This window comes from Streptomyces sp. CA-106110 (assembly GCF_050936285.1).
Taxonomy (GTDB): Bacteria; Actinomycetota; Actinomycetes; order Streptomycetales; family Streptomycetaceae; genus Streptomyces.
This window is the reverse complement of sequence record NZ_JBNJNB010000001.1, coordinates 1,826,326-1,937,095: the sequence shown is the minus strand read 5'-3', so window position 1 is coordinate 1,937,095 and position 110,770 is coordinate 1,826,326. Positions and strand designations below refer to the sequence as shown.

Below are 110,770 nucleotides of genomic sequence, written 5' to 3'. Positions count from 1 at the left end.
CGCCATGTTGGAGTAGAGCCGGCTGATGAGGGAGTCCGCGGGGATGCGGTCCCGCGCGACGAACGCGTTACCCCGCTCGAAGATCTTCCGGCCCGGATGGTCCTCCGGCAGTGCCGAATCCACTGCGATGTTGTAGACGTTCACCGTCTCGGTGTCGTGGTGCGCCCGGGGGGCGATGGCCGAGCACTCCTGCCGCAGCACATCGCGTAGCGACGGGCGAATGAAGTCCGGCAGCACGGTGCATCCGAGAGTCAACAGGTCGCGCCGGGCACGGGAAACCACGGCCTGTCCCCGGGCGCTCGCGAGTTCCGACAGGGGATAGCGAGCCGTGTCGACTACCTGATCAAGCGTCAGGGCTTCGAAAGAGCGCATTCGATCCTCTCCGCAGGCGGGCCGCCCCTCTCGCCGGTTCCCCCGGCCGGCCCGCGGTTCCGCCCCTTACGCACACATGGGACGAGCGACGCGATCCGTGCGGTCGGCCGGACCTCACGCTCGGCTTTTGAGTAACTAGGCTGGCAGGAAGGGCACTTGAAGTTCCCACAATGGTGCAGTGTTGTCTGTATGTGACGCGTCACACTGCCCAACTGTGCGTTCCAGCAGGCCTTCGCGGGTTCGGCACGGGCCGACTGTCGCGCAGGAGCCGCAGTGGCCGGTCAGGCCCTTCGCGGTCAGTGAGATCAGAATGTCGTCCAGCCCGCCCGTGCGGCGGACGTACGAGGGCAGCAGCTGAGGCCGGAACGTACCCAGCCGGTCCCGGGGGACCCGGACCGTGACCGCACCGACCTCCGTCATGCCCTTGTTGGCCCGTAGCCGTTGCGCATGTTGCCGCCCGAACGGGACCCGCCCGCCGACCCGGCCGGCCTCCGTGGCCAAGTGGTGGTCCATCTCCGGCTCCAGGGTGGCATGCATCAGGGGGCTGGCATGATGCGCCGCCATGGGAACGGGAGACGACAGTGATGAGGCGTACGTAGTCGGCCTGTGCAACCTGGTGCTGGTTGAGTCGGGCTTGACCCAGCACAAGTTCGACTGGTTGCTGGGTGATCCCGGGACGGGCGGTCGACACATCCTGTCGCCCCGACTCCGCTTTCAGCAGGTCGGAGGTTGGTCTCTCATCCGTGAGGGGGAGGCCTTCCGTGCGTCCGGGGCTGCTGCAGCCGGGCCGCGAGCTCCCCCGGCAGGACGTCCCGGTTTGCCGGAGTGAGCTGGACGACCTCGATGTCGGTGCGCCGCTTGAGGGCGTCGGTGAACGGATCGCGGTGCGTGTGGACCGTGGCGACGACGTCGACCTCTGCGACGAACAGCGCGTCGACCGCGTGCCGGAACGCCGTGCACGCCAGTTCCATCCGCCCCAGCTCGTCGATGAGTACCAGCCGCCCTGTTGCCTCCTCGGTTGCTGCCGGCCGAAGCGACGGCAGCGCCAGTCGTTCCATGACGCCCGGGTCGACGCCGTATTTCCCCACTCGCGGCGGACCGGGCAGGTCGACATGGGCGAACACTTCCCGTCGGCCTGCCAGGGTCTCCAGAGCGAAACCGACGCGGGCGCCGGATTGCCGGATCTCCTCCGTGGTGAAGCCGCTGGCCGCGTGGGTGGGCAGCAGCGCGGCCAGCCGACGCAGGGCGGTCGTCTTGCCCGCGCCAGGGCGGCCCTCGAGCAGGATCCTTGTCGGCACACTGCCATTTTCACCCCGCTTCCAGAGGCGGCCCGGGTGGGCTCGGCCGAACGGGGGTTTTGGGGTGTGGACCGGTGCCGGTGCCGCTGTTGCGGGTATGGCGGCGCGCATGAGCGGAATTGAACTCAGCAGCACCGCGTTCGACGACAAAACGGTGATCCCCCGTCGGTACAGCGGGGAGGGTGAGAACATCTCACCGCCCCTGACCTGGTCGGGGGTGCCCCATGAGGCCACGGAGCTGGTGCTCCTGTGCGAGGACCCGGACGCGCCGGGGACGACCTTCCTGCACTGGCTGGTGACCGGCATCGATCCGGGGGCCACCGGGGCGGCGGAGGGCCAGAAGCCCCAGGGGGGTCTGCCGTGGCCCAACGGCTTCGGCCGCGTGGGCTGGGGAGGGCCGATGCCTCCACCGGGGCACGGGCCGCACCGCTACTTCTTCCGCCTGTACGCCCTGTCCGAGCCACTGCCGCTGCACGACCACCCGGGCGTCGAGGACGTGCACCGTGCCCTGAAGGGCAGGGAGCTGGCCTCCGGCACCCTGGTCGGGACCTATCAGCGCTGAGCGCGTCACCGCTGGTCGTAGCCGTGCGCGCCGTACAGTCGGACGAACCGGGCCGCGGTGACCGTCCGGCGGTGCACCAGGTTGTGCGCCCGCCGCTCGTACAGCACGACGCGCTCCTGCCAGCCCTGCCCGATCGGCTGGACGAGCCGGCCGCCGGTGCGGAGCTGATCCACGAGCGGCTCTGGCACTTGCGGGAAGGCCACGCAGACGATGACGGCGTCGTACGGGGCACGGGTTGGCATCCCGAGGGTCCCGTCGCCGAGTACGACCTCAGCATCGCCGACGCCCTGCCCGGCCAGCCGCAGGCGGGCCTCGTCGACCAGGCCGGGCCAGCGTTCGACGCTGACGACTTACGCGGCCAAGCGGGCCAGCAGCGCGGTCTGCCAGCCGTATCCGGTCCCGACCTCCAGGACCTGTTTGTCTCCGGTGAGGCCGAGAGCGGAGACCATCATGGCGATCAGTGAGGGCTGGGTGGTCACCTGCCCGTAGGGGAGCGGAACGGGCGTGTCCCCGTACGCGGATGCCACCTCGTCCGCGGGGACGAACTCCGCCCGGGAAGCGCAGCGCGTTGGCGTCAGGACGGGGTCCCCGGGTCGGTGTACCGCAGCAGGGCGCCCACGCTCTCGCACAGCCTCAGCTCGCTCTCCGGTACGAAGACCAGCTCGGCACCGGTGCCGACGAGGGCCCGGACGAGGGCCTCGTCGACGAGTTCCTCGCGCGGGGCGCGCACGCCGAAGGACATCAGCTCCGCCTCGGTCAGGGCGAGCTGAGCGGGCTGGGAGCCCGCCCAGAGCCGCAGCGAAGATCCTGGCGGCCGGTTCAGTAGCACTGCCGCGACCTGGCCGCGTTGGAGGGCGGCGACGGTGGCGGCCAGCCCCTCCGTCATGGGTCCGTCCAGGGCACGCCGGCCGATGAAGATGTCTACGAGTTCCCGGTCGTGTGCGGCCATGCGACCGCGGAAGACGCCGTCGAGCTGCGACTCCAACAGGGCGCGTCCGGTGTCGGTGGGGGTCCGGCCGCCCACGCGTACGACCTTGTCCCGCAGGGTGTGCGGCAGGCGGCGGATCAGTACGTTGCACGCCCACTTGTCCCCGCCCACGACGACGGCGTCGGCATGGGCGCGCCGCGCCCGTTCGTCCAGCCGGTGACCCAGCCGGAGGGAGGTGCGGTGCCAGGTCGCCACCGCGACCCTGCGGTGCAGCCGCTCACCCGGGGTGACGGTGGACACGGGCCAGGTGCCGGTCTCCGCCTCCAGAGTTACCCAGCCGTGGGTCTCGGCGGTCGGAAGGCCGCCGTAGTGGACGACTACGGCCATGTAGGGGATCTCCGGAACGTGCTGGGTGACCAGGGGCATCGCGTCCGGCAGGGTGCTGTAGCGCGCGGAGTCGTGCTCGGGCGGCCTGGGCAGCTCCCCGTCCAGGACGAGTGTGCCGTGGGCGGCGAAGATGGCCTGACCGTGCCTTCCCGGCACCTCTGTGTCGGCGCCGACCACTTCCTCCAGTACGTTCAGCAGCGCCCGGTCCGAGCCCTGACGGGACAGACTCTCGCGCAGCCGCCGCCAGCGCAGCGCGATCGCCTGCTCGGGATGCTCGACGTCTCGGGAGGTGTCCAGGTACACGGAGGCGAACGGGCCCGGCTCCGCGTAGAGGGATTCAAGGAACGACAACCTCATCGCCACTCCTCGTCGATGGTCTCCCCTCCTTTGATGATGCGCGCCCCGGGGGGCGATGGAGCTCGACGAGCGCAAAGCGGTGCGGAACGCGGGGCGGTCAGGCGCCACCGGCAGCAGCCGGCCCATCGTGAGCATGGTGGCGGCGACCAGGCCGTCCAGCACCGCGGAGCCGCGGGCCGGGACAGCAGTCCGCTGAGCAGTTGGGCTCCGTAGCCGGATGAAGGAGCAGTCTGCGCGGGTGCACCAGATCGTGGCGGGGGCCGCCTTGCTCCACATGAATACCGGTTTCTGGGCCGTATTCGACAAACCGAGCGGCGCCTTCGTGAGCTGCGGATCCAGGACGGGCCCACCCACCCGGAGGCCATCGCGGCGCGCATGGAGTTGGATGAGCTGACGGGGCGCTCAGGCGATGCGCGTGGTGCGGCGCAACTTTACGACGGACTCGGGCAGGACTGCTGCAGCTGGTTCGGTCCATATGGCCGGAAGACACTCGACGCCTTCGAGGGCGTCGCGCGCTGGACCGAGGGTACAGCGGGGTGATCCCGCAGCCGTCGGCTCCTGCAAGACCTCGGTTGACACAGCCCCGGGACCGCAGCCTCCCATCGGTGCCATGGATCACCCATTGGAGCTGCGGCAGGCCTATCGGTAGGGTCGGGGTTGCCTTAACGGAGTTTGGCGGACACGAATCGGGATAATCCGGAGCGTCAGGTCCGACTGTCGTTCCTCGGGTAGCGGCGGGTACCGCTGGACTCTAGGCGGGAGATCCGGCCGCACCAAGTGTGGTCCCGCGTCGGCCTCTCTCCCGCGCTTATCGCGACGGCGTGAATCAGCCAGGTCCTTTGGCCCCTGCCGGTGGCGGCGGCGCCTGGGGGAGAATGGCCGACGATGAACGTCACCGTTTCCACCGCTTCGACCGGTCCGGAACCCGAGCCGGACGGATTCGGCCCCTTTGCCCACCTCAGCGTGCCGAACACCCCGCTCTACCGTCAGGTGATGCGGGTATTTCTCGTCGCCAAAGAGCGGTTCGCGGTTCATCTGCGTCCTGAGGATGTGCACGCCGCGCTGCCCGCGGACGTCCGCCCTGCCGAACCCGAGGCCGTTGTTGCCGCGCTCGACAAGCTCGTCGTCTGGGGCAATTTGCGGGCCGATCCAGACACGGCCCGGGTCACTGCCGTCGAGGACTTCTATCGGAAGCGGTTCATCTACCAGCTCACGCGCGAGGGTGAGGCAGCTGAGGAGGCCCTCTCCGCCTACGACGAGGCACTCGGCCGCCGCGGCGCACTCCAGGCCATAGCGCTGCACGACATCGTCACCCACCTGTGCGCCCTGCTCGTCCTGGCCGCCGAGGACGAGCCCGACCCGGCCAAGGCGCACCTGGCGCTCGACGCGCTGGCCAGCCGCTTCGCGGCACTCGCCGACAACGCCCGCGCCTTCATGGGATCTCTCCAGAGGACCATCGACCTGCACGACGTCGAGGAGGAGGTCTTCCTCGCGTACAAGGACCGGCTCATCCAGTACCTGGAGCGGTTCATCCAGGACCTGATCACGCTGGGCGGGAGGATCGCCCGGCTGATCCTGGAGCTGGAGGAGGACGGAAGGGCGGAGTCCCTGTTGAGGGCCGCCGCCGGGCGGGAGGCCGCCGACGCCTCGCCGGAGGAGTCCGAGAGCGCGGAGCGTGAGGTGTACGAGCGGTGGGCCGTGCGCTGGGCGGGGCTCGGCGCGTGGTTCATCAGCAGGGACGGGCGCGAGTCGCAGGCCCGGCTCCTGCGTGGCCGGGCGCTCGGTGCGATCCCGCAGCTCCTGGCCGTCGTACGGGCACTGAACGAGCGCCGGTCGGGGCGCTCGGACCGGTCCGCCGACTTCCGGACGCTGGCCCGCTGGTTCGCCGAGGCGGCCGACGACGACGCACGGCACCGGTTGTGGCGGGCCGCCTTCGGCCTCTATCCGGCGCGGCACCTCACCGTCGACGGCGACATCCTCACGGCCCGCGCGGCGCGGCCCGTCCCGGCCGTCACCCCGTGGGCCGAGGCGGAGCCGCTGCGGATCAGCCCCCAGCTCCGCCGCACCGGAAGTTACGAGCGGCGCGGCAAGCCCCGCAAGGTCGAGGACCGTGAGGAGCGGCGGCGCGCTCTCGCCGAGACGGCCGCCAAGCAGGCCGCGGAGACCGCGGCCGCCCGCGCCCGGCTCGTCACCGACGGCGTCACGCGCCTGTCGGGCCTCGGCGAACTCGACCCGGCCTCCTTCGGGCTGTTCCTCCAGCTGCTCGGAGACGCGCTGGCCACCTGGCGGCCCGGGATGCGGCACACCGTGGCCACCAGCAACGACGGCTCCATGGAGATCAGGCTCACCGCACTCGCCGACGGGACCACGGCAGAGGTCCGCACGCCCGGCGGAGTCTTCAGCGGGCCGGACTACCTCATCGAGATCGTCGACCTCACGGACGGGGACGCTTCGACGGAGGGAGACACCGACCGATGACCGCACCGCTCGCCGAGGTGCTGGACGGCCAGCACGCCGCCGATTTGCGCAAAGCGGCGCGTGCCCTGCTGAAACACCCCCTCCTCCTCGCGCGCGGCCGGCATGTCGACGAGTTCCGTCTCGTCCGCCGGCACGCGCCCGAGCTCCGAGAGTGGTTCGACCGCAACACGGGCTGGTCCCTCCTCGTGGACGCCGAGACGGCACGCCTGCGCAAGATTCCCGGCGTCCTCACCGACCCCACGCACCCGGCCCGAGACGCGAGCCGGGGCGCCGCCCCGTTCACCCGCCGCCGCTACGTCCTGTTCTGCCTCGCGCTCGCCGCCCTCGAACGCGGCGAGGCCCAGATCGCCCTCGGGCGCCTCGCCGAGCAGATCGTCCTCGACGCCGCCGACCCCCGACTCGCCGCCGCGGGTGTCGAGTTCGCCCTGGAGCGCCGTGACGAGCGCCTCGACCTCGCCTCCGTCGTACGGCTGCTGCTCGACCTCGGCGTGCTGCGGCGCGTCGCGGGCGAAGAGGAGGCGTACGTCAGCGGGGTGGGCGACGTCCTGTACGACGTGGAAAGGCGAGTCCTGGCCGGCCTCCTCGCCACCCGCAGAGGCCCCTCCACCGTGCGGGCGGACGACCTTGAGGAACGGCTCGCCGAGCTCGTCGCGGAAACCGCCCTGGACAGCGACGAGCTGCGCTTCCGCGCCATGCGCCGCTCACTCACCCGCAGGCTCCTCGACGATCCGGTGCTCTACTACGACGACCTGACCGACGCCGAACTCGGCTACCTCACCCGGCAGCGAGGCTTCCTCACCGCCCGGATCACCGAGCTGACAGGCCTCGTCGCCGAAGTGCGGGCCGAGGGGATCGCCATGGTCGACCCCGACGACGACCTGACCGACCTCCGCATGCCGGAACAGGGCACCCACGGCCACATCACCCTGCTGCTCGCCGAGCATCTCGCCGCCGCCGAGGCGCCGGTCACCGCTGGCGAACTCGCCCTGTGCGTCCGCGAACTCGCCGCCGAGCACGGCGGCTTCTGGTCGAAGTCCGCCCGGGAGCCGGGCATGGAGACCGAGCTCGTCGAACAGGCCGTCGCCCGGCTCACCGCGCTCGGTCTGGTCTCCCGTACGCCGCACGCGGTCGTGGCCCGTCCCGCCCTCGCCCGGTACGCGGTCGGCGAGACCGTCATCCGTGAGCCCGGCTCAGCCTCCGTGCCCCCGCAGCGAAAGGCCACCTCGTGACCCGCCTCCCCACCCCGCGGCGATCCCGCTGGCAGCCCCTGCGCGTCGGGCTCGTCGACCTGTTCCACTACGATGTCGAGGAGTTCCACTTCCGGGACGGGCGCCTGCTGCTGCGCGGCAACAACGGCACTGGCAAGTCCAAGGTCCTCGCCCTGACGCTGCCGTTCCTGCTCGACGGCGACCTCAGCCCGCGCCGCGTCGAACCCGACGGCGACCCCGGCAAACGGATGGAGTGGAACCTGCTCCTCGGAGGCGAGCACCCGCACTCCGAACGGCTCGGCTATACGTGGGTCGAGTTCGGCAGGCTCGACGACCCGACCGGCGAGCAGCACTTCCGTACGCTGCTGTGCGGACTCAAGGCCGTCAGCGGGAGAGGCATCGCCCGCCACTGGTACGCCGTCACCCGCCAACGCGTCGACCACGGCTCCACCGAGCGCACGGAGGACACGTTCCGGCTGCTCGACGCCACGGGCACGGCCCTTTCCCGGGACCGGCTCGCCGAAGCGGTCGCCGGGCACGGCATGGTGTATGACCAGGCCAAGGCATACCGCCGCGCCGTCGACGAAGCACTGTTCGGCCTCGGAGACCAGCGGTACGCCGCCCTGATCGACCTGCTCATCCAGCTGCGCCAGCCCCAGCTGTCCAAGCGGCCCAACGAAGCCGCCCTCTCCCGCGCCCTCACCGAGGCCCTGCCGCCCATGGACCAGGCCGTCATCGCCGACGTGGCCGAGGCATTCCGCTCCCTGGACGAGGAGAAGGACGAGCTGGCCGCCGCCTCCGCCGCGGAACGGGCCGCCTCCGCCTTCCTGGAGCACTACCGGCGCTATGCCCGGATCGCCACCCGCCGCCGGGCACGGCTTCCGCGGGCTGAACACTCCCGCTACGAGCGCGTGCAGCGGGATCTGGCCGATGCGCAGGAGCGGCGGAGTCGCGCCGAGGAGACGCGGGCGGCGGCCGAGGAGGAGATCGGGTCCCTGGCGGAATCCGCAGAACGCCTGCGGGCCCAGGAGACGGCCCTGCGCGAGGCGCCCGAAATGCGTGGCGCCCGGGAGCTGGAGCACGCCGCGCGGGCCGTGACGCGAACGGCGCAGGCGGCGGACCGGGCGCGGGGGGACCGGGAGCAGGCGACCGCCTTCCACACCAAGGCGCTCGGCCGGCTCGGCGCAGCCGCGAACCGGCTCCGTGCCGCGCGGCTCAGGGTCCAGGAGACCTTCGACCAGGCACGGGAGCACGCCACCGCCGCGCACATCGGTCTGCCCATGGACGAGCGGCTGCCCGAGCCCGAACTGCGGCGCGCCACCGAGGACGCCGTGGGGCGCGCCGAGCGCTCCCTCGCCCACGTCGAGGGCCTCCTCGCAGCAGCCGAGCAGGCCGCCGCCGCGCACCGCCGGGCGTCGGGCCGTCTCGACGAGGCGGAGACCGACCTCGCCCTGGCCGCCGAGTCCCACGGTGAGGCGGAAGAGGGCGCGGCGCGGGCCGGACAGGCGCTCCTGGACGACGTACGCGAACGCGCCCGCACCTGGACCGAGCTGGCCTTCCCCGATGAGACCGGCTTCCTCGACGAACTCCAGGAATGGACCCGTCACCTCGACGGCCCCTACCCGGCACGCGTCCACGCGGGCAGGGCGCACGCCGTCCGCTCGGCGGACCTCGCCGACCAGGCGGCCGAAGCCGCCCGCCGGGCCTCTGAGCTGGCGGAGCGCGCGGACGAGGCGCGGCGGGAGCTCGCCGCACTGGAAGCCGGCGGCGGACGCGAGCCCGAGCCCCCCGCCACCCGCACCCCCGGCCTTCGCGAACAGCTTCCGGGCGCCCCGCTGTGGCGCCTGGTCGACTTCCGTGACGACCTGCCCGAATCCGACCGCGCGGGGCTTGAAGCGGCGCTCGAAGCCTCCGGCCTCCTCGACGCCTGGGTGCTCCCCGACGGTTCCGCCCTCGCCGTGAACGGGCACGACGTCCTGCTCGCCCCGTCGAGCGGACCGGTCAGCGGCCCATCGCTGGCCGACGTGCTGCGCCCGGACGTGGACCACGGCGACGGACGAGCCGCGTCCCTGGGCGAAGCGACGGTGCTCGGTCTGCTCGCCGCCATCGGCCTGGGCAGCGGGGAAGGAGCCGGGACATGGGTGGCAGCGGACGGCCGCTTCCGTGTCGGCGCGCTCACCGGCACCTGGGCCAAGCCCGCCGCCGCGTACATCGGCGAAGGCGCGCGGGAGGCGGCGCGGAGGTCCCGCGTCGCCGCGCTCGGCATCGAACTCGCTTCTCTGCGCCAGGAATCGGAAGCTGTCGCGACCCGCTCCGAGGCGATCGCAGGCCGCCGTCGCACACTTGACACCGAACTCGCCTCCGTACCTGACGAGTCGCCGCTCACCCGGGCGCACGCGCTCGTGAGCGCCGCAGCCGACACCGTATGCAAGGCCCGCAGACGGCGTGAGGAGCGCGCCGCCGAGGTGACCGAGGCGGCCGGGCGAGCCGAGCGCGCCGCCACCGAACTCACCGAGGCCGCCACCGATCTGGGGTTGCCTGCCGACCGGGCCGGACTCACCGCCGTACGTCACGCCCTCGGTTCCCTGGCTGCCACGCTGGCCGCCCTGTGGCCCGCGGTGCGCGAACAAGCCGAGGCCGCACGCCAGGTGGACGACGAGCACGCCGAGGCGGCCGACGCGGAGCGGCGGGCCATCGACCTCACCCAGCGGGCCGAGGACGCGGAACGTGAGGCGGCAGCGGCGGACGAGCGCCACCTGACCTTGCGCTCCACCGTCGGAGCGGCCGTCGCCGAACTCGAACGGCGTCTCGCCGAGACTGCCGAGGCACAGCGGATCTGCGAGGCCGACGAGAAAACCGCCCAACGGCGTCACGCGGAGGCGGACCGGGAGGCCGGCCGTGCCGAGGGACGGATCGAGCAGTTGGAAAAGGACCTCACGGAAGCCGTCGGCGCACGCGCGGAGGCCATCGACGGGCTCCAGCGCTTCACCGCCACCGGCCTGGTCGCGGTCGCGCTGCCCGAACTCGTGATCCCCGCCGCCGAGGACAGCCCCTGGGCCGCCACCCCGGCCATCACGTTCGCCCGCGCCATCGAGACCGGCCTGTCGTCGGTCGATGACACGGAGGCCGCCTGGGAACGCGTCCAGCGTCGGCTCAGCGAAGAACTCAAGACCCTGCAGGACACCCTGTCCCGGCACGGGCACAGGGCCTCCGCGCGCATGGTCGAGGACGGGATGATCGTCGACATCGTGTACCAAGGCCGCGAGCGGGCCGTACCCGAACTCGCCGAAGCGCTCGCCACGGAGGTCGGCGAGCTGACCCGCATCCTATCCGCGCACGAACGGGAGATCCTCGAAACCCACCTGATCACCGAGGTCGCAGGCACCCTCCAGGAACTCATCGGTGCGGCCGAGGGCCAGGTGCGGGACATGAACACCGAGCTGGAGGACCGTCCCACCTCCACCGGTATGAGACTTCGGCTGGTATGGCGGCCCTCGCGCAAGGCCCCGCCCGGACTCGCCCAGGCCCGGGAGCGGCTGCGTCAGTCTGCCGACGCGTGGACCGCCGAGGACCGCACGGCGGTCGGCGAGTTCCTCCAGGCCCAGATCGCCCGTCAGCAGTCCGACGACGGCTCGGGCAGCTGGCTCGAACACCTCACCGCCGCGCTCGACTACCGTTCCTGGCACGAGTTCGGCGTCGAACGCCACCAGCACGGGCGGTGGGTCCCGGCCAGCGGGCCCGCCTCCGGCGGCGAACGTGTTCTCGCCGTGTCCGTGCCGCTGTTCGCCGCCGCCTCCTCGCACTACGCCAGCGCGGGCAGCCCATACGCACCCCGCCTGGTCACCCTGGACGAGGCGTTCGCCGGCGTGGACGACGACTCGCGCGCCAAGTGCCTCGGCCTGCTGAGCGCGTTCGACCTCGACGTGGTGATGACCAGCGAACGGGAATGGGCCTGCTACCCACAGGTTCCCGGCATCGCCATCGCCCAGCTGTCCCGGATCGACGACGTGGCAGCGGTCCTCGTTACCCGCTGGGAGTGGGACGGTACAAGACGACAGCGCCGTGACGACCCCGTGCGGCAACCGGCACCGGACGTGGCGGGCCGGTCGGAGCGGGAGCCACAGTGGAGGTGACGCACGACGGGCACGCGGCGCCCGGTGCCGTACCGGAGCGGGTCACGCACGCCACGGTCGACGTGCCCCGACTGCGCCGCCTCCTGGGCGTGCCGGAACTCGAGTGGCTCGTCGAGCGGGTACGCGGTCGGCTCGTGGCCGGGCAGCCCCTGATCGGCGCCGTCTCCCTGGCCACGCCCACTCCGGGCCAGCGGTCCGCGGTCGAACGGCTGCTGGCCCGAGCCCCCGGTGGTGGCCGCTCCCTCACCATACGGCTGGAAGCGGTCGACGCCGTGCTGCGCCGGTCGGGCGTCAGCCCCGACGGCCTCGCCGCCGCCGTCACGGCGCTCACCGGACCAGTCACCCCGCTTGCCGAGGTCAGGGCGGAGGAGGACGCTGCCTGGGATCGGGCGTACGCGCCCCTCGGCGCGCTCATCCGGGATCGGCCCGAGCTCGCCGCCTGGGCCGCGAGGGTGCGGGCGGACGGACTTGCCCGGCGCTTGAGCCGTACCCCCGACGCCGTGCACACGCTGCTCACGGGGGTCTGCGCCGCGCTGCGCGTGCTACCCGTCGAGCCTGCCGTCTCGCTGGCTGCCTTCGCCGCCCGTGTCCTCGGGTCGGCCCACGCTCTGGACGACGGCACCCCGCAGGCCACCCTCACGCTGTCCGGGATCCGTGACCTGACCGGGTTCGCCGACGGCAGCGGCGCCGAATGGCGGCGGGACGCCTGGGCGTCGGCGGGCCTACTGAAGGACGAGTTGTCCTCGACGGTCCTCACCTTGAACCTGCGGGGGACTCCCGCCCTCGACTGGATGGCCGGCGAGGGCGAACCCTCCATCCTTACACTTCGCCAACTCATCCGACGGCCACCCTCCGTCACCTCCCTCGTGGTACGGATCTGCGAGAACCCGGCCGTGCTTGCCGCTGCGGCGGACGCTCTCGGCCCCGCCTGCCCGCCCTTGATCTGTCTCCAGGGTCAGCCCTCGGCCGCCGCGCTTGCGCTGTTGCGCCACCTGCACGGCAATGGCTCGGACCTCCGATATCACGGCGACTTCGACTGGGGCGGCCTTCGGATCGCCGGCGCCCTGCTCCGCCGCGTCCCGTGGCGTCCCTGGCGCTACTCCGCCGCCGACTATCGTGCGGCCCTGACCGCGAGCGACCCGGAGCTCCCGCTCAGACCTCTCACCGGGGCCCAGACCCGAACCCCCTGGGATCCCGACCTCGCCGAGGCCCTCGCGGAAGCCGGCATCCGGGTCGAGGAGGAGCGAGAACTGGATCTCCTGCTGTCCGACCTGAGGGGACGGTCCTGAACCCGGTGTCCAGGCTGCGTTTCTGGATGAGGACTGCGGCGAGGCGGCGAGAGGTCGTCCCGGCTGTGGACGTGGGGATCTGAAGTTCAGACATGGTCGTAGTTCTAGACTGGGTCGGAGATATAGCCATGGTCGCGCTAGAGTGGCCGAGGACCCGCTGAAGGACACCTACGGAGGCCGGGCTATGCCACCCCGCAAGAAGCGGGCCACACTCGCCCGCACAACTCGCCGCCCCTATGTGGATGACGCCACATGGGACAGCGCCGACGACATCGCCGCCGGCGATGCCCTGACGGTCGGTCACCTTCTCACCGTCCTCCTGGACCGGTATGCCGTCGGCGTCGTCGACGTTCCCCTTCCGGAGGAGGACGTGCGCGCGGGTGGACGCAGCGGGCACCTCGCCGCCATCGGAGACGCCGCCTGGGCCCACGCCGACGAGCGCCGAGCGCGGGAGGGCATCCAGTCCATGAGTGTCCTTTGTGAACTGCTGCTGCGTGAGACCGTTGCCGGACGCGTCTCGGCCGGTCTCGACGCCGCGCCGCGCGCCCAGCAGCAGACCGAGCCGCGCGAGGAAGCCGCGGGCGCCGTTACCCCGTCCCTGCTCCACTCCGCCGCCTGAGACCTTACGGAGTCCGCCATGCCCGAGCGTGCCGCAGAGCCTACTGGCCCCCGCATCCCCATGCCCGAGAAGACCCCGGCCGCGCTCCGCGTTGCCGTCGGACGCCTCGACCCGACTGTCCTCGCCACGTTTGATCAGCAGTGGGATGAAGCGATGCGCCAAGCCCGCGATGAGTACACCCTCACACCGCCCCGTGCCTTCGTCGAACACTGGTGGTCATGGGTCGGAGTCGCCCGCTACCCGCAGCGCCTCGCCCGCTTCCGTGAGTGCGAGCGCATCGTCAGCGAGTCGGACGATCGCGCCGCGCGCCGCGCCGCCGCGAGTGAGCTGGCTTCGATCCTCGCCGAGGCTGTCGCCGCGTGAGTGACTGGACCTGGGAGTACGAACCCGACGCCGAGAACGTCGTCGGCGGCCTGGACAAGGCCCAGCGGCTGGAGGTCGAGGCGATCGCGCAGCGGATCGCCGATGCCGTGGGAGTCCGTCGCATCGGTAAGCCCTTCGACATCACCGAGGCGGCATCCGGCGTCAGGACGTTCGCAGAGGGCGCCGTGATGGTCTGGTACCAGGAGGACTACCGCGACGATGTCGTCCTGGTCCTCCGCGCACAGCACTTCGGAGCGCAACATCTCGACACCTGACCCCCGCGCGGAGCAGACGCCGCCGGGCGGGTCATCGCGCGCCAGGATCCCAGCGCCGTCGTGGAGGTGGCGAGGTCGGGTGAGGTGAGACACGACGGCGTACGCTGAGGGTTGTCCTAACGGAGGTTGGCGGACACGAACAGGGACAATCCCAGCCGTCAGGTCCGCTTGTCGTTCCTCGCGTAACCCTGGTGCCGCCGCGACTCAGGCTGGAGCGGGGCGCTCTCAGACCGGCTTGCGCCACACGGAGATGTGCTTGGCGGAGTCCTGGGTGAACGGCGTCCCGTCCCAGTCCGCGACGCGCCGCTCCAGCTCGAGCCCCGCGATCCGTGCCATCAGGTCGAGCTCGGCCGGCCACGCGTACCGGTGCCGGGAGCTGTCGCGACGGTAGCGGCCGTCGTCGCCGTCGCGGGTGAGGTGATGGGAGACGAGGATCTGCTCGACCAGGTCGAAAGTGTCGAAGCCGAGGTGCCGCTCGGAGACGTCGAACGGCACGGCGGTCTGCCCGGGCGGCAGGAGCCGCAACGGCGGCACGCCCAGTTCGATGACGAACCGGCCGCCGGGACTCAGGTGACGGGCGGCGTTGCGGAAGCACTCGACCTGCTCGTCCTGGGTCAGCAGGTTGGAGATGGTGTTGTAGACGAGATAGACCAGGGTGAACCCGCCGGGCACGACGGTCCTGGCCATGTCCCCGATGGTCACCGGGAGGGTGTCCTCGTCGATCTTCCGCCGTAGGACCGTCGCCATGTGCTCGGAGAACTCGATGCCCACCACGGGCACGCCGCGTTCCCTGAGCGGGACGCCCACTCGTCCGGTTCCGATGGCGAACTCAAGTGCCCGGCCGCCTTCGGCGAGTTCGGCGAGGAAGGCGAGGGTCGGCCCGAGGACGGCGTCCGAGGACATCTCGTCCTCCTCGGCGTCGTAGCGGTCGGCCGTCGCACGGGTCCACAGCTCACTGCTCGTCACAAGCCAGTACTTTGCCGGGCGCAGCCGGTCGCTGTCGACGCAATTACCTTCCACCGACGCTCCGAGTACCCGGTCAGAGGGCCGGGTGCAGATCCCTGGGTGCGCCGTCCGGTCCGGGAGCACGGGTATCGAGGCAGGCCCCCGACGGCGACGTGACGGCCGGTCACCCACATGAGGACGAGTTCCACAGGCGCGCCCCGGGTCCATCCGAACGAGTGCAGCGCCCGCGGCGCGCGAGTGTTTCGCGGCAAGGGGGTACTTGTCCGCCGGACCGAGGGCAAGGGATGGCAGGGAGCGGCCGTCGCGCGGCGGCAGAAGGAGGCGTTCGTGGACCCGGACCGCGGTGAGGTGCCCGCAGGCGGCGAGACGGAAGCACCGTGAAGAGGGAGCGCCGGTCACCGGCCCTGCCGGGCACGCCCGGGGCCGTCCGCCCGGGAGAACGACTCGCCGACGCGGCGGATGCGCGGCTGCCCGTGCTGGAGGGCGGACGACTGCTGCGCAAGGCCTTCCCGGAGCACTGGTCGTTCCTCCTCGGTGAGATCGCGCTGTACAGCCTGGTGATCCTCGTCCTGACCGGCGTCTGGCTGACGTTCTTCTTCAAGCCGGAGATGCGCGAGGTCGTCTATCACGGCCGGTATGTGCCACTGCGTGGTATCCGTATGTCCGCGGCCTTCGACTCGACCCTGCACATCAGCTTCGACCTGCGGGGCGGGCTCTTCATGCGTCAGATGCACCACTGGGCGGCACTGGTGTTCGTCGCCGCGATCGGAGTGCATCTGTTTCGGATCTTCTTCACCGGCGCCTTCCGCAGGCCCCGAGAGATCAACTGGGTCATCGGCGTCACACTCCTCGTCCTCGCCCTGGCCGAGGGCTTCGCGGGCTACTCGCTCCCCGACGACCTGCTCTCCGGTACCGGTCTGCGCATCGCTCAGGGCATCATGCTGTCCCTGCCGGTCGTCGGGACGTACGTGAGCATGCTCGTGTTCGGATCCCAGTTCCCCGGCGAGGACTTCATCTCCCGGTTGTACGGCATGCACATCCTGCTCCTGCCGGGGGCGCTGATCGCTCTGCTGACCGTGCACCTCATCCTGGTCTTCTATCTGAAGCACACCCAGTGGCGCGGACCGGGCAGGACCAACCGGAACGTGGTCGGCAAGCCGCTCTTCCCGCAGTTCATGGCGTCCTCGATGGGCCTGTCCTTCACGGTCTCCGGCGTCCTGGCCCTGCTCGGCGGGCTCGCCCAGATCAACCCCGTGTGGGTCTACGGCCCCTACCGCCCCGACCAGGCGTCGACGGGCTCGCAGCCCGACTGGTACGTCGGCTTCCTGGAGGGCGCGCTGCGGCTCGTACCGCCCTGGGAGACGAACGTCGCAGGCCGCACGATCATGTGGAACGTGCTGCTGCCGGCGGTCGTCCTGCCCGCGCTGCTCTTCTTCGTCCTGTACCTCTACCCGTTCGTCGAGCAGCGCCTGACGGGGGAGTGGCGCGTGGAGCAGCACCTGTGCGACCGGCCCAGGGAGCGTCCCGTGCGCACCGGGCTCGGCGTCGCGGGAATCGTCTTCTACGGTGTCCTGCTGCTGGCCGGCGGCAACGACGTCTCCGCGGCCGTCTTCCGGATCTCACTGAACGCGCTGACGTGGATCCTGCGGATCGCCTTGGTGGTGGGGCCCGTCGTCGCCTTCCTCCTCACCCGGTGGCTGTGCCACGCCCTGCTGGAGGCGGAGCAGCAGCGTCTGACCGAAGGTGTGGCAACCGGGGAGGTGCGCCAGACCGTGGAAGGCGGCTACGAGAGCGATCACCGGCCGTTGCGACGGTTCAGGCCCGGAGCGCCTCGCAGGCCGCTCAGTCCTCCCGGATCGCGTACTGGAACACCAGACCAAGAACGCCCCGCGCCAGCACCCCGACGCCGATGAGGAACAGCCACAGCCCGTAGACCACACCCAGGGCGGTGACGGCGAAGCCGAGCGCCGTGACCACGGGCCACGGACTGTGGGCCGGGAAGAACTCCACAGGGCCCGCCGCGTCCGCCACCTCGGCTTCCTTGCGGTCCTGGGGGCGGGTCCCGCGGCGCCGGTACTGCACCGCGCAGAAGAAGGAGACCACCGCGGCCATACCGAAGGCGACGATCAGCACCGCGGTGCCGGCCGGTTCGCCCGACCATGCGCCGTACAGTGCGGCGACCGCAGCGAAGAACACGGCGACGCCGGCGAACAGCAGTGCCTCGACCTTCATCGCAGTTCCTCCTGCGTCGCCTGACGGACGATCTCGGGATGGTGCAGGTCGAAGGCGGGAGAGTTGGACCGTACCCGGGGCAGGGCTACGAAGTTGTGCCGCGGCGGCGGGCACGACGTCACCCACTCGAGCCCGCGTCCGTACCCCCAGGGGTCGTCCTCCGTGACCTGCTCGCCGTACCGGGCGGTGTGCCAGACGTTGTACAGGAACGGCAGCGTGGAGATGCCGAGCAGGAACGCCCCCGAGGACGACAGCGTGTTGAGCAGGGTGAAGCCGTCGGCGGGCAGATAGTCGGCATAGCGGCGGGGCATGCCCTCCGCGCCGAGCCAGTGCTGCACCAGGAAGGTCAGCTGGAAGCCGGGGAACAGCAGCCAGAAGTGCAGCTTGCCCAGGCGTTCGTCGAGCATCCGTCCGGTGAACTTGGGCCACCAGAAGTAGAACCCGGCGAACATCGCGAAGACCACGGTGCCGAAGAGCACATAGTGCAGGTGCGCCACGATGAAGTACGAGTCGGTGACGTGGAAGTCGAGCGGCGGGGACGCGATGATCACACCGCTCAGACCGCCGAGCAGGAACGACACCAGGAAACCGAACGCCCACAGCATCGGCGTCTCGAACGACAGCGACCCCCGGTGCATCGTGCCGATCCAGGCGAAGAACTTGATCCCGGTCGGGACCGCGATCAGGAACGACATCAGGGAGAAGAACGGCAGCAGCACGGCACCGGTGGCGAACATGTGGTGGGCCCATACAACCGCGGAGAGCATCGTGATCGCGATGGTCGCGCCGATCAGCGGCACATAGCCGAACAACGGCTTGCGCGAGAACACCGGGATGATCTCCGTGACGATCCCGAAGAAGGGCAGCGCGACGATGTAGACCTCGGGATGCCCGAAGAACCAGAACAGGTGCTGCCACAGGATGGCGCCGCCGTTCGTCGCGTCGAAGATGTGCGCGCCGAACTTGCGGTCGGCCTCAAGGGCCAGCAGCGCGGCGGTGAGCACGGGGAACGCCGGCAGCACCAGGATCGAGGTGAACAGGATGTTCCAGGTGAAGATCGGCAGCCGGAACATCGTCATGCCCGGTGCGCGCAGGCACATGATGGTGGCGATGAAGTTGACCGCGCCGAGCGTCGTCGACACGCCCGTCACCACGAGTCCCATCACCCACAGATCGCCGCCGGCGCCGGGGGTGCGGTAGGCGCTGTTGAGCGGGGCGTAGGCGAACCACCCGAACGACGCGGCGCCGCCGGGCACCACGAAGCCGGAGACGACCATCAGCCCGCCGAACAGGTACATCCAGTACGACAATGCGTTCAGACGCGGGAAGGCCACGTCCGGGGCGCCGATCTGCAGGGGCATGACCGCGTTGGCGAATCCGGCGAACATGGGCGTCGCGAACAGCAGCATCATCACCGTGCCGTGCACGGTGAAAAGCTGGTTGTAGGTCTCCTCGGACATGAACTGTAGTCCCGGACGAGCGAGTTCGGCCCGCATGGCCATGGCCAGGAGTCCCGCGAAGAGGAAGAAGCAGAACGCGGTGACCATGTACAGCCTGCCGATCACCTTGTGATCGGTCGTCGTGGTCCAGCGCAGCAGCGCCCGTCCGAGAGAGGACGTGGCGGTGGCTCCGCGTCGGGTGGCGGCGGTGCGTTCCGACAGTTCCGTCATCGTCCTCCTCCACGGCCCCCGCCGTGTCACTCCCCGTGACGTGTCAGGGCGGCGCGTGAGCGCCCCACGGGTGCCCGGTCGCACCGGCCGGAAACCGGTCGTGATGACGAAGGGGTTCTGGTGCGGGGCCGCCCGGGCATCAGGCCGCGCGGTTCGACCGCCCGCTGCGATCATGCCCGCCCGCCGCGAGGCTATCGCCGCGAGTGCCGGGGACACCGCCGCGCCACGCCCGCCGGGCGGGCGTTCACCGTGGTGGGCCGGGCCGAGCACGCCCAGCGGGACGTCCGGCCCGGACGGCGGCGGCGTGTTCGTTTCCCAGGCCTGGGTACCTGGGAGAAATGGTTACGATCTCTCTGGAAATGGCGGCCTCGGATGCGGCATGGGCAGTGACCGGCGCCTTCATCGGCGGCCTTGTCATCGCCGGTGTCCTGGTCTGGGCCATCCGGCTCGGTATCAAGGTGCGCGGTCGCGAACAGGGCCCCCAGCGGACCTCCCCGCAGCCCGCCCGGCCGGCTCCGGGGCCCGTAACGGAGTCCCGCGAGATGAGGGAGCCGGACGAGATGCCGCGTGCCGGGGACAAGGGCAAGCGCCTCACCCCCCATGAACTGCACGCCGGCGGCGGTAAGCGCAGCGAGGACCAGAGGCGCCCGCGCTGGAATTCGGGCTCCAGCGGCTCCTTCGGCAGCGGCGGTTCCGGCGCGAGCTGACGCCGGGGCGGTGCGTCGGCACCTGGCGCGGCCGAGTGCGGGTGATCACCACCGGGACTGTGCGGACACCTTCCGCGGCCGCCGGACTGCCGGGGCGAGCCTCGGTGTCGTCAGGGACCCGTCCGATGCGGCCGGTCTGCCTGCTCCGCGCGTTCGGCGTCCCTCTGCTTGATGCGTGCCGTTTCCTTGCGGACCTCGGCCTGAGTGGCGCGCTCCTTCTCCAGCCAGTCGGGCCGGTCCTGCTTCAGCGCCTCGATCTGCTCGGTCGTGAGAGGTTCCGTGACCCCGCCGCGCGCGAGACCCGAGATGGAGACCCCCAGCTTCGCCGCGACCACCGGGCGCGGGTGCGGTCCGTCGCGTCGCAGGTCGCGCAGCCACTCGGGCGGATCGGCCTGAAGTGCGTCCAGTTCGGCGCGCGAGACGACCCCCTCCTGGAACTCGGCGGGGGTGGCGGGGAGGTACACACCCAGCTTCTTCGCCGCAGTCGCGGGTTTCATCGTCTGGGTGGTCTGGTGCGACTTCATGGCTTCCAGAATATCCGCCGTGTGGGGGACGTCCGACCACGCCCGGTAACCTGGCGGCGTGACAGGCTCGGAAGTACCCCCTTCGTTCCGGCTCGCGTACGTACCCGGGGTGACGCCCGCCAAATGGGTGCGGATCTGGGACGAGCGCCTGCCCGATGTCCCGTTGACCCTGGTCCAGGTGCCGGCTGCAGAAGCGTCCGATGTGCTGCGCGCCGGCGAAGCGGATGCGGGGCTCCTGCGGCTGCCGGTCGACCGTACGGTCTTCAGCGCGATCCCCCTGTACACCGAGACGACCGTGGTCGTGATCCCCAAGGACCACCTCTTCGCGGCGGCGGACGAGGTGTCCCTCGAGGACCTGGCCGACGAGGTGGTGGTCCATCCCCTCGACGACGTCCTCGGTTGGGACCGGCCGCCCGGCGAGCCCGCCTTCGAGCGTCCCGCCACGACGGCGGACGCCGTCGAGCTCGTGGCGGCCGGGATCGGCCTCCTCGTCGTCCCGCAGTCCCTGGCGCGTCTGCACCATCGCCGGGATCTCACCTACCGGCCACTCGCCGACGCCCCGCAGTCGAGCGTCGCCCTGTCCTGGCCGGAGGAGGCGACCACCGATCTCGTGGAGGACTTCATCGGAATCGTCCGCGGACGGACGGTCAACAGCACACGAGGCCGCAACGCTCCGGCGGCACAGCCGAAGCGCCAGCAGTCCGACGCGGGCGCGGCCCGGCCGAAGCCCGCGGCGAAGAAGTCGACGGGCCGGAGCCCACGCACGGGGGCCAAAAGCCCGAAGGGTGCCAGAGGCGGCAAGCCCCGTCGCCGCTCCTGAGGCACTCCGCGGCACTTCTCCGGTAGACCTTCGGCTCGGCGGACGCCGCTCTGTCTCCGGCACGGATCCTCGTCGTCGGCGTACCTGGCGGCCGTCCGCGGTGACGGCTCGGACGGCCGCTACGGGGACGCCGCGGCAGAGCCCGTCAGCCAGTCGTACGCCGCCCGTGCCGTGAACTTCGCCTGTCCGCCGCGCACCAGCAGCCCCGCCCTCGCGAACGCCGGATGGTCGGCCTGGGCGGGGACGGAGGGGACGGCGACGCACCGCATTCCGGCGGCGTGCGCGGCTTCGGCGCCCGGCACGGCGTCCTCGAGGACCACGCAGTCGCCGGGTGACACGCCGAGGCGGCGGGCGGCCTCCAGGAAGACGTCCGGGGCCGGTTTGCCGTTCGCGACCTCGTCCGCCGAGACGGCCGTGCCGAACCAGGAATCCAGTCCCGTGCCCGACAGGACGGCCGCGATGGCCTCCGGTGACGAACCCGAGGCCACGGCCATCGGAACCCGGTCTCCGGCCAGCAGTTCCACGAGCTTCCGCATCTGCGGGTGGACCCGCGTGGAGGTGCGGGCCAGCTCCAGATAGCGGTCGTTCGTCTCGGTGAGCAGCTCGTCCAGCGGGGCACCGAGGCCGTAGCGCTGCTTGAACAGATCCAGCGTCTCCCGGGTGCTGATCCCGACGTACCGCTCGTGATTGGCCCAGGTGTAGTCGGTGACACCCCGTGCGGCGAGGAGTCGCCGGGCGGCCTCGAAATAGTTCGGCTCGCTGTCGACGAGGGTTCCGTCAAGGTCGAAGACGACCGCGAGGCCGCCGGGAGTGCTCATGGGGTCCAGGATGGCAAGGCGCGCTTCCGGGTCTCTGCGCGGGGCCGGGGTTCCCGGTGCCGGGCCGTCACGGTGCGGCGGCGCGGCCGATCGACTCCACCAGGGGCAGCAGCCGGTGCGGAACCCGCTCGCGCAGCGCCACCTCCGTGCGCGTGCGGACGACGCCGGGCAGGCTGATCAGTTTCTGGATGACGTCCTCCAGATGTTCGTTGTCCCGCGCCACCACTCTGGTCATCAGATCGCCGCCCCCGGTGATCGAGAACGCCTCGACGATCTCGGGGACGGCCGCGAGGGCATCGCCCACGTCGTCCAGGTGGCCCTGGGTGACCTCGATGTGCACGAAGGCCAGCACCGGATGGCCGAGGGCCGCCGGGGACAGCGAAGGGGTCGTGTCGGTGATCACGCCGTCCCGTTCGAGACGGTCCAGCCGGGCCTGCAGCGTGCCGCGGGCGATGCCCAGGATGCGCGCGTACTCGCGCACGCTGGTGCGCGGCTGCTCGAGCAGCAGGCGCAGGATGCGGGTGTCGAGCGCGTCCACGGCCATGATCCGTTGGCCTCCCTGTCACACGAGTCGATCTTCCGCGACTGTACCAATGGCGCAGTGATAGACGGTTCACTTGAGCCAATGCCGTCCTGATGCTTTTCTTGTGAGTATCAATGGCGCCGCGCAGCGCAGGACCGGTGACGTAGCCGGAATCCGTGCCCGCGGCGCCATTTCCACGTTCCGACGGCGGCGTCGGCATGCAGGCCGACATGGGATGGGGCGGACCTCCAAGGGTGAAGAAGATGTTCACGGCTCCCGACCCGGGGCTGTTCCGGCTGCGGATCTCGCTGCGCGCGGTGCTCGGCATCGGCCTGGCCGTGGCGGTCTGCGAGGCGGCCGGGCTGTCGCTGCCGGCCTCGATCACCGGTGGGCTCGCGGCCCTCCTCGCGCTGTTCACGGTCGCCGATCCCACCGTGCGCGGCCAGACGGTCACCACCGCGCTGCTGCCCGTCGTCGGGCTCCCCGTCCTCGCGCTGGCGAGCGCCCTGCACGGGATGCCGGCGGTTCGGGACGCGGTCTGGCTCGCGGTGGTCTTCGCCGGTGTGTACGCCCGCCGCTGGGGACCGCGGGGCCAGTCGCTGGGCACCTTCGCCTTCATGGCGTTCTTCACGGCCCAGTTCCTGCACGCGGTCCCGGGCCGGATCCCGGAGCTGTACGCGGCGGTGGCGCTGTCGCTCGTCACCGCGTCGGTGGTGCGGTTCGGCGTGTGGTGCGTCGAGCACCGTACGCCGCTGCCCGCCGCGCCCGCCCCGCTCGACGGGCTGGGCCTGGACCGGCCCACGACCCGCCTGGCGTTCCAGACAACGGCCGCCTGCGCCTTCGCGGTCGCCGTGGGCCAGGTGCTGTCGCACGAGCGCTGGTACTGGGCCGTCGGCACGGCCTGGTGGATCTTCGTGAACACCGCCTCGCGCGGCGAGACGCTGGTGCGCGGCTTCCGGCGCGTCGTCGGCACGGTGGCCGGCATCGTCGCGGGACTGGTGGCCGCCGTGCCGCTGCACGGTGCCCCCGTGCCCACGGCCGCGCTCATCGCCGTCTGTGTGTTCGGCATCTTCTACACGGCGGCACCGTCGTACAGCTGGATGATGTTCTTCGTCACCGTCATGGCGGGCCTGCTCTACGGCCTGCTCGGCGTCCTGCACCCCGGGCTGCTCGGCCTGCGCCTTGCGGAGACCGGTGCCGGCGCGCTCGGTGCCGCACTGGCCGTCGCCCTCGTCCTGCCGATCACCACCCACTCGGTCACCGACCGGTGGGTGCGCCGCGCTGTCCACGCCGTGCACGACTGCACCGCGGCGGCGGCACGGCGGTTCGCGGGCGACGCGCAGACGGACCTCGCGTCCCACGTGGCGGAGCTCGAAGCGCTGCTGGGACGTGTGCGCCTTACCCTCGCGCCCCTGGTGCACCCGCTCAATCCCCTGCGGGCGCGCAAGGCGCGGGCCCTTCAGGTGCTCGCCCTGCTCGATGAGTGCGCCCGGCGCACACGCGGCCTCGTCGCTGTCGCCGCCGACCCGGACGCCTCCCACGACGTCCGCCTGACGGCCGCGTGCCGACGCGTCGAGGCCGCGGTGGAGGCGCTGCTCGGCGCGGTCCCCGAAGGCGCCCTGACGACCCATGCGGGCGTCCCCGGCCACCACCCGGGCGCCGAACAGGCGCTCGGCCATCTGCACGGCCTGGAACGCGCCCTCGTAGCCCTGGCCGCACCGCTGTCCGGCTCGTCCCCGGCTCGGGCGTGACGTCCGTCGTCGCGCCGAGGCTCCGGAGTTTGGTCTAGACCTACTGCTACCGTCGTCCCGCAGGACGTCGGCGAGAGGGGACGGTAGTGGTGGACGGCGGCGCGCGGCGACGGGCCTACATCGGCTCGTTCACGACAGGGGGAGGGCGCGGCATCCTCGCGGCGGCCGTGGATCCGGACAGCGGCGCGCTGAGCGTCCTGAGCGCCATGGGCGAGGTGACCGACCCGTCCTACCTCGCGGTGTCCGGCGACATGCTGTACGCCGTCAGCGAGGCGGCCGACGGTGCGGTCGCCGCGTACCGACTGGACGGCGGCAGGCCCGAACTCACCGGTCCTCCGGTCCCCCTCGGCGGCAGCGGCCCCACGCATCTGAGTCTGCACGACGGTCACGTCCTGACCGCCAACTATGACTCCGGCAGCGTCACCGCCGTCCCGCTGCGCGATGACGGAACCCCGGACGACGGCGCCGTCACCGTTTTCCGGCATGAGGGGTCGGGTCCGGTCCCGCAGCGGCAGCTCTCCGCGCACGCCCATCAGATCCAGCCGGACCCGAGCGGCCGGTGGGTCGTCAGCGTCGACCTCGGCACGGACTCCGTGCGCGTGTGCGCCCTGGAGCCGGGCGCGGTCACGCTGCACCGCGAGATCCTGCTGCGCCCCGGGTCAGGGCCACGACACCTGGCCTTCCACCCGGACGGGACGCGCGCATACGTCCTCAATGAGCTGGCGCCGACCGTCACCGTGTGCCGCTGGGACGCCGGAGCCGGAGTGCTGGAGCCGATCGCCGAGACCTTCGTGCTGCCGGACGAACCCGCCGGCGACGCCTACCCGTCGGGGATCGTCGCCTCGCCCGACGGGCGCTTCGTGTGGACCGCGACGCGCGGACAGGACGTGCTGTCCGTGTTCGCCGTGGAGGAGAACGGACTGAGGCTGCTGACCACGGTGCCGTGCGGGGGTGCCTGGCCGCGCGCGCTCGCCCTGTGGCAGGGGTTCTTGTACGTCGCCAACGAACGGTCCGGGGACGTCACCTGGTTCGCCGTGGATCCCGCCACGGGGCTGCCGCGGCGATCCGGCTCGGTCGAGGCGCCTGCCGCGTCCTGCGTCGTCTTCGGCTGAACCGGGCGGCAACGCCGTCCGCAAGCGGTCCGGGCGGCGAGAGCCGCCCTCTCCGACGGGCTGTCACGGCGCCTCGGCTCACCGGGCCCGGCAGCGCGAAGGGCCCCCTCCATCGTGGAAGCGGGGCCCTTCGTCGTCCGGATGCGGGCCCGGCGGGGCTCAGCGGACCGGAGCGCCCTGCGCCTGCTGCGGGGCGATGCCCAGCGCCGTCGTGTACTTGGCCAGCGCCAGCTTGCCGATGGCCGGGTACGGGCCGAGCGCCTCGGCGGCGGGGCAGCCCGCTTCCTTGGCGGCCGCGTCCAGCAGCCCGGCCTCGAGCTCCGGGCCGATCAGGTACGGGGCGAGCGCCAGCTGCTGGGAGCCCGAGGACCGCAGCTGCTCGGCCACGGCCGTGATCGAGCCCTCCTGGTCCAGGGCCGCCGCCATCACCGGCACGGCGAGCCGCGCGGCGAGCAGCATGCCCGTGATCCCGGCCGCCTGCACGGCCTCCTCGCCACCCACGGAGGCGAGGATGATGCCGTCCGCCGCGGTCGCCACGGTGAACAGCCGGGCACGGTCGGCGCGGGCCAGGCCGGCCTCGGACAGGCGCACGTGCAGCGCCTCGGCAAGCAGCGGGTGCGGGCCGAGGGCATCGGTCAGATCGGCCGCGACACGGCTGTCCATGACCGCCTGCCGCACCCGGCGCAGCAGCGCGCTGTCCGGACCGGCCAGCAGGGGCACCACCACGGCCACGGGGCCATCGGGCTCCTTGGCCTCCGCACCGGCCGCGACGGCCTGCTCGTAGCGAGCGGTGCGCTCCTGGGCCGTGCGGGCGAGGACGGACTGCAGCGTGGGGAACTCGGAGTCGTCCCCGTCCAGGTAGCCGATCCGGGCGTCAAGACCGGGCAGCTCGGAACGCGCGATGCTCACGACCTCCTCGGCGAGGCTGCGCGTGGCGGCGCTGGGCGTGCCGGGCACCGCGAGGACGAGCGCGGGCGCGCCCTCGGGAGCCGCCAGCGGTTCCGGACGGCGGTGCCGCCCGGGCTGGCGGGGTCGCGGCATTCGTACAGGCAGGCCGGATGCGGGGCCAGTGGGGGAGCTCATGGCGCCGCATGCTACTCACTTTGTGGGCTCCCCTGTTCGGGGAGGGTGCAGGTGAGCGGTTTCCGTCCGGTTTTGTCTGATGAGTTACGTACGGATGAGAAACGAACGATACGGTCTGACTTTTTTCACCGCACACCGGGAACAACTTCCCTCTCCCGGCAAGGGGAATCAGTCGGCCTTTTCGGTCGCGCGACGCAGTGGATGTTCGTCGCGCGCCAGTTCGAGCGTGTTGTTTGCGGAAGCGAGTGCGATGCGTGCGGCTGCGTCCAGCGGGTCGCCCATCGCGGGGACCGGGCGCGCCGGAGGCAGGTGCCGCGCCAACTCCACGCGCACGGCACGAGAGGCGGCTCGCCCAGCCGGAAGAGGCCTCCGGGCAAGGCGACGTTGGGCCCGTCGGCAGCGGGACTCACGGCGGTTGCGCTCAGGTGCCCGGGCCCCGGCGCGTCGGCTGCCCGCTGCCACCGGGTCGGCGGCGGCGCGGACGGTGACCTCGGGCGCGAACGAAACCAGGACCGCCGGCCGGTCGGTGCGGGAGTGGAGCACGTCAGGCAGCCCGGTGACCCGGACGAACGTCGCCTGTGCCCGTGCCGGCAGGCACGGCGAGGCGCCGGGCGGCTTGTCGTGGGAGCGCAGCGCCGTCTCGAGCCCGTTCCGGCCGATCCATGCGCCGCCGCCAGCGTCGCCCGGCAGAGGCCCCGACTTTCCGCCCGGCGACGGATCTGCAGGTCCGTGCCGAGCACGGTCACACCGGTGCCGGGCGCGATCACGGCTCCCGGCTGTGCGCCGAGCGTGCCCGCGTAGGCGGTGACGGCGTCCGCGGCCCGCACGACTTTGCGGACGCCCGGGTTCCGGGCCAGGAGTGCGGCACGCAGGCCGTCGCCCAGGCCGGCCGGACCGGCGGCCCCGATCGCGGCGGTGCGCACCTCGGTGCTTCCTGCGGCAGCCTGCACCTGCCGTGTCCGCAGCAGGAGTTGGGCCGGAGGATGCCCGGCGCCCTGCCCGAGGGGACCGGTACGGACCGGCTCCCGTGAGACGAGCGGGGCCGGCGCCGCCGAGGCCCGACCACCGTGCGGGACGAGGACGACCCGCGGGCCGGGACCTTCGGAGTCCACCGCGAGAACGGCCGAGGGCTCGCCCGCCGCCGGGTCGTCCGCTAAACCCGGCGGTGTCACGGCAGGCGCCAGTCCACCGGTTGTCCGCCCTGCCTGATCAGGAGGTCATTGGCCCGGCTGAACGGGCGTGAGCCGAAGAAGCCCCGGTCCGCCGACATCGGAGACGGGTGAGCCGACTCGACCGACGGCAGTTCCCCCAGCAACGGCCGCAGATTGCGGGCGTCACGGCCCCACAGGACGGACACCAGAGGCTTTCCGCGCCCGGCGAGGGCCTTGATGGCCTGCTCGGTGACCTCCTCCCAGCCCTTGCCCCGGTGTGCCGCCGGGCGGCGCGGGGCCGTCGTGAGAGCCCTGTTGAGCAACAGCACGCCCTGTCGGGTCCATGGGGTGAGATCGCCGCTGGACGGCTGGGGCAGGCCCAGGTCGGTGTTGAGCTCCCGGAAGATGTTGATCAGGCTGCCCGGGAGCGGCCGTACCTCAGGAGCCACCGAGAAGGACAGCCCCACCGCGTGCCCCGGTGTGGGGTACGGGTCCTGGCCGACGATCAGGACGCGGACCTCGTCGAAGGGCTGCTGAAAGGCCCGCAGCACATGCGGGCCCGCCGGGAGGTAGGTACGTCCCGCGGCGATCTCGGAGCGTAGGAAGTCCCCCATCTCGGCGATCCGCCCGGCGACGGGCTCCAGTGCTTTCGCCCAGCCCGGTTCGACGATCTCATGCAACGGTCGTGGTGCCACGGGCGTCACCCTACTGCCGGGCACACACCGGCGATCAACCGGTGGCCCGACGGCGACCGGGAATGATCGCACGGTTGACGAACAGTGCCCGGTCTGGGCGGCCTTGACCGCGTGCTGTCGCCCTTTGGCGACGAGATCGCGTCCGTCCCGGGGAGGTTGGGCGTGGGAGGGTGACGGATCACCGGATCAAGCGATCACCGCCGCCCGGACACACAGCACGTCCGGCAGATGCGACGCCAACTGCTGCCAGCTGTCGCCGTCGTCCGCCGACGCGTACACCTCGCCGTTGCGGTTGCCGAAGTAGACGCCCGCCGGGTCGCCGTCGTCCGTGCACAGGGCGTCGCGCAGCACCGTGCCGTAGTGGTCCTCTCCGGGCAGCCCCCTGGTGAGCGGCTCCCAGCTTCTGCCCGCGTCCGCCGTACGGAAGACGCGACAGCGGCGGTCGGCCGGGACGCGGTCCGCGTCCGCGTTGATCGGGAAGACGTAGGCCGTGTCCCCGCGGTGCGGATGGGCGGCCGTGGCGAACCCGAACGTCGAGGGCAGACCTTCGCCGATGTCGGTCCAGTGGGCGCCCGCGTCATCGCTTCGGTAGACCCCCCAGTGGTTCTGCAGATAGAGCCGGTCCGGGACCGCCGCGTCCTGCGCGATCTTGTGCACGCACTGGCCGAACTCCGGATTGGGGTCGGGCAGGAACACCGCCGAGACACCGGAGTTGGACGGCTCCCAGCTCACGCCGCCGTCGCGGGTCCGGAAGACTCCGGCCGTCGACACGGCGACCGTCACCGCCTTCGGGTCCCGCTTGTCGGTGATCACGGTGTGCAGGCCCTCGCCGCCACCGCCGGGCACCCACTTGTCGCGCGTCGGGTGCTCCCACAGCGGACGCACGAGGTCGAAGCTCTCGCCCCGGTCCTCGGATCGGTACAGCGCGGCCGGTTCGGTGCCCGCGTAGACCACGTCCGGTTCGGCGGCCGCCGGGTGCAGCTGCCATACACGCTCCAGCGAAGCGCCCGTGTCCTTCGGGAACTTGACTGCGGGTTGCTTCGGCTCGGTCCAGGTGCGGCCCAAGTCGTCCGAGTGGAAGACGGACGGTCCCCAATGCGAGCTGTCCCCTCCGGCCAGCAGGCGCGGGATGTCGCCGCGGGTGTCGATGGCGACCGAGTACACGGCCTGTGCGTTGAAGTACGGACTCTCGTCGAACTCCCAGGCGCCGCCTCGCCGCCGTCCGATGAACAGTCCTTTTCGCGTGCCTACGGTGAGCAATACGTCGGTCATGCGACCACCTCCGAAACGCCGGTGTTCCAGACAGGGGCCAGTCTGCACCCAGGCACTGACAGCCACCCCCGGGACGATCGTCCATGCAGGTCAACCGCCGTGTTGCCGAGGAGCGCAGGGACAGTTGGCCGCGACGCGGAGCCGGCGGACCGGGCTCCCGGCAGCAGAGCCGGCCGCGGACGGCGACGCGTCGGCGGATACCCCGACTGAGCACCGGAGCGCCCCGGCCCGTATAGGAGTGCGGTCGGGAGGTGTCCGTGTGTGCGTGAGGAGGATGCCATCGATGAGGTGGCTGCCATCGATGACGGCGTTCCGCGGTCCCGGGGTGTGGCTGTGGCGGTGGCGCCGCAATCCGCTGCGGCGTCGCAGCGATGCGCTGGAGGCCTGGATCGTGCTGGCGGTCTGGTCCGTGACCGTGATCGGGGGAGTGCTGGCGGGACTTGCGGCGGCGCACTCGGTGGAGCGCGGCATGAACAGGGAGCGGGCCGAATGGCGCCCTGTCATGGCGCTGCTGACCCAGGACGCGCCGAAGTCGGCCGCCGCGAGCGCGGCCGGCGCGGAACGGGTGTGGGCCAAGGTGCGCTGGACGGGGACGGACGGCTCCTCCCACGCCGGCCGGGTGCGCGTGGCCGCGGGCAGCGCGACGGGTACCGCGGTCACCGTCTGGACGGACCGTGACGGCTCCCTGGTGACCGAACCCGCCACCGCGTCGCAGGCCCATGTACGGGCGGCCATGGTCGGTGTGCTGGTGGGGATGGGGGTGGCCACGGTCCCGTTCGTGGGCGGGCGCATGGTCCGGGAACGTCTCGAACGGCGCCGCATGGCGCAGTGGGACGAGGCCTGGGCGCGGTTCGGGTCGACCTGGGGACGGATGACCGGCTGACCCGCACGACCGAGCCCGGAGCGGTCGTACTTGGCCCGCCGGCCCCTGAGGCACGCACGGGTGGCCTACGACGTCCCGGGCGGCCGCCTCCAAAGGGCAACCCAGGTGGCCCGGTTCGAAGCGAACCGGGCCCTGCGCGAGGACCTGCGCAGGGACGGTCTAAATAATTTCGTCCCCGGGCTTGCCCGCGCCCTCCTCGCCACCACCGCCCGTCCGGCCGCCCGCCTCGGGGACGCCTGAACCGGCCTTCGAGGGCCCGTGGTTGAAGAGCAGGTTCAGCACGACCGCCGTCACGCAGCCCGCGCTGATCCCGCTGTTCATCACCGTCTGGAACCAGTCCGGGAACTTCTCGTACACCGTCGGCACGCCGACCGGCAGCATGCCGACCGCCAACGAGACGGCCACCACCGTCAGGTTGTGGTTGCCCTTGAAGTCCACCGTGGCCAGCGTGCGCAGCCCGCTCGCGGCGACCGTGCCGAACATCACCAGACCTGCGCCGCCAAGGACCGGCTCCGGTACGGCCGCGACCACAGCGCCCAGCTTGGGCAGCAGACCAAGCAGCACGAGCAAGCCGCCGGCCGCCGCGACCACCCAGCGGCTGCGCACCCGGGTCATTCCCACCAGGCCGACGTTCTGCGCGTACGCCGTGTACGGGAAGGTGTTGAACACTCCGCCGACGACCGTGGAGAGGCCGTCGGCCCGCAGACCGTCCGCGAGCGATCGCGGCTCGGCCTTCCGCCCGGTCATCTCGCCGACCGTGATGAGGTCGCCGGTCGTCTCGGTCATCGTCACCAGCGCCACCACGAGCATCGACACGACGGCGGAGGCGCGGAAGGCGGGCGTGCCGAAGTGGAAGGGGGTGCTGATCCCGATCCAGCCGGCGCCCCCGATGCCGCCGAAGTCGGTGAAACCGAAAGGCACCGCGACCGCGAGTCCCACCACGATTCCGATCAGCACCGCGATCCGGCTCAGGAACGGGGGCGCGAAACGCTGCACCCCGATCACCACAGCCAGCACGAAGGCCGCGAGTGCCAGGTTCTTCGGCTCCCCGAAGTCCTTCGAGCCCTGCCCGCCCGCGGCCCAGTTGCCCGCCACCGGCAGCAGCGAGATGCCGATGACCAGGATCACGGTGCCGGTGACGAGCGGCGGGAAGAAGCGCAGCAGCCTGCCGAAGACCGGCGCGATCAGCATGATGGCGATTCCCGCCACGATCACCGAGCCGTAGACGGCGGGCAGTCCACCGCCCGTCGTCCCGATCAGCACCATCGGGGAGACCGCGGCGAAGGTGCAGCCCTGCATGATCGGCAGCCGTGCGCCGAAGCGCCAGAAGCCGACGCACTGGATGAGTGTCGCGATTCCGCACACGAGCAGATCGACGGTGATCAGATACGCCAGGTCGGCGGCCGACAGCTTCATGGCGCCGCCCACGATCAGGGGGACGGCCACGGCGCCGGCGTACATCGCGAGGACGTGCTGGAGGGCCAGGCCCGCGAGTTGGCGTACAGGCGGTACCTCGTCGACGGGGTGGACGGGGGTGGTTGCCATGGGGGGAGAACGTAAGCCCCTTGAACAGGTTGCTGATTGCCGGCCGGTTGCCGCTCTGTGTCGTGAAGGACGGACGTCCTGGTCCGACGCTCAGCGCCCTGTGCCGTGTCCTTCGAGAGCGGTGGAGCCGGCGGCGGCCATCAGCGACGCCCAGTCCGGGAGCTTGACGACTCCCCGCCCCAGCGACGCGCCGAGCTCCGCCTCCGCCCGCTCGATCGCCAGCCACCCCGCCCACTCGACCGGGGCGAGTCCGTCCGCCCGAAGGGCCGGCAGCGCGTCCTCGGGGACCTCACGCCCCGCGAGGCCGGGCGCGTCCTCCAGCAGCGAGGTCACCGTCTCCTTGGCGCACGGCCGGTTCGTACCGATGACACCCGTGGGGCCGCGCTTGATCCACCCGGCCACGTACTCCCCCGGAGAGACCTCCCCTTCGCGCAGGACCCGTCCCGCCAGATGCGGCACGGTGCCGGTCCCCGCGTCGAACGGCAGCCCCTGAAGCGGGACTCCGCGATAGCCGACCGAGCGCAGCACCAGCTGCGCCTCGATGTCCTCGTACCGCCCGCTGCCCGTCACCCGGCCGGATCCGTCGGGGACCGTCCGCTCGAAGCGCACGGCGCCCACCCGGCCCCCGTCGGCAAGGAGTTCGACCGGACGAAGGAAGAAGCGCAGCCGGATCCGGCGCGGGGCGCCCCGTGGCGGTGCCGCGGCCCAGCCGCGCAGCACCTCGATGTTGCGGCGCAGGGCGGCGGGCAGCCCTGCGGGATCGGTGTAGGCCGGGTCGAGCGCCAGTTCCGCCTCGTCGACGACCACCTCGGTGTCGGGCAGTGCGCCCAGTTCGCGCAGTTCCTTGGTGGTGAAGCGGGCCTGCGAGGGTCCGCGCCGCCCCACCATGTGGATCTCGGTGACCTTGCTCTCGGCCAGCGCGGCCAGCGCCGCCTGTGGCATGTCGGTGGGGATCAGCTCGTTCACCCCGCGAGCGAGGATCCGGGTCACGTCGACCGCTACGTTCCCCACACCGATCACCACCGCGGTGCGCGCGCCGAGCACGAAACCGTCGGCGACGCAGTCCGGGTGTGCGCTGTACCAGGACACGAACTCGGTCGCCGACCAGCTGCCGGGCAGCTCTTCGCCCGGGATGCCGAGGTGACGGTCGGTCGCGGCGCCCACGCAGTAGACCACCGCGTGGTACAGCTCGCGCAGCCGTTCCGGCCGTACTCCGTCCGCGCCGACCTGGACACCGCCGAGGAACCGGATCCGCTCGTCCTCCATGACCGCGCGGAGATTGTTCTGCAGCGACTTGATCTTCTCGTGGTCGGGTGCCACCCCGTACCGGACCAGGCCGTACGGGCAGGGCAGCCGGTCGAGGACGTCGACGCGTACCTCTGGATCCTGCTGGACAAGGCTCTGGGCGGCGTACACCCCGCTCGGCCCGGAGCCGACAACGGCAACATGCAGCACGGCGGAACTCCCTCGTTGAGGAGATCGCTGGTGGCTCCAGCATTGCACCGCGCACGGCAGGACGGGAGAGGGCTGGCGGATGCGGCGCTGGGCCGACGGGGTGCGGTGCGCACCCCTGCCGTGCGTGGCTTTGGCATGGTATGCGATCAGTCGCTTACGTTGCGTTTATGCCCGAAGTGTCCCTTCAGGATTTTTCCGATCGCTTCGGATCGGATGGGGCGGTGTCCGTGCGGCCCGCGTGGGAAGTGCGGGAGCGCGAGAACACCATGACCTGGTTCGCCGTCCGGCTCGACCTGCCGGACGGGGGCTGTGTCGACGTCCTCGCGGTGGTGGCCGGCGGATGTGTGGCGATCGAAGAGGTGCGGGCCCAGCCCGGCCTCACACTGGACGACCTGTCGGCTCTCGCCGACTGGATCGAGGAACCGCTGCTCGAGGCATGCGGCATGGAGCCGGACCGTTCCCCCGTGCCCACCGGACCGCCGACGTGCGGTGAGGGGCCGGCCTGGCCGCGCGGCGTCGAGGGGCGGCGCCTGGTCGCCGAGGAGTACCTCGCGGCCCAGCACGCGGATACCGATCCGGTGTTCGCGGTGATGCGTGCGGCGGGGCGCAGCCGCCGCAGAGCGCTGAAGCTGATCGCCGAGGCGCGCGACGCGGGGCTTCTGGCGCCACGTCACGCCCGCTCCTGATCCGGTCGGTTGAGCATGAGCGCGGAGCACCGCCCGGACATCTGCGGCTATTTCGACGCCTTGTTCGTCTCCGGCTGACGGTTCTCCGTCGCGAAGAACCGCGACAGATCGGTGTCGTAGGCCGTGCCCACGCCTTCGGGTTCCGGAGGGCTGCCCATCTCCCAGTCGAGGCCGTACCGCTGGAAGAGCTCGGCCCGCAGCACCGGCAGCGGCATCGGCGCACCCGGCACCAGGGCCGCGTAGACCGCGCCCATCAACAGGGCGCGCAGCATCGGGTAGTCGGCGTCCGTGTCCGTCGAGCCGCGCCGCGTCACCGTGTCCCGCAACAGCTCCGCCAGCCGCTGCTGCTCGGGGCACTGCACGAATCCCTCGGCCTGCAGGATGCCCGCCATGTGCTGACGCATCAGAACGGTGTGGTGGACGGTGAGGCCCAGGACGGCGTCGACGGCCCGCGCCATCCGCTCCCGGCCGTCCTCGGTACGCGGCTCGCGCTCCAGGGCTTCTTCGAGGGTGCGGTGCATCAACCGGTGCACGGCCGACTGGAGGAGTTGCCGTTTGCCCGGGAAGTAGTACGACACCAGGCCCCGCGCGGAGCCGGCGCGGTCCGCGATGTCGGCGAGTGTCGTCGAGTCGTATCCGCGCTCGCTGACCAGTTCGATCGCGGCGTGCAGGAGCCGTTCGCGGGAACGCCGCCGCAATTCTTCATTGACCGAGGCGCTGCGCGGCGACATCCTGGACTCCTGCGTTGACTGGCTGTCAGCCAACTATACTCAGCGCATCCCGGTCCCGTTGCCCTCGGGTCGGTTCCGGGGTGGCGTCTGCCCTGGGCCACACGGGGGATGGTCCAGGGCGGACGCCGGAACTATCGCCCGCGCACCGCCTCACGCCAGATCAGCCGCGGAATGCTGGGCTTCACATCCCGTGTGACCACGCCCATCGCCCTGCGCACATACCGCCCGTCCACCAGTTCCCGCAGCATGGCCGCCGCGAGATCGGCCCGGGCCGTGAACACGCCGTCCGCACTGCCCTCCGCGACCACGTAGCGGGTGGGCTCGGGATGGTCGAAGAGACCGGACGGGCGTGCGACGGTCCAGTCCAGCGGGGTGTCACGCAGCACCCCCTCCATGCGGCGCATGTCCTCGTGCGCGGTGCGGGCGATGACCCGGTTCACATACGGGTCCAGCACGTGGTTGAAGAAGAAGGCCCCGCTGGGCCGCCAGGCCGGGTCGAGGACGCTGGAGCTGACCGCGACCAGCCGCTTCACACCGTGCCGCCCCATCGCGTCGGCGATGTTCCGGGCCGCCGTCGAATAGAGGGTGACCGGTGCCCGCCCGGGCCGCACCCCCAGCGCGGACAGTACGGCGTCGGCGCCCTCGATCACCGCGTCGACCGCACCCGCGTCGGTGGCGTCGGCATCGGCCATGGTCAGCCCCGCGCGCCCGGCCATCGGATGCGGCCGGCGGGTCACCGCCGTGACCTCGTTCCCGTCCGCCAGTGCCTGGGCGACCAGTTGACGGCCGGTGGGTCCGCCCGCTCCGAAGACGACGATGCGCATGACGTGTTTCCTCTCGATGGTCGGTTCGTGCCTTGACAGTGGCGCTCGAGGGCCGGGATATTCAACGCTGATGAATAAATCCCGCGGTCGGCCGCCGGGCCGCCCCGCCACCAGAGCCCGTATCACCGGGGTCGCCCGCACCCTCTTCCTGGAGCGGGGCTACCAGGGCACGACGCTGCGCGCGATCGCCGCCGAGGCCGAGGTGGACGTGGCGCTCATCGGCTACCACTTCGGTTCGAAGCAGGGTCTGTTCGGCGAGTCGATGAATTTGCGCTGCGGACAGTCGAACGCGATCGTGAGCGCCCTGGACGGTGATCAGGCGGGGCTCGCCGACCGCCTCCTGGACGCCGTCACCGCCCTGTGGGAGGACCCGTCCGGCAGCGGATTCGCGGCGATGGACGGCACGGCGCTGCGGGACGAGGACGTGATGCGGGTGTTCCGCGAGTTCCTGGAGCGCGAGATCCTCGGCCGGATCGCGAGCCATCTCGGCGGTCGGGACGCCACGGACCGGGCCACGGCAGCTGTCGCCGTGCTCGGCGGCCTGATCTTCACCCGCTATCTGAACCCGCTCGGCCCGGTGCAGGCACTGGACGCCGCGGATGTACGACGGATCCTGGGTCCGCCCCTGCGCGCCGCCCTGAGCGGCCACCGGCGCAGGACGAGGCCTGCGGCACAGCTGTCGCAGAGGAGCCGGCCCGTCCCTAGAGTGGGCACGAGTCCCAAGGAGGCATGACGCACATGGGTGAAGACCAGATCCTGGCAAGGATCACGGCGATGGTGGACGAGGAACGCGGCCTGCGTGAGGCGGTGTCGTCCGGCCGGATCGACAGCTCCACCGAGCACGCACGGCTCGTCGAGCTGGAACAAGCGTTGGACCAGTGCTGGGACCTGCTGCGCCAGCGCCGCGCGAAGGCCGAGTTCGGCGAGAACCCGGACGAGGCGCGTGTCCGGCCGGCGTCCGAGGTCGAGGGCTACCAGGGCTGAGACGGGGGCGGGGTCAGCCGATCAGGCCCAGCACGGGGCGGAGCCCGTCCGGCCGCTCGGTCACCGGGCGATGGTCGACGAAGTGCACCGCACAGCCGAGCGCCGCGGCCCCGCCGTCCGCCCGTCGGTTGTCGCCGACCATGAGCGTGTCCTGCGGGGCGACACCGAGCGCGTCGCAGGCCAGGGCGAACAGCCGGGCGTCCGGCTTCTGGATGCCGTGCTCGTATGACAGCACGTATGTGTGGACGTACGGGTCGACGCCGTGCTCCCGGAAGACCGGCCGCAGGTCCCAGCCGATGTTGCTGACCACGCCGACGGCCACTCCGCGTCCGTGCAGGGCGCCGAGCACCTCGGCGGCGTCAGGGTAGAGCCGCCAGGCGGCAGGTCTCATATGGCGGTCGTACAGCACGCCATGGAGTCGCGGGTCCGGCAGCGGCACCCGACGGGACAGGCCGGTGTACGCGGCCCGGTGCGCCTCGGCGCTGCGGTCCCGGTCGGCCCACAGCGCGGCGAGGTCTTCCGGCAGCGGCCCTTCGGGGAAGGAACCACCGGCCAGTGCGCCCGCCGACTCCAGCAGCTCGGCCGTGCGCACCAACTCGGCCTCGGGCAGGGTGACACCGGCTTCCGCCAGTGCCGCGCGCAGCCAGGATTCGGCCGACTCGATACGGAACAACGTTCCGGAGAAGTCGAAGAGCACACCTTTGATCGCCATGGGGACGATGTTTCGCGACCCGCTGTGCACGCGTCAAGAACGCCCCGCCCGCCTGGTCGTGTTCTTCTCCGCTCCGCCCCACCGCTCATAGGACGCCATGGCGAGCACGACCAGCAGCGCCCCGAACAGCCAGCCGCCCAGCACGTCCGACGGCCAGTGCACGCCGAGCCAGACCCGGGTCAGGCCGACCCCGATGACGGAGACCACCGCCACGGTCAGCGCCGTGCACCACAGCACGCCCCTGGCGCCGTACCGGCGAAGAACCCACAGCAGCAGCCCGCACACGAGAGCCGCCGTCATCGCGTGACCGGAGGGGAAGGCCCCGTTGTGCACTACGTCGAGTGGGTCGGGCCACTCGGGGCGTGCTCGGCCGATGGCCGCCTTGGCGACGTTCTGCGCGACCGCGCCCAGCGCGCAGGTGGCCGCCACCCACAGGGCGAGCCGGCGGTCCCGCTGCCGCCACAGGAGCCAGAACACCGCGACCGCGCACAGGATGCGCATGGTCGCCGGGTCCCACACCCAGTCCGTGAGGAGGCGGGCCGTGCGTGTGAGGACCGGGTTGTCGAGCGCCCAGCCGTGCATCGTGCGCGCGATGTCCGCGTCCAGCGCCACGAGCGGGTGCCAGGGGATGGTCACCAGCACCAGAAGCAGCAGCGACGCGCAGCCCAGGGCCGTGGCGGCGACTTCCGCACCTCGCGGGGCCGGGCGCCGGATCGGTGAGTCGACGGGCAGGGGCTGCATACCCTGATCCTCGCCCCTGTGCGGGCCTTCCGGTCAACGGACACGGCGCCCGTGTGACCCGGGCGCCCGGTTCACCCCAGTGCCCGCAGCCCCGGTACGAACGCCACCAGCACCGGGATCACCGGAACCAGTGCCGCGGTCGCCGTCAGCCGCAGCCGCTGTGCCGCCGGCAGCCGGTCCGGGGGCGTGAGGAGACGGTGGACACGATGCGGAACATGGGCCTGCGGGGTGGGACAGGGCCCGAAGACGCCCCGGTCCTCGTTGAGTTCGACCAGGGCGAGAGCCGTGGTGAGGCGGCCGTGGCGGCGCGAGGCCATGTCGTCGGCGGCCAGTTCGACCAGCCGGTGCATCTCGTCGCGGAACGCTGCGAAGACCGGCACCTGGGGAAATCCGTTGGCCAGCGCGGCCGAGGAGTGCAGCAGCCAGTCGTGGCGGGCCCGCGCGTGCCCCTGCTCATGGGCGAGCACCGCGTCCAGCTGCTTGCCCTTCAGTCGGCGCAACGCCTCCGTGGTGACGACCAGTTGGGGCGTGGCGCCGGACAACCACCAGGCCTCCGCACGCTCTCCCTCCAGGACCACCAGCCGGTCCCTGCGGGTCTCCTCGCCGGGCAACAGCGGGGCTCGTACGAGCAGTTCGGCCCTGCTCTGCCGACGCCGGGCCCGCGCCCTGGCGACCTCGCGGACCAGCATCGCCGCGCTCCACGCCCCGCCGCACGCCAGTGCCACGGCGGTGGCAGCGGCCCACATGCTCCCGGAACCCAGCGCGTAGGCGTCCACGACCGAGACCGGCGCGGTGGCGAACACATGGTCCCTCACGGCCGCCCAGGCGGCGGCCGCGCTCAGCGTCATCGACAGCGCGCAGCACACCAGAACCGCCGCCACCACGCACTGCCACACCCACAGGGCGACCACCGGTTCTCGGTCCGGCCAGTCCGCCCGGGCGAGCAGCCGCGGAGCGAGAACGGCGGTCAGGGCGCCGAGCAGCAGCAGTGCCGCGGGGACCATCATGGGCCGAAGCCTATGAGCCGGGTGTCGTCATGGGGTACGTACTGTCGCGGCAAAGTGACGTACGCCACCGTCGGCGACGGGACCGGGCGGAGTTCACCACGGCACCAGAGGCCGGTCGCCCGGGCGCCGGAGGCCGGTCGCCCGGGCGCCGGAGGCAGTTCGCCACGGCACCGGCCGGCAGTCCGCCTCGGCGCCGGGGAAGGACGGGTCTTCTTCGCGCGTGGCGCCGTCAGAGCGCGATGCGCCCTGGTCAGAGGGTGAGGAGCATCGCCAGCATCGCGATGGCCATCGACAGCCGGCAGGCGCGTGCCAGTTCCTGTCGGTCGCCCCAGCCGACGAGGCGTGCGCCCCCGGCCCCGGCCGTCGCCGCGACCGGCACCAACCGCGCTCCGGACCACAGCACGTACATCGCGAAGTAGAGGAGGAGAGCACCGGTGACCGGGGCGATGCCGCTGTGGCCGTGGTGTCCAGGAGAGGAGACCATCGCCGCCGCCATGTACGCCATGGCGAACGCTCCCACCAGGTGGTGCAGGTGGTGGCCGCCGCTACGCGCGGCCCACAGGGTGCGCACGGCCGCGCCCCCGAAGACCACGACGTAGGCGATCAGGGCCCAGCGGGGCGGCGCGGCCACCGTCGTGGGCACGGCCATCGCGGCCATGCCGAACCCCATCAGCGCCTCGCCGCCCGCGGCCCGGCGCTGTTCCTCGACGGCGCTGCGCATGCGCAGCAGACAGTAGGCCCCGGTCGCCGTGCACAGCGCGACGAGCAGCCAGCCGGGTGACGACGGTCCGTGCACCGCGCACCTCCCCCGTTCGACGGTCTCGGACAGTCGCTGGAGGCATTCCCGTCACGGATGGTGCGCAAGCGAGCGCACAGGGGTACAGGGGGAGCGCGGGAGGCTCGAGCCGCAGGCCAGGGCCGCGGTCCCAGAAATCATTTACGAGTAAAACACCTGCTAAACTTGCCCTCATGAGCAGTGCGAACCGCCGATCCTCCCGAGTGCGTCCGCTTCCCCTGTCCGGTCTCCTGCGCCTCGGCAGGCCCTCCGACATCTGGTTCAAGCCCGCGCTGAGCGTGGTCGCCGGGGTCGCACCGCCGAACCTCACCCTGCTCGCCCTGGGCCGCCTCGATCTCGCGGCGTACACGATGGCGGGCTCGCTCTGCGCCCTCTACGCGCACAACCGCCCGTACTCGGCCCGGGCGGGGATCCTCATCCGGGTCGTCCTCGCCATGGTGAGCGGCCTGGCCGTCTCCCTGGTCGCGGCGTCGCTGACTACGGACCCGGTGGTGCTGGTCACCGTCGGCGCCCTGCTCGCGGCGGTCCACAAGGCGCTGTGCGACGCGACCCGTCTCGGCCCCCCGGGCAATGTGATCTTCACCTTCGTCACCTCGGCGGCCCTGTCCGTGCCGCAGTCCCTCGGCCAGGTGCCGGGCCATGTCGCCCTCGCCGCAGCGGCTGGCGCCTGGTCCTGGATCGTGGGCATGGCCCCCGGTCTGCTGCGGCCCCACGGCCCCGAGCGCCGGGCCACCGCCCACGCCCTGAGCGCCGCCGCCGCGTTCGCGGCGACCGGTGAAACCGCCGCCCGGGCCGGTGCCGCGGCCGCCGTGCACACCGCCTGGCAGTCACTGCTGTCCACCGGCGCCCGCTCCGTGCCCCGGCGTGCCCTGGAACGGCTCCTCGTCCGGGCCGAGGTGGCGCTCGCGGCGCCCGCGGACACCGACTCCGAGCGACTGCGCGCCTGGGCCCGCGCACTGCGGGGCACCGGGCCCGTTCCGCGGCCGGACGACCTCGGCGAGGCTGCCGACGAACTCCTCGGCGTGGAACTCGAACTCGACAGCCCGCCGCGCCCGCTGCACCACAGGCTCGCCCCGCTCGCCCCCCTCGTCCTGCGCACCGCGCTCGGCTGTGCCCTCGCCGGATACGTCTCGCTCGCACTCGGCGTCGGCCGCCCGTACTGGGCGCTGGTCACCGCCGCCTCGATCTACCAGGCCAACGTCACCCTCACCTGGCGCCGCGGCATCCAGCGGGTCGTCGGCAACCTCGTCGGGGTCCTGCTGTTCGCCGCCGTCGCCCCGGTCGCCCATCTGAGCCAGCTGGCCCTGGTGCTGTGCGGTCTCGCCTTCAACTTCGGCGCCGAGGCGCTGATCAGCCGGAACTACTGGATCGGCAGCGTCTGCGTGACGCCGATGGCCCTGCTCATCACCGAGTTCGGCCACCACCAGGAGCCGGGCGCGCTGATGGCCGACCGGGTCGTGGACACCCTCATCGGGGCGCTGGTCGGCTTCGCCGCCGCGATCGCCGTCACCAACCGGCGCGCCGGTGACCGTATCGAAGACGCCCTCGCCGCAGTGGAGCGGACCCGTGAGCGCGCCGCCCGCGTGCTTGTGGCGGACCCCCCCGAGCCGGCGGACCTGGAGGGGGCGCGCCGCGCTCTGGCCGCCGCCGTCGTGGACCTGCGCGCCGCGGTCGACGCCGCCTCCGGCGAATGGTGGCAGCGCGCCCTGCCGGAGGAGCGAGTGCTGCGCGCCGAGCAGGACGGGCACCGTACGCTCGCCGCGACGGTACGACGGCAGGGACTGCACACCTCGGAAGGCGTACGGGCATGACGGCAGGGACTGCACACCTCGGAAGGCGTACGGGCATGACGGCAGGAAACGGAGGGCCGGGGACCGGAGCCGCCGGGCGGCAGGACACGGGCGACGGCGCGGAGGGACCGCGGCACGCGGACGCCGGGGCCGTCGGGCAGCCGCCCAGGCGTGCCCCTGCGGACGACATCGTCGCGGCCGTGGTGCGCCAGTGGCACGCGGTCCGGCCCGATGTCGACACCGGGCCCATGGAGATCATCGGCCGCGTCAACCGCTGTGCCGCCCTGCTCCAGCAGGCGGAGGACGCGCCGCTGCGCCGGGTGGGGCTGACCCGGCCCGAGTTCGACGTACTCGGCACCCTGCGGCGCACCGGCCACGAGCTGACGCCCGGTGAGATCGCCCGCGAGACCTTCTCCTCCGGTGCCGCCGTCACCAAACGCCTCAAGCAGCTGACCGAACGCGGCCTGGTCGAGCGGCGCGGCGACACCCGGGACCGCCGGGTGGCCCGTGTCCACCTCACCGACGCGGGCCACGACCTCGTCGACGGCATCCTGCCCGAGCAGCTCTCCTACGAGAGAGCCGCGCTGTCCGGTCTCGACGCCGACGGTCAGCGCGAACTGGCCGCACTGCTGGGTGAGTTGCTCGTCCAGCTGGAAGGCCGGCTCGGCGCTCCGCGCGGCTGACCGCGCACCGCCACGGGGGCGCCCGACAGCGCCTAGTCCTCGGCCTCCGGGCCCTCCGTGTACACGCCGAACACGGCGCCCTGCGGGTCCTTCAGGACGGCGATGCGGGGACCGTCGGGGACCGATATCGGTTTCGTCTGGACGCTCGCACCCGCCTGCGCCGCCGCGGACACCGTGGTGTCCACGTCCTCCACCGCGAAGTAGGGCAGCCAGTGCGGCGGCACCTCGGCGGCGAACCGGTCGTCCATCGTCAGCATGCCGCCGAAGTCGGCGTCGTCGATCCCCCACTGCGTGTATTCCTCGGAGGCGTTCACGCTCCAGCCGAAGACCGTGGTGTAGAAGTCGGTGACCCTGTCGGGTTCCCGGGTCAGCAGCTCCACCCAGCCGAGCGAGCCGGGCGCGTTGAACAGCCCCGCACCGGGAAAGGTCCGCTGCTGCCACATCTGGAAGGCAGCGCCGCCCGGGTCGCGCGCAACCGTGAAACGGCCCGCGTCGAACACGTCCATCGGCCCGAGGATCACCGTGCCGCCGGCCGCCCGCACCGCTTCCGCCGCCGCCTCCGCGTCGGTCACCGCGAACGACACGTTCCAGGCGACCGGCTGTGACTCCTGGTACAGCGGCGAGAGGGCCGCGACCGCCGCGTCGCCGAGATGCGCGACCGTGTACCCGCCCGCCTCCTGACGGGGATCCGTCTCCGGCCGCCAGCCGAACAGGTCGGCGTAGAACCGCTTGGCCGCCTCCATGTCGCTGGTACCGAGCTCGGTCCAGCAGGGTCCTCCGGGCACCGGTTTCTCGAGCCTCATGACGTGCCTCCCACCGCTCGCGTCCCCTTCAGAGGCTAGTCCCGCACACGGCCGGAGGCATCAGATTCCCGGGCGGTACCGCAGGGGGTGATCGGCCGGGATCTCCACGAGCACGATCTGTGTGCCGTCCGGGTCCTCGATCCACATCTCGATCAGGCCCCAGGGCTCCTTCACGGGCGGCCGCACGATCTCGACCCCTGCCTCGGCCAGTTCCCGGTGTGCGACCGCTACATCCGGCACCTGCAGCCAGAGCTTCAGTGCGGGGGAAGGCGGCGCCTCGTCGCGGCCCGCCACTTCCAGGAAGCCGCCGCCGAGGAAGTACACCACTCCGCGCTCCGGCCCCGTACCGAACTCCCGGTAGACCGGGAGCCCGAGTTTCTCGCCGTAGAAGGCCCGGGAGCGCTCCGGGTCGGAGGGGCGCAAGAGGATGCGGCTGCTCAGTACGTGGACCATGCGTCCGGAGCCTAGTGCGAGGACTACTCTCGTCCGTGCCCGCGCCGCGCCACCGAAACGGAGAAGCAGTCCATGGACTCCGCCGCCACAGCAGCCACCGCCGCCGCGACCGGCCTGATCTTCCGCGACGCCACCGACGTCGACGTCGACGCGCTGGTCGCGCTGATCGAGTCGGCCTACCGCGGCGAGTCCAGCCGGGCCGGCTGGACGACCGAGGCGGACATCCTGCAGGGGCAGCGCACCGACCCCGAGGGCGTGCTCCAGGTCATCGGCGCGGCGGACAGCCGGCTGCTCATGGTCGAGCGGGACGGGGCGCTTGTCGCCTGCTGCCAGCTCGAGCGCCGGGACGACCACGCCTACTTCGGCATGTTCGCGGTCAGCCCGGCGCTTCAGGGCGCGGGCCTCGGCAAGGTCGTCATCGCCGAGGCGGAGCGTACGGCCCTCGAGGACTGGGGCGTCTCACAGATGCATATGACCGTGATCTCCGTCCGCGAGGACCTCATCGCCTGGTACGAGCGGCGCGGCTACCGCCGTACGGGACGGATGACCCCCTTTCCGTACGGCGACGAGCGCTTCGGCATCCCGCAGCGCGCCGACCTGCAGTTCGAGCTGCTGGTCAAGCCGCTGGTCTGACTCCGGGCGCGGCGCCCGGAGCGACGCTCAGCCCGGAGTGACGCTCACGCGGTGTACCGGCCGGTGCGCTTGATCTCCGGGTAGTCGGTGGTCGCGCCGTCCAGTTCCAGGGCGCGGACCAGCCGCAGGTGGTCCAGGGTGTTGACGACCCAGGCGATGATCCTCAGGTCCGCCTCGCGGGCGTGCTCGACGACCTCGAGGGTGAGCCGGCGGATGTTGAGGCAGACCGTTCCGGCACCGGCCTCGACGGCGCGCTCCACCACATCGGGTCCGTAGCGGCCGGCGATCAGGGCGGTGCGCACGCCCGGTACCAGCCGGGCGATCTCGGCGACAGCCTCGTCGTGGAACGACGACACCTCCACCCGGCCCACCAGGTCCCGGCGGTGCATGACCTCGGCCAGCGCCCGTGCGGCCGCCACGTCCTTGATCTCCGCCTGGATCGGCGTCCGCACCGCGTCCAGGACCTCCTCGAAGACCGGCACGCGCTCACCACGGCCGGCGTCCAGGGTCCGCAGCTCGGCGAGGGTCTTCTCCGAGATCGGTCCGGTGCCGTCGGTCGTACGGTCCACGTCGGCGTCGTGCATGATCACGAGGGCGCCGTCCTTGCTCAGATGCAGATCGAGTTCGATCAGGTCCAGGCCCGCGTGCTCGGCGGCGACGAAGGACCGGAGGGTGTTCTCGGGCTCGACACCCATGATTCCGCGGTGACCGATGGTGAGGAAGTTCAAGGTTCAACTCGCTTCCGTCGACGGCGGCTCGGCTGCCGCGCGGCGTCCCGACACCGGCACGGCAAGGCCGCAGCCTAATGGCCCGGCTCTCCGCTGAACCCGCTCGTACACGGCCAATGGGTACGCGGCGCGGCGTGAATCCGGACGGTGTCGCCGACCGTGTGTCGCTCTATGGTGGGCGTGTCGCTTGGGCGTTGACTTATGCCGTGTCCGCCCGTCCGGCCGGACTTCGCCCCTCTCGTCTCAGACGTCCCGCGGCCGCCATCCGCTCTGAGCGTCACCCGGGGACGGGTGTTCCCGAGGCCCGGCCCGGCTCGCCGGCGGCCTTCGCGCAGTCGGGTGACGGTTCGAGGAACTCATCGACCTGTCGGCGTCTGACAGGAAAAAGAGCGGTGAAGCGGGGGGGAGGGCAGGATAATTTCCCGAGGGCCCTCTTGCTGGAAGAAACCTCGTATGCATACGGTGTCCTTACGCGAGGTTCTCCCGTGGAGGTTGGGTCATGACGGAAATTCTTGTGCAGCTGGGTCCGGAGGGGCAGGTTCCTCCGCAGGGCAGGGTGGTGGACCATCCGGCTTGGCCCGTGCTCAAGAGTGCCGTGGAACAGATCCGGCCATGGCAGTCCAAGGACGGCTCCATCGACTTCGACGCCGAGGGCGCGCCGGCCCCGGCGGACGCCGTCCTCGCGGTGCGCCGTGTGGCGGACGCCGTCGCGGAGCTCTCCCTGCTGCTGCCGCACGACAACGCCTACCACGAGGCGCTGCTGAAGGACCTGCACCGCTGGGCCGACGACGGCTTCAAGGTGCCGGACTTCCTTGACTCGCTGCTGGCCTTCCAGCCCGCCGCGGACCGCAGGGACGGACTCCAGCACCTGGTCGTCTTCCCGATGTACACACAGAACGGGAACCCCGACCGCAACCTCGAAGCGGTCGTCCTGCGCATGGTCTGGCCCGACTGGCTCGCCGAGCTGGAGGCCACCCGCTACGACAACCCGCTGTTCTGCGGCATCACCTTCGAGGACTTCACCGCCGGTTACGACACCAACTCGGCCGTCCTCTTCCCGGAGACCATCGCCGTGCGCGAGGCCCCGGAGCGGTTCTCCTGGGGCGGCATCTTCTGCGACCGTGAGGCGGCCCGCTTCCGCCGTGTCACCGCGGCCGCCGTCGACCTCCTGGGCCTGGAGCTGCCCGAGGACATCGCCGCCATGGTCCACGACCAGGAGCGCTGCCAGCAGGCCTTCGTGCTGTGGGACATGGTCCACGACCGCACCCACAGCCACGGTGACCTGCCGTTCGACCCCTTCATGATCAAGCAGCGCCAGCCGTTCTGGATGTACGGCCTGGAGGAGCTGCGGTGCGACCTCACCGCCTTCAAGGAGGCCGTGAAGCTGGATGCCGACGGCTTCCCGCAGGGTCGTGACGTGCAGTACGCGGTGCTCTTCGACCGTATGTTCCGGTTCCCGGTGACGGGCGAGCGCGTGCGCAACTACGACGGTCTCGGCGGCCAGCTGCTCTTCGCCTACCTGCACAAGCACGACGTGGTCCGCTGGACGGACAACAAGCTGTCCATCGACTGGCAGCGCGCCCCGCAGATCACCAACCAGCTGTGCACGGAGATCGAGACGCTGTACCGGGAGGGCATCGACCGCCCGAAGCTCGTCCACTGGTTCAAGGCCTACGAGCTGGTCTCCACCTATCTCGCCCCGCACCCGGGCTCCACGTGGGCCAAGGGTCCCGACGCCCTCGACCTGTCCCTGCCGCCGCGCAAGCTCGTCGATGACGTGCTTCCGGACGAGTTTCCGCTGAGCATGTTCTACGAGGCACTGTCCAAGAAGCTGAAGAATGTGGTTGCCTCCACCAAGGGGATTCGCGGAACCGCTTCAGATTTCGAGTTCGAGATCGCCAGCTCCAAGACGGCCTGACCAGGCAAAACGCGACCAACAAGCAAGCCCCCGTCGTGAGGCGGGGGCTTCTTGGTATCTACCGATCGAGGGTGTCCTCCCAGCGGACCCGGCGAAGGCCCCTCGGGTGGCACGGACAGTCGCAACGGTGCTGGAGGTAGACGCTCGCTGTGCATGACCTCGCGCTGCTGGTCGTCCGTCATGTCGCCGTACGTGGCCCGTATCAGGAACCGCGTCATCAGCTCATGCGCCCGAGTCAGGCCAGCCCGGTCGTAGGTGTCGAGCATGGTCTTCGGTGCGAAGTAGTCCATGTTGACGTGGCCGAGCACGCACGCGCCGGTCTCGGGGAGCGCGATCTCTCCGCACGGGTTGGTGGCGATGACCTCGTTGACCTCGCCCTCGTTGGAGTAGGTCGAGTTCCAGTAGCCGGGCTCGCCGTTCAGGAGCATCCCGCGCACGACCAGCTCGTGCACCGCCTCCGCCTCGATGTTCAGCGGGTGGTCGATGCTGCCCAGGGCATCGATGAAGTCCTGGTCGATCTCGACCGAGATGTTCGTCGTCCAGTGCCGAGAGCCGTCCTCCTTGCGCGCCAGGAACTCCGAGATGAACGGGTCGTTCCAGTGGCAGATCGCCATCCCGCGCGCTTCGGCGGACACCGCCCGAGACCACGCACTCTGCGATGGCGTGGTCGATCTCCATGGACTCGGTCGGGGTGACGTGTTCAGTCGTGACGCCGGACAGGATGGCGGCGACGTCGATCATCATGCGGGCGAACGGGCCGGGACCGCTGGCCGTGCCGCCGAACGTCTTCAGTCGGGAGCCCTTGCAGCGGACACGGCTCACGTCGTAGACGCGCTGCTTGTGCTTGACCTCGTCGTCGGTCATGAAGGTGTCGATCAGGTCGACGAGGGCGTCAGCCCATCTCAAGAGGGGGGAACCATGGGAACCAAGACCCTTCCGCGCCAGCGTAAGGTCCTGCGTGTGGCCATCTACCTGCGCGTCTCCACATCCAAGCAGCTCGACGGCTACGGCCTCGATGTGCAAGATGAACGATGCCGGGCCTGGATCGACTACCAGCTCAAGGGCACGCCTCACACCATCGTGGACGTCTACACCGATGGCGGCGTGTCCGGAAAACTTGCACACCGTGACGACCTCGACCGGCTGACGGCCGACATCGAGGCCGGCCAGATCGACGTCGTCGTCTTCGCCAAGCTGGACCGCATCGGCCGAACCATGCGCAACATCCACCGCTGGGTCTACGACGTCACCGACTTCGGCGTGCGCGTCGCCACCGCCGACGGCCGCATCGACTCCGACGACCAGATGTTCGGCATCCAACTCTCCCTCCTGGCCTACATGGCAGAGGTCGAGCACGCCCTGATCCTGGAGCGCACGATGGGCGGCCGGGTCAAGAAGGTCTCCGGGGGAGGCTGGGCCAGCGGCACGCCGCCCTACGGCTACATGCTCGACGACGAGGGCGAGCCGGTCGTCAAAAAGGACGAGAAGGAGCTCATCGAGAAGGCCGCCGAGCTCCTGATCGACAAGAAGATGAGCCGGGGCGAGGCCGCCAAGGAACTGAACGAGCTGAAGTACCGCACGCGCACCGGGAAGCTGTGGGAGGGCAACAACCTCGTCCTCCGCCTGCGCCTGGCCGTTCGTGGGTACGTCGACTTCTCCTTCTCCGGCGTGAACGAGGACGGCGAGGAGATCACCACCTCCTACCAGGTCGAGCTCCCCGAGCTCCTGCCGGAAGACCGGCGCCGGGCTCTGGAGGCCGCCCTGGAGGACATGAAGGGCACCCCGCGGACCACGTACAGCAACCACCTGCTCTCCGGCCACCTGATCAGCCTGTGCGGCCACAGCCGGTACGGCGCAGCCCGCGCCCAGCAGGGCGACTCGGTCTACCGGTGCTCCAACCAGGCCACGACCGGCGAGGGACACACCTGCAAGCAGATACCCGCCGAGCCGACCGAGGCATTCGTCTGGGACGAGGTCGCCAAGCTCCTGACCGACCCCGACGCGATCAAGGGGCTGATCGACGACTGGCTGGGCAGCGTCCCCGAGCGCGCCGAGTCCTACCGGGCCCGCCTGGCGGAGATCGACGACAAGCTGAACCGGCTGCGCAACACCCGACGCAAGAAGATCGCCGCGCTGGTCGCCTCCCTCGACGAGGACGACGCGAGCGACCAGAAGCTGATCGAGGAGATCAAGGAGCAGATCGCCGACAAGGAGAAGGAGCTCCGCGATGAGCAGGAGCGCATTGCCGAGTGGCTGGAGGAGTCTGAGCACAAGGAGGCGAAGGCCGACACCATGCGGGCGGTGGTCGACCGCGTCAGCTCCAACGTCCACGATCTTGAGACGGCCGACAAGAAGCGGATCTTGGAGCTCCTGCGGGTCCGGGTCCAGATCGTCGGCGAGAGTGTGTCCGGACGGGCAGGCGGAAGCAAGGACCCGATGCTGGAGTGGCACCGGGAGAACGGGATCACCATCCCGCTCGGCGTCTCCGACGAGCAGTGGGCCCGGGTCGAAGGCATCCTGGCAGGGGGACGAAAGCCCAAGCCAGAGGATCGGGCGTGCTTCGAGATGCTGCTGGAGAAGCTGCGTAACGCGGCGGGATGGCACGACTACGACCGCGACGAGCGGATGGGTGGGAAGGGCTGGGGTTTCTTCTACCGCTTGGCTCGCCGCTGGTTCTCTGATGGCATGTACGCCAAGGCCCTGGATGAGCTGGGCCCGTACGCTGGGACTGAAGTATCTGATGGGTACACTCTGCCTCCCATGAAAATTTACGGTGCGATCGACGATTCCCCGGAGGATGCAGTGAAATCTGAAGCGGGCGGGCGTATTCCCTCCACCAAGGGCATCACGGCGGACGGCGCCGAGCGGATCGCCGCGTGAGCGACCGCACCAACACTGCTCAGCAGGAGGCGAAGATGGGGAACGGGAACGGGCCACTGAGCGGTGCGGTGATCGCGGTGGCCGGCGCGGGCGGACCCGCCGGCCGGGTGACACTGCAGCGCCTGGCCGAGGCGGGAGCGACGGTCGTCGGGGCGGACAACGACCCCGAGCGGCTCTCGGAGGCCGTGGATGCGGCCCGCTACGCCCACGGCGGCGCCACGGTCGTCGGGGACACCGTGGACCTCCTGAACCTGCAGTCCACCCATGCCTGGGCCACCCACATCGAGAAGGACTTCGGCCGCGTCGACGGTGTCGTGCACCTCGTCGGCGGCTGGCGGGGCAGCGAGACCTTCACCAAGACCAGCCTCGACGACTGGGACTTCCTGGAGCTGCTGCTCATCCGCACTGTGCAGCACACTACGCTCGCCTTCCACGAGGCGCTGCAGCGCAGCGACCGCGGCCGGTACGTCCTGATCAGTGCCGCGGGCGCCAGCAACCCCTCCGCGGGCAACGCCGCCTATGCGGCCGCCAAGGCCGCCGCCGAGGCGTGGACGCTGGCCATGGCCGACTTCTTCCGCAAGGCCGGGGGCGCCGAGGGACCGCGTGCGGCGGCTACGATCCTGGTGGTGAAGGCGTTGGTGCACGACGCGATGCGCGCCGAGCGTCCCAACGCGAAGTTCGCGGGCTTCACTGACGTGAAGGACCTGGCCGAGGCCATCGCCGGGGTCTGGGAGAAGCCCGCAGCCGAAGTGAACGGAAACCGTCTGTGGCTGACCGAGAAGCCGTGAACCCTCCCAAGACCGACGCGCGTCGCCACCACGACCCGCAGGTCCGCGGTTTCGCAAGCGACAACTACGCCGGGGCGCACCCGGAGGTGCTCGCCGCCCTGGCCGTGGCTAACGGCGGCCACCAGGTCGCCTACGGCGAGGACGCGTACACCGAGAACCTGCAGGGGATCGTCCGCGGTCACTTCGGGGCGACGGCCGAGGCCTTCCCGGTCTTCAACGGCACCGGTGCGAACGTCGTCGCCCTCCAGGCGGTCACCGACCGCTGGGGCGCGGTCATCTGCGCGGAGAGCGCGCACATCAACGTCGACGAGGGCGGCGCCCCCGAGCGCATGGGCGGGCTGAAGCTGCTCACCGTGCCCACACCGGACGGCAAGCTCACGCCCGAGCTCATCGACCGGCAGGCGTACGGCTGGGACGACGAGCACCGCGCCATGCCGCAGGTCGTCTCGATCACCCAGAGCACCGAGCTAGGCACCCTCTACACGCCGGAGGAGATCCGCGCGATCTGCGAGCACGCCCATGCGCACGGGATGAGGGTGCACCTGGACGGCTCGCGGATAGCCAACGCGGCTGCTTCCCTGAACGTGCCGATGCGGACCTTCACCAACGCCGTGGGTGTCGACATCCTCTCCCTCGGCGGCACGAAGAACGGCGCGCTGTTCGGCGAGGCGGTCGTCGTCATCAACCAGGACGTCGTCCGCCACATGAAGCACCTGCGCAAGCTGTCCATGCAGCTCGCCTCAAAGATGCGCTTCGTGTCGGTGCAGTTGGAGGCCCTGCTCGCCAAGGACCTGTGGCTGCGCAATGCGCGTCACTCCAATGAGATGGCGCAGCGGCTGGCGGAGGGCGTGCGTGCGGTCCACGGCGTGGAGATCCTCTACCCGGTGCAGGCCAATGGAGTCTTCGCCCGTCTGCCGCACGATGTGAGCGAGCGGTTGCAGAAGCGCTTCCGCTTCTACTTCTGGGACGAGGCCGCGGGCGTCGTGCGCTGGATGTGCGCCTTCGATACGACCGAAGAGGACGTGGACCGGTTCGTGGCGGCCCTCAAGGAGGAGATGGCGCGGTAGCGCCCGGCAGGGATCAGATTCTGCATAGCTATGCGGCCGATCGAAAATCAATTGCTCGATGATCGGCCGCATTCCTATGCTCTGCGGGCATGGAGCTGATCCAGCAGACCCCTGATCTTTCCGCCTACCTGGCTGCCGACGAGGTCATCGACCATCATCATCCGGTGGTTCGCAGCACCGCCGCACGCCTCGCGAGCCGTGTAATGGACTCGTATACCTATGCGCAGACAGCGTACGAGTTCGTACGCGACTCCATTCCGCACTCCGGCGACAGCGGCGATCCGCGTGTCACCTGGCGCGCCTCCGACGTGCTCGAGCAGCGCACCGGCATCTGCCATGCCAAGGCGCACGCGCTGGCCGCCCTGCTGCGCGCCGAGGACATCCCGACCGCGCTCTGCTGCCAGCGGCTTCGGTGCGACGACGGCGACGGTCACATCGTCCATGGGCTGGTCGCCGTGCGGTTCGGTGGCGCCTGGCACCGGCAGGACCCTCGCGGCAACAAACCGGGCGTCGACGCCCGGTTCTCCCTCGACGGGGAGCGGTTGGCCTGGGTGCCCGAGAAGGAGTGCAATGAAGCGGACTATCCAGTCCTATATGCTGTACCTCATCCGGTCGTGCTGAACGCCCTCCAGGCCGCGCCCGACCGAGAGGCCCTCTGGAAGACGCTCCCCACCGCACTCTGAGGCAGGCGATGACTCCCAACCTGACCGTGTCCGACGCGGTGCGCACCCTGGCGCCCGGCTTCACGCACATCGCGATCGAGGCCCACGCTCTCGTCAACGGGCCGAGCACCGAAGGCACTTCGGCCCTGCTCGACGACGCGGCCCGTCGGCTGGCGGTACGCCTGGACGGCCGCGCACCGCACGAGGATCCCCACATGGCGGCCTGGCGTGCGACGTACACGGCCTTCGGCGCCAAGCCTTCGCGGACCCGCAACTCGGCCGAGGCGCTGGCGAAGCGCGCCCTGTCCGACGCCGGCCTGCCCCGGATCAATGTGCTCGTCGACATCTACAACGCGATCAGCGTCGCCCATCTGATCCCGGTCGGCGGAGAGGACCTCGACCTCATCGAGGGTTCCATGCATCTCGTACGGGCCACGGGCGAGGAGGAGTTCGTGACCGTGGCGGAGGGCGAGGAAGCGGTCGAGCACCCGGACGCCGGCGAGGTGGTCTGGCGCGACGAGAGGGGCGTGACCTGCCGCCGCTGGAACTGGCGCCAGGGACCGCGCACCCGGCTCACGGAGAATTCGACCTCGGCACTCTTCCTGCTGGAGGGCCTGGCTCCGATGCCGGTGTCCGAGATGGAGCAGGCCGGAGCCGAACTCGCCGAACTGCTCGAGAAGTTCAGCCCCGGGGCGCGGATCACCGTCCACGCCCCTGCCTGACCCGGGTCAGTGCGCCTCGGCGGCGCGCAGCTGCTCGGGGGTGGGTGCCGTGCCGCCGAGGTGGGCGGGCATCCACCAGGTGTCGTCCAGGCTCTTCGGGCGCACGGGGTAGGCGCGCTGCGCGGCCTCCAGCAGCTCCTGGACGCGCTCGCGCAGCTGGCGCGTGAGCGCACCCGCGTAGGTGTCGCGCGAGGCTTCGACTGCCTCGCCGACCCGGATCGTGATCGGGGTGTGGCTGCGCCGGAAGTTGCGCGGGTGCCCCTTGGTCCACAGCCGCTGCGTACCCCACACGGCCATCGGGATCAGCGGGACACCCGCCTCCTGGGCCAGGCGCACGGCGCCCGACTTGAAGCTCTTCAGCGTGAAGGACTGCGAGATCGTGGCCTCCGGGAAGACTCCGACGACCTCGCCCGCCTTGAGCGAGTCCAGTGCGTGCTCGTACGCCGCCTCACCCTGCTTGCGGTCCACGGGGATGTGCTTCATCGCGCGCATCAGCGGGCCGGAGACCTTGTGCCGGAAGACGGACTCCTTGGCCATGAAGCGCACCAGGCGCTTCTGGGGGAGTGCCGCGAGGCCGTTGAAGATGAAGTCCAGATAGCTGATGTGATTGCTCACCAGCACCGCGCCGCCCGACCGGGGGATGTTCTCCGACCCCTTGCAGTCGATCTTGAGGTCCCATGCCTTGAACATCGTGAGGGCGAGACCGATGACGGGACGGTAGACGAGCTCAGCCATGGACGGGACAGACCCTTCTCTCTGCCTGGGAAGGGACTCCCGGCGGAAGTTACGCTGCCGTAGGTTTGCGGCATCTCGCAGATCGTGCCCGAAGAACGGACGCGTGGCCAGTTCTGGTGCCGGTGCGCGGCGAGATCCTCGTCACGTCACCCGTCCGCAGCACGTGTCGGCGCGCCTGCGCAGTGCCTGCCGGCGCCCGGCTACTCCGCACGCATCACCGCCCGGCGTACGAGCAGATACAACTCGCACCCCAGGCAGTACCCGAACGCGGCATTGAGGAAGGCGGCGGCGAGCGCGGCCCCGGTCGCCGCGAATGCGAGCCACTGCCACCCGGCGACATGGCTCACGAGCCCGAGGGCGGCGAAGACGAGGCCGACCGCCTGTGCGAACTGCGGTGGTTGCGGGGCCTCGAACTCCGTCGGCGGCCCGATCCGGGGCCGTACGAACCTCCGGAACAGCCACCCGTAGGGAGCTCGCGTCATACCCCCGGCCGCGCCCAGGGCGAACACCAGGAGCTGCCAGGCCAGTAGCCAGGCGCTGCCGGTGACCAGGACGACGGCCAGTACCACGGTCGTCACGGCCGCCCCGAAACGCGGCCCCCTCGCATCGATGTCCATGAATCAAGCATTCCGCAGCGGCAACGATTCCTGGAGCCGGGAATCTTTGCAGTCTTGTGAATGCTGGAGCTGATGATGGGCGGACTCGTGGTGTGTGTGACCGTGCTCGTGCTGGCGAGTGCGTTCGGAGTGCTGCACCGGTGGCGGAGCGGGAGAGTGCGCGTGCGGGACGGCGGAAAGCGGCTCGGTGCCGCCGAGTTGGGTCAGGGGCTCGGCGAGCGGGCGACGCTCGTCCAGTTCTCCAGTGCCTTCTGCGCTCCTTGCCGGGCAACCCGGCGGGTCCTCGCCGAGGTGGCCGCCATGGTGCCCGGCGTCGCCCATGTGGAGATCGACGCCGAGCAGCGGCTCGAACTCGTCCGAGCGCTCGACATCCTCAAGACGCCCACCGTGCTCGTCCTGGACGCGGACGGGCGGATCGTTCGACGGGCCACGGGGCAGCCGCGCAAGGCGGATGTGATCGCCGCGCTCGGCGAGGCGGTCTGACACGTCCTCGGCCGCACGGCCAGGCCCTCCCCGAAGCATGTGAGGTGACTGTGAGGCAGCGGATGACGTATCTCCCAGATACCGGAACCGACTTGACTGCACCCGCCATCTATCGTCAGCCTGACCCCATGCCCCCGGAACTCCATCTTTTCGAACGGGTCCACGTGGACCTGGCCCGCACCGCGAGTGCGCGCTGTCCGGACTGCTGAGCAGCCACGGATCATCCCCCGCCGGTGGCCCTTCCCCCACTCTCGGCTCTGCTCGAGCGGGGGTCCCATGAGCGGGGAGCCCTCCACGTCACCGTCGCAGAAGGACAGTTCCATGACGGCCACGCCCGGCCTCGGTACCCCTCGGCTCGCCTCGCCCGACTTGCTGCGCTCCGTTTTCCGGCGGCACGCGGCCGGGGTGGCCGTGATCACCGCCCAAGGGGACGGCAGGCCGGTCGGCTTCACCGCCACCTCCCTCACCTCCGTCTCCGCCGAGCCCCCGCTCATCTCGTTCGGCATCCGGGCGGGCTCCTCCAGCTGGGCCGTCATCTCCGAGGCAGACCACGTCGGCGTGCACATACTCGGCGAACACCAGGAAGCCCTGGCCCATACGTTCGCCAGGAGCGGCGCCGACCGCTTCGGCGCGCCCACACGGTGGCGCCAGGGGCCCGAGGGGGTTCCCGTGCTGGACGACGTGCTCGCCTGGCTCGTGTGCCGTGTCGTCGCGCGCGTCCCCGCGGGGGACCATCGCATCGTGCTCGCCGAGGTCGTCCTGGGCGAACCCTCGGGAGCCGGGCGCCCGCTGCTCTATCACCAGGGACGCTTCAACGGCCTGAGGGACTGAGCACCCACCGCCCGGGACGGGGGCGCCTCGACCGCCTGTCGGTCTGGGCGCGCACCGGGACGCTGGGAGCGCCTGTCGGTCCGGGCGCGTGCCGCCAGAGAAAGCCGCGGCCCGCTCCGCCGGCTTGGGCCGGTCGTCCGGCTGGTTACGCAGCGTTGTCAAGGTCACAGTTCAAAGCGCTTGCTTAGCGGGCATTCGCTGGATGTACTGGTGAGTAATATTTCGTTCGGAGCGCGGGGTCGCCCCGACCGGGATCGGCCGCTTCAGGCGCCTATGCTGCCTGGAAGAAGGCAGACCAGAAATGACGATGCAGTAGGAGAGCCGGCGTGAGCTTGAGGATCGTTGTCACTGTGAAGTACGTGCCCGACGCCACTGGCGACCGGCACTTCGCCGATGACCTGACCGTCGACCGGGACGACGTGGACGGTCTGCTCTCCGAGCTCGACGAATACGCGGTCGAGCAGGCCCTCCAGATCGCCGAGGATGCGGACGATGCCGAGGTGACCGTGCTGACGGTGGGTCCGGAGGACGCCAAGGACGCGCTGCGCAAGGCGCTGTCGATGGGTGCCGACAAGGCGATCCACGTCGAGGACGACGATCTGCACGGCACGGACATCATCGGCACCTCGCTGGTGCTGGCCAAGGCGATCGAGAAGGCCGGGTACGACCTGGTGATCTCGGGCATGGCGTCCACCGACGGCACCGCCGGTGTGGTCCCGGCGCTGCTGGCCGAGCGTCTGGGCGTGCCGCAGGTCACGCTGCTGTCCGAGGTGTCCGTGGAGGACGGCGTGGTCAAGGGCCGCCGCGACGGCGACACGGCCTCCGAGCAGCTCGAGGCGCAGCTGCCGGCCGTCGTCTCGGTCACCGACCAGTCGGGTGAGGCGCGTTACCCCTCCTTCAAGGGCATCATGGCGGCCAAGAAGAAGCCGGTTCAGTCCTGGGACCTCTCGGACCTGGAGATCGAGGCCGGTCAGGTCGGTCTCGAGGGTGCCTGGACGAAGGTCGAGGCCGCGGCCCAGCGCCCGGCGCGTACCGCGGGCACCATCGTCAAGGACGAGGGCGAGGGCGGCAAGCAGCTCGCTGAGTTCCTCGCGAGCCAGAAGTTCATCTAAGGCTTCCCAGCCTGACCGCCCCTCAGACGTCGCAATCCGCTAGGAGATCCATTCCCATGGCTGAAGTTCTCGTCTACGTCGACCACGTGGACGGCGTGGTCCGCAAGCCCACCCTGGAGCTGCTCACGCTGGCCCGCCGTATCGGCGAGCCGGTCGCCGTCGCCCTGGGTGCGGGCGCGGAGAACACCGCCGCCGCGCTCGCCGAGCACGGTGCCGTGAAGGTCCTCACGAACGACGCCCCGGAGTACGCCGACTACCTGGTCGTGCCGAAGGTGGACGCGCTGCAGGCCGCCTACGAGGCCGTCTTGCCGGCCGCGGTCCTGGTGCCGTCCTCCGCCGAGGGCAAGGAGATCGCCGCCCGTCTGGCCCTGCGCATCGGCTCGGGCATCATCACCGACGCCGTCGACCTGGAGGCCGGCGACGAGGGCCCGGTGGCCACCCAGTCGGTGTTCGCCGCCTCCTTCACCACCACCTCCCGTGTCAGCAAGGGCGCCCCGGTCATCACCGTCAAGCCGAACTCGGCCGCGGTTCAGGCCGCCCCGGCCGCCGGTGCGGTGGAGGCGCTGACCGTGTCCTTCTCCGAGAAGGCCACCGGCACCAAGGTCACCGCCCGTACGCCGCGTGAGTCGACGGGCCGTCCGGAGCTGACCGAGGCCGCGATCGTGGTCTCCGGTGGCCGCGGAGTCAATGGCGCGGAGAATTTCGCGGTCATCGAGGCGCTCGCCGACTCCCTCGGCGCGGCCGTCGGCGCCTCGCGTGCCGCGGTGGACGCGGGCTGGTACCCGCACACCAACCAGGTCGGCCAGACCGGCAAGAGCGTGTCCCCGCAGTTGTACATCGCCTCCGGTATCTCCGGTGCGATCCAGCACCGCGCCGGTATGCAGACCTCGAAGACGATCGTCGCGATCAACAAGGACTCCGAGGCGCCGATCTTCGACCTGGTCGACTACGGCGTGGTGGGTGACCTCTTCGAGGTCGTCCCGCAGCTGACCGAGGAGATCAAGTCCCGCAAGGGCTGAGCGACTCCGCGGGCACGAGGCCCCCGCGACCGCGCCGGCGGTCGCGGGGGCCTCGTGTCATCCCAGGGTGAGCGACGCCTGCACGGGCAGGTGGTCGCTGGCGAACCGGCCGTTGTGGGAGAACGTGTTCACCGAGGCCCGGTGCGCCGAAACGCCGGGTGTGGCCAGGATCCAGTCGATGCGGTCGCCGTTCGGCTTCAGCGGCCGGTAGCCGTGGAAGGTGCCGTACAGCGCGGAGCGCTCCTCTGCCGCATCCCAGGTGTCGACGAGTCCGGCGCCCAGAAGCGTGTCGTAGACGGGATTCCTGTGGGCCGCCGCGTTGAAGTCACCCGTCACCACGACCGGCAGCGAGCGGTCGAGTCCGGCGATGCGGTCGGTGATCAGGGATGCGGCGCGCGAGCGCGCGTACTGACTGGCGTTGTCCAGGTGGGTGTTGAGGAGGTAGAACTCCCGTCCGCCCTGGCGCACGTCGCGAAAGCGGACCCAGGTGACCATGCGGATGCAGGCACCGCCCCAGGTGTTGGAGCCGATCACCTTTGGGGTATCGGAGAGCCAGAAGTGGTCGTACTCCACCGGAGTGAGCCGCAGGGTGTCGTAGAAGACGGCCACGAACTCGTCACGGCTGCCGCCCGCGCGGCCCGTGCCGATCCATGCGTGGCCCGCCCCGAGGTCCGCCGCGATGTCACGGACCTGTTGGTAGAGGCCCTCCTGGGTCCCGAGGACGTGCGGCCGCTCTCTGTGCAGCAGTTCGCGCATCACCGGTCGTCGGACGGCCCAGCTGTTGGGTTCGGTGGTGCTCGCGAAGCGCAGGTTGAACGACATGACCTCCAGACGGCTGTCCTGCGGATCGGTGGCCGAGGCGTGCTGAAGGGACAGAGCCGTACTCCACAGCGGGAGGGTGACCGCGGCCGCCGCGACGCTCTTGAGGCCCAGGCGGCGCGTGACTCGGCTGAGGTGGGGCACGAGGGGCTCCTTGCGAGGCGGGTGCCGGACGAGCCGGGCGCACCGTAGTGTGACAGAGCCGTATCAGACGGGCGTGAACATGGCAAAGGTGGGCGTGTCCCCCATGGAAGGCGAGGAAGGCCCGGCACGCAAGAGGGTGTTGACCGGCGCCGAGAGCCGTGGATAGCTTCGTTCTACGGATTGTTGATTCCGTGGAGCGGAAAACGGGAGGGTGTGGGATGGGCGAAGGCCAGCAGGAGCGGGTGGCGACGAGCCTTGCGGGCGCCGTCAGCGAGGAGATCAGCGCGTCTCTCGCACCGGTCGACCGAGAGCTGGAGCTCCGCTATCCCGGTGACCGCGGCACGCGCCAGCCCGTCCACACGGTCTACGTCCCCGCGGACGCCTTCACCGCCGGAACCATCCGCTCCTGGGGTGACCAGGCCCTCACCTCCCTGGACGAACACGCCCCCGACGCCGAGTCGTTGGCCGCCGTCCTGGGGCTCGCCGACGAGCTGGCCGGGCCCGTCCACGACCGTGTGCGCGCGAAACTGCGGCGCGAGCCGGTGGAAGACCTGAGGGTGGACTTCGAGGACGGCTACGGCCACCGCCTGGACGCCGAGGAGGACGAGGCAGCGGCCCGCGCGGCCCGGCTGATCGCCGGAGCGTATGCGAACGGCACGGCCGCGCCGTACATGGGCATCCGGATGAAGTGCATGGAGGCGGCAGTACGGGAGCGCGGGATCCGCACGCTGGACATCTTCCTGACGGGCCTTGTGGAGGCCGGCGGTCTGCCCGACGGGCTGGTGCTGACGCTGCCCAAGGTCACCTACGCCGAGCAGGTCACCGCCATGGTGCGGCTGCTGGAGGCGTTCGAGACGGCGCGCGGCCTCCGGCCCGGGCGGCTCGGATTCGAGATCCAGGTCGAGACCAGCCAGGCCATTCTCGCCGCCGACGGCACCGCGACGGTCGCCCGGATGATCCACGCCGCCGGGGGCCGCGCCACCGGACTGCACTACGGCACCTTCGACTACAGCGCCTGCCTCGGGGTGTCCGCGGCCTACCAGGCGAGCGACCACCCGGCCGCCGACCACGCCAAGGCGGTCATGCAGGTGGCGGCCGCCGGCACCGGCGTACGCGTCTGCGACGGCTCCACGAACGTCCTGCCGGTCGGCCCGACGGAGAAGGTGCACGAAGCCTGGCGGCTGCACTACGGGCTCACCCGGCGGGCGCTGGCCCGCGCCTACTACCAGGGCTGGGACATGCATCCCGGACATCTGCCGACCCGGTACGCCGCCGTGTTCGCCTTCTACCGGGAGGGCTTCGAGCAGGCCGCGGCACGGCTCGCCCGCTATGTCCATCGCACCGCCGGCGACGTCATGGACGAGCCCGCGACCGCCAAGGCGCTCAGCGGCTATCTGCTGCGGGGGCTGGACTGCGGCGCGCTGGACGTCGAGGAGGTGGCGAAGGCCACCGGCCTGACCCGGGCGGACCTGGAGGGCTTCGCGGCGCCCAGGCGAGGCGATCTCACGATCTCGGGGACCTGAGCAGCCTGCGTTCGAGGCAGGGCTCCCAGGTGGGTGTCGGCACCCACGGCCTGCACGGCGGCACGGGGTCCGAGCGCCCGGCCCTGAACCCGGAAAGGATCGCGGCGTGGATGCGGCCGGCGGTGGACGGCCCGCACATCATCTACGGCGATTGTGCGCCCGGAGCCTTCGGTCACGTGCGGCCTCACAGGGTTCCCGGGTGCCCCGGGAACCCGGCGAGCGTCATCCCTCAGTCCGCGGGCGGGAGTTCGCCGGAGCCGCGGGTGATCAGCCGGGTCGGGAGTTCGATGCGCTCAGGGGCGATCAGAGTGCCGTCGAGCTGGCGGAACAGCCGCTCGGCGGCGGTGCGGCCGAGGGCGGCGGCGTCCTGAGCGACGACCGTGACGCCGGGCTTGAGGAGATCGGCCAGCTCGAAGTCGTCGAAGCCGACGAGGGCGACCGGGCGGTCGTGCTCGGCGAGGACACGGACGACGGTGACCGTCACACGGTTGTTGCCCGCGAAGATTGCGGTCACGGGGGAGGGACCCGACAGCATCTCCTCCGCGGCGGTGCGCACCCGATCCGGATCGGTGACGCCGAGGGACATCCAGGAGTCCTCCACGGATATGTCCGCGTCCTCCATGGCGGCGCGGTAGCCGCGCAGTCGCTCGGCCGCGGTGTGGATGCGCGGCATGTCACCGATGAAACCGATGCGGCGGTGGCCGTGGGCGATGAGGTGGGCGACCCCGTTCCGGGCGCCGCCGAAGCTGTCGGACAGCACCACGTCGGCGTCGATCCGGCCTGCGGGGCGGTCCACGAACACCGTGGCGACGCCGGCCTTCATTTCCGGCTCCAGATAGCGGTGGTCGTCGCCGGCCGGGATGACGACCAGTCCGTCTACGCGACGCGCGCACAGCGCGAGCGCCAGCTCCTGCTCGCGGTCCGGGTCCTCCGCGCTGGAACCGTTGATCAGCAGGGCGCCATGGGCGCGGGCGACTTCCTCGACCGCGCGGCTCAGCGGGCCGTAGAACGGGTCCGCGAGGTCCTCGAGGACCAGGCCGATGCTCGCGGTGCGGCCCTTGCGGAGCACCCGCGCACTGTCGTTGCGGCGGAAGCCCAGTGCCTCGATGGCCTCCTGGACGCGGCGTTCGGTGTCGGGGGTGACCCCGGGCTCGCCGTTGACCACGCGCGAGACCGTCTTCAGGCCGACTCCGGCTCGCGCGGCCACGTCCTTCATGGTCGGACGATTGCCGTAGCGGTTCTCGGGTCGTCGGGCGGTGTCGGGCACGATGCGCTGTCCTGTCCTGTCGTCCATGGGGGTGCGGCGGGCCCATGGGTGGTATGAGGATGTGGCGTCGAGCATAGAGCCTGGACAACGTTGTCAGATCCAGGAGACACTGTCCACCGCAATCTCCGGCCTGCGCCTTCCCGCATAGGCGCCTCCTGCCAGTGCCCGGCCGGGGGAACCGGACCCATGGCGGCGGCCCGCCGTCCGCCGGGCCGGTACGACTGAAGCATTGGGAGATCTGACCAGGATGCACACCGACCTCGTGGCCGCACTCGACATCGGCGGCACCAAGATCGCCGGAGCGCTGGTGGACGGCCATGGCCGGATTTTGCTGCGTGCGCAGCGTGCGACGCCCGCGCAGGAGCACGGCGACACCGTCATGGGGGCCGTGGAGGAGGTCGTGGCGGAACTGGCGGTCTCTCCGTTGTGGAGCAGGGCGCAGGCCGTCGGCATCGGCAGCGCGGGGCCGGTGGACGCGTCCGCAGGAACGGTCAGTCCGGTCAACGTTCCGGGATGGCGCGGGTATCCGCTGGTGGAGCGGGTCCGGGCCGCGACGGGCGGACTGCCCGTCGAGCTGATCGGCGACGGCGTGGCGATCACGGCCGCCGAGCACTGGCAGGGCGCGGCCCGCGGCCACGACAACGCGCTGTGCATGGTGGTGTCGACGGGCGTCGGCGGAGGCCTGGTCCTGAACGGGCGCCTGCACCCCGGTCCGACCGGGAACGCGGGCCACATCGGGCACATCAGCGTCGACCTCGACGGCGATCCGTGCCCGTGCGGATCGCGGGGCTGTGTGGAGCGCATCGCGAGCGGGCCGAACATCGCCCGACGCGCCCTGGAGGGCGGCTGGCAGCCGGGTCCGGACGGCGACGCCTCGGCGGCCGCGGTGGCGGCCGCGGCGCGTGCGGGCGACCCGGTGGCCATGGCCTCCTTCGAGCGGGCCGCTCAGGCGCTGGCCGCGGGGATCGCCGCCACCGCGACCCTCGTGGAGATCGACATCGCGGTGATCGGCGGGGGAGTGGGCAAGGCGGGCGACGTCCTCTTCGCACCCCTGCGCAAGGCCCTGACCGATTACGCGACCCTCTCGTTCGTGCAGCGCCTGACCGTGACGCCCGCCCAGATGGGCACGGATGCGGGTCTCGTGGGTGCGGCAGCCGCGGCGCTTCGCGGCAGGGAGAACGCGGCGACGGCGGGCCTCCCGATCTGATCGCGGACGGGGACGACCGGCACGCGGCATCGCGGGGAGCCGGGCGGGGAGTACGGGTACCGGGGCGGCGTGTACGGCTGCGCCCGGTGGACGGTGCCGCTGCGGCTGCTGAGGTGAGTGGCCGAGCGTCCCGGCAGGGGCCGCCGCATGTGCGCGAGGGGCCCATAGGGCTCGTCCTGCCGTCGATGGCCGGCTCTGAGCCCCTCCCGCGCGAACCGGGAAGGCGCCCCGTCGCCGGTTCACCGGGGGCGCCACGCGCGGCTCAGCGACTCGAGCTCAGCAACTCAGCTTCGCGTCCGCCCAGTCCGCATGGTCCGAGTCGATCCCGTCGCCGCCATCGGTGACGATGAGGCGGACGACCCGGGCGCCCGTCACCTTCGCGGTGAGCGGCTGGGCGGCCGCCGCGTTGGTCAGCACCCCCGTCGAGGCGACCGTGGTGCCGTCCGCCGTGATCTCGAAGGCGACCGTGCCCTTGCTGCCCTTCTCGTCGTCCACGCCGACCTCGGCGGTCACCGTCTCGCACGCCCCGCCGGTGTAGTAGGCGATGTCGCTCGCGGCGTGCGCGCCGAGCCCCTTGGCGTATCCGACCCCGCCGATGGTGAGCGGATGGCCGTCGCCCGCGGCACTCTCCCCGTTGCTGGTGTCGCGTTCCACCGGCCCGTACCCGTTGGCCGCCGACAACCACGGCAGATCGCTCAGATATGAGACCCCCGAGGGCGGTGGCACGACCACGGTCGCCGTCACCGGCACCACGCTGTCGACCCGCGCGCCCGTCGGCGACCGGTAGGCCGCCCTCAGCGTCAGCCCGTACGAGCCCGTCGCCGTGCCCGGGGGAGCGGTCACCTGCCACACCGTGTGCAGCGAACGTCCCGTCGGCAGCGCGCGAGCGGTCGCGCGCGAGGCCGCCGTCACCGTCCAGCCGTCGGGCCCGGTCAGCGTCACCGACACATCTCCGGCCGGTGTGCGGCCGAGGTCGGTGACTGTCGAAGTGACGGCAGCCGTCCGGCCGGACTCGATCAACGGGCTTCCGTCCAGACCGAGTTCGACGGCCGGCGGGTGCTGCGCCCAGTGCCGGTCCGCGGTGACGCGGACGAGGACCGTGCCGTGCGCGGGTACTGTCGCCGAGATCGTGCCGGCGGTGTTGTAACTGCGGTGCTGCCACAGATCGCGCAGCGTGTACGCGCTCGCCGTCGGCAGACCGACGGCCCCGGCGGTCGTGCTGATCCGCTGGGCGTCGCCCGTCTCGTTGAAGAAGGCCACCACCCGGCTGCCGTCCTTCATCTCCTTGGCGACCACCCAGCGCCCGCCCTCCGAGGAGACCACCGTGCCCTGCTTGCCCAGCGGGTCCTGGTCGACGGCGATGACCTCCTTGTTGCCGAGGATCTCGAACGTCGCCGGGGAGGCCTTGCGTAGATCGGATCCGATGAGCAGCGGAGCGGCCATCACCGACCACAGGGAGAAGTGGGTGCGGTACTCGGTGTCGGTCATACCGCCGTTGCCGACCTCCAGCATGTCCGGGTCGTTCCAGTGCCCGGGGCCCGCGTACGGCGCCAGCGGCAGGTTCTGCTTGAGGATCGACAGCATCGAGCCCCAGTTGTCGCTGATGTCGCCGGTGGTGCGCCACAGATGACCGACGTCCGAGGCCCATTCCCACGGCTTGTTCTGGCCCCATTCGCAGATGCTGTAGACGATGGGGCGGCCTGTTGTCCGTGTGGCGGTCTGGAGTGCGTCACGCATCGTCGTGTAGCGCAGTTTGGCGTCCACGCCCTGGTTGTTGCAGTTGTCGTACTTCAGGTAGTCCACGCCCCAGTCGGCGAACTGCTGCGCGTCGCTGTACTCGTGGCCGAGCGCGCCGGGGAAGCCCGCGCTGTTGCACGTCTTCGCGCCTGCGCTCGTGTAGATCCCGAGCTTCAGGCCCTTGGAGTGGACATAGTCCGCGACGGCCTTGATCCCGTTGGGGAAGCGCGCTGGGTCGGGCACGAGCTTGCCGTCCGTGTCGCGCGAGGGCAGCGCCCAGCAGTCGTCGAGGTTGACGTACTGGTACCCGGCGTCCTTGAGGCCCTTCTCGACGAACAGGTCCGCGATCCCCTTGACCATCGACTCGTTGAACTCGGCGCGGCAGTGCGTGGAGTTCCAGTTGTTGAAGCCCATGGGCGGGGTGAGGGCGAGGCCGTCGGCGAGCGCGGGCGCGACAGGGGCGGCAGCGGGTGCGGCCAGGGCCGGAGCGGCGAGCCCGGTCGTACACAACAGGACCGCGCCGAGCGCTCCGACCACTCTTCGGCGGGTTGTGCGGGTGAGAAGGCGACGCATCGTTACGTTCCTCTCTCTCGCGTTAGAGATGGGATGTCTGCATGCTCGCGTCAATCGTGTTCGCTTACGGTAGGCCGTGTTGGACTGTGGTGGAAGGGTGCCGGTAGGGCGTCTCCGATATGACGTCAGAACCCCGATGGTGGCCCTACATAGGAGTGAGATCCCGAGCCTCGCGTTCGATTGTGATGTGACACTCCGGGAGAGGTGCGTGTCGCGGTCACCGTTGATGGGTCTCGATGTGCCCGGCGATGTGGCAGGACATCGGATGTCAAGGGCGCAATCTCTTGCATGGTGCGCCGTCGGGGCCGACGCCGTCGCCATCGAATGGGGTGCCACCGGCGAAGTCCCGGGCCGGGCCGGACACTCGACTCCCGACGAGGCGTCAGCTCGTGCGTGACTCCTGCCCCGGCTCCGCAGTTGAACAGGGCATGAAGAAGCGCAGCATGCTCGCCATCGCCTCCCTCGCCACCGGATTCGTCGTCGCCGCCATCACTCCCTCGCCCGCCGCCGACCACGACGGGCTCGGCGACCTCAACGTGAAGGACACGTTCACCACCGTCGACCACACCATCGGCCACGACAGCCTGGCCGTGGACGAGGGCACCCTGGGCGAGAACAGCTGACGAGACCCGCGACGCGGCGCCGGTGCCTGTGGACGGCAGGGGTACCGGCGCCGTGGCACGCCGGTCGCCGGATGCGCCCTCATCAGCGCCGGGTTTCCGTGGCAGGGTGGAGCGGGCAAGCCACAGGGGGCCAACAGAAGAGGGGGAACCGTGATCGTCTGGATCAACGGTGCGTTCGGTGCGGGGAAGACGACCACCGCACGGGAACTGATCGAACTGATCCCGAACAGCGCGCTCTTCGACCCTGAGGTCATCGGCGGGGCGCTCACGCACCTGCTGCCGGCGAAGCACCTCGCCGACATCGGCGACTTCCAGGACCTGCCGATCTGGCGGCGGCTGGTGATCGACACGGCGGCCGCGATGCTCTCGGAACTCGGCGGTGTGCTCGTGGTTCCGATGACCCTTCTCCGCCAGGAGTACCGCGACGAGATCTTCGGTGGGCTCGCCGCCCGCCGCATCCCCGTGCGCCATATTCTCCTCGCTCCGGCTGAAACGATACTGCGGGAGCGAATAGCCGGTCGGGAGGTCCCGTCGGACCTGCCCGACGGCGACATGCGGGTCCGGCAGTGGGCGTACGACCACATCGAGCCCTATCGCGCCGCGCTCGGCGCCTGGCTCACCGGGGACGCGTACCCCGTCGACACCGGTGCCCTCACCCCGCACGAGACCGCCGTGCGGATCGCCGAGGCCGTCCGTTCCGGCTCCGCGTCCGTGTGCGACATCGTGCAGACGCCCGAGCCGACCGCCGAAACCGTCGCCGCGGGAGTGCTGTTGTTCGACGAGCAGGACCGTGTGCTGCTCGTCGACCCCACCTACAAAGCCGGCTGGGAGTTCCCGGGCGGCGTCGTCGAACCCGGTGAGGCCCCCGCCCGCGCCGGCATCCGCGAGGTCGCCGAGGAGACCGGCATCACGCTGGACGAGGTCCCGCGGCTGCTGGTCGTTGACTGGGAACCCCCCACGCCGCCCGGCTACGGCGGACTGCGCCTCCTCTTCGACGGCGGCCGCCTCGACAGCACCGAAGCCGGCCGTCTCCTGCTGCCCGGCCCTGAGCTGCGCGACTGGCGGTTCGTCACCGAGACCGAGGCGGGGGATCTGCTTCCGCCGGTGCGCTACGAGCGGCTGCGCTGGGCGCTGCGCGCACGCGAACGTGGCGCGGCGCTCTACTCGGAGGCCGGCGTCCCGGTCGACTGAACCGCGCGCTGCCTGCCGACGGCGACGTCCCGGGTCGGCTCAACTGCGCTCTGCCCGGAGGCGGGACTGCCCACCGCGAAGCGGGGGCGGAGACGCGAGAGGGGTGCGCCGACATCCGTGGGACGGGAGTGGATGGACCTCCGGCCAGCGGCGAAGTTCCTTCGCCGCTGGCCGGAGCCATGGAGTTCGCCGCGTGGACCGGAGCCGGTCAGCTCGCCGCGTAGTTCTGCAGGAACAGCGCCTCGGTGACCGACAGACGCTCCAGCTCCTGCGGAGAGACGCTCTCGTTGACCGCGTGGATCTGCGCCTCCGGCTCGCTCAGACCGATGAGGAGGATCTCCGCCTTCGGGTACAGCGACGCGAGGGTGTTGCACAGCGGGATGGAGCCGCCCTGGCCGGCGTACTGCATCTCCTGGCCCGGGTAGGCGACCGCCATCGCCTCGGCCATGGCCGTGTAGGCCGGGCTGGAGGTGTCCGCGCGGAACGGCTGCCCCTGCCCGATCTGCTCGGTCCGCACCCGTGCGCCCCACGGGGTGCGCGCCTCCACATGGGCCTGGAGCAGCTTCGTCGCCTCGACCGCGTCCACACCCGGCGGCACCCGCAGGCTGATCAGCGCCCGGGCGCTCGCCTGGACCGACGGGGTCGCGCCCACCACCGGCGGGCAGTCGATGCCGAGGACGGTGACGGCCGGACGCGCCCAGATACGGTCGGCGACCGACCCCGAGCCGATCAGCCCGACTCCCTCGAGCACCTTCGCGTCCGTGCGGAACTGCTCCTCGGCGTACTCGACTCCGGACCAGCCGGCATCCGACGCCAGCCCCTCGACCGTCGTCGACCCGTCCTCGGCCCGCAGCGAGTCCAGGACGCGGATCAGGGCGGCCAGCGCGTCAGGAGCGGCCCCGCCGAACTGGCCCGAGTGCAGATTCCCTTCGAGGGTGTCCACCTGGACCCGGACCAGGGTCATGCCACGCAGCGTGGAGGTCACCGTCGGCAGGCCGACGCGGAAGTTGCCCGTGTCGCCGATGACGATGGTGTCGGCGGTGAGCAGGTCAGGGTGCTCCTCGGCGTACCGCTCCAGACCGCCGGTGCCCTGCTCCTCGGAACCCTCGGCGATCACCTTGACGTGCACGGGCACGCCGCCGTTCGCCTTCAGGGCGCGCAGCGCGAGCAGATGCATGATGAGACCGCCCTTGCAGTCGGCGGTGCCGCGGCCGTACCAGCGGCCGTCGCGCTCCGTCAGCTCGAAGGGCGGAGTGGTCCAGCCGGCCGGGTCGAGCGGCGGCTGCACGTCGTAGTGCGCGTACAGCAGCACCGTCTTCGCGCCCTCGGGGCCGGGCAGGTAGCCGTACACCGACTGCGTGCCGTCCGGGGTGTCGAGCAGCGCCACGTCCTCGAAGCCCTCGGTGCGCAGCGCGTCGGCGATCCACCGGGCGGCGCCCTCGCTCTCGCTCTTCGGGAACTGGTCGAAGTCCGCCACCGACTTGAAGGCCACCAGTTCGGTGAGCTCTTCCTTCGCCTTGGGCATCAGCGAGGCAACAGCCTCGGCGACCGGATTCGACGACATGGGCACGCTCCTTGTAGGTGCGACGTTGTACCGATGAGTACGTCCTGTACGGGTATGCGTAGGCGCGTACTGGTGTGCAGTGCGCATACGCTGCCGATCCTCCCACAGTGGCCTGTGACGACGCCGCCGTAGGATGCGGGAGGCAGGTGCGGCAGTCCTTGGGATCGGAGGCAGTGGACCATCGTGAGCGGCGAGAACTCTTCAGCGGACGGCGTACAGCGGGTGTGGGACGTCGTCGTGGTGGGCGCGGGACCCGCGGGTGCCTCGGCCGCCTACGCGGCAGCCGTCGCGGGGCGCGGCGTGCTGATGCTGGAGAAGGCGGAGCTGCCGCGCTACAAGACGTGCGGGGGCGGCATCATCGGGCCCTCCCGCGACGCCCTGCCGCCCGGGTTCGAGCTGCCGCTGCGCGACCGCGTGCATGCGATCACCTTCTCCAACAACGGACGTTTCACCCGCACTCGCCGCTCCAAGAACATGCTGTTCGGGCTGATCAACCGCCCCGAGTTCGACCAGCAACTCGTCGAGCACGCGATGAAGGCGGGCGCCGAACTGCGTACGGGCGTGACCGTTTCACGGGTCGAGCAGCACGGCTCGGCGGTGCCCGACCGGCGCACGGTCGCCGTTGTCCTGCAGGGCGGCGAGACGGTGCTGGCGCGCGCCGTCGTGGGTGCGGACGGCAGCGCCAGCCGTATAGGGGCCCACGTCGGAGTCAAGCTGGACCAGGTGGATCTGGGCCTGGAGGCGGAGATCCCGGTACCGGAGACCGTGGCCGAGGACTGGAAGGGCCGGGTGCTCCTCGACTGGGGCCCGATGCCCGGAAGCTACGGCTGGGTCTTCCCGAAGGGCGACACGCTGACGGTCGGTGTGATCTCCGCTCGTGGTGAAGGCGCCGCGACCAAGCGGTACTTGGAGGACTTCATCGCCCGGCTCGGGCTCGCCGGCTTCGAACCGAGCATTTCGTCCGGGCACTTGACCCGCTGCCGCGCCGACGACTCGCCGCTGTCGCGCGGGCGGGTGCTGGTGTGCGGGGACGCGGCGGGGCTGCTGGAGCCGTGGACCCGTGAGGGCATCTCGTTCGCGTTGCGGTCGGGGCGGCTCGCAGGGGAGTGGGCGGTGCGCATCGCGGAGGCCCACGACGGGGTGGACACGCGCCGGCAGGCTCTGAACTACGCGTTCGCGATCAAGGCGGGACTGGGCGTCGAGATGAGCGTCGGCAAGCGGCTGCTGGCCGCGTTCGAGCGTCGTCCCGGTCTGTTCCACGCGGCTCTGACCGGGTTCCGTCCCGCCTGGAATGCGTTCAAGGACATCACTCAGGGGGCCACGTCCCTGGCCGAGATCGTCCGCAGCCGCCCGATCGCCCAGCGTGCGCTGACCGTGCTGGACCCTCGGCCCGCGGGCGAGAGCGCCGGCTCCTGACCCCGGTGCGGGTCAGCTCTTGACCGTGATGTGGAAGACGGGGTGGTCCGGGGCGATGCGGCGCAGGTCCGCGTCCGGGGAGTCGGGCCCTACGCCCTTGAAGAAGACGCCGACCTCCGCCTTCCAGCGCTTGAGGTAGGCGCGCAGGAGCGGAACCTTGTCGTCGTCGGCGACTTCGGTCGCGGTGAACACCTCCACGTTCTTCCCGAGGTGCAGTTCGCCGCCCCCGGCCGCGCGCATGTTGTGGGTCCACTGGACGTGACCGCGGGGGGCGAGCAGGTACTGCCGGCCGTCCACGGTCAGCAGGTTCACGGGAGTGGTGCGCCACTCACCGCTCTTGCGCCCGCGGACCGCGAGGACGCGGGACCCCCAGATGCTGATGCCGCGGCGGGTCAGCCAGGCCACCGCATTGTTGAAGACGTTGACGGTGAACCAGCCGGGCTTCTGCACGTGCGTGGACATGGCCGCATCCTCCTGGACGGAAAAGTGTGAGCAGTGCTCTCGCTTGGATGAGTATGGGCGTGATCGGCGCTCCAATGCAAGAGCAGTGCTCTCGTTAGTGTGTGGTGCTCTCGTTTTTGGGCATCGCTTTACTTGGAGAGCGGTGCTCTGTGTGGCGGGGCGTTCCCAGGAGCGGCGTTGGTGGGTGCGCGGCGGCTGCCTGCGCGGCGGATCCGTGGTGGGTGTGGCGGCGAGTTTCCTGCGTGCGGGGCCGCCGTTGAAGCGCAACGCATGATGTCCGGATCGTCGTCGCAGAGCACCGCTCTCGTTTGTGTGCACTGCTCCGCATCCGTGCAACACTGCCTGTATGAGCACTGCACAAGGGGCTCGCGCCCGTGCCCGGATCGAAGTCACCGCCGCCATCAAAGAAGAGGCGCGCCGACAGCTCGCCTCGGAAGGCGCCTCCAGACTGTCGCTGCGTGCGGTCGCCCGCGAGCTCGGCATGGTCTCCTCCGCGCTCTACCGTTACTTCCCGAGCCGCGACGACCTGCTCACCGCCCTCATCATCGACGCCTACGACTCCCTGGGCGAGACCGCGGAGGCAGCCGACGCCAAGGCCGGCGATGTCGCCCCCGCGCAGCGCTGGGTCACCGTGTGCGAGGCGGTGCGGGGCTGGGCGCTCGCGCATCCGCATGAGTACGCGCTCATCTACGGCTCGCCCGTGCCCGGTTACGCCGCGCCCGAGACAACCATCCCGCCCGCCTCCCGGGTCGGCCTCCTGCTCCTCGGCATCGTGCGCGACGCGTATCGGCAGCGCGGTGTGGCCCGCCCGCGGGTGCCCGCCGAACTCGAGCCCGAGGCCCGCCGTATGACCGCCGAACTGGCGCCCGACCTCCCGCCGGAGGTCGTCACGGCCATGGTGGCCGCCTGGGCGCAGCTGTACGGACTGGTCGGGTTCGAGTTGTTCGGGCAGTTCCACAACGTGGTGGAGGACCGAGGCGCGTTCTTCCGGCACGCGGTGGCCCAACTCGCCCACGGAGTGGGCCTGGTGTTCCCCTAGGTCCGTCGACAGGTTCCGGCCTTCGGGAAGTTGATGGGCAGGTTCCGGCCGTCGGCAAGTCGACACGGTCCAGCCCTGATCCAGCCCTATGGAGTCGGGCTCTTCATGGGCAAACCTGGGCAAACCGCGCCTCGGGCAGCCGAACCCTCCCGCAAGTGGGTCACCTTCACCCGGCACTTCAGCGCCAGGTTCTGCGGGAAAGTCCGGGCACGGCTCTCAGCTACGCCGACGGGCGTTCAGCCGGGCGGCCTGGCGTGTCAGGTGGTCGCGCTCGGCGAGGTTGGGTGCCTTTTGGGCCGCATCGACGTACAGCCGTGCCGCTGTCTCCAGGTCGCCGTCGCGCTCGTGGAGGTACGCGGTCACCGCGGCGTGGCGAGGCAGCGAGTCGTTCAGTGCCGCGAGCGCCGCCAGCCCGGCGCGCGGTCCGTCGGCCTCGCCGACGGCGACGGCGCGGTTGAGCCGGACGACCGGGCTGTCGGTCAGGCGCGTGAGCTCGTCGTACCACTCGACGATCTGTACCCAGTCGGTCTCCTCGGCGGTGCGCGCGTCGGCGTGGAGTGCAGCGATGGCGGCCTGGGCCTGGAACTCGCCCAGCCGGTCGCGGGCTAGGGCCGTCTGCAGGATCTCGACGCCCTCGGCGATCGACTTGGTGTCCCAGCGGCCGCGGTCCTGCTCGGCGAGCGGTACCAGGCTGCCGTCGGGTGCGGTCCGTGAGGCCCGCCGGGCGTGATGGAGCAGCATGAGGGCGAGCAGTCCCGCCACCTCGGGGTGATCGATCGCGGCCGCGAGCTGCCGGGTGAGCCGGATGGCCTCGGCGGCGAGGTCGACGTCGCCGGAGTAGCCCTCGTTGAAGACCAGGTAGAGGACGCGCAGCACGGTGGCGACGTCGCCGGGCTGGTCGAACCGCACGCCGGAGACGGTGCGCTTGGCCCGGCTGATGCGCTGCGCCATGGTCGCCTCGGGCACCAGGTAGGCCTGGGCGATCTGGCGGGTGGTCAGCCCGCCGACGGCGCGCAGCGTGAGCGCGACCGCGGACGACGGCGTCAGCGACGGGTGGGCGCACAGGAAGTAGAGCTGGAGCGTGTCGTCCACCGCGGGCGCGGGCCCGGGCGCCGGCTCCTCGTCGAGGAGGTCCTCACGCCGGCGGCGGGCGGCGTCCGCCCGGGTCGCGTCGAGGAACCGGCGCCAGGCCACGGTGACCAGCCAGCCCTTCGGGTCGCGCGGCGGGTCGGTCGGCCACACGCGGAACGCCTCGATCAGCGCGTCCTGCACGGCGTCCTCGGCCGCCGCGAAGTCGGCTCCGCGGCGGACGAGGATTCCGAGCACGCTCGGGGTGAGGCTCCGGAGCAGGGCCTCGTTCATCGGTGAGGTCACTCCGTGATGGTGGGCGGCGCGGCCATGATGGGGCGTACCTCGAGCCACTCGTGGATCGGCTTCCCTCCTGCCCCGGGGGCGGCCGACAGTTCCCCGGCCAGCTCGACGGCGCGGTCATGGCTGTCGACGTCGATGATCATCCAGCCGGCGATGAGGTCCTTGGTCTCGGCGAACGGGCCGTCGGTGACCGGGGGACGCCCCTCGCCGTCGTACCGGACCCACGCCCCCTCGGGGGCGAGTCCCTGAGCGTCGACGAACTCGCCGGTCTCCTCCAGCCGGGCCGCGAAGTCGTGCATGTACTGCACGTGCGCCGAGATCTCCTCCGGCGTCCACTGATCCATGCACACGTCGTTCACCGGAGCCGGGGCGCCGCGGTAGTGCTTGAGCAGCAAGTACTTGGCCATGGGGTTTCTCCTCGGTACTGGTGCGACCCATTGTGGTCACGTTCACCGCTGGGACGGAGCCGGTCACGGGTTCTCGACATCGCCGTCAGATTTTTTTGAGTCGACCCAGGCTGATCTACGAAGAGGCGGGGATCAGGACGACCTTTCCGGCGACCGTGCCGGACTCGGCCAGCCGCATGGCCTCGGCGACGTCGGTGAGCGCGAGCTGGGCGGCGATCCGGGCGGTGACCTCACCGCGCTGAAGGGCGCCGAACACCGCGGTGAGGTCGTCGCGCAGCCGTGCTCGGAAGCGGTCCTTGCTGAGGGCGCGGCCCGCCCAGACGTTGAAGAAATACGCGTGGCGGCCGTTGGGCAGCGCGTTCCACCACCACACCCGGCCCAGGATCTTCAGTACCGGCCACTGCTTCGAGCCCGTGTCGTCCCTGGTCGCGGCACTACCGTAGGAGACCAGCGTGCCGCCGGGGGCGAGCAGCCGCCATGAGTCGATCACGCTTCGGCCCCCGACGTGGTCGAAGACCGCGTCCACTCCGCCCGGAGCCAGCGCGCGGACCCGGGCGGGAACGTCCTCGGTGCGGTAGTCGACGGGAATCACTCCCATCTCCCTCAGCGCGTCGTGGTGGCGTGCGGACGCGGTACCGATCACCGTCAGGCCCGCCGCCTGGGCGAGCTGTACGAGGGCGGTGCCGACGCCGCCGTTGGCGCCGTGGACCAGGATCGTCCCGCCGGTGCGGATGCGGGCCTTGCGGTGCAGCATCTGCCACGCCGTGATGCCGTTGACCACCAGGGTCTCCGCCTCCGCCGCGCCGACACCGACGGGCACCTCCACCGCGTCGGCCGCGTCCAGGACCACATGGCTGGCCCAGCCCCCGACCTTGACCAGCGCCGCCACCCGCTTCCCGACGAGTCCCGGCCCAACCCCCGTACCGGCAGCGAGCACCGTCCCTACGAGGTCGTACCCGGGCACGAACGGGAAGGTCGGCTGGTCGTAGTACCGGCCGCGGCGCATCTGCTGCTCGGCGAAGGAGACTCCGGTGGCCTCCACCCGGACCACGATCTGGCCGGCATCCGGGTCCGGAACGGCTCGGCGCCGGAACTGAAGCCCCTCGGGTTCGACCGTTCCCGGCAGGACGACCTCGACGAGTTCCTTGCTTCCCATGACGACCTCCGCTTGGTGACTTCGTGTGGCTCGGTGGGTGAGCCGGCTTGCCTGCTTATCGACTCTCGCTTGCGTTAGAAGTTATAACGAAAATGACGCACTCTCGCGCCAGTGTCAAGTGCTCGCGCGATTCGCTGTTAGTGGCTCTTACGAAGGTGATACCTTGGAACAACCCGGTCGTAGAGGAGCGTTGAGGTGATGGCGGCAGGCGCGGCAAGTCCCCGTGAGCGGTACCGCAGTCAGGTACGCGAGGAGATCAAGGCGCGGGCGTGGCAGCAGATCGCCACAGCGGGAGCGTCCGGGCTCTCCCTCAACGCCATCGCCAAGGAGATGGGCATGAGCGGCCCGGCGCTCTACCGGTACTTCGCCGGCCGGGACGAGCTGATCACCGAACTGATCCGTGACGCCTACCGCGGCCTGGCCGACACGATCCGCGCCGCCGTCGATTCGGGCTCCGGCCTGACCGGCCTCGCGCACGCGATGCGTGGCTGGGCGCTCGAGGACCCTCAGCGGTACTTCCTGATCTACGGCACGCCCGTCCCCGGTTACCACGCGCCCGACGACATCACCTCGATCGCCCGCGAGATCATGGCGGCCCTGCTCGAGGTGTGCGCGGCCACATGGACCAGGACCTCGGCCGCCGACCCGTTCGATGCCCATCTCGCCGACCACCGGCAGTGGGTCGAGGGCCATCCGGGGCCTCCCGCGGTCCTGCACCGGGCGCTGTCCTTCTGGACCCGTCTGCACGGGGTGCTGTCACTGGAGCTCGCCGGCCACTTCACCGGCATGGGCTTCGATCCCGCCCTGCTGTTCGCCGCCGAGGCCGACGACCTGGCCGCCGAGCACTGAGAACGGCGGCGGACGTACTCCCAGGGGAGTACGCGTGATCACCTCGCCGGGCCGACGCCGCTTCCGGCCGGGGACGTCTAGCGTGAACCCCATGGAGGAGCAGCGCGCAGACGTCCCGTGGCGGTGGCACGGACCGCCGTGGTGGAGCAATGTGTCCCGCTCCTCTCATCTGCCCTGGCGGTCCACGCTGTTGTTCACCGTCTTCGTGGTCTTCGGTACGCACGTGGCGTCCGTCAACCAGAAGAGCGACCGCGCTCACCTCGACGCCTTCGCCTACATCCTTCTGCTCGTGGCTTCGGGGGCGCTGCTGTGGCGGCAGCGGTATCCGGTGCCGGTGGCGTTCGTGACCGCCGCGGCCGCCACGGTCTACCTGGGTGCCGGCTACCCCTACGGTCCGGTCTTCCTGACCGTCGCCGTCGGCTGTTTCAGCGCGCTGGTCGCCGGGCGCCGCAAGGCCGCGTGGGCGGCCGTCGGGATGTTCTGGGCTGGGCATGTCCTGGTGTCGCACTGGTTGTACCGATGGCTGCCACCGGCCGGGGATTCGGCGACTTCCTGGGGAGGGGAACTGGTCATCGCCGCCTGGGTGGCGGCGATCGTCGCCGTGGCGGAACTGGTGCGGGTGCGGCGCGAGCAGTGGGCGCGTGAGCGGGCCGAGCGGGCGCAGGCCGCGCGCCGGCGCGCGGACGAGGAGCGGCTGCGGATCGCCCGCGAACTCCATGACGTGCTCGCCCACAGCATTTCCGTGATCAATGTCCAGGCGGGTGTGGGCCTCGCACTCCTCGACTCGGACCCGGAGCAGGCGCGTACGGCGCTCACCTCGATCAAGGCCGCCAGTAAGGAGGCGCTCGGAGAGGTACGGCAGGTGCTCGACACCCTGCGCACGCCCGGTGACGCGCCGCGTACCCCGGCGCCCGGGCTCGACCGGCTGCCGGAACTCGTCGAGCAGGCCGCGAGCGCCGGTCTCACGGTCACAGTCGAAGGCGGCGCGCCGAAGCTTGCGCCGGCAACGGACCTCGCCGCGTTCCGCATCGTGCAGGAAGCGCTCACCAACGTCGTACGGCACTCGAGGTCGCGGCAGGCGCGCGTGCACGTCGACAATGCCGAGGGGGCGCTGCGCCTTCGTATCGACGACGACGGGCCGGCGAGCGGCGCCGACGCGGGCGGCAGCGGCAACGGCCTGGCGGGGATGCGCGAGCGTGCCACCGCCCTCGGCGGCACCATCGAGGCCGGCCCGCGCGCCGACGGTGGTTTCAGCGTGCTCGCGGTCCTGCCGCTGAAGGCGTCGTCCCAGGAGTTCATCGGGCGCAAGGAGGACGTGTGATCCGGGTACTGCTCGCCGACGACCAGTCGCTCGTCCGGGCGGGGTTCAAGGCGCTGCTCGACGCTCAGCCGGACATCGAGGTGGCCGGGGAGGCCGCCGACGGCGAGCAGGCGTTGCGCCTGGTGCGCGAGCTGCGGCCAGACGTGGTGCTGATGGACATCCGGATGCCCCTGCTCGACGGGCTGGCCGCGGCCCGCCATATCGGTGAGGACCGGGAACTCGAGGGCGTGAAGGTGGTCATGCTCACCACCTTCGAACTGGACGAATATGTCTTCGAGGCGATCCGCGCGGGTGCTTCCGGCTTTCTCGTCAAGGACACCGAGCCGGAGGAACTCCTGCGCGCGGTACGGGCGGTGGTCCAGGGCGACGCCCTGCTCTCGCCCAGTGTGACCCGGCGGCTCATCTCGGAGTTCGCGGCGCGTTCCAAGGAGCCCTCGGCCGCCGCCTCGCTCGCCGAACTCACCGAGCGGGAACGCGAGGTGATGGCCCTGGTCGGCATCGGCCTGTCCAACGACGAGATCGCCCGCCGCCTGGTGGTGAGCCCGCTCACGGCCAAGACCCACGTCAGTCGCACCATGGTGAAGCTCGGCGCCCGCGACCGGGCCCAACTCGTCGTCCTGGCCTATGAGTCGGGGCTGGTGCGGCCGGGCTGGCTGGGCTGAGTCCCGGCACGGCGCCCGAAGCGGAACAGTACGGCGACGACACGTGCGACGAAGAGCAGGGCGGCCACCGCCACCCCGGCGGCGACGAACGCAATCCGCGTGCCCCCCGAGAGGCCGAAGGCGAACGCCGGCCCCGCCACGGCCCCCAACGCCAGCGCCGCCGCGACGGTCGCGCTCAACAGGGCGTATCCGATCTCGACGGTGATCGCGTCGCGTTCGGCCTGACTGCGCCGGGCGCGGGCACGGAGTGAACGTCTCCACGGCTTCGCCATGCGCCGAGTCAAACAGGCGTGCGCCCGGCCGGGCAAGGAAGCCCGCCGGGCGCACCCGTGGAGGCGTCCCCCTCAGTCGCGGACCGCGACCGGCTCCGCGTCCGCCTCCTGAGGAAGGGACCTCGCGACCACGAGGGACCTCTGGACCCGGCGCGTGCGCAGTCCGGTGAGTGTGAGCAGGAGCCCCACCAGCGCGATACCGGTGACCACGACCAGGCCGGGCCGGTAGCTGTCCAGGACCGCCTGCGGTGAGGCGTGCGCGGGCGCGTGTGCGGTCACCACCGCCGTCACCACCGCCAGGAAGATCGCGCCGCCCACCTGGACCGAGGTGTTGAGCAGACCGGAGACCATGCCCTGCTCGTGGTCCTCGACGCCGTTGGTCGCCTGGATGTTGAGCGACGGGAAGACCAGGGCGCAGGCCGCGCCGATCAGCAGCATGCTCGGCAGGATGGCCGCGGCGTAGGAGGGGTTCAGGCTGACGCGCAGGAACAGCCCGTATCCGACGGCCATCAGCGTGAAGCCCACCGCGATCAGTCGGGCGGTGCCGAAGCGGTCCACGATCGCGCCCACCTTCGTCGAGGACACAGCCACCAGCGCGCCGGCCGGCAGGAAGGCGAGCGCCGTGTGCAGCGCGGACCAGCCGAGCAGGGACTGCATATAGAGCGTGGCCAGGAACTGGAAGCCGACGTAGGAGCCGAAGAACGCCATCGCCCCGAGCTGGGCACGGATCTGGTTGCCGGAGCGGAGCACCCCGAGGCGGATCAGCGGGCCGGCCGAGCGCCGCTCGACACGGACGAAGACGGCGAGGAGCACGGCCACGGCGAGGAAGGACAGCAATGTCCGGGCGGACGCCCAGCCGGCCTGCGGCGCCTGGACGACGTTGAAGACGAGCAGCAGCATCGAAGCGGTGCCGAGGACGGCGCCGGGGATGTCGTAGCCGTTGTGGTCCTTCTCCCGTTCGCTGCGCGGCAGCAGCTTCAGGCCCGCGAGCAGGGCGATGAGGGCGATCGGCGCCGGCAGCAGCATGGTGAGGCGCCAGCTGGCCTCGGTCAGCAGACCGGACAGCACCAGGCCCATCGAGAAGCCGGTGGCCGCGCAGGTGGTGTAGATCGACAGGGCGCGGTTGCGCAGCGGGCCCTCGGCGAACGTCGTGGTGATGATGGACAGTCCGGCGGGCGCGGTGAACGCGGCGCTCAGACCCTTGATGAACCGGCTGGCGATCAGCAGCGGACCAGAGTCCACGAGTCCGCCGAGCACTGAGGCGAGCGCGAAGATTCCCAGCGCCACCAGGAAGACCTGACGGCGGCCGAGCAGGTCCGCGGTGCGTCCGCCGAGGAGGAGCAGCCCGCCGTATCCCAGGATGTAGCCGCTGACGACCCATTGCAGAGTCGACGTCGTCAGGTGGAGGTCGGAGCCGATGGACGGCAGCGCGACGCCGACCATGGAGACGTCGAGAGCGTCCAGGAACATCGCGGCGCAGAGCACCAGCAGGGTGCCCCACAGCCGGGGAGTCCAGCGTTCGGACAAGGGGGTGGTGAGCGGAGAGGTCATGCACCAGAGACTACATGCACTTGCATCCAATGCGAGCGCATTTAATTCGGATGCATCGATCGCGGATCTTTGCTACGGTGCGGCCATGGCGGCTGTGGAAAGGGCCGAGCGGGCTCTCGTGGACCAGTGGCGCGACATCCTGGGGCTGCACGCGCGCATCCAGTGCGAGCTCGACCGCGCCCTGCATCCTCATGGCCTGTGCGCCAGTGACTTCGAGGTGCTCGATCTCCTCTCCGAGGCGGAGGCGCAGGGCTCGTGTTCCTGTCGCGTGCAGGAGATCTCCGAGCGGGTCCATCTGAGTCAGAGCGCGCTGTCGCGGCTCATCGCCCGCCTGGAGAAGGACGGCCTCGTCGACCGCGCGATGTGCGCGGAGGACCGGCGGGGTGTGCGTGTAGCGCTCACGGCGAAGGGACGCACGCTGCACGGTGACATGTTGCCGGTACAGCGCGCGGTGCTCGGGAGAATGCTGGAGGGCTGACACCTCGGCCGCGACCCGAGTCGGGTCGCTGGCTACGGCCCAACTCCGAGTGCCTTGGCTCGACTCCGGCTGGCCCAGGCGCAATTCAGATGGCCCAGGCCCGGCTCGGGGTGGCCGCGGCCCAACTCCAGACGGCCCCGGCCCAACCCCGGATGGCCTCGGCCCAACCCCGGATGGACTCGGCTCAGCTCCAGGTGACGGCGGACTTCTCGCGCCACAGTGCCGCGACCGCGGCGTCACCTGTGACTTCCGGGAACGGCGCCCGGTTCCACAGCGACAGGTACAGCCGCGCCGCCGGTCCGCTCACTTCGCAGTCCGCCTTCCCGGCGGCGCCCCGCTCGGTGACGGGCGCCTCGGTGGACAGCCGTACCGTCCATACGGCGTCGTCGGTATCCGTGGCCCGCAGCCGCAGGACGCGCGGCTCCTCGCTGCGTACCCGGCTCCGGTTGCGGGCGTGGAAGCCGCCCAGCAACTCGTCGATGCCGTCGAGGGCGACGTCCTGCTCGATGCCGGTGGGCGTGCCGCCGCGCGCCGACTCCGCGTCGATCCGGTGCACGGTCGTCTCGTGCGCCTGCCGGCGGGCCCAGAAGGCGAGCGGCGAGGGCGCGGGCAGGAAGTGCCAGCACCGCACGTCGGGCGCTGCCGAGGAAAGGCTGTCGACCAGGTGCTGGTGCCCCTCCCGGAACCACCCCACCAGCTCGGCACCGTCGAGGTCGGGCAGCCCGCCGTCGGGGTGGTACGCGGTGTGCCCGTCGACGACGAAGGCCGCGGCCCAGCGGTGCACCATGCCCGTGTGCCGCAGCAGGTCCCGTACCTGCCAGTCCGGACAGCACGGCACGTCGGCCTCGGCGCCCGCCTCCTCGGCCGCGGCGGCCAGCAGCCGGCCTTCCCGGTCCAGGACCTTCACGAACTCGGCAGTCTCCATGAGGCGAGTGTGCCGGATGCGGTGCGGCCTACGGGAGAGCGGGGGCCGCACCGGGCAGAGCCGGGCGATGTTTCGTCGCGGCCACCCTGGCTCCCGGTTCGCAGCCGCACCGCAATCAGCGGCAGGTGGACGCCGCAGCGGTTGGTCTCTCCCCGTGGTGTCACCGGGGGCCTGAGGGCGCGTGGCGCGTTCCGTAGCCGATGGCCGAGGCGATCGCCGCCAGGACGGCCACACTGGTGAGCGCCACGGGCAGCGAGTACCACTCCGCCATGAACCCGATCGCGGGCGGGCCGAGCAGCATGCCGCCGTAGCCGAGCGTCGAGGCGACCGCCACCCCGCTGGGCCCCGCGAGCGCGCCGGCGCGTTCCACCGCGACCGGGAAGAGGTTGGCGAGGCCGAGCCCGGTGATCGCGAAGCCGAGCAGGGCTCCCCACACGGAGGGCGCGAGCGATCCGAGCAGCATCCCGGCCGCGGCCGTGGCGCCGCCCGCCACCACCGTACGGACCCGCCCGAGGCGTTCCAGCAGTCTGGTCCCGCCGGCCCGGGCCACCGTCATGGCGAGCGCGAAGCACGAGTAGCCGGCCGCCGCCACACCCGGGTGGGCGTGGAGATCCTGCGCCAGATGCAGCGCACCCCAGTCGGCCATGGCGCCCTCGCCGTACGCGGTGCAGAGCGCGATCAGGCCGAAGACGGTGACCAGGCCGCGGGTGCGCATGTCCGGGTGGTGCGATGTGCGTTCGGGCCGGGCGCGCTCGGGCGGCACCGCAGGCTCCTCCCGAAGGAGCGTGCGCCCGGCGACCGCGGTCACCAGTAGACCGATCACGGTGAGGCTGAACAGGTGCACGGTGGGGGACAGGGATCCCGCGACGAGGCCGCCGAGCCCGGCGCCCACCATGCCGCCCAGGCTGAACGCGGCGTGGAAGCCCGGCATGATCGGCCGGCGGAGCGCCGCGACCAGATCGACGGCGGCGCTGTTGAAGGCCACATTGATGCCGCCGTATGCCGCTCCGAAGACCAGCAGTACGAGCCCCAGCGTGAGCACCGAGTGCGTCAGAGGGGGCAGGGACACGCTCAGTGACAGCAGGACGGCGCAGACCACGGTCACCGGATGGCTGCCGAAACGGCGGCAGAGCCGTCCGGTGAGCGTCATGGTGATCACCGCGCCGGCGGAGACCCCGAGCAGTGCGAGCCCGAGGGCGCCCGCCGAGGCGCCCGTCTGCTCCTTGACCGCGGGAATGCGGACGACCCAGCCCGCGAAGATGAAGCCGTCAAGGGCGAAGAAGGCGGTGAGGGCGATGCGCAGACGGGTGAGGTCACTGCCCGGCACGGCGCTGTGCGGGGTGAGTTTGTTTAGTAGCGGCACAAATTCAGGTTAGGTGGCTGTACCGAGTGGTGCAAGGGAGCTGACAGAGCGCGGGTGCGGGCACCCGGAATCCCGGATCCCGGATGACCCGTCCCGCCGGTCGTGTGGTCGCGGCGCATGTCAGTGGTCGCGGTGCATGCCGGGGAGACACGGGTGCCGGCCGCGACGCGTGCCCTCAGCCCAGCGCCCGGTCCAGATTGAACGCCGCGCTGATCAGCGACAGATGTGTGAACGCCTGTGGGAAGTTGCCCTGCTGTTCGCCGGACTGGCTGATCTCCTCGGCGTACAGGCCCAGGTGGTTGGCGTAGGTGAGCATCTTCTCGAAGGCCAGCCGTGCCTCGTCCAGGCGCCCGGCCCGTACCAGCGCCTCGACGTACCAGAACGAGCAGATGGAGAACGTGCCCTCGTCGCCCCGCAGCCCGTCCGGACTCGCCTGCGGGTCGTAGCGGTAGACCAGCGAGTCGGACACCAGGTCCTGGGTGAGGGCGTCGAGCGTGGACAGCCACTTGGGATCGGTGGGCGCGATGAACTTGGCCAGCGGCATCATGAGCAGCGCCGCGTCGAGCACGTCGTCGTCCTCGTGCTGGACGAAGGCCGAGCGTGCCTCGGACCAGCCTCGTTGCATGATCCGCCGGTAGATCGTGTCACGGCACTGCCGCCACCGCGGCAGCTCGGCCGGCAGTCCCCGGTGGGTGGCGATCCGGATGGCGCGCTCGATCGCCACCCAGCACATCAGCCGTGAGTAGAGGAACCTCTTGCGGCCGCCGCGGGTCTCCCAGATGCCCTCGTCGGGCTGTTCCCAGTGGGCGCAGACCCAGTCGACCAGCTTGCAGACGTCGTCCCACTGGTCGCTGGAGATGGGCTGCGCCCACTTGTCGTACAGATAGATCGAGTCGATGAGCGCGCCGTAGATGTCCAGCTGGAGCTGGTCGGCGGCGGCGTTGCCGATCCGTACCGGCGCGGATCCCTGGTGACCCTCCAGGTTGTCCAGTTCATACTCGGGCAGGTCGGTGCGGCCGTCGATGCCGTACATGATCTGCAGCGGGCCCGAGGGACCGCCGTCGCCCGGAATGATGTGCCGGGTCACGAAATTCATGAAAGCCGCCGCCTCGCCCGGGAAGCCCAGGCGCAGCAGGGCGTAGACGCAGAAGGCCGCATCGCGTACCCAGACGTACCGGTAGTCCCAGTTGCGCTCGCCGCCGAGCGTCTCCGGCAGGCTGGTGGTGGGCGCGGCCACGATGGCGCCGGTCGGGGCGTAGGTGAGGAGCTTCAGCGTGAGGGCGGAGCGGTGTACCATCTCCCGCCACCGGCCGCGGTAGCGGGACGCGGACAACCAGCGCCGCCAGTACTCCACCGTGGTGGCGAACTGCCGCTCCGCCTCGGCGCGCGCACACATGCGGGGTGCCAGGTCAGCGGCGACCTGGTCGAGCGCGAACACCGCCGACTCGCCCTCGGACAGCTTGAAGTCCGCCCATACGTCGACGTCGTCGCCCTCGAGGGGGATGGTGGAGGTCAGCGCCAGCGACAGATCGGCGGACTCGAAGACGGCCACGTCGCCGAGCAACTGGACGGTGTGCGGCTGCCTGCCGTAGTCGAACCGCGGAGCCACCCGGACCCGGAAGGGCAGGGAGCCGCGCACGCACAGGACCCGGCGGATCAGCCGGTGCCGCTCGCACTCGACACAGTTCTCGCCGACGGGCATGAAGTCCTGTACCTCGCCGACGCCGTCCTCCGTGAAGAACCGTGTGATCAGGACGTTGGTGTCGGGGAAGTAGAACTGCTTGGTCCGTGCGGGTACGGTCGCGGCCAGCTTGAAGCATCCGCCCCGATCGGCGTCCAGGATCGCCCCGAAGACACTGGGGCGGTCGAAGGCCGGGCAGCAGTACCAGTCGATGGTGCCGTTGGTCCCCACCAGGGCCACCGTGCGCAGATCACCGATCAGCCCGTGGTCCGCGATCGGCAGGTAGCGGGAGCCCCCGGGTACGTACTGTTCGAACGTCGTCTCGGCCATTTCAGCCTCCTGTGCGCCCGCTCAGCCTCCTGTGAGCGCCCGGCGCGGGCACCGCACGTACAGCTTAGGCGCAGGGGAAGAGGGGGGGCACGGGAAGCGAGGCGCTCGTGGGACGGCCCGCCTCGGTGCGTACGGAGCGGCCGTCGCCGGGTGTCGTGACGCTGATCCTCTGTCCTGGCCATGGAGGCCGGCTTGATCGGTACGGATCGCAGTGGGCCGAGATCGGCGGGCTCCGGGAGGAGATGGTCGCGGCTGGAGCACCGGGGACGGGCCGACACCGGGGGACGGGCCGATACCGGGGACGGCGGACACGTCCGGCCGGCGGCGGGGCGCGTCGCGTCCAGCGCGCCGTCGCGTGCCGTACGGGGTGGCCCGGTCGACGGACCGGCTACTTCTTGACGGCCTTCAGGACCACGAACTTCGCGTCGCTCGCGACCAGTTCGCTGTTGCCGAAGAGGCGGCGCAGTTTCACGTGGTAGCCCAGATGGCGGTTGCCGATCACCCAGAGCTCGCCGCCCGGGCGCAGGGCGCGCCGCGCTCCGGTGAACATGCGCCAGGCCGTGGTGTCCGTCGTCGCCTGGTGGGAGTGGAACGGCGGGTTGTTCAGGACCAGGTCGACGCTCGCGGCCGGTACCCCGGCCAGGCCGTCGCCGACGCGGAACTCCGCCGGCCCCCCGGCGTTGTCCCGGTATGTCTCCTCCGCCGAGGCCACCGCCTGGTAGGACTCGTCGACGAACACCAGCTCGGCCTCCGGGTTGGCCAGCGCGGCGGCCAACCCCACGACCCCGTTGCCGCAGCCCAGGTCCACGATCCGCTCGGCGCCCCGGCTGCGCGGCAGATGGCGCAGGAAGAAACGGGTTCCGATGTCGAGGCGGTCGGCGCAGAAGACCCCCGCGTGGTTGGTGACGGTGCGGCCGGACAACAGGCCGATGTCCCCGGGGAGTTCATAGCGGTACGGCCATGGGTCGGCACCCCGGCCGAGTGCCGGGTCGGGGGTGCAGAAGACGAGTCGGGCCTTCTGCTCGGCCAGCGAGGTGCGCGTGGGGCCGATGATCCGCTCGAACAGCTGCAGCGTCGAGGTGTGAATCTCCTTGACCATCCCGGCGCCGACGACCACCGACTTCTCGTGCAGCGCGGGCGCCAGCCGGTGCAACTGGTCCTCCAGGAGCGCGAGGCTCTTCGGCACCCGGACGAGGAGCACGTCGATCCGGGCGGGCGGTGTGTCGCGCGTGGTGAGCAGCCGTACCGCGTCGGCGTCGACGCCGTTGCGTGACAGATTCTCCCGGGTCGCCTCGTGGGCCAGGAACGAGTCGGTGATCTGTGTCGGGCGATGCGTCGCGAGCGCCGTGGTGAGGGCTCCCCATCGGTCTCCGAGGACCACGACCGTGCCGCCCAGCGGGGTGCCGCTCGCCGCGAGGTGCCGCAGCAGATACGCGTCCGATGCGTCCCAGGCGCGCAGCCGGTCGCGGGGATCCTCGGGGAAGCGGGTCAGCGCGTACTCGCCCCAGGGCGTGGTCAAACGGTCGTTCATCGTGCGTCCAGGCTAGCCGAGCAGGTCGCGGGTCCCGGTCGTCGGCCGATGTGTGGGGGCAGCCGGGCTCGCGCCGTGGTCCTGGTCGCCGCCCGCCGGACTCCCCGCACGAGCCGTCGGCTCGCCGCGGCTCGGCCCCGTAGGGGGACCCTGTCGACCCGGTCTCCGTCCGCGCTTGATGCGTGATGATGGGGCCATGGACGCCGAGCTATTCCCGCGAAGCCGGAGCGAGGTCGTGCCCGGCGCGGTCCATGTGCCCGACTGGCTGGACGCGGATCGCAGCCTCCGGCTCCTCGCGGCCTGTAGGGAGTGGGCCCGGCCGCCCGCGGGACTGCGGACCGTGCGCACCCCCGGCGGCGGCACGATGACCTCGCGGCAGGTCTGCCTCGGCTGGCACTGGTACCCGTACGGCTATGCCCGCACGGCGGTCGACGGCGACGGCGCCCCCGTGAAGCCTCTGCCGGACTGGCTGGCCGACCTCGGCCGTGAGGCGGTGACCGCCGCCCTCGGCCCGCGGGAGGTGCCGTCCGAGCCGTACGACATCGCGCTGATCAACTTCTACGGCGCCGGAGCCCGCATGGGCATGCACCGCGACAGCGACGAGAAGTCCGACGCTCCCGTCGTCTCGCTGAGCCTCGGCGACACCTGTGTCTTCCGCTTCGGCAACACCGAGACCCGGACGCGCCCTTACACGGACGTGGAGCTGCGCAGTGGGGACCTGTTCGTCTTCGGCGGCCCGGCACGGCTCGCCTACCACGGGGTGCCGCGGGTGCAGCCGGGGACGGCGCCACCCTGGCTGGGGCTGACGGGGCGGCTGAACATCACGCTGCGGGTCGGCGGCTGGCGGACCGGCCCCGAGCGGATCATGGGAGACTCCCCTTCATGACTGGCAAGGCGGCCCCCCGGACGTCAGGGGAAGGGAACACACGGACGCGGCTGGACCGGGGGCGCGGGGCGCTCGGCCCCGCGCTGGAGCTGGTGCACACCGGACGTGCGCCGACGCGTGCCGTGCTCACCTCCGAGCTGGGTGTCACCCGGGCGACCGCCGGAGCGGTGGCCGCGGAGCTGGAGGCGCTGGGGCTGATCAGAGTGGACGCGCACCCGGGTGCCGCCGCGGGTGCGCAGGGCCGGCCCTCGCACCGGCTGGAGGTCGCCGAGGACGGCCCTGTCGCGCTCGCCGCCCAGGTGCACGCGGACGGCTTCCGGGCCGCGCTCGTCGGGCTCGGCGGCCGGATCGTCGCCACCGCGCCCGGCTGCGAGACCGTGGACGCCGATCCGGCGAAGGTGCTGCGCTCGGTGGTCGAGGCGGGCGCCGGTCTGCTGCACGAGACGGGACGACGCTGTGTGGGCGCAGGGCTCGCCGTGCCGTCCGCGGTCGCGGAACCCGAGGGACTCGCGCTCAACCCCCTCCACCTGGCCTGGCCGGTGGGTGCTCCGGTGCGGAAGATCTTCGCCGAGTGCGTGCGCGCCGCGGGCATCACCGGATCCGCCTTCGCCGCGAACGACGTCAATCTCGCCGCGCTCGCCGAGCACCGGCACGGCGCGGGCCGCGGTTCCCGGGATCTGCTCTGCGTGGCCACCGGGCACCGGGGCGTCGGCGGTGCGCTGGTGCTCGACGGTCGGCTGCACACCGGCAGTTCGGGGCTCGCGCTCGAGGTGGGACACCTCACCGTCAACCCCGAGGGACGGCCCTGCCACTGCGGCAGCCGCGGCTGCCTCGACGTGGAAGCGGATCCGCTGGCGTTCCTGCAGGAGGCCGGCCGCGACGCCGGCCCGGAGGTCTCGCAGCTCCAGCAGGCCGACGACCTCATCCGCACCGGCTACCCTGCCGACCCGGCCGTGCGTACCGCCGTCGAGGTACTGATCGACCGGTTGGGCCTCGGTCTTGCCGGACTGGTCAACATCCTCAACCCGGACCGCATCATCCTCGGCGGGCTTCACCGCACGCTCGTGGAGGCCGACCCCGAGCGGCTCCGCGCGGTGGTCGCCGACCGCAGTCTGTGGGGCCGCAGCAGCGGTGGAGTCCCCATCCTCCCCTGCACGCTGGACCACAACAGCCTGGTGGGCGCGGCGGAGCTGGCCTGGCAGCCGGTACTGGACGATCCGCTGGCGGCGCTGGTCTGACCGCGGCCGCCGACGTCAGGGGCGAGCATCACCGCGAGTGGCCGTCCGCACAGTCGCCGGTGTGATGATCCCCGCCGTCCCGCGGGCGATCCCGGCGGCCGTGTACTTCCCCGGGAGACAGGGCATGACCCTGCGCCACCGGTCGAGGAAGGAGGCCAGGAGGCGGCTCTCGGGCACGGAAACAGAAGGCGGGGCCTGCCGACCTCGTACGGCGGCCGGTGGCTCTGCCCGCCGCTCCCTGCGAAGTGCTCGGTGAGGACGGCCCGTTGCTGTCCACGCCGAGGCCGGGAGGGGGAGCAGGGACCGAGCGCTCGGGTACTCCCCGGGCGGTATGCGCACTGCCGCTGGCCGTACGACGACCCGGACCCCCTTTCTGCCCGAGTCTCGAGTCATCACCGCAGAACCCACCGAGGAGATGACCCGAGATGCAGACCCTGGCCCACTGGGACGGCGGCCCCGGCCCCGGCCCCTGGATCCTGTTCTTCCCGCTGATCTGGGCGGCCGTCGTGCTCGGCGTCGTGACCGTCCTGCGCCGCACCGCCTGGCACCGCCGCGGCGCACCCTGGCGCGGCCTGGAGGGTCGTACGGCGGGCGACTCGCCGATCGCCGTGCTCGGTCGCCGTTTCGCCTCCGGGGAGATCGACGAGGACGAGTACTGGCGCCGGCTCTCCGTCCTGGACGAGCAGTTCGGCCGCACGGGCAAGGGCGGTGCCGCATGACCTCCCGCCCGACGCCCACCGCCACTCCGGACGAGGCTTTCCCCGGGCACCATGCCTCGGGGGACCCCCAGCGCGCCGCCTCTGCGACCACGGCCCCCCGTACGGCCGCCCGGGTCGTCGACGCCGTCAAGGTGTACGGCGCCGGCGACACCGCCGTGCGGGCACTGGACGGGGTCAGCATCGGCTTCCCGGCCGGCCGCTTCACCGCGATCATGGGACCTTCCGGCTCCGGCAAGTCCACCCTGATGCACTGCGCGGCCGGCCTCGACACGCTCACCTCGGGCTCCGCCTTCATCGGCGACACCGATCTGAGCCGGCTCGACGACCGCCGCCTCACCCTTCTGCGCCGCGACCGCATCGGCTTCGTCTTCCAGGCCTTCAACCTGGTGCCGACACTGACCGTCGCGGAGAACATCACCCTGCCCGTCGACCTGGCCGGCCGCCGGGGCGACCAGGAGTGGATCGACGCCCTCATCGACGTCGTGGGACTGCGGGACCGGCTGCACCACCGGCCCGCCGAGCTCTCCGGAGGCCAGCAGCAACGCGTCGCCGTGGCCCGTGCGTTCGCCGGCCGGCCCGATGTCGTCTTCGCCGACGAACCCACCGGCAACCTCGACTCCCGTTCCGGCGAGGAGGTGCTGGGCCTGCTCGGCAGGGCGGTGCGCGGGATGGACCGCACCGTGGTCATGGTCACCCACGACCCGGTCGCCGCCTCCCATGCCGACGAGGTCGTCTTCCTCGCCGACGGGTGCCTGGTGGACCGCATGGAGTCACCGACTCCCGAGAAGGTCCTCGACCGTATGAAGGCCTTCGAGGTGAGGTCGTGAACCCGTCCGTGCGCCTCGGCGCCTCCTCGCTGCGTGCCCACAAGAGGCGCTTCGCCGGTACGTTCGCCGCGGTGTTCCTCGGCGTCGCCTTCCTCGCGGGCACGCTGGTGATGGGCGACACGCTGCGCGCGAGCTTCAGCACGATGTTCGGCGACGCCACCGCGGGGACCGACGCCGTCGTGCGCAGCGCCGACACCATCACCACGCCCGGTGAGAGCCAGGGCGTACGACAGCCCGTCGACACCTCGCTGGTCCGCACCGTCGAGAAGGCTCCCGGCGTGGCCGCGGCGGCAGCGGGCATCCAGGGCCGGGGCCAGCTCGTCGGCGCCGACGGCAAGCCCATCGGCGGCCAGGGCCCGCCCACCCTCGCGGGCAACTGGATCACGGACGCGCAGCTCAACCCCTATCGACTCGCCGAGGGCAGGGCCCCGGCGAAGAGCGGCGAAGTCATCGTCAACCGAGGGGCGGCCAAGAAGGGGCACCTGCGGATCGGCGACACCACGACCCTGCGGACGCCCGATCCCGTGCAGGTCAGGATCGTCGGCCTCGCGACCTTCGGCGGCCAGGACGGCATGGCGCAGGTGACCTTCACCGGAATGACCGAGGCAGACGCCGAGAAGTACCTCACCGCGAGGCCCGGTCAGGCCGCGAGCATCCAGGTGCGTGCCCGTCCCGGGGTCAGTCAGACGGAGCTCGTGGCCCGACTGACACGTGCGCTGCCCAAGGGAGTCGAGGCCATCACCGGCCAGGAGTCGGCCCAGGAGAACACGGACATGATCTCCAGTCAGTTCCTGACCCTCTTCACCACCTTCCTCCTGGTGTTCTCCGGCGTCGCACTGCTCATGGCGACCTTCTCCATCCACAACACGTTCGCGATCGTCGTCGCCCAGCGCACCCGGGAGAACGCCCTCCTGCGGGCCCTCGGCGCCGCGCGCCGCCAGGTCACCGTCGCCACTCTGCTCGAGGCGAGCGCCGTCGCCGTCGTCGCGTCGGCCGCGGGGCTGGCGGGCGGCCTCGGCATCGCGGCGGGGCTCCAGGCCCTCTTCCCGGCCATCGGATTCCCCTTCCCCGACGGCGATCTGGTGATCAGTGGCCCGTCCTTGGTGCTGCCGCTGATGGTCGGTGCCGTGGTGTGCCTCGGCTCCGCCCTGCTGCCCGCCGTACGGGCCGGGCGCACCGCGCCGCTGGCCGCGCTGCGCGAAAGCGCCGTCGACCGTTCCGGCGCCTCGCGTACCCGTGCGATCGTGGGCGGCGCACTCATGGCGGTGGCCGTCATGAGCACCCTGACCGGGGTACTGGTGAACTCCTCGCTGTGGCTGGCGGGACTGGGCGCCGTGCTCGCCCTGGCCGCCTTCGTGGTCCTCGGACCGGTCGCCTCCCGTGCGGCCGTGCAGGTCCTCGGCGCCCCGCTCGACCGGCTGCGCGGCGTCACCGGCGGCCTGGCCCGCCGCAACGCCCTGCGCAGCCCGCGGCGGACCGCGGCCACCGCGAGTGCGCTGATGATCGGCGTCGCCGTCGTCTCCCTGTTCACCGTGTTCGGCGCGTCCCTGAAGGCCACCATGGACCAGACCGTGTCCCGGTCCTTCGCCGGAGATGTCGCCGTCAGCACCCCGTCGTTCGGCGCGGGCGGCAGCGGGCTGAGCCCGGGGCTGGCCTCCGCGATCGCCCGCCAGCCCGGCGTCGAGGACGCCGTGGGCCTCGGCCGCGGAGTGGCGAAGGTGGACGGCAGCGGACGGGCGCTGACCGTCACCGACCCCGTCGCCCTCGGCAGGGTCTTCGATCTCGCACCCGTACACGGCTCTCTCGACCATCTCGGCGGCGACGGCATCGCGATCAGTGAGCAGGAGGCCGACAAGCAGCACCTGGCACTGGGCACCACGGCGCGGCTCACCTTCACCGACGGCACCACGCGCCCGTTCACGGTCCGCGCGGTCTACGGCCGCTCCGAACTCGCCGGCGACTACGTGATCACCCGCGCCGCCTGGGCTCCGCACCGCACCCAGGACTCCGACACGCTCGTCGCCGTGTCCTTCAAGCCCGGTGTCGCCACGGCCGAGGGGAAGGCCGCGGTGCAGAAGGTCGCCGCCCGGTACGGCAATCCCTCCGTGCAGACCCGGGACGAGTTCGCGCAGTCGTCGGCCGGTGGCATCGACATGATGCTCACCCTGGTCTACGCACTCCTCGCGCTGGCCGTGCTCATCGCCCTGCTCGGCATCGCCAACACCCTGACCCTGGCGGTCCACGAGCGCATCCGTGAGCTCGGCCTCCTCAGGGCGGTCGGCCAGACCCGGTCCCAACTGCGGGCCATGGTCCGCTGGGAGTCGATCCTCGTGGCCGCCTTCGGCACGGCGGGCGGCCTTGTCCTGGGCGCCTTCCTCGGCTGGGTGCTGGTGAAGTCGTCCGACGGAGCCTCCGCCACCGCGTTCGCCTTCGCTCTGCCGCCCGCACAACTCCTCGTGGTGGCGCTGGTGGGCCTCGCGGCCGGTGCGCTCGCCGGGCTGCGCCCCGCCCGGCGGGCCGCCCGCCTGGACGTCCTGCGCGCCATCGCCACGGAATGATCCGCGCGAGGCCCGCGTCGGAAACGCACCGAAGGAGGGCTCACCGCCCGGTCAGCCTGCAACGGCGGACCGGGCGGGAGTGTGTGGTGTGCCGTGCTCGTCGACCGCGAGCGTGTGGGCCGACGCGTCGAGCGCCTTCTCGTACGGGGCCAGGCCGTGCACCGGCCGAGGCGGTGCCGAGGACGGCGCGGGAAGCGTGAACCACACGACCTTGCCCACGTCGCCGTCCGGGCGCGCTCCCCAGCTGTCGGACACCGCCGCGACCATCGCGAGACCCCGTCCGCTGGTGGCGGAGACACCCGCGTCGCACAGCTCCGGCAGGCGCGGATCGTGGTCGTGCACCGAGACGGTGAGGCGGTCGAGCAGGAGCTCCATCTCCACGGTGCAGGTCTTGTCGGGCTGGGCATGGAGGTGGACGTTGGTCAACAACTCCGTCACACCCAGTGCGGCCCGGTCTATCAAGGGATCCAGATGCCAGTAGCGCAACTGCGCCGATACGATTCTGCGGACCTGGCCGATCCGCCACGGCAGGGCTTGGAGCTCCACCGTGCAGTGCCTGCTTGGCTGGCTGATCACGGCTGCGACTCCCCGAATTGAGGTCCGGAAGAAGACGGAGATCGGATCCAGCAGGAGGGCCGGTCGTACCGCCGCCTGCTGTGCGGCTGAGTGCTCCGGCCGCCTGGTGCGGTACGGCTTCGTACGGGGGCCGCCCGCGTCGTGACCGGCGGGCTGGTTCTTCAGCGTGATCGCCGGTAAACCCAGAGTGATGTGAGACCAGCGTGACTCAGGGGGTGCCTTCCTGCAACTCGCGCCGCGTTCAGCCGTCGCGACCTGCCGCCCTGCGGACCGCGTCGACGAACCGGCGTGCCGACGGGGGCCCCGGCTGCCCGGGCGCGGGGTCGTGGTCGCCGAGGATCAGTGAATAACGGGTGCCGTTGACATCGGCCGACGCCCGGTCATGCGGCGCGAACCAGGGCCTGGAGGCCCGTACCGCCTGCACCGGCGCGCTGTCGATCTCGCTGCCGTAGCTGGTGAGCAGCCGCAGTCTGCCGTCGCTGATCCGGACCTGTCCGGCCCGGGTGAGTGACCGTAGCCCCTTTCCGATGCGCACGCCCATGGCCGTGAACTCCGGCTCCGCCATGATGTCCCGCCCCTTCGCTGCGTTCGGCTGTGCCCGGTCCGGATCGCCCGTGGTCGCGATCCGGTGTGGCCCTGATCGAGTTCGGTCGTGATCCAGTGGCTGTGTCATCCAGGTTGCCGCGCCTCAGGGGTCGGCGTCCGCGCGGTGCCCGACCGCGGCGATCGGCGTCCCCGCGGTGCAGTCTGCCTGCCCCCGGGGCCTCGCACCAGTGTGCATGGTGGGGTCGCGCAGGGTATCCGGCGCACTCGCGCGGATGCGCCCCCACCGTTTTGCGTCGTCCTCCCCAGGGAGCCTTTGAGCAGCTCAAAGGGGTGTTTATGCAGGTGAGAAGCGTGCCGAAGATGTCTATCATCGAGGCGTCCGACCGTGTGAACGAGGCGTCGGAGCACCCCGGTAAGGAGCCCCGCGGTGAGCACTCCGCAGATCACCCGCCCCAGCGGGACGTACGACGTCGACCGCACCGATGCCGAGTACCGCGCTTGGCTCAAAGAGGCTGTCCGCAAGGTCCAGGCCGACGCCAACCGCTCGGCGGACACCCACTTGCTGCGCTTCCCGCTGCCCGAGCAGTGGGGCATCGACCTGTATCTGAAGGACGAGTCGACCCACCCCACCGGCAGCCTCAAGCACCGCCTCGCCCGGTCCCTGTTCCTGTACGGCCTGTGCAACGGGTGGATCCGCCCCGGCCGCCCGGTGATCGAGGCGTCCAGCGGTTCGACCGCCGTCTCCGAAGCCTATTTCGCCAAGCTCATCGGTGTGCCCTTCATCGCGGTCATGCCGCGCACGACGAGCGCGGAGAAGTGCCGGCTCATCGAGTTCCACGGCGGGCGGTGCCACTTCGTGGACGACTCGCGCAAGATGTACGAGGCCTCGGTCGCCCTCGCGGCGGAGACCGGCGGCCACTACATGGACCAGTTCACCTACGCGGAACGGGCCACGGACTGGCGCGGCAACAACAACATCGCCGAATCCATCTTCCGCCAGATGGAGTTGGAGCGGTTCCCGGTGCCGACGTGGATCGTCGCCACGGCGGGCACCGGAGGCACCTCGGCGACCATCGCGCGGTATGTGCACTACATGCAGTACGACACCCGCGTCTGCGTGGCCGACCCGGAGAACTCGTGTTTCTTCGAGGGGTGGACGACCGGCGATCCGGACGTCACCTGTGACTGCGGCTCGCGCATAGAGGGCATCGGGCGGCCCCGGATGGAGCCGAGCTTCGTGCCCGGCGTCATCGACCGGATGATGAAGGTCCCGGACGCGGGCGCCGTCGCCGCCGTACGGGCCCTGGAGGGAGCCATCGGCCGCAAGGCGGGCGGCTCGACCGGCACGGGCCTGGGGAGCGCGCTGAAGATCGTCGCCGAGATGGTGGCCGAGGGGCGCACGGGCAGCGTGGTGACCCTGCTGTGCGATCCCGGCGACCGCTATCTGGACAAGTACTACTCGGACGCGTGGCTCGCCGAGGAGGGGCTGGACATCGCTCCGTACACGGCGGTCATCGAGTCACTGCTGGCGACCGGGGTGTGGCCGGGCTGATCCTGGGCCCATCCTCGTCAGCCTTCGGTCCAGTGCCGTGACCGCGCCGCGGAACGCGTGTCCCAGACCCGCGCGGGCGCCCTTCAGCGCGAACCGGAGGACCGCGGGCCCGTCGGCCGCGAAGGTCCACTGAACCCGGGTGCCCGGGCCGGCGGGCGTGAGCCGCCACTCCTCGAGGAGCGCACGGATCTCGGGCACGCCCGTCTCGTCGACCCGGTACGCGTACACCTCGTCCGGCTCGGCCGCCACGACCGTCTCCAGGAAGCGGGCGCCGCCCGTCAGACGCACATCACGCCGGGCGCCTTCGTCGAGGGGCCGGGCGAGGGTCACGGCGGAGAACCAGTCGCTCCAGCCCGGGACGTCGTCGGCGAGGGCCCCGAAGACCGCCTTGGGAGGTGCCGTGATCTCCCGCGCGAACACCAGCCGCACGGGAGCGGTCCGCAGGAAGTCGAGCCCCACCGGGCGCAGCTGACGTGCCATCGACGCAACCTCCTCGAGGGAAGCGCAGTTCCCGAACGGAAGCGGGGGTGCCGGGCCGGCGTCACCATAGCCGCTGAGCCGTCAGATGTCTGTATCCTCTTCGGTTTCCCCGGCCACCACCAGCCGCCTGAGGTGCTCCGCGATCTCCCTGCGTGCCTCGGCGGGCATCCCCCCGTCGGTCACCAGCGTGTCCACCTGCTCCAGCGCGGCGAACGAACTCAGCCCCACCGTCCCCCACTTGGTGTGGTCGGCGACCACCACGACCCGGCGTGCGGACTGCACGAGCCGCCGGTTGGTCTCCGCCTCCGCCAGGTTCGGCGTCGACAGGCCCGCCACCACGGATATGCCGTGGACGCCGAGGAAGAGCAGGTCGAAGTGGAGCGAGGCGATCGCCTGATCGGCCACGGGCCCCACAAGCGAGTCGGAGGGAGTCCGCACACCGCCGGTCAGCACGACGGTGGCGCCGCCCTGCCGCCGGCCGGACGTGCGCTGCGCCGAGTGGAAGACGTCGGCCACGCGCACCGAGTTGGTGACGACGGTCAGATCCGGCACATCGAGAAGATGATGGGCGAGCGCGTATGTCGTCGTACCGCCGGACAGAGCGATCGCCGAGCCCGGTGCGACCAGCTCGGCCGCGGTCCGTGCGATGTCCTCCTTGGCCGTCAGCTCCAGACCCGACTTGGCCTCGAACCCCGGCTCGTGGGTGCTCGCCTCCACCACCGGCACCGCACCGCCGTGCACCTTCTCCAGTACGCCCTGGCGGGCGAGCGCGTCGAGGTCGCGCCGGACCGTCATGTCGGAGACGCCGAGCTTGCGGGTCAGCTCGTTCACACGAACCCCGCCGCGCCGTCGTACCTCGTCCACGATCAGGGCGCGGCGCTGTTCCGCGAGGAGGTTCTGATTCTCACTCACGTCCGCTTCGCTCCCTTTCGCCCGATCTGCTGCGGCTTGGCGTCCACACCGGCTCCGACAAGGCCATGCTCCCGCCATGGGTGCCGGGGACGCCCCATCCTCGCATGGGTCGCCGCCGGTGGCGCCACCCCCCGTACCGCAGGAATCACCATCCGCTGTCCGCAGGAGTCACCCGTATCGGGGAGATTCCGTGACAACGGGTGTGCGCACCCGTGACAGAGGAGATCATCTGCCTGCACATGACACACGGTAGGCGGCGCGGGGGAAGTGCAGAACAGTGGAGCGTGCACGGGAACACGAGGGGGAGCGCGGCGACACCGGCCGGCGGACCGCGCGGCCCGAAGCGGCCCTGGAACTCCTGGTTCACGGGGTCGGTGGCACCACACCCGAGGAGATGCTGGGCGATCCGCGGACGGTCCGGATCACCGGCGACGAGACGGCCGCCGTCTACCGGCGCACCGCCGACGCCGACGCCGAACGCAACCCAGGGGAGCGCGGGGACCAGCCGGTGCCCGAGGCGTACGTGTGGTGCAACCTCACTTCCGGCAACGCCGCCCGCGCCTTGTGGCTGTTGCTGCTGCCTTTCATGGTGGCCAACCTCGCGCACTGGATGCACCCCACGACGGCGGGCCGGCAACGGACCGTGCGCCTGTACGGCCTGATCGTGCGCCTCATCGGGCTCACCCTGACCGTGCTGCTGGTCGCCGCCGCCTGCGAGGTCGCCCTCGATCTGACTGCCTGGCAGTGCGCGGGCACCCGCGCGTGTGCCGCGCGGCACTCGTGGCTCGGCTTCCTCTCGCCCGCCCTGTCCGACCATGGCTGGTGGAGCCAGCCGGGGCGGCGCCTGGTGCTGGCGGCGCTGGTGCCCGCGGCACTGACCGGCCTGCTCTGGTATCTGTCGCGCCGGACCTGGAGCGCGTACGAGTCGCAGCAGCCCATCGCCGACGAGACGGAGCCGGATGAGGAGCAGCACCGCATCGCACTCGGCCGCCCCGGGTTCTGGTACGGACGCCGCCTGGTGGCCCGGCTGCGCGCCGCGCACACCGCCGCGGGCCTCCTGACCGTCGCCGCCGCCCTCGGCACCTGCGCCGTGCGGTACGACCGCCACCATGGTTCCGCCGGACTCCAGGTCGTCGGCTGGCTCCAGGGTGCGGGCCTCCTCGTCGGCACGGTGGTCGTGGTGTGGGTCGTGTGCCGCCGGGGCCGCACCGAGGAACGGCTCGACACGGATCTCGACGGGACAGTGGTGCGGCTGCTGCCGGCCGGCGCGCTCGCTCTGCTTGTGGCGACCGCGGTGTACGCCGGCTGGTCGCGCCCGGACTGGAGGTCGACGGGACTGCTGCCGGGTGACGCCACCTTCGGCACGCTCGCCCTGATCCAGGGACTGCTCGTCCTGGTGCTCGGCGTGGTGGCCCAAGTCCTCTACCGGGCCCGCCCCGACGCCCGCACCGCCATGCGCGGACTGGCCGGACCTGCCGTCGCGCTGCTGGCCTGTGCGCTCGGCGGAGTGATGTCCGGCGGCGTGGCCCAGCGGGTGGCCGACTGGCTGGACGGCACCGTGCACAGCATCGCGGGCCCGCCCGTACTGCTCACCTGGCAGGCGTCCACCATCCCTCCGCTGCTGCTCGTGCTGCTCGGCGTCGGCGCCTGGCTGGCGCGGCGCACCGCGGTGCTGCGACGTGCCGAGAAACTCGCGGTCGAACTCGACTACCCGGGCCAGCCCGAGGACGACGCCCGCACCGCGCAGATCGCCGGCACGCGTGCCATGGCCGGGCTCACCGACCGGGCCCCGCTTCTCGTCGCCTTCACGTGCGCCACGACTCTTCTCCTCGGCGCCGCCGCCCTCGTGGGGGCCCTGGCCACCGGAGCCACCCCGGACCGGGCCGCAGAGGGCACCCCGCCCTTCGTCAGCGGCGCCGCCGAGACCGCCCAGACGCTCGGCTCCTGGCTGATCGGCGTCGGCTTCCTCCTGTTCGTCACCTGGGGGCGCCGGGCGTACAAGGACGCCTCGGCGCGGCGCACCATCGGCATCCTGTGGGACGTGGGCACCTTCTGGCCGCGCGCCGCCCACCCCTTCGCCCCGCCCTGCTACGCCGAGCGCGCGGTACCCGACCTGACCTGGCGCATGGCCACCTGGACGAGTACCACCGGCGGACGCCTGGTCCTCTGCGGCCACTCGCAGGGCAGCGTGCTGGCGGCGGCCGCCGCCTGGCAGCTCAAGCCCTCCGTGCGCAGGCACGTGGCCCTTCTGACCTACGGCTCGCCCCTGGAGCGGCTGTACGGGCGCTGGTTCCCGGCGTATTTCGGCCCGGCAGCGCTGACTTCACTGCACCGCGAGGTCGCCTGCTGGCGCAATCTGTACCGGCTCACCGACCCCATCGGCGGTCCGATCAGGCTGCCCGGCGAGTGCGGCCCGCAAGTGGACCGGGCACCGCTGAAGGACCCGCGCGCCTACGGCCGCACCGAACGGCACCCGCTGCCCGCGCCGATCCTCGGACACGGGGGCTACCCGACGGACCCCGCGTTCGCCGAGGAGCGCGAGCACCTGCTGGAACGGCTGAGGCCGGGCATCCCGGGACCGAGGCCGGCCCCAGCGCCTCCAGGGCCGGGCGCGCAGCCCGGGAGCACCGGGAGCCCGGATCAGGAAAGCTCCGGCAGGTCCTCCGGGTAGAGCAGGGTCAGATCGTCGGTGTTCGCCTCCACCAGCTGGGCGACCCGGCCGGCGTGCCGTTCCACCATCGCCTCGAAGGTCTGGCGCGCGGTGCGGCCGTTGCCGAACGCCGGTCCCTTGGGGATCGCCGTGAAGTACTTCAGCAGCGCCTCACCGGTCCCGGGCCCCAGCCGGTACTCGTGCTCCTCGGCCTGCTGCTCCACGATCCGCAGCAGCTCCTCGGGGCCGTAGTCACCGAAGGTGATGGTCCGTGAGAAACGGGACGCAACACCGGGGTTGACGGACAGGAAGCGCTCCATCTCGGTGGTGTAACCCGCCACGATCACCACGACCGCCTCGCGGTGGTCCTCCATCAGCTTCACGAGTGTGTCGATCGCCTCGCGGCCGAAGTCGCGCCCGGAGTCCTCCGGCGACAGCGCGTACGCCTCGTCGATGAACAGCACCCCGCCACGGGCCCGGTCGAAGGCCTCCTGGGTGCGGATGGCCGTGGAGCCGATGTGCTCGCCGACCAGGTCGACCCGGGACACCTCCACGAGATGACCCTTCTCCAGGACACCGAGCGAGGCCAGGATCTCCCCGTACAGCCGGGCGACCGTCGTCTTGCCGGTGCCGGGGGAGCCCGTGAACACCAGATGCCGCCGCACCGACGCCGCCTTGAGCCCGGCCTCCTGCCGCCGGCGCCCCACCTCGATCATGTCGATCAGGGCGCGTACCTCGCGCTTGACGCTCTCCAGGCCGACCAGCGCGTCGAGTTCGCCGAGCACGGCCTTCGAGGTGCGCGTCGGCTTGTCCGGTTCGGGGAGGGGCGCAAGCAGCGGCTCCTGTTCGGTCGTGCGCTGGCCGGGGATGGAGCCCAGCAGCCCCGGGGACCGGTCCGCCGTCTGCACGGCGGTCTCCAGTGCGGCCGTCGGACGCACGCCGGCGCTCTCGTCGCTGGTGCAGTCCTCGACGATCGCGCCGCCGTCGGACGCTCCCGGGGCGCCGTCCGTGAACTCGTAGCCCTTGCGTGCGCATCGCTCCGTGCGGCACTTCCTCAGGGTGGCCCGGCAGCCGTCGATCACATGGAAGCCGTAGCCGCCGCTGCCGGTGACGCGGCAGTTCAGGAAGCTGCCCCGGCCGCTCGCCGAGACGTAGAAACCCGCCTCCGCCGGGGAGGTCACCGAGCACCGCTCGATGGTGGGATCGGCGCCCTTGGTGACGATGACACCGGTCTGGGTGCCGTCGATGGTGCAGCCGGACAGCGTTCCGCCACTGCCGTGGTCCCGGAACCAGGCGCCCGTCGCCGCGTCCCGGATCCGGCAGTCGTCCAGCTGCGCGGTGGCGCCGTCGCTCACCGACACCGCCGTGTTGCGCACCTGCGTGAGGTCGCTGTCCACGACGTCCGCGCGGGAGCCCCGGTCGAGGACGAACAGGGCGTCCGGCACGTCGTGCACCCGGCACGACTCCAGGACCGCGGTCGCGCCGTCGCTGATCCACACCGCCGGATAGTCGCCGGTGCTGTCGAAGATCTCGCACTGGTTGGCGTCCACCCGGGTGCCCGGGTCCCACACGGACAGGCCGTTGCGCCCGAACTCGCGCACCGTCGTGCGGGTCAGCGTGAGGACCGAGCGGGACCGAAGGTCGACCGCGTTCTCCGGGATGTCATGGATGCGGCTGTCGGCGAGCGTCAGTACCGCGTCCGTGTCGAGCGTGACGCCGTCCGCCGTCGTGCGGTGCACATCGCAGTCGGTCAGATGCGCCGTGGCCCGCGTGGTCACCTGCACACCGGAGCCCCGGATCTCGTACACCTCACAACCGACGGCCTCCAGCGAGGAGTTCTCCCCGGTCGCCGAAAGGCCCGCGCCCGAGGTGTGATGGACCCGGCAGCGCTCCAGCCGCGGGCGTCCGCCGCCGCGGACCGCGACGCCGGACTGCGCGGCCGCCACGACCTCGCACTCCTCGAACACACCGCCACCGCCGTCCACGACGGCGATGCCGATGCCGGCGGGGTTGTCGACCGTGCACCGCCGCACCGTGGGACGCGCGCCGCCGCGGACCTCGATCCCGGCCGCCGACCGGGTCATGATCCGCAGGTCCGTCAGTTCGGGCGTGCCCTCCTCGACCAGCAGCGCGGGCGCTGCCGCGTCCTGACCCTCGACGTGCAGGTCCTGGACCACGGCGGAGGCCCGCACGGTCAGCGGCACTCCGTCCACCGGGGCGATGCGCACGGAGCCGGGGGAGCCTTCAGGGCCGCGCAGGGTCACCGCCCGCTGGACGACGAGGTTCTCCCGGTAGGTGCCGGGGGCGATGGTGAGCACATCTCCGTCGCCCGCGGCCTCCAGGGCGGCGGCGAGCGATGCGTACTCACCTGTGCGGCGCCGCCACCGCGATGTGCCGGTGTGCGTCACCTGGACCGTGCCCTGTGCCATGGCGATGCTGTGCCCCCACCTCGTACTCACGCGGGTCTCGCGAAGATGCCGGACAGCGGACCGGTCCGGCCGGTCCACCGTAGCGTGCGCGGACGCGGCCGGTTGACCGGAGGCGGAGCTCAACTGCCCGTTCCGGTGCGGCCCCAGTCCGGGCCCGCCCTGTCCCATGCCTGGTCCCAGCGCGCGTAACGGCGAAGGACCATGCGCCAGACGATCAGCCGGCGGCACCCCTCGATGAGACCCGCGGTCATCGCGGCCGCGCCGATGCCCGCCAGCACGGCGTGCGTCGTCGCGCTGGCCCTGTCCAGCGGACGGCCCGTTATCCGCCCGTGGCCGTCGGTCCAGAGGGGGAAGTGGTCGCCCCGGTGCGGGGACTTGAGGTCGGCGATGACCGCGCCGTGCTGTGCGGTGCCGTCCGGTGCGGTCCAGTCGGCGAGGACGCGGCTGTGTGTGTCCCGCGACGCCGTGGACTCCGGGTCCGCGTCGATGGGGGCGGGGCCGAGCTTCCTGACCACAGTGGCCGCCACCAGGTGTCTGGAGCGCTGCTGCTCGCGGACGGCCCGCTGCAGGGAGCCCTGGGCGACGGATCCGGTCACGGCCCCGACGAGGGGAGCCGTGACGAGTATCAGGAAGAGGACGGTCAACGCCAGCCAGGCCTCGGCCAGATCGGTGCCACGGCGCAGTGGATTGCGCCGCCAGCGCCACAGGCCGCTGATCGCTCGCACAGTGGCCACCCCCTCACGCCTCCGTGATAACCCCCGCAGCCGGCCGTCCGCCTCCGAGGCCGGGTAAGAGAGAGCCAAATCACCTCTCCCCTGCCTCACACGTCTCTCACGGACTTCTCACACCGACTCAACGACCGTGTCAGTCGGCCGGGTTCCCGCCCGAGCGGTGAATCGCGGAACTTCGCCGGCCGGCGGTGCGGCCGGCCGGGGGACCACCGATCTCTCGCCTCGCCCTATTCGAGGATCGTGACCGGATCGCCGATGCGGACGCTGCCGGTCGTCTCCGGCACCAGGTTCTGGCCGAAGATCAGCTTGCCGCCGAAGCGGCGATGGCGGCCCAGGGTGCGCAGCGGCTCCTTGCCGCGCTCGGCGGTTTGCTGGTCCGTGGTGGTCACGACGCAGCGCCCGCACATCTTGGCGACCCGGAAGGTCACCTCTCCGACGGCGATCCGCTTCCAGTCGTCCTCGGCCCAGGGTTCCGTTCCGGCGATGACGAGATTCGGCCGGAAGCGGTTCATGGGCAGCGGGCCCTCGCCCGGGTGATCGCCCTGCTCGATCAGGGAGTTCAGGGCATCCAGGGACGCGGCTGTGGTGAGCAGCAGGGGGTAGCCGTCGGCCAGGCTGACCCGCTCGCCGGGGCGGCCGTACGGCGGGTCGTCGATGGGCCGGCGGACGGCGGGGTCGTCGAGGTGGACGAGGGTCACGTCCTCACCGAGGTAGGCGCTGAACCACGCACGTGCCTCGGCGCCCGCGGGCACCGTCTCGATCTTCTCGCCCGACCATCTCGCGATCGTGGTGGCCGCCGGTTCGGGCACGGTCACGGTCAGCGGCTCCAAGCCGGAGGCGGACACACGGACGCCGCCGCCGGGCAGGAGCTCGGCGGCGGCCAGTGCCAGTCGCGGGTACTCGCGTTGCGTGACCACCTTGCCGGCGTCGTCGATCAGTGCCCAGCGCCGGTCCCCGGCCAGCCCCCATGGCTCCACCACGGCCTCGCGGGGTGCCTGGCCCCGCAGTGCCTTGACCGGGTGGACGTGAATCGAGTGCAGCGCTGGGTTCGGCATGAGGCCATCGCAGATCGAAGGCCTCATGCCGTGACGCGGATCAGTAGCCGCGGTACTGCTGACCGTTGTTGTACGGGTCCTGGTACGGAGTCGGGACCGGACGCGGCGCCGCGGGGCGCATCGCCTCGTAGCCCGTGCCCGCGGCCATGGGGCGCGGCTGCTGCATCTGCTGCGGGCCCGGGTAACCACGCGGGCCGACGGCCTGCTGCGGAATGTACGCGGTCGGGGCCTGCTGCAGCGGCGCAGGCTGGGGAGCCTGCGGGTAGCCGTAGGACGGGACATGGGGGGAGGGTGCTGCCGGCAGCGCGGGGAGCGCGGACGGCAGTGCCGGCAGGTTGCTGCCCGGCGTCTCGTACGCGGAGGGGACCCGGATCGGAGCGATCTGCGGGGTGCCCCGCTCGGCGACGAGCCTGTCGTAGATCGGAGTGTCCGGGAAGGGCGACGCGGAGTAGTAGCCGCCGCCATAGGTGGAGCGGGGGGAGGTCATGGCACATAAGTTAAGCCCACGATGTGCTGGTTGGGGAGACCGATAAGAGGGTTGTTTTCCGTGTCCGGGGTGACGTGGGATCCCCAATGCGAGCGAACTTGGCAAAAAAGGGCAGCAAAAGGTGTTTGGATCGTGTAAAGGCCGAGTTCCCAGCGGGTTACCGGCGGTTGACCAAGCGTCTTCGCGTACGGCTCATGGGAGTTTGCACCCCGGGGGAATAGGTTGGCCGGAACGGTTGCAACCCGCTGCCCGGGCTCGGTCCCGGTGCGGCGACACCCGATGGGGGGGCGGACATGCCAATGCCGAAGGGGTCGAACCTTCCGGTTCCCACGAAGGCGCTGCGCGTCGAGCTGGGATGGCGTTCGGGGCCGGGCGTGCCCGACGCGGACGCCTCGGCGCTGCTGCTGGTCTCCGGCAAGGTCCGTACCGACGGTGACTTCGTCTTCTACAACCAGCCCGATCACTCCTCCGGAGCGGTGCGTCACGAGGGGAAGCGGGACGTCGGCGGTCACGTGACGGACGCGCTGCTCGTGGACCTCGCGCGCGTGGAGCCGGCGATCGAGTCGGTGGTGCTGGCCGCCTCCGCCGACGGGGGGACGTTCGGGCAGGTGAACGGTCTCTACATCCGCGTGCTGGACGCCGAGCAGGGTGCGGAGGTCGCGCGCTTCGACCCCGCCGCCACCGTCGAGACCGCCTTCGTGCTGGGGGAGTTCTACCGCCGTCAGGGCGCCTGGAAGTTCCGTGCCGTCGGTCAGGGCTACAGCAGCGGGCTCGAGGGCCTGGCGACCGACTACGGCATCACGGTGGACGAGCCGCAGCACACGGCGCCGCCCGCCGCGCCCGTCACGCGCGTCGACTGGCCCAACGCCTCGGCGCCCGTGCCCGCTCCCGCGGCGCCACGGGTCGCCCCGCCGGTCACCGCGCCGCCTCCCACCTCCCCGTACGGCGCACCGCCGCCGCCCCCTTCCCCGTATGCGCCGCCGTCCCCGGCCGCCCCGTACGGTGCGCCCGCGCCCTCTGTTCCGCCGCCGCCCCCGGCTCCGGTCCGGCTCACCAAGGTCACGCTCACCAAGCAGGCCCCCTCGGTCTCCCTGACCAAACAGGGTGGAACGTCAGGTGTCATGCGAGTGAACCTCAACTGGCAGGTGCGCAAGCAGTTCTCGGGCTGGGGCAGCAAACGCGGCCGCGCGGTGGCGATGCACGCGGATCTCGACCTGGACCTGTGCGCGCTGTACGAACTGTCCGACGGCAGCAAGGGAGTCGTCCAGGCGCTGGGCAACGCCTTCGGGTCGGTGCACCAGCCGCCGTACATCCACCTCGACGGTGACGACCGCACCGGCGCCGTCGAGAGCGGCGAGAACCTCACCGTCAACCTCGACCACAAGCAGCGCTTCCGGCGCATCCTCATCTTCGTGACGATCTATGAAGGCGCCCGCTCCTTCGCCGATCTGCACGCCACGGTCACGCTCCAGCCGCAGCACGGCGCACCCATCGAGTTCTCCCTCGACGAGTGCACGGTGCCCTCGACCGTGTGCGCACTCGCCCTCATCACCAACACCGGCGGCGACCTGGTCGTCCAGCGAGAGGCGCGCTACCTGGTCCCGGAGCACGGCGTCAGCCCGCAGCGCACCATCGACCACGCCTACGGGTGGGGCATGAACTGGACCCCCGGCAGGAAGTGACCCAGTGGGCCGGTCGCGCCGCGACCGGCCCAGTCACTGCTCGTCGAACGCCGCGTCCGGGCGGGCGTAGGTACGGCCCTTCCAGGCCGCGCCGCGCCCCCGGTAGTGCTGCACCGCCGAGTCGACGGTCATGAGCAGGTACAGCGACGCGGTGACCGGCAGCAGCACGGCGAGCCACGTCGGCTGGCGGTAGTAGCGCAGCATGGGCACGTACGTGGCTGTCATCACCAGTTTCGCGAGTCCGCCGATCACCACCGCCGCGACGTTCCCCGTGACGAGACCCGCGACGAGTGCGGCGGACGGCACCACGTACACGAGGATGAGGCCGAGCACGGTACCGGCGAGCAGCAGCGGGTTGTGCCGCAGTTGGGCGTAGGCGCTGCGCGAGACCATCCGCCACAGGTCGTGCAGCCGTGGATAGGGGCGCACGCTGTCGACGCGGTCCGCGAGCCCCAGCCAGATGTGGCCGCCGCTCTTCTTGACCGCCCGCGCGAGCGCCACATCGTCGATGACGGCTTGACGGATGGCGTCGGGAATGCGCGCCCGTTCGGCGGCCTCGGTGCGCAGCAGCACGCAACCGCCGGCCGCGGCAGCCGTCCGCGATCCCCGCACCGCGATCCAGCGGAAGGGATACAGCTGGGCGAAGAAATACACGAACGCGGGTACGACCAGCCGCTCCCACAGGCTCTCCACCCGCAGCCGGGCCATCTGCGAGACGAGGTCGAAGCCTCCGGTGTGCGCCGCCGCGACCAGTTCCCGCAGACTGTCGGGGGCGTGGGAGATGTCGGCGTCCGTCAGGAGCAGATACTCGGGGGCACGCGCCTGTGCGAGAGAGATCCCGTGACGCATCGCCCACAGCTTGCCGGTCCAGCCCGCGGGGGGCTCGCCTGGGGAGGCGACGGTCAGCGGCAGTCCGCCGTGCCGCTCGGCCAGGTACCGCGCCAGGTCCCCGGTGCCGTCCGAACTGCCGTCGTCGATGAGGAAGACCTCGGCGCGACCGGGATAGTCCTGCACGAGCAGCGACGGAAGACTGTGCGGCAGCACCGCGGACTCGTCACGTGCCGGTACGACGACGCATACGGACGGCCACTGGCCGGGATCCGCCCGCGGCGGCAGCCTGACGTCGGTGCGCCAGAACAGGCCCTGAGCGAGCAACAGCCACAGCCAGGCGGCGAGCGATACCGCGGCGATCCACACGATGGCGTTCACGCGCGCAGTCTGCCCCACCCGGAGGGCCGATCGAGGCACATCGTCTATCGTGGCCGGGTGAAGATCGCGCTCATGGACTCCGGAATCGGCCTGCTCCCCGCCGCTGCCGCGGTACGGCGTCTGCGGCCCGACGCGGATCTCGTCCTGTCCTGGGACCCGGACGGAATGCCCTGGGGGCCGCGCACGCCGGAGGACATCACGGCGCGCGCCCTGGCCGTCGCCGAGGCCGCCGCGGCACATGACCCCGACGTCCTGATCGTCGCCTGCAACACGGCGTCCGTGCACTCCCTGCCCGCCCTGCGTGCCCGTTTCGAACCAGACCTGCCGATCATCGGCACGGTTCCGGCGATCAAGCCCGCCGCGGCGGGCGGCGGACCCGTCGCGATCTGGGCCACGCCCGCCACCACGGGGAGCACCTACCAGCGCAATCTCATCCGGGACTTCGCCGACGGGGTGACCGTCACCGAGGTGCCGTGCCCCGGGCTCGCTGACGCCGTGCACCACGCCGACGACCCTGCGGTGGACGCCGCCATCGCGGCTGCCGCGGTGCTCACCCCCGAAGACGTCACCACCGTCGTTCTCGGCTGCACCAATTACGAACTGGTCGCCGACCGTATCCGCGAGGCCGTGCAGCAACCCGGCCTTGCGCCGCTCATCCTGCACGGAACGGCCGGGGCGGTGGCCGCCCAGGCGCTGCGCCGGATCGGAGCGGACGCGGTGGCGCCGCAGGATGCCGCGGAAGGCGGACTCGTGGTGCTGCTCAGCGGTCGCGAGGGTGTGCTGCCGCCCGAGGCCCTCGTCTACCTCGAGGGCCGGGCCCTCCAGGCGGTCAGCCCCGCACGCTGAGAGGCCGGCCCACGCCCCACGGGGCGGGCCTCCGACCCGGTGACCGTGCGCGACCCCGTGCCCGCGCTCCGGAAGCTGGGTACTCTCGATGCATGAGGGACCACGCCCAGCGCGACCCCGATATCTGGACCGGACGCGCGACCAACCGGGCCCAGTGGCTGCTGGCGCTCGGCGGTGCCGCGTGCATGGCACTCGGTATCGAACTGGCCGTCGACTCCGCGTGGACGTCCGGCGTCGCCCCGCTCGTCATGTCCGTCGTCGGCTGTATCGCGGCCGGACTGCTCGTCCTCTTCGGCACCCTCGCGTTCGTGCACGTCGCGGTGAAGGTCGACGGAGAGTGCCTCGAGGTGCGCTGCGGCCACATTGGCGTACCGCGCCGCCGCATCCCCCTCTCGCTCGTCGCCGGTGCCGAATTCGTCCCACGGGTGACACCACGCCAGTGGGGCGGCTGGGGCTATCGCTGGCGGCCGGAGAAGGGCACCGCGGTGGTCGTCCGGCGCGGTGAGGGCGTCGTGCTGCGCCTCTGGGACGGTCACACCTTCACGATCACCGTGGACAACGCCGAGTCGGCGGTACGGGTCATCCGGGCCCGGCTGCACTCGAGCCTGCCCGGTGCCACGCACTGACCTGCGCCCGCAGGTGACGGAGCAGGCGGCGACCGGCCGACGGATCAGACGGCCGGCGCCCCGCCGAGCGAGTGATCCGCGACTGACAGGCCCTTCCTCACAACGCTGACCCCTTCAGCCCGCCTCCTGCTCTGCCCGCCGCCCGTCCGTCAGCGGACGCACCGTCGCGATGCCCGCCAGCAGTCCCGCGCCCGCGGTGACGATGGTGAAGCTCAGTGCGTTGCCGACCGAGGCGATCACTGCCAGTGCCGTCAGAGCGGCGCCGGCCGTGAGGGCGATCGGCGTGGGCCGCTGGGTGCGCCACAGTGCGTACAGAACCCAGCAGAAGGCCGCCGCGAGCAGGGCCACGCCGACCACTCCCTGTTCCGCCGCCTGCTGCAATGCCGCCGAGTGGGGCTTGCCGTCGGGCATGAGGGACTGCGCGGCGGTGGGGCTCAGCTCCCCGAAGCGGCCTGGTCCCGCGCCGAACGCCGGATCCTGGTGGACCAGGGTGAGCGCGTCGCGCCAGAGCATGACCCGGTGCCCGCTGAGCTGTTCCTCCAGGAATGCGCTCAGGCCGTCCGGCAGCACGTTCTCGGCGACTGCCCAGCTCGTCCCTGCCGCCAAGGCCGCGACGAGCGCGAGGGCGGCAAGCGCCGGGCCACGGTGGCGCATCCGGCCTGCGGCGAGTGAGCAGAGCAGTACGCCCGCGCAGGCCAGGAGACCCGTCGTCGAGTCGAGCGCCGCCGCGGCCACCGTGATCCCCGCGGCCGCCAGGTGCAGCGCGAGCCGCTGTGCCGGAGTGCGGGCCGCCCAGGCGGCACAGCACGCCACCCCTGAGGAGAGCGTGAGCAGTGCGGCGACCGCGCCGGTGTGTCCCAGTGGCGTCACGAACTGCGGGTTCGCCCTGACATACGGAGCGGCGACCGCGAGCCCGAGACCGGCCAGGGCGCCCGCGGTCGGCGCCGCGACGGGCAGAAGGGCCCCGACGATGCGCCCGGACGCATAGCCGGCGGCGACCGCGAGCACCGCGAGCAGATCGCCCTCGGGCCGGCCGCCGTGCGCGGCGGCCGTGATCAGCGACCATGCCGCGCAGGCGCCGAGCACCAGGACACCCGTCACATCCGAAACGTTTCGTCTGTCGTCGTCCGCGTCCGTGACCCCGCTCGCGGACGCCGTCCCCGTGGATCCCACCCCGCCGCCCCCCTGTGCCGGGCCCCGACCGACTCGGCCGGTTCGGGCCGGTCGCCGCAGGCTCGCGCACACGCTAACGGCTGATGCGCCGGTTTGTGGATGAGTTGCGCAGGAACCATGGAGCGGAACGTCCGGTCCAAGGGGCACAGGACCAGGCAGAACGGCCGGAGCGCGGGAGCGGATCGCACTGTCCGCGGTTCGGTCACGCACCGTAGACTCCCCGGGTGACCGTCACCGCAACTTCCGTGGACGAGCCGGAACGGCTCGAACCCCAGGCAGCGCCCGCACCCCGTGGTGTCCGCCGGGTTCGGCGCCTCGTCCCGGCCGCCGCCGCGGCCCTCTCCGGAGTGCTGCTCTACGTCAGCTTCCCGCCCCGGACCCTGTGGTGGCTCGCCCTCCCGGCCTTCGCCGTCTTCGGCTGGGCGCTGCGCGGCCGCACCTGGAAGGCCGGCCTCGGTCTCGGTTACCTGTTCGGTCTCGGCTTCCTGCTGCCGCTGCTCGTGTGGACCGGGGTCGAGGTCGGCCCCGGCCCGTGGCTCGCCCTCGTCGCGGTGGAGGCGATCTTCATCGCGCTGGTGGGCGCGGGCGTCGCCCTGGTCTCCCGGCTGCCCGCCTGGCCGGTGTGGGCGGCGGCCGTGTGGATCGCCGGGGAGGCGGCACGCGCGCGTGCGCCGTTCGACGGCTTCCCCTGGGGGAAGATCGCCTTCGGCCAGGCCGACGGCGTCTTCCTGCCGCTCGCCGCGGTCGGCGGCACTCCCGTGCTCGGTTTCGCCGTCGTGCTGTGCGGCTTCGGGCTGTACGAGGTCGTGCGCGTCGTCGTGGACGCACGGCGCGCAGGCGGCGTACTCCGCCGCGGGGCGGCCGCTGTCGCGCTGATCGCCGTGGCCCTCCCGGTGGTGGGCGCCGTCGCCGCCCGCTCCCTGGTCAGCGACAAGGCCGAGAACGGCACGGCGACCGTCGCCGTCATCCAGGGCAATGTGCCGCGCTCCGGGCTCGAGTTCAACGCGCAGCGGCGTGCCGTGCTCGACTACCACGTGCGGGAGACGGAGCGCCTGGCGGAGAGGGTCAGGGCGGGCAAGGTGCCGCAGCCGGACCTGGTGCTCTGGCCGGAGAATTCCTCCGACGTCGACCCGTTCGCCAACCCTGACGCCGCCGCCGTGATCCACGCCGCCGCGAAGGCCATCGGCGCACCGGTCTCGGTCGGTGGAGTCGTCGAGCGCGACGGCAAGCTCTACAACGAGCAGATCCTGTGGGACCCGGACAAGGGCCCCGTGGACACGTACGACAAGCGGCAGGTGCAGCCGTTCGGCGAGTACCTCCCCCTACGCTCGCTCCTCGGTGCCATCAACCAGAACTGGACGGCGATGGTGCGCCAGGACTTCAGCCGGGGGCACAAGCCGGGCGTTTTCACCATGGCGAACGCCAAGGTCGGGCTCGTCACCTGCTACGAGGCCGCCTTCGACTGGACCGTGCGCAGCACCGTCACGGACGGCGCCCAGCTGATCTCGGTACCCAGCAACAACGCGACCTTCGACCGCAGCGAGATGACCTACCAGCAGCTGGCCATGTCCCGCGTCCGGGCCGTCGAGCACAGCCGGACCGTCACCGTGCCGGTGACCAGCGGCGTCAGCGCGATCATCCTGCCGGACGGGAAGATCACCCAGCGGACCGGGATGTTCGTGGCGGACTCCCTCGTGCAGAAGGTGCCGCTGCGTTCCTCCTGGACACCCGCCACGCGGCTCGGCACCCTGCCCGAGACACTGCTCGTCCTCGTCGCGGCCGGCGGGCTCGGCTGGGCCGTGGTGTCGGCCGTCCGTGGCCGCCGCGACCGCGACATTCAGGACGTCCGGGCCGACGCGCCGGGAGTAACGGAACCGGCCCGTTAGGGTCTGGCCATGGCTACTCCCGATTTCATCCAGACCATCCGTGCCGACGCCGGTCATCAGCTGCTCTGGCTCCCGGGCGTCACGGCCATCGTCTTCGACGACGACGGCAGGGTGCTGCTGGGGCGCCGCGCCGACACCGGAAGGTGGTCGGTGATCGGCGGCATTCCGGAGCCGGGGGAGCAGCCCGCGGCCTGCGCCGAGCGCGAGGTGTACGAGGAGACGGCGGTGCGCTGCGTCCCCGAACGGGTCGTGCTGGTGCAGGCCCTGGAGCCGGTGACGTACGCGAACGGCGACCAGTGCCAGTACATGGACATCACGTTCCGCTGCCGGGCCGTCGGCGGCGAGGCGCGTGTCAACGA

General features: G+C 71.3%; 104 protein-coding genes and 2 pseudogenes (2 of these 106 running past the window's edge). 53 read left to right on the top strand and 53 right to left on the bottom strand.

Going from position 1 to position 110,770, the window contains the following annotated elements:
* The 3 genes from ACQEXA_RS09020 to ACQEXA_RS09010 form a co-directional block, all read right to left on the bottom strand.
* Positions 1 to 372 carry the beginning of a HalD/BesD family halogenase gene (locus ACQEXA_RS09020; protein WP_432935378.1) on the bottom strand. 498 nt of this gene lie to the left of the window's left edge, so only the first 372 of its 870 coding nucleotides appear in the window; it begins with the start codon at positions 370 to 372; its stop codon lies off the left edge, out of view.
* Between the two features lie 135 nt (positions 373 to 507).
* Entirely contained in the window at positions 508 to 909 is a 402-nt protein-coding gene (locus ACQEXA_RS09015) for a transposase (protein WP_433129316.1), read from the bottom strand.
* Positions 910 to 1,109: 200 nt separating this feature from the next.
* The gene (locus ACQEXA_RS09010; RefSeq protein WP_432935382.1) at positions 1,110 to 1,670 is read right to left on the bottom strand and encodes a nucleoside-triphosphatase; all 561 of its coding nucleotides are present in this window, start codon (positions 1,668 to 1,670) and stop codon (positions 1,110 to 1,112) included.
* A 109-nt stretch (positions 1,671 to 1,779) separates the two neighbouring features.
* On the opposite strand from ACQEXA_RS09010, the gene ACQEXA_RS09005 reads away from it, so the two are divergent.
* Positions 1,780 to 2,232: a YbhB/YbcL family Raf kinase inhibitor-like protein gene (locus tag ACQEXA_RS09005; protein WP_432935384.1), complete on the top strand. Its 453-nt coding sequence runs from the start codon at positions 1,780 to 1,782 to the stop codon at positions 2,230 to 2,232.
* Positions 2,233 to 2,237: 5 nt separating this feature from the next.
* Here ACQEXA_RS09005 and ACQEXA_RS09000 read toward each other — a convergent pair.
* Positions 2,238 to 2,759 (bottom strand): annotated as a pseudogene (locus ACQEXA_RS09000) (protein-L-isoaspartate O-methyltransferase family protein).
* Positions 2,760 to 2,806: 47 nt separating this feature from the next.
* On the bottom strand, positions 2,807 to 3,904 hold the full coding sequence (locus tag ACQEXA_RS08995; RefSeq protein WP_432935386.1) for a hypothetical protein: 1,098 nt from the start codon (positions 3,902 to 3,904) through the stop codon (positions 2,807 to 2,809).
* Between the two features lie 885 nt (positions 3,905 to 4,789).
* Here ACQEXA_RS08995 and ACQEXA_RS08990 point away from each other — a divergent pair.
* From ACQEXA_RS08990 to ACQEXA_RS08960, 7 genes are all read left to right on the top strand, one after another.
* Positions 4,790 to 6,382: a TIGR02677 family protein gene (locus ACQEXA_RS08990; RefSeq protein ID WP_433129314.1), complete on the top strand. Its 1,593-nt coding sequence runs from the start codon at positions 4,790 to 4,792 to the stop codon at positions 6,380 to 6,382.
* Entirely contained in the window at positions 6,379 to 7,611 is a 1,233-nt protein-coding gene (locus tag ACQEXA_RS08985) for a TIGR02678 family protein (protein ID WP_432935390.1), read from the top strand. Before ACQEXA_RS08990 ends, ACQEXA_RS08985 begins: the two co-directional genes overlap by 4 nt.
* Entirely contained in the window at positions 7,608 to 11,723 is a 4,116-nt protein-coding gene (locus ACQEXA_RS08980) for a TIGR02680 family protein (protein ID WP_433129312.1), read from the top strand. Before ACQEXA_RS08985 ends, ACQEXA_RS08980 begins: the two co-directional genes overlap by 4 nt.
* The gene (locus tag ACQEXA_RS08975; RefSeq protein WP_433129310.1) at positions 11,714 to 13,012 is read left to right on the top strand and encodes a TIGR02679 family protein; all 1,299 of its coding nucleotides are present in this window, start codon (positions 11,714 to 11,716) and stop codon (positions 13,010 to 13,012) included. The genes ACQEXA_RS08980 and ACQEXA_RS08975 overlap by 10 nt, the downstream gene beginning before the upstream one ends.
* 142 nt (positions 13,013 to 13,154) lie before the next feature.
* Entirely contained in the window at positions 13,155 to 13,631 is a 477-nt protein-coding gene (locus tag ACQEXA_RS08970; protein WP_432935396.1) for a hypothetical protein, read from the top strand.
* Between the two features lie 18 nt (positions 13,632 to 13,649).
* Complete coding sequence (locus tag ACQEXA_RS08965; protein WP_432935398.1) at positions 13,650 to 13,994, top strand: DUF6247 family protein; 345 nt, start codon at positions 13,650 to 13,652, stop codon at positions 13,992 to 13,994.
* A complete protein-coding gene (locus tag ACQEXA_RS08960) occupies positions 13,991 to 14,269 on the top strand; it encodes a hypothetical protein (RefSeq protein WP_170812855.1) in 279 nt (92 codons plus the stop codon). Before ACQEXA_RS08965 ends, ACQEXA_RS08960 begins: the two co-directional genes overlap by 4 nt.
* 225 nt (positions 14,270 to 14,494) lie before the next feature.
* Here the strand turns inward: ACQEXA_RS08960 and ACQEXA_RS08955 are convergent, their stop codons facing one another.
* Positions 14,495 to 15,235: a class I SAM-dependent DNA methyltransferase gene (locus ACQEXA_RS08955; protein ID WP_432935400.1), complete on the bottom strand. Its 741-nt coding sequence runs from the start codon at positions 15,233 to 15,235 to the stop codon at positions 14,495 to 14,497.
* 404 nt (positions 15,236 to 15,639) lie between these two features.
* Between ACQEXA_RS08955 and qcrB the strand changes: the two genes are divergently transcribed.
* Complete coding sequence (qcrB, locus tag ACQEXA_RS08950; protein ID WP_433134495.1) at positions 15,640 to 17,148, top strand: cytochrome bc1 complex cytochrome b subunit; 1,509 nt, start codon at positions 15,640 to 15,642, stop codon at positions 17,146 to 17,148.
* Here qcrB and ctaF read toward each other — a convergent pair.
* On the bottom strand, positions 17,078 to 17,467 hold the full coding sequence (gene ctaF, locus ACQEXA_RS08945; protein ID WP_432935402.1) for an aa3-type cytochrome oxidase subunit IV: 390 nt from the start codon (positions 17,465 to 17,467) through the stop codon (positions 17,078 to 17,080). The genes qcrB and ctaF overlap by 71 nt on opposite strands.
* Positions 17,464 to 19,137 (bottom strand): aa3-type cytochrome oxidase subunit I, encoded by a 1,674-nt coding sequence (ctaD, locus tag ACQEXA_RS08940; RefSeq protein WP_432935404.1) that lies wholly within the window; start codon positions 19,135 to 19,137, stop codon positions 17,464 to 17,466. The genes ctaF and ctaD overlap by 4 nt, the downstream gene beginning before the upstream one ends.
* A 338-nt stretch (positions 19,138 to 19,475) precedes the next feature.
* Between ctaD and ACQEXA_RS08935 the strand changes: the two genes are divergently transcribed.
* Complete coding sequence (locus tag ACQEXA_RS08935) at positions 19,476 to 19,844, top strand: DUF6479 family protein (protein WP_432935406.1); 369 nt, start codon at positions 19,476 to 19,478, stop codon at positions 19,842 to 19,844.
* A gap of 110 nt (positions 19,845 to 19,954) precedes the next feature.
* Here ACQEXA_RS08935 and ACQEXA_RS08930 read toward each other — a convergent pair whose 3' ends face one another.
* A complete protein-coding gene (locus ACQEXA_RS08930) occupies positions 19,955 to 20,368 on the bottom strand; it encodes a DUF5997 family protein (RefSeq protein ID WP_432935408.1) in 414 nt (137 codons plus the stop codon).
* 58 nt (positions 20,369 to 20,426) lie between these two features.
* On the opposite strand from ACQEXA_RS08930, the gene ACQEXA_RS08925 reads away from it, so the two are divergent.
* A complete protein-coding gene (locus ACQEXA_RS08925; RefSeq protein WP_432935410.1) occupies positions 20,427 to 21,188 on the top strand; it encodes a LysR family substrate-binding domain-containing protein in 762 nt (253 codons plus the stop codon).
* A 119-nt stretch (positions 21,189 to 21,307) separates the two neighbouring features.
* Here the strand turns inward: ACQEXA_RS08925 and ACQEXA_RS08920 are convergent, their stop codons facing one another.
* Complete coding sequence (locus tag ACQEXA_RS08920; protein WP_433129308.1) at positions 21,308 to 22,006, bottom strand: HAD family hydrolase; 699 nt, start codon at positions 22,004 to 22,006, stop codon at positions 21,308 to 21,310.
* Between the two features lie 67 nt (positions 22,007 to 22,073).
* On the bottom strand, positions 22,074 to 22,550 hold the full coding sequence (locus ACQEXA_RS08915; RefSeq protein WP_433129306.1) for an Lrp/AsnC family transcriptional regulator: 477 nt from the start codon (positions 22,548 to 22,550) through the stop codon (positions 22,074 to 22,076).
* Positions 22,551 to 22,792: 242 nt separating this feature from the next.
* On the opposite strand from ACQEXA_RS08915, the gene ACQEXA_RS08910 reads away from it, so the two are divergent.
* Both ACQEXA_RS08910 and ACQEXA_RS08905 read left to right on the top strand, forming a co-directional pair.
* Complete coding sequence (locus tag ACQEXA_RS08910) at positions 22,793 to 24,280, top strand: FUSC family protein (RefSeq protein ID WP_432935414.1); 1,488 nt, start codon at positions 22,793 to 22,795, stop codon at positions 24,278 to 24,280.
* 86 nt (positions 24,281 to 24,366) lie between these two features.
* The gene (locus ACQEXA_RS08905; RefSeq protein WP_432935416.1) at positions 24,367 to 25,392 is read left to right on the top strand and encodes a lactonase family protein; all 1,026 of its coding nucleotides are present in this window, start codon (positions 24,367 to 24,369) and stop codon (positions 25,390 to 25,392) included.
* Positions 25,393 to 25,551: 159 nt separating this feature from the next.
* Here ACQEXA_RS08905 and ACQEXA_RS08900 read toward each other — a convergent pair whose 3' ends face one another.
* Positions 25,552 to 26,475, bottom strand: a complete 924-nt coding sequence (locus tag ACQEXA_RS08900; protein WP_433129304.1) for a sirohydrochlorin chelatase — start codon at positions 26,473 to 26,475, stop codon at positions 25,552 to 25,554.
* A 662-nt stretch (positions 26,476 to 27,137) separates the two neighbouring features.
* Here ACQEXA_RS08900 and ACQEXA_RS08895 point away from each other — a divergent pair.
* Positions 27,138 to 27,506: a hypothetical protein gene (locus ACQEXA_RS08895; RefSeq protein WP_432935420.1), complete on the top strand. Its 369-nt coding sequence runs from the start codon at positions 27,138 to 27,140 to the stop codon at positions 27,504 to 27,506.
* A 137-nt stretch (positions 27,507 to 27,643) separates the two neighbouring features.
* Here the strand turns inward: ACQEXA_RS08895 and ACQEXA_RS08890 are convergent, their stop codons facing one another.
* Both ACQEXA_RS08890 and ACQEXA_RS08885 read right to left on the bottom strand, forming a co-directional pair.
* Positions 27,644 to 28,321 (bottom strand): uracil-DNA glycosylase, encoded by a 678-nt coding sequence (locus tag ACQEXA_RS08890; RefSeq protein WP_432935422.1) that lies wholly within the window; start codon positions 28,319 to 28,321, stop codon positions 27,644 to 27,646.
* A gap of 186 nt (positions 28,322 to 28,507) precedes the next feature.
* Positions 28,508 to 29,593, bottom strand: a complete 1,086-nt coding sequence (locus ACQEXA_RS08885) for a WD40/YVTN/BNR-like repeat-containing protein (protein ID WP_359402458.1) — start codon at positions 29,591 to 29,593, stop codon at positions 28,508 to 28,510.
* Positions 29,594 to 29,876: 283 nt separating this feature from the next.
* Here ACQEXA_RS08885 and ACQEXA_RS08880 point away from each other — a divergent pair, with 283 nt between their 5' ends.
* On the top strand, positions 29,877 to 30,476 hold the full coding sequence (locus ACQEXA_RS08880) for an Rv1733c family protein (RefSeq protein WP_433129302.1): 600 nt from the start codon (positions 29,877 to 29,879) through the stop codon (positions 30,474 to 30,476).
* A gap of 159 nt (positions 30,477 to 30,635) precedes the next feature.
* Here ACQEXA_RS08880 and ACQEXA_RS08875 read toward each other — a convergent pair whose 3' ends face one another.
* Both ACQEXA_RS08875 and ACQEXA_RS08870 read right to left on the bottom strand, forming a co-directional pair.
* On the bottom strand, positions 30,636 to 32,021 hold the full coding sequence (locus ACQEXA_RS08875) for a nucleobase:cation symporter-2 family protein (RefSeq protein WP_433129300.1): 1,386 nt from the start codon (positions 32,019 to 32,021) through the stop codon (positions 30,636 to 30,638).
* Positions 32,022 to 32,111: 90 nt separating this feature from the next.
* Complete coding sequence (locus ACQEXA_RS08870; RefSeq protein ID WP_432935428.1) at positions 32,112 to 33,476, bottom strand: FAD-dependent oxidoreductase; 1,365 nt, start codon at positions 33,474 to 33,476, stop codon at positions 32,112 to 32,114.
* Between the two features lie 221 nt (positions 33,477 to 33,697).
* Here ACQEXA_RS08870 and ACQEXA_RS08865 point away from each other — a divergent pair, with 221 nt between their 5' ends.
* On the top strand, positions 33,698 to 34,162 hold the full coding sequence (locus ACQEXA_RS08865; protein ID WP_432935430.1) for a DUF6214 family protein: 465 nt from the start codon (positions 33,698 to 33,700) through the stop codon (positions 34,160 to 34,162).
* Positions 34,163 to 34,209: 47 nt separating this feature from the next.
* On the opposite strand, the gene ACQEXA_RS08860 is transcribed toward ACQEXA_RS08865, so the two are convergent.
* Complete coding sequence (locus ACQEXA_RS08860; protein ID WP_432935432.1) at positions 34,210 to 34,893, bottom strand: TetR/AcrR family transcriptional regulator; 684 nt, start codon at positions 34,891 to 34,893, stop codon at positions 34,210 to 34,212.
* Positions 34,894 to 35,024: 131 nt separating this feature from the next.
* Positions 35,025 to 35,717: an NAD(P)-dependent oxidoreductase gene (locus tag ACQEXA_RS08855; RefSeq protein WP_432935434.1), complete on the bottom strand. Its 693-nt coding sequence runs from the start codon at positions 35,715 to 35,717 to the stop codon at positions 35,025 to 35,027.
* A gap of 70 nt (positions 35,718 to 35,787) precedes the next feature.
* On the opposite strand from ACQEXA_RS08855, the gene ACQEXA_RS08850 reads away from it, so the two are divergent.
* Positions 35,788 to 36,450 carry a TetR family transcriptional regulator gene (locus ACQEXA_RS08850; RefSeq protein WP_432935436.1) on the top strand — a complete coding sequence of 221 codons (663 nt, stop codon included), beginning with the start codon at positions 35,788 to 35,790 and terminating at the stop codon, positions 36,448 to 36,450.
* A 5-nt stretch (positions 36,451 to 36,455) separates the two neighbouring features.
* Positions 36,456 to 36,701, top strand: a complete 246-nt coding sequence (locus tag ACQEXA_RS08845; RefSeq protein ID WP_359402547.1) for a DUF2630 family protein — start codon at positions 36,456 to 36,458, stop codon at positions 36,699 to 36,701.
* A gap of 13 nt (positions 36,702 to 36,714) precedes the next feature.
* Here the strand turns inward: ACQEXA_RS08845 and ACQEXA_RS08840 are convergent, their stop codons facing one another.
* The 4 genes from ACQEXA_RS08840 to ACQEXA_RS08825 all read right to left on the bottom strand — a co-directional run bounded on the left by ACQEXA_RS08840 (position 36,715) and on the right by ACQEXA_RS08825 (position 39,957).
* A complete protein-coding gene (locus ACQEXA_RS08840; protein WP_432935438.1) occupies positions 36,715 to 37,413 on the bottom strand; it encodes an HAD family hydrolase in 699 nt (232 codons plus the stop codon).
* A 33-nt stretch (positions 37,414 to 37,446) separates the two neighbouring features.
* Positions 37,447 to 38,154: a phosphatase PAP2 family protein gene (locus ACQEXA_RS08835; protein WP_432935440.1), complete on the bottom strand. Its 708-nt coding sequence runs from the start codon at positions 38,152 to 38,154 to the stop codon at positions 37,447 to 37,449.
* Positions 38,155 to 38,225: 71 nt separating this feature from the next.
* Positions 38,226 to 39,161 carry a M56 family metallopeptidase gene (locus tag ACQEXA_RS08830; RefSeq protein ID WP_433129298.1) on the bottom strand — a complete coding sequence of 312 codons (936 nt, stop codon included), beginning with the start codon at positions 39,159 to 39,161 and terminating at the stop codon, positions 38,226 to 38,228.
* Positions 39,162 to 39,411: 250 nt separating this feature from the next.
* Positions 39,412 to 39,957, bottom strand: coding sequence for a DUF5134 domain-containing protein (locus tag ACQEXA_RS08825; protein ID WP_433129296.1), 546 nt, complete (start codon positions 39,955 to 39,957; stop codon positions 39,412 to 39,414).
* 173 nt (positions 39,958 to 40,130) lie between these two features.
* Here ACQEXA_RS08825 and ACQEXA_RS08820 point away from each other — a divergent pair, with 173 nt between their 5' ends.
* Complete coding sequence (locus tag ACQEXA_RS08820; protein WP_432935446.1) at positions 40,131 to 41,768, top strand: FUSC family protein; 1,638 nt, start codon at positions 40,131 to 40,133, stop codon at positions 41,766 to 41,768.
* A gap of 35 nt (positions 41,769 to 41,803) precedes the next feature.
* On the top strand, positions 41,804 to 42,430 hold the full coding sequence (locus ACQEXA_RS08815; protein ID WP_432935448.1) for a MarR family winged helix-turn-helix transcriptional regulator: 627 nt from the start codon (positions 41,804 to 41,806) through the stop codon (positions 42,428 to 42,430).
* Positions 42,431 to 42,462: 32 nt separating this feature from the next.
* On the opposite strand, the gene ACQEXA_RS08810 is transcribed toward ACQEXA_RS08815, so the two are convergent.
* Positions 42,463 to 43,233, bottom strand: coding sequence for a VOC family protein (locus ACQEXA_RS08810; protein ID WP_432935450.1), 771 nt, complete (start codon positions 43,231 to 43,233; stop codon positions 42,463 to 42,465).
* A 60-nt stretch (positions 43,234 to 43,293) separates the two neighbouring features.
* Positions 43,294 to 43,686: a VOC family protein gene (locus ACQEXA_RS08805; protein ID WP_432935452.1), complete on the bottom strand. Its 393-nt coding sequence runs from the start codon at positions 43,684 to 43,686 to the stop codon at positions 43,294 to 43,296.
* A gap of 72 nt (positions 43,687 to 43,758) precedes the next feature.
* On the opposite strand from ACQEXA_RS08805, the gene ACQEXA_RS08800 reads away from it, so the two are divergent.
* Entirely contained in the window at positions 43,759 to 44,319 is a 561-nt protein-coding gene (locus ACQEXA_RS08800) for a GNAT family N-acetyltransferase (RefSeq protein ID WP_432935454.1), read from the top strand.
* 44 nt (positions 44,320 to 44,363) lie between these two features.
* Here ACQEXA_RS08800 and ACQEXA_RS08795 read toward each other — a convergent pair whose 3' ends face one another.
* On the bottom strand, positions 44,364 to 45,047 hold the full coding sequence (locus ACQEXA_RS08795; protein WP_433129294.1) for a glycerophosphodiester phosphodiesterase: 684 nt from the start codon (positions 45,045 to 45,047) through the stop codon (positions 44,364 to 44,366).
* Between the two features lie 499 nt (positions 45,048 to 45,546).
* Here ACQEXA_RS08795 and ACQEXA_RS08790 point away from each other — a divergent pair, with 499 nt between their 5' ends.
* Positions 45,547 to 46,965 (top strand): DUF6421 family protein, encoded by a 1,419-nt coding sequence (locus ACQEXA_RS08790; RefSeq protein ID WP_432935458.1) that lies wholly within the window; start codon positions 45,547 to 45,549, stop codon positions 46,963 to 46,965.
* Here ACQEXA_RS08790 and ACQEXA_RS08785 read toward each other — a convergent pair.
* Complete coding sequence (locus ACQEXA_RS08785; protein ID WP_432935460.1) at positions 46,857 to 47,600, bottom strand: hypothetical protein; 744 nt, start codon at positions 47,598 to 47,600, stop codon at positions 46,857 to 46,859. The two genes, ACQEXA_RS08790 and ACQEXA_RS08785, sit on opposite strands and share 109 nt — an antisense overlap.
* A 142-nt stretch (positions 47,601 to 47,742) precedes the next feature.
* Positions 47,743 to 47,829: pseudogene (locus ACQEXA_RS08780) on the bottom strand (hypothetical protein); the annotation flags it as partial.
* 54 nt (positions 47,830 to 47,883) lie between these two features.
* On the opposite strand from ACQEXA_RS08780, the gene ACQEXA_RS08775 reads away from it, so the two are divergent.
* The 5 genes from ACQEXA_RS08775 (at position 47,884) to ACQEXA_RS08755 (ending at position 53,084) form a co-directional block, all read left to right on the top strand.
* Positions 47,884 to 49,845, top strand: a complete 1,962-nt coding sequence (locus ACQEXA_RS08775; RefSeq protein WP_433129292.1) for a recombinase family protein — start codon at positions 47,884 to 47,886, stop codon at positions 49,843 to 49,845.
* A 35-nt stretch (positions 49,846 to 49,880) separates the two neighbouring features.
* Positions 49,881 to 50,633, top strand: coding sequence for an SDR family NAD(P)-dependent oxidoreductase (locus ACQEXA_RS08770; protein WP_432939802.1), 753 nt, complete (start codon positions 49,881 to 49,883; stop codon positions 50,631 to 50,633).
* Positions 50,630 to 51,700 carry a threonine aldolase family protein gene (locus tag ACQEXA_RS08765; RefSeq protein WP_432935464.1) on the top strand — a complete coding sequence of 357 codons (1,071 nt, stop codon included), beginning with the start codon at positions 50,630 to 50,632 and terminating at the stop codon, positions 51,698 to 51,700. The genes ACQEXA_RS08770 and ACQEXA_RS08765 overlap by 4 nt, the downstream gene beginning before the upstream one ends.
* Before the next feature lie 89 nt (positions 51,701 to 51,789).
* Positions 51,790 to 52,383 (top strand): transglutaminase domain-containing protein, encoded by a 594-nt coding sequence (locus tag ACQEXA_RS08760; protein WP_433129290.1) that lies wholly within the window; start codon positions 51,790 to 51,792, stop codon positions 52,381 to 52,383.
* Between the two features lie 8 nt (positions 52,384 to 52,391).
* Positions 52,392 to 53,084 carry a B3/B4 domain-containing protein gene (locus ACQEXA_RS08755; RefSeq protein WP_432935468.1) on the top strand — a complete coding sequence of 231 codons (693 nt, stop codon included), beginning with the start codon at positions 52,392 to 52,394 and terminating at the stop codon, positions 53,082 to 53,084.
* Positions 53,085 to 53,090: 6 nt separating this feature from the next.
* Here the strand turns inward: ACQEXA_RS08755 and ACQEXA_RS08750 are convergent, their stop codons facing one another.
* A complete protein-coding gene (locus tag ACQEXA_RS08750) occupies positions 53,091 to 53,819 on the bottom strand; it encodes a lysophospholipid acyltransferase family protein (protein WP_432935470.1) in 729 nt (242 codons plus the stop codon).
* 200 nt (positions 53,820 to 54,019) lie between these two features.
* Complete coding sequence (locus tag ACQEXA_RS08745) at positions 54,020 to 54,436, bottom strand: DUF4395 domain-containing protein (RefSeq protein ID WP_433129288.1); 417 nt, start codon at positions 54,434 to 54,436, stop codon at positions 54,020 to 54,022.
* Positions 54,437 to 54,511: 75 nt separating this feature from the next.
* On the opposite strand from ACQEXA_RS08745, the gene ACQEXA_RS08740 reads away from it, so the two are divergent.
* The 4 genes from ACQEXA_RS08740 (at position 54,512) to ACQEXA_RS08725 (ending at position 57,881) form a co-directional block, all read left to right on the top strand.
* Positions 54,512 to 54,919: a TlpA family protein disulfide reductase gene (locus ACQEXA_RS08740; protein WP_433134493.1), complete on the top strand. Its 408-nt coding sequence runs from the start codon at positions 54,512 to 54,514 to the stop codon at positions 54,917 to 54,919.
* 321 nt (positions 54,920 to 55,240) lie between these two features.
* The gene (locus ACQEXA_RS08735) at positions 55,241 to 55,750 is read left to right on the top strand and encodes a flavin reductase family protein (RefSeq protein WP_432935474.1); all 510 of its coding nucleotides are present in this window, start codon (positions 55,241 to 55,243) and stop codon (positions 55,748 to 55,750) included.
* A gap of 326 nt (positions 55,751 to 56,076) precedes the next feature.
* A complete protein-coding gene (locus ACQEXA_RS08730; RefSeq protein WP_432935476.1) occupies positions 56,077 to 56,862 on the top strand; it encodes an electron transfer flavoprotein subunit beta/FixA family protein in 786 nt (261 codons plus the stop codon).
* A gap of 56 nt (positions 56,863 to 56,918) precedes the next feature.
* A complete protein-coding gene (locus ACQEXA_RS08725) occupies positions 56,919 to 57,881 on the top strand; it encodes an electron transfer flavoprotein subunit alpha/FixB family protein (RefSeq protein WP_432935478.1) in 963 nt (320 codons plus the stop codon).
* Positions 57,882 to 57,938: 57 nt separating this feature from the next.
* On the opposite strand, the gene ACQEXA_RS08720 is transcribed toward ACQEXA_RS08725, so the two are convergent.
* On the bottom strand, positions 57,939 to 58,844 hold the full coding sequence (locus tag ACQEXA_RS08720; protein WP_432935480.1) for an endonuclease/exonuclease/phosphatase family protein: 906 nt from the start codon (positions 58,842 to 58,844) through the stop codon (positions 57,939 to 57,941).
* Between the two features lie 218 nt (positions 58,845 to 59,062).
* Here ACQEXA_RS08720 and ACQEXA_RS08715 point away from each other — a divergent pair, with 218 nt between their 5' ends.
* Complete coding sequence (locus tag ACQEXA_RS08715; RefSeq protein WP_433129286.1) at positions 59,063 to 60,367, top strand: DUF6986 family protein; 1,305 nt, start codon at positions 59,063 to 59,065, stop codon at positions 60,365 to 60,367.
* A gap of 229 nt (positions 60,368 to 60,596) precedes the next feature.
* Here ACQEXA_RS08715 and ACQEXA_RS08710 read toward each other — a convergent pair whose 3' ends face one another.
* A complete protein-coding gene (locus ACQEXA_RS08710) occupies positions 60,597 to 61,661 on the bottom strand; it encodes a LacI family DNA-binding transcriptional regulator (protein ID WP_432939807.1) in 1,065 nt (354 codons plus the stop codon).
* A 220-nt stretch (positions 61,662 to 61,881) separates the two neighbouring features.
* Between ACQEXA_RS08710 and ACQEXA_RS08705 the strand changes: the two genes are divergently transcribed.
* Positions 61,882 to 62,841, top strand: a complete 960-nt coding sequence (locus tag ACQEXA_RS08705; RefSeq protein ID WP_432935484.1) for an ROK family protein — start codon at positions 61,882 to 61,884, stop codon at positions 62,839 to 62,841.
* A 276-nt stretch (positions 62,842 to 63,117) separates the two neighbouring features.
* Here ACQEXA_RS08705 and ACQEXA_RS08700 read toward each other — a convergent pair whose 3' ends face one another.
* Positions 63,118 to 65,151 carry an NPCBM/NEW2 domain-containing protein gene (locus ACQEXA_RS08700; protein WP_433129284.1) on the bottom strand — a complete coding sequence of 678 codons (2,034 nt, stop codon included), beginning with the start codon at positions 65,149 to 65,151 and terminating at the stop codon, positions 63,118 to 63,120.
* A gap of 428 nt (positions 65,152 to 65,579) precedes the next feature.
* Between ACQEXA_RS08700 and ACQEXA_RS08695 the strand changes: the two genes are divergently transcribed.
* Together ACQEXA_RS08695 and ACQEXA_RS08690 are read left to right on the top strand one after the other, a co-directional pair.
* Positions 65,580 to 65,774: a hypothetical protein gene (locus ACQEXA_RS08695; protein ID WP_359396557.1), complete on the top strand. Its 195-nt coding sequence runs from the start codon at positions 65,580 to 65,582 to the stop codon at positions 65,772 to 65,774.
* 150 nt (positions 65,775 to 65,924) lie between these two features.
* Positions 65,925 to 66,965 carry an NUDIX hydrolase gene (locus tag ACQEXA_RS08690; RefSeq protein ID WP_433129282.1) on the top strand — a complete coding sequence of 347 codons (1,041 nt, stop codon included), beginning with the start codon at positions 65,925 to 65,927 and terminating at the stop codon, positions 66,963 to 66,965.
* A 208-nt stretch (positions 66,966 to 67,173) separates the two neighbouring features.
* On the opposite strand, the gene ACQEXA_RS08685 is transcribed toward ACQEXA_RS08690, so the two are convergent.
* Positions 67,174 to 68,529: a dipeptidase gene (locus ACQEXA_RS08685; RefSeq protein ID WP_432935489.1), complete on the bottom strand. Its 1,356-nt coding sequence runs from the start codon at positions 68,527 to 68,529 to the stop codon at positions 67,174 to 67,176.
* 183 nt (positions 68,530 to 68,712) lie between these two features.
* Between ACQEXA_RS08685 and ACQEXA_RS08680 the strand changes: the two genes are divergently transcribed.
* Positions 68,713 to 69,945 (top strand): geranylgeranyl reductase family protein, encoded by a 1,233-nt coding sequence (locus ACQEXA_RS08680; protein WP_432935491.1) that lies wholly within the window; start codon positions 68,713 to 68,715, stop codon positions 69,943 to 69,945.
* 12 nt (positions 69,946 to 69,957) lie between these two features.
* Here the strand turns inward: ACQEXA_RS08680 and ACQEXA_RS08675 are convergent, their stop codons facing one another.
* Positions 69,958 to 70,407 (bottom strand): nitroreductase family deazaflavin-dependent oxidoreductase, encoded by a 450-nt coding sequence (locus ACQEXA_RS08675; RefSeq protein ID WP_359396549.1) that lies wholly within the window; start codon positions 70,405 to 70,407, stop codon positions 69,958 to 69,960.
* Between the two features lie 346 nt (positions 70,408 to 70,753).
* Between ACQEXA_RS08675 and ACQEXA_RS08670 the strand changes: the two genes are divergently transcribed.
* Positions 70,754 to 71,446: a TetR/AcrR family transcriptional regulator gene (locus tag ACQEXA_RS08670; RefSeq protein WP_432935493.1), complete on the top strand. Its 693-nt coding sequence runs from the start codon at positions 70,754 to 70,756 to the stop codon at positions 71,444 to 71,446.
* 216 nt (positions 71,447 to 71,662) lie between these two features.
* Here the strand turns inward: ACQEXA_RS08670 and ACQEXA_RS08665 are convergent, their stop codons facing one another.
* The 3 genes from ACQEXA_RS08665 to ACQEXA_RS08655 form a co-directional block, all read right to left on the bottom strand.
* Positions 71,663 to 72,808: an RNA polymerase sigma factor gene (locus tag ACQEXA_RS08665; RefSeq protein ID WP_432939809.1), complete on the bottom strand. Its 1,146-nt coding sequence runs from the start codon at positions 72,806 to 72,808 to the stop codon at positions 71,663 to 71,665.
* An 8-nt stretch (positions 72,809 to 72,816) separates the two neighbouring features.
* Complete coding sequence (locus ACQEXA_RS08660) at positions 72,817 to 73,224, bottom strand: YciI family protein (RefSeq protein WP_432935495.1); 408 nt, start codon at positions 73,222 to 73,224, stop codon at positions 72,817 to 72,819.
* A 115-nt stretch (positions 73,225 to 73,339) separates the two neighbouring features.
* Complete coding sequence (locus ACQEXA_RS08655; protein WP_433129280.1) at positions 73,340 to 74,380, bottom strand: medium chain dehydrogenase/reductase family protein; 1,041 nt, start codon at positions 74,378 to 74,380, stop codon at positions 73,340 to 73,342.
* Between the two features lie 198 nt (positions 74,381 to 74,578).
* Here ACQEXA_RS08655 and ACQEXA_RS08650 point away from each other — a divergent pair, with 198 nt between their 5' ends.
* The 3 genes from ACQEXA_RS08650 (at position 74,579) to ACQEXA_RS08640 (ending at position 77,212) form a co-directional block, all read left to right on the top strand.
* Positions 74,579 to 75,229, top strand: a complete 651-nt coding sequence (locus ACQEXA_RS08650; RefSeq protein ID WP_432935499.1) for a TetR/AcrR family transcriptional regulator — start codon at positions 74,579 to 74,581, stop codon at positions 75,227 to 75,229.
* 91 nt (positions 75,230 to 75,320) lie between these two features.
* Positions 75,321 to 76,550, top strand: a complete 1,230-nt coding sequence (locus ACQEXA_RS08645; RefSeq protein WP_432935501.1) for a sensor histidine kinase — start codon at positions 75,321 to 75,323, stop codon at positions 76,548 to 76,550.
* A complete protein-coding gene (locus tag ACQEXA_RS08640; protein ID WP_432935503.1) occupies positions 76,547 to 77,212 on the top strand; it encodes a response regulator in 666 nt (221 codons plus the stop codon). The genes ACQEXA_RS08645 and ACQEXA_RS08640 overlap by 4 nt, the downstream gene beginning before the upstream one ends.
* Here ACQEXA_RS08640 and ACQEXA_RS08635 read toward each other — a convergent pair.
* Entirely contained in the window at positions 77,173 to 77,484 is a 312-nt protein-coding gene (locus tag ACQEXA_RS08635; protein WP_432935505.1) for a DUF6332 family protein, read from the bottom strand. The two genes, ACQEXA_RS08640 and ACQEXA_RS08635, sit on opposite strands and share 40 nt — an antisense overlap.
* Positions 77,485 to 77,556: 72 nt before the next feature.
* The gene (locus ACQEXA_RS08630; RefSeq protein ID WP_432935507.1) at positions 77,557 to 79,035 is read right to left on the bottom strand and encodes an MFS transporter; all 1,479 of its coding nucleotides are present in this window, start codon (positions 79,033 to 79,035) and stop codon (positions 77,557 to 77,559) included.
* Positions 79,036 to 79,120: 85 nt separating this feature from the next.
* Here ACQEXA_RS08630 and ACQEXA_RS08625 point away from each other — a divergent pair, with 85 nt between their 5' ends.
* Positions 79,121 to 79,513: a MarR family winged helix-turn-helix transcriptional regulator gene (locus ACQEXA_RS08625; protein ID WP_432935509.1), complete on the top strand. Its 393-nt coding sequence runs from the start codon at positions 79,121 to 79,123 to the stop codon at positions 79,511 to 79,513.
* Positions 79,514 to 79,697: 184 nt separating this feature from the next.
* Here the strand turns inward: ACQEXA_RS08625 and ACQEXA_RS08620 are convergent, their stop codons facing one another.
* The 4 genes from ACQEXA_RS08620 to ACQEXA_RS08605 form a co-directional block, all read right to left on the bottom strand.
* A complete protein-coding gene (locus ACQEXA_RS08620; protein WP_432935511.1) occupies positions 79,698 to 80,438 on the bottom strand; it encodes a maleylpyruvate isomerase family mycothiol-dependent enzyme in 741 nt (246 codons plus the stop codon).
* A gap of 160 nt (positions 80,439 to 80,598) precedes the next feature.
* Positions 80,599 to 81,765, bottom strand: coding sequence for an MFS transporter (locus ACQEXA_RS08615; RefSeq protein ID WP_432939811.1), 1,167 nt, complete (start codon positions 81,763 to 81,765; stop codon positions 80,599 to 80,601).
* Positions 81,766 to 81,976: 211 nt separating this feature from the next.
* Positions 81,977 to 83,812 carry a glycoside hydrolase family 15 protein gene (locus ACQEXA_RS08610; RefSeq protein WP_432935513.1) on the bottom strand — a complete coding sequence of 612 codons (1,836 nt, stop codon included), beginning with the start codon at positions 83,810 to 83,812 and terminating at the stop codon, positions 81,977 to 81,979.
* A gap of 388 nt (positions 83,813 to 84,200) precedes the next feature.
* Positions 84,201 to 85,343 carry a methyltransferase gene (locus ACQEXA_RS08605; protein WP_432935515.1) on the bottom strand — a complete coding sequence of 381 codons (1,143 nt, stop codon included), beginning with the start codon at positions 85,341 to 85,343 and terminating at the stop codon, positions 84,201 to 84,203.
* Between the two features lie 196 nt (positions 85,344 to 85,539).
* Between ACQEXA_RS08605 and ACQEXA_RS08600 the strand changes: the two genes are divergently transcribed.
* The 5 genes from ACQEXA_RS08600 to ACQEXA_RS08580 all read left to right on the top strand — a co-directional run bounded on the left by ACQEXA_RS08600 (position 85,540) and on the right by ACQEXA_RS08580 (position 91,571).
* The gene (locus tag ACQEXA_RS08600; protein WP_432935517.1) at positions 85,540 to 86,229 is read left to right on the top strand and encodes an alpha-ketoglutarate-dependent dioxygenase AlkB family protein; all 690 of its coding nucleotides are present in this window, start codon (positions 85,540 to 85,542) and stop codon (positions 86,227 to 86,229) included.
* The gene (locus tag ACQEXA_RS08595; protein WP_433129278.1) at positions 86,226 to 87,467 is read left to right on the top strand and encodes an ROK family protein; all 1,242 of its coding nucleotides are present in this window, start codon (positions 86,226 to 86,228) and stop codon (positions 87,465 to 87,467) included. Before ACQEXA_RS08600 ends, ACQEXA_RS08595 begins: the two co-directional genes overlap by 4 nt.
* Positions 87,468 to 87,892: 425 nt before the next feature.
* Positions 87,893 to 88,186: an SHOCT domain-containing protein gene (locus ACQEXA_RS08590; RefSeq protein ID WP_359396515.1), complete on the top strand. Its 294-nt coding sequence runs from the start codon at positions 87,893 to 87,895 to the stop codon at positions 88,184 to 88,186.
* Positions 88,183 to 89,013: an ABC transporter ATP-binding protein gene (locus ACQEXA_RS08585; RefSeq protein WP_432935521.1), complete on the top strand. Its 831-nt coding sequence runs from the start codon at positions 88,183 to 88,185 to the stop codon at positions 89,011 to 89,013. The genes ACQEXA_RS08590 and ACQEXA_RS08585 overlap by 4 nt, the downstream gene beginning before the upstream one ends.
* Positions 89,010 to 91,571 (top strand): ABC transporter permease, encoded by a 2,562-nt coding sequence (locus ACQEXA_RS08580; protein WP_433129276.1) that lies wholly within the window; start codon positions 89,010 to 89,012, stop codon positions 91,569 to 91,571. Before ACQEXA_RS08585 ends, ACQEXA_RS08580 begins: the two co-directional genes overlap by 4 nt.
* Before the next feature lie 51 nt (positions 91,572 to 91,622).
* Here the strand turns inward: ACQEXA_RS08580 and ACQEXA_RS08575 are convergent, their stop codons facing one another.
* Together ACQEXA_RS08575 and ACQEXA_RS08570 are read right to left on the bottom strand one after the other, a co-directional pair.
* On the bottom strand, positions 91,623 to 92,147 hold the full coding sequence (locus ACQEXA_RS08575) for an ATP-binding protein (RefSeq protein ID WP_359396510.1): 525 nt from the start codon (positions 92,145 to 92,147) through the stop codon (positions 91,623 to 91,625).
* 241 nt (positions 92,148 to 92,388) lie between these two features.
* Entirely contained in the window at positions 92,389 to 92,712 is a 324-nt protein-coding gene (locus ACQEXA_RS08570; RefSeq protein ID WP_359396508.1) for a hypothetical protein, read from the bottom strand.
* Positions 92,713 to 93,120: 408 nt separating this feature from the next.
* Between ACQEXA_RS08570 and ACQEXA_RS08565 the strand changes: the two genes are divergently transcribed.
* Positions 93,121 to 94,245, top strand: coding sequence for a PLP-dependent cysteine synthase family protein (locus ACQEXA_RS08565; RefSeq protein ID WP_432935526.1), 1,125 nt, complete (start codon positions 93,121 to 93,123; stop codon positions 94,243 to 94,245).
* Here the strand turns inward: ACQEXA_RS08565 and ACQEXA_RS08560 are convergent.
* Positions 94,213 to 94,725: an SRPBCC family protein gene (locus ACQEXA_RS08560; protein ID WP_432935528.1), complete on the bottom strand. Its 513-nt coding sequence runs from the start codon at positions 94,723 to 94,725 to the stop codon at positions 94,213 to 94,215. The two genes, ACQEXA_RS08565 and ACQEXA_RS08560, sit on opposite strands and share 33 nt — an antisense overlap.
* Positions 94,726 to 94,806: 81 nt before the next feature.
* Positions 94,807 to 95,637 (bottom strand): DeoR/GlpR family DNA-binding transcription regulator, encoded by an 831-nt coding sequence (locus ACQEXA_RS08555; protein WP_432935530.1) that lies wholly within the window; start codon positions 95,635 to 95,637, stop codon positions 94,807 to 94,809.
* 277 nt (positions 95,638 to 95,914) lie between these two features.
* Here ACQEXA_RS08555 and ACQEXA_RS08550 point away from each other — a divergent pair, with 277 nt between their 5' ends.
* Positions 95,915 to 98,308, top strand: a complete 2,394-nt coding sequence (locus ACQEXA_RS08550) for a hypothetical protein (RefSeq protein ID WP_433129274.1) — start codon at positions 95,915 to 95,917, stop codon at positions 98,306 to 98,308.
* On the opposite strand, the gene ACQEXA_RS08545 is transcribed toward ACQEXA_RS08550, so the two are convergent.
* From ACQEXA_RS08545 to ACQEXA_RS08530, 4 genes are all read right to left on the bottom strand, one after another.
* The gene (locus ACQEXA_RS08545; protein ID WP_432935532.1) at positions 98,278 to 100,716 is read right to left on the bottom strand and encodes a right-handed parallel beta-helix repeat-containing protein; all 2,439 of its coding nucleotides are present in this window, start codon (positions 100,714 to 100,716) and stop codon (positions 98,278 to 98,280) included. The genes ACQEXA_RS08550 and ACQEXA_RS08545 overlap by 31 nt on opposite strands.
* Positions 100,717 to 100,835: 119 nt before the next feature.
* Positions 100,836 to 101,441 carry an Rv1733c family protein gene (locus ACQEXA_RS08540; protein WP_432939816.1) on the bottom strand — a complete coding sequence of 202 codons (606 nt, stop codon included), beginning with the start codon at positions 101,439 to 101,441 and terminating at the stop codon, positions 100,836 to 100,838.
* A 233-nt stretch (positions 101,442 to 101,674) separates the two neighbouring features.
* Positions 101,675 to 102,502: an MOSC domain-containing protein gene (locus tag ACQEXA_RS08535; protein ID WP_433129272.1), complete on the bottom strand. Its 828-nt coding sequence runs from the start codon at positions 102,500 to 102,502 to the stop codon at positions 101,675 to 101,677.
* 40 nt (positions 102,503 to 102,542) lie between these two features.
* Entirely contained in the window at positions 102,543 to 102,989 is a 447-nt protein-coding gene (locus tag ACQEXA_RS08530; RefSeq protein WP_359396494.1) for a DUF6643 family protein, read from the bottom strand.
* A gap of 293 nt (positions 102,990 to 103,282) precedes the next feature.
* Between ACQEXA_RS08530 and ACQEXA_RS08525 the strand changes: the two genes are divergently transcribed.
* Complete coding sequence (locus ACQEXA_RS08525; RefSeq protein WP_432935540.1) at positions 103,283 to 104,671, top strand: TerD family protein; 1,389 nt, start codon at positions 103,283 to 103,285, stop codon at positions 104,669 to 104,671.
* A 33-nt stretch (positions 104,672 to 104,704) separates the two neighbouring features.
* On the opposite strand, the gene ACQEXA_RS08520 is transcribed toward ACQEXA_RS08525, so the two are convergent.
* Positions 104,705 to 105,880 (bottom strand): glycosyltransferase, encoded by a 1,176-nt coding sequence (locus tag ACQEXA_RS08520; protein ID WP_432935542.1) that lies wholly within the window; start codon positions 105,878 to 105,880, stop codon positions 104,705 to 104,707.
* 57 nt (positions 105,881 to 105,937) lie between these two features.
* Here ACQEXA_RS08520 and ACQEXA_RS08515 point away from each other — a divergent pair, with 57 nt between their 5' ends.
* Positions 105,938 to 106,726, top strand: coding sequence for a glutamate racemase (locus tag ACQEXA_RS08515; RefSeq protein WP_433129270.1), 789 nt, complete (start codon positions 105,938 to 105,940; stop codon positions 106,724 to 106,726).
* 92 nt (positions 106,727 to 106,818) lie between these two features.
* Positions 106,819 to 107,352 carry a hypothetical protein gene (locus ACQEXA_RS08510; protein WP_359396486.1) on the top strand — a complete coding sequence of 178 codons (534 nt, stop codon included), beginning with the start codon at positions 106,819 to 106,821 and terminating at the stop codon, positions 107,350 to 107,352.
* Between the two features lie 114 nt (positions 107,353 to 107,466).
* Here the strand turns inward: ACQEXA_RS08510 and ACQEXA_RS08505 are convergent, their stop codons facing one another.
* Entirely contained in the window at positions 107,467 to 108,453 is a 987-nt protein-coding gene (locus ACQEXA_RS08505) for an O-antigen ligase family protein (RefSeq protein ID WP_433129268.1), read from the bottom strand.
* A gap of 296 nt (positions 108,454 to 108,749) precedes the next feature.
* Between ACQEXA_RS08505 and lnt the strand changes: the two genes are divergently transcribed.
* Together lnt and ACQEXA_RS08495 are read left to right on the top strand one after the other, a co-directional pair.
* Positions 108,750 to 110,411, top strand: a complete 1,662-nt coding sequence (lnt, locus tag ACQEXA_RS08500) for an apolipoprotein N-acyltransferase (protein ID WP_432935548.1) — start codon at positions 108,750 to 108,752, stop codon at positions 110,409 to 110,411.
* 9 nt (positions 110,412 to 110,420) lie between these two features.
* Positions 110,421 to 110,770, top strand: partial view of an NUDIX hydrolase gene (locus tag ACQEXA_RS08495; protein ID WP_432935550.1) — the 5' portion only. Its footprint extends 130 nt past the window's final position; the window shows 350 of its 480 coding nt (coding positions 1-350); the start codon lies at positions 110,421 to 110,423; its stop codon lies beyond the right edge, outside the window.

What these genes read in the sequence shown, in the direction of transcription:
- ACQEXA_RS08700 (WP_433129284.1), bottom strand. Translation starts at nt 65,151, where the DNA reads ATGCGTCGCCTTCTCACCCGCACAACCCGCCGAAGAGTGGTCGGAGCG.
- ACQEXA_RS08665 (WP_432939809.1), bottom strand. Translation starts at nt 72,808, where the DNA reads ATGAACGAGGCCCTGCTCCGGAGCCTCACCCCGAGCGTGCTCGGAATC.
- ACQEXA_RS08725 (WP_432935478.1), top strand. Translation starts at nt 56,919, where the DNA reads ATGGCTGAAGTTCTCGTCTACGTCGACCACGTGGACGGCGTGGTCCGC.
- ACQEXA_RS08570 (WP_359396508.1), bottom strand. Translation starts at nt 92,712, where the DNA reads ATGGCGGAGCCGGAGTTCACGGCCATGGGCGTGCGCATCGGAAAGGGG.
- ACQEXA_RS08585 (WP_432935521.1), top strand. Translation starts at nt 88,183, where the DNA reads ATGACCTCCCGCCCGACGCCCACCGCCACTCCGGACGAGGCTTTCCCC.
- ctaF (WP_432935402.1), bottom strand. Translation starts at nt 17,467, where the DNA reads ATGAAGGTCGAGGCACTGCTGTTCGCCGGCGTCGCCGTGTTCTTCGCT.
- ctaD (WP_432935404.1), bottom strand. Translation starts at nt 19,137, where the DNA reads ATGACGGAACTGTCGGAACGCACCGCCGCCACCCGACGCGGAGCCACC.
- ACQEXA_RS08670 (WP_432935493.1), top strand. Translation starts at nt 70,754, where the DNA reads ATGAGCACTGCACAAGGGGCTCGCGCCCGTGCCCGGATCGAAGTCACC.
- ACQEXA_RS08715 (WP_433129286.1), top strand. Translation starts at nt 59,063, where the DNA reads ATGGGCGAAGGCCAGCAGGAGCGGGTGGCGACGAGCCTTGCGGGCGCC.
- ACQEXA_RS08805 (WP_432935452.1), bottom strand. Translation starts at nt 43,686, where the DNA reads ATGGTCCACGTACTGAGCAGCCGCATCCTCTTGCGCCCCTCCGACCCG.
- ACQEXA_RS08675 (WP_359396549.1), bottom strand. Translation starts at nt 70,407, where the DNA reads ATGTCCACGCACGTGCAGAAGCCCGGCTGGTTCACCGTCAACGTCTTC.
- ACQEXA_RS08600 (WP_432935517.1), top strand. Translation starts at nt 85,540, where the DNA reads ATGGACGCCGAGCTATTCCCGCGAAGCCGGAGCGAGGTCGTGCCCGGC.
- ACQEXA_RS08605 (WP_432935515.1), bottom strand. Translation starts at nt 85,343, where the DNA reads ATGAACGACCGTTTGACCACGCCCTGGGGCGAGTACGCGCTGACCCGC.
- ACQEXA_RS09015 (WP_433129316.1), bottom strand. Translation starts at nt 909, where the DNA reads ATGCATGCCACCCTGGAGCCGGAGATGGACCACCACTTGGCCACGGAG.
- ACQEXA_RS08820 (WP_432935446.1), top strand. Translation starts at nt 40,131, where the DNA reads ATGAGCAGTGCGAACCGCCGATCCTCCCGAGTGCGTCCGCTTCCCCTG.
- ACQEXA_RS08910 (WP_432935414.1), top strand. Translation starts at nt 22,793, where the DNA reads ATGTTCACGGCTCCCGACCCGGGGCTGTTCCGGCTGCGGATCTCGCTG.
- ACQEXA_RS08635 (WP_432935505.1), bottom strand. Translation starts at nt 77,484, where the DNA reads ATGGCGAAGCCGTGGAGACGTTCACTCCGTGCCCGCGCCCGGCGCAGT.
- ACQEXA_RS08525 (WP_432935540.1), top strand. Translation starts at nt 103,283, where the DNA reads ATGCCAATGCCGAAGGGGTCGAACCTTCCGGTTCCCACGAAGGCGCTG.
- ACQEXA_RS08595 (WP_433129278.1), top strand. Translation starts at nt 86,226, where the DNA reads ATGACTGGCAAGGCGGCCCCCCGGACGTCAGGGGAAGGGAACACACGG.
- ACQEXA_RS08545 (WP_432935532.1), bottom strand. Translation starts at nt 100,716, where the DNA reads ATGGCACAGGGCACGGTCCAGGTGACGCACACCGGCACATCGCGGTGG.
- ACQEXA_RS08815 (WP_432935448.1), top strand. Translation starts at nt 41,804, where the DNA reads ATGACGGCAGGAAACGGAGGGCCGGGGACCGGAGCCGCCGGGCGGCAG.
- ACQEXA_RS08830 (WP_433129298.1), bottom strand. Translation starts at nt 39,161, where the DNA reads ATGATGGTCCCCGCGGCACTGCTGCTGCTCGGCGCCCTGACCGCCGTT.
- ACQEXA_RS08755 (WP_432935468.1), top strand. Translation starts at nt 52,392, where the DNA reads ATGACTCCCAACCTGACCGTGTCCGACGCGGTGCGCACCCTGGCGCCC.
- ACQEXA_RS08740 (WP_433134493.1), top strand. Translation starts at nt 54,512, where the DNA reads ATGGGCGGACTCGTGGTGTGTGTGACCGTGCTCGTGCTGGCGAGTGCG.
- ACQEXA_RS08855 (WP_432935434.1), bottom strand. Translation starts at nt 35,717, where the DNA reads ATGCGCATCGTCGTCTTCGGAGCGGGCGGACCCACCGGCCGTCAACTG.
- ACQEXA_RS08645 (WP_432935501.1), top strand. Translation starts at nt 75,321, where the DNA reads ATGGAGGAGCAGCGCGCAGACGTCCCGTGGCGGTGGCACGGACCGCCG.
- ACQEXA_RS08630 (WP_432935507.1), bottom strand. Translation starts at nt 79,035, where the DNA reads ATGACCTCTCCGCTCACCACCCCCTTGTCCGAACGCTGGACTCCCCGG.
- ACQEXA_RS08705 (WP_432935484.1), top strand. Translation starts at nt 61,882, where the DNA reads ATGCACACCGACCTCGTGGCCGCACTCGACATCGGCGGCACCAAGATC.
- ACQEXA_RS08810 (WP_432935450.1), bottom strand. Translation starts at nt 43,233, where the DNA reads ATGAGGCTCGAGAAACCGGTGCCCGGAGGACCCTGCTGGACCGAGCTC.
- ACQEXA_RS08695 (WP_359396557.1), top strand. Translation starts at nt 65,580, where the DNA reads ATGAAGAAGCGCAGCATGCTCGCCATCGCCTCCCTCGCCACCGGATTC.
- ACQEXA_RS08650 (WP_432935499.1), top strand. Translation starts at nt 74,579, where the DNA reads ATGGCGGCAGGCGCGGCAAGTCCCCGTGAGCGGTACCGCAGTCAGGTA.
- ACQEXA_RS08850 (WP_432935436.1), top strand. Translation starts at nt 35,788, where the DNA reads ATGAATAAATCCCGCGGTCGGCCGCCGGGCCGCCCCGCCACCAGAGCC.
- ACQEXA_RS08770 (WP_432939802.1), top strand. Translation starts at nt 49,881, where the DNA reads ATGGGGAACGGGAACGGGCCACTGAGCGGTGCGGTGATCGCGGTGGCC.
- ACQEXA_RS08930 (WP_432935408.1), bottom strand. Translation starts at nt 20,368, where the DNA reads ATGAAGTCGCACCAGACCACCCAGACGATGAAACCCGCGACTGCGGCG.
- ACQEXA_RS08800 (WP_432935454.1), top strand. Translation starts at nt 43,759, where the DNA reads ATGGACTCCGCCGCCACAGCAGCCACCGCCGCCGCGACCGGCCTGATC.
- ACQEXA_RS08625 (WP_432935509.1), top strand. Translation starts at nt 79,121, where the DNA reads ATGGCGGCTGTGGAAAGGGCCGAGCGGGCTCTCGTGGACCAGTGGCGC.
- ACQEXA_RS08750 (WP_432935470.1), bottom strand. Translation starts at nt 53,819, where the DNA reads ATGGCTGAGCTCGTCTACCGTCCCGTCATCGGTCTCGCCCTCACGATG.
- ACQEXA_RS08895 (WP_432935420.1), top strand. Translation starts at nt 27,138, where the DNA reads ATGCGCCGCCGCCAGCGTCGCCCGGCAGAGGCCCCGACTTTCCGCCCG.
- ACQEXA_RS08745 (WP_433129288.1), bottom strand. Translation starts at nt 54,436, where the DNA reads ATGGACATCGATGCGAGGGGGCCGCGTTTCGGGGCGGCCGTGACGACC.
- ACQEXA_RS08875 (WP_433129300.1), bottom strand. Translation starts at nt 32,021, where the DNA reads ATGGCAACCACCCCCGTCCACCCCGTCGACGAGGTACCGCCTGTACGC.
- ACQEXA_RS08535 (WP_433129272.1), bottom strand. Translation starts at nt 102,502, where the DNA reads ATGCCGAACCCAGCGCTGCACTCGATTCACGTCCACCCGGTCAAGGCA.
- ACQEXA_RS08885 (WP_359402458.1), bottom strand. Translation starts at nt 29,593, where the DNA reads ATGACCGACGTATTGCTCACCGTAGGCACGCGAAAAGGACTGTTCATC.
- ACQEXA_RS08760 (WP_433129290.1), top strand. Translation starts at nt 51,790, where the DNA reads ATGGAGCTGATCCAGCAGACCCCTGATCTTTCCGCCTACCTGGCTGCC.
- ACQEXA_RS08880 (WP_433129302.1), top strand. Translation starts at nt 29,877, where the DNA reads ATGAGGTGGCTGCCATCGATGACGGCGTTCCGCGGTCCCGGGGTGTGG.
- ACQEXA_RS08985 (WP_432935390.1), top strand. Translation starts at nt 6,379, where the DNA reads ATGACCGCACCGCTCGCCGAGGTGCTGGACGGCCAGCACGCCGCCGAT.
- ACQEXA_RS08530 (WP_359396494.1), bottom strand. Translation starts at nt 102,989, where the DNA reads ATGACCTCCCCCCGCTCCACCTATGGCGGCGGCTACTACTCCGCGTCG.
- ACQEXA_RS08735 (WP_432935474.1), top strand. Translation starts at nt 55,241, where the DNA reads ATGACGGCCACGCCCGGCCTCGGTACCCCTCGGCTCGCCTCGCCCGAC.
- ACQEXA_RS08620 (WP_432935511.1), bottom strand. Translation starts at nt 80,438, where the DNA reads ATGGAGACTGCCGAGTTCGTGAAGGTCCTGGACCGGGAAGGCCGGCTG.
- ACQEXA_RS08710 (WP_432939807.1), bottom strand. Translation starts at nt 61,661, where the DNA reads ATGGACGACAGGACAGGACAGCGCATCGTGCCCGACACCGCCCGACGA.
- ACQEXA_RS08840 (WP_432935438.1), bottom strand. Translation starts at nt 37,413, where the DNA reads ATGGCGATCAAAGGTGTGCTCTTCGACTTCTCCGGAACGTTGTTCCGT.
- ACQEXA_RS08915 (WP_433129306.1), bottom strand. Translation starts at nt 22,550, where the DNA reads ATGGCCGTGGACGCGCTCGACACCCGCATCCTGCGCCTGCTGCTCGAG.
- ACQEXA_RS08560 (WP_432935528.1), bottom strand. Translation starts at nt 94,725, where the DNA reads ATGGCACGTCAGCTGCGCCCGGTGGGGCTCGACTTCCTGCGGACCGCT.
- ACQEXA_RS08900 (WP_433129304.1), bottom strand. Translation starts at nt 26,475, where the DNA reads ATGAGCTCCCCCACTGGCCCCGCATCCGGCCTGCCTGTACGAATGCCG.
- ACQEXA_RS08920 (WP_433129308.1), bottom strand. Translation starts at nt 22,006, where the DNA reads ATGAGCACTCCCGGCGGCCTCGCGGTCGTCTTCGACCTTGACGGAACC.
- ACQEXA_RS08610 (WP_432935513.1), bottom strand. Translation starts at nt 83,812, where the DNA reads ATGGCCGAGACGACGTTCGAACAGTACGTACCCGGGGGCTCCCGCTAC.
- ACQEXA_RS08995 (WP_432935386.1), bottom strand. Translation starts at nt 3,904, where the DNA reads ATGAGGTTGTCGTTCCTTGAATCCCTCTACGCGGAGCCGGGCCCGTTC.
- ACQEXA_RS08965 (WP_432935398.1), top strand. Translation starts at nt 13,650, where the DNA reads ATGCCCGAGCGTGCCGCAGAGCCTACTGGCCCCCGCATCCCCATGCCC.
- ACQEXA_RS08790 (WP_432935458.1), top strand. Translation starts at nt 45,547, where the DNA reads ATGACGGAAATTCTTGTGCAGCTGGGTCCGGAGGGGCAGGTTCCTCCG.
- ACQEXA_RS08860 (WP_432935432.1), bottom strand. Translation starts at nt 34,893, where the DNA reads ATGTCGCCGCGCAGCGCCTCGGTCAATGAAGAATTGCGGCGGCGTTCC.
- ACQEXA_RS08775 (WP_433129292.1), top strand. Translation starts at nt 47,884, where the DNA reads ATGGGAACCAAGACCCTTCCGCGCCAGCGTAAGGTCCTGCGTGTGGCC.
- ACQEXA_RS08990 (WP_433129314.1), top strand. Translation starts at nt 4,790, where the DNA reads ATGAACGTCACCGTTTCCACCGCTTCGACCGGTCCGGAACCCGAGCCG.
- ACQEXA_RS08655 (WP_433129280.1), bottom strand. Translation starts at nt 74,380, where the DNA reads ATGGGAAGCAAGGAACTCGTCGAGGTCGTCCTGCCGGGAACGGTCGAA.
- ACQEXA_RS09005 (WP_432935384.1), top strand. Translation starts at nt 1,780, where the DNA reads ATGAGCGGAATTGAACTCAGCAGCACCGCGTTCGACGACAAAACGGTG.
- ACQEXA_RS08835 (WP_432935440.1), bottom strand. Translation starts at nt 38,154, where the DNA reads ATGCAGCCCCTGCCCGTCGACTCACCGATCCGGCGCCCGGCCCCGCGA.
- ACQEXA_RS08660 (WP_432935495.1), bottom strand. Translation starts at nt 73,224, where the DNA reads ATGGCCAAGTACTTGCTGCTCAAGCACTACCGCGGCGCCCCGGCTCCG.
- ACQEXA_RS08590 (WP_359396515.1), top strand. Translation starts at nt 87,893, where the DNA reads ATGCAGACCCTGGCCCACTGGGACGGCGGCCCCGGCCCCGGCCCCTGG.
- ACQEXA_RS08685 (WP_432935489.1), bottom strand. Translation starts at nt 68,529, where the DNA reads ATGTCGTCGAATCCGGTCGCCGAGGCTGTTGCCTCGCTGATGCCCAAG.
- ACQEXA_RS08935 (WP_432935406.1), top strand. Translation starts at nt 19,476, where the DNA reads ATGGTTACGATCTCTCTGGAAATGGCGGCCTCGGATGCGGCATGGGCA.
- ACQEXA_RS08845 (WP_359402547.1), top strand. Translation starts at nt 36,456, where the DNA reads ATGGGTGAAGACCAGATCCTGGCAAGGATCACGGCGATGGTGGACGAG.
- ACQEXA_RS08510 (WP_359396486.1), top strand. Translation starts at nt 106,819, where the DNA reads ATGAGGGACCACGCCCAGCGCGACCCCGATATCTGGACCGGACGCGCG.